This window comes from Clostridium sp. 1001283B150210_160208_E6 (genome assembly GCF_015669365.1).
Taxonomy (GTDB): domain Bacteria; phylum Bacillota; class Clostridia; order Clostridiales; family Clostridiaceae; genus Clostridium; species Clostridium paraputrificum.
In genome coordinates, this window is sequence record NZ_JADPAA010000012.1 from 1 (window position 1) to 111,634 (window position 111,634).

General features: G+C 29.6%; 109 protein-coding genes, 3 riboswitches and 1 other annotated feature. Of the genes, 83 read left to right on the forward strand and 26 right to left on the reverse strand.

Annotated elements, in window-relative coordinates:
* Positions 1–88: 88 nt before the first annotated feature.
* The 5 genes from I4V16_RS12555 to I4V16_RS12575 all read right to left on the reverse strand — a co-directional run bounded on the left by I4V16_RS12555 (position 89) and on the right by I4V16_RS12575 (position 5,143).
* Positions 89–298 carry a cold-shock protein gene (locus tag I4V16_RS12555; protein ID WP_049179443.1) on the reverse strand — a complete coding sequence of 70 codons (210 nt, stop codon included), beginning with the start codon at positions 296–298 and terminating at the stop codon, positions 89–91.
* A gap of 137 nt (positions 299–435) precedes the next feature.
* Positions 436–1,449: a LacI family DNA-binding transcriptional regulator gene (locus tag I4V16_RS12560; protein WP_049179442.1), complete on the reverse strand. Its 1,014-nt coding sequence runs from the start codon at positions 1,447–1,449 to the stop codon at positions 436–438.
* A gap of 14 nt (positions 1,450–1,463) precedes the next feature.
* Complete coding sequence (gene galT / locus I4V16_RS12565; RefSeq protein WP_099329493.1) at positions 1,464–2,957, reverse strand: UDP-glucose--hexose-1-phosphate uridylyltransferase; 1,494 nt, start codon at positions 2,955–2,957, stop codon at positions 1,464–1,466.
* Between the two features lie 12 nt (positions 2,958–2,969).
* Complete coding sequence (galE, locus tag I4V16_RS12570) at positions 2,970–3,959, reverse strand: UDP-glucose 4-epimerase GalE (RefSeq protein WP_049179440.1); 990 nt, start codon at positions 3,957–3,959, stop codon at positions 2,970–2,972.
* 11 nt (positions 3,960–3,970) lie between these two features.
* Positions 3,971–5,143, reverse strand: a complete 1,173-nt coding sequence (locus I4V16_RS12575; protein ID WP_049179439.1) for a galactokinase — start codon at positions 5,141–5,143, stop codon at positions 3,971–3,973.
* A 201-nt stretch (positions 5,144–5,344) separates the two neighbouring features.
* Here I4V16_RS12575 and I4V16_RS12580 point away from each other — a divergent pair, with 201 nt between their 5' ends.
* Positions 5,345–6,388, forward strand: a complete 1,044-nt coding sequence (locus I4V16_RS12580; protein WP_099329491.1) for an aldose epimerase family protein — start codon at positions 5,345–5,347, stop codon at positions 6,386–6,388.
* 91 nt (positions 6,389–6,479) lie between these two features.
* On the opposite strand, the gene I4V16_RS12585 is transcribed toward I4V16_RS12580, so the two are convergent.
* Positions 6,480–7,478, reverse strand: coding sequence for an acyltransferase family protein (locus tag I4V16_RS12585; protein ID WP_316347292.1), 999 nt, complete (start codon positions 7,476–7,478; stop codon positions 6,480–6,482).
* Positions 7,479–7,607: 129 nt separating this feature from the next.
* On the opposite strand from I4V16_RS12585, the gene I4V16_RS12590 reads away from it, so the two are divergent.
* From I4V16_RS12590 to I4V16_RS12605, 4 genes are all read left to right on the forward strand, one after another.
* A complete protein-coding gene (locus I4V16_RS12590; protein WP_099329490.1) occupies positions 7,608–8,411 on the forward strand; it encodes a hypothetical protein in 804 nt (267 codons plus the stop codon).
* 13 nt (positions 8,412–8,424) lie between these two features.
* Positions 8,425–8,991, forward strand: coding sequence for an isochorismatase family cysteine hydrolase (locus I4V16_RS12595; RefSeq protein ID WP_049179435.1), 567 nt, complete (start codon positions 8,425–8,427; stop codon positions 8,989–8,991).
* Positions 8,992–9,115: 124 nt separating this feature from the next.
* The gene (gene ppaX / locus I4V16_RS12600; protein WP_049179434.1) at positions 9,116–9,751 is read left to right on the forward strand and encodes a pyrophosphatase PpaX; all 636 of its coding nucleotides are present in this window, start codon (positions 9,116–9,118) and stop codon (positions 9,749–9,751) included.
* Positions 9,752–9,759: 8 nt separating this feature from the next.
* The gene (locus I4V16_RS12605) at positions 9,760–10,107 is read left to right on the forward strand and encodes an arsenate reductase family protein (protein WP_049179433.1); all 348 of its coding nucleotides are present in this window, start codon (positions 9,760–9,762) and stop codon (positions 10,105–10,107) included.
* Positions 10,108–10,142: 35 nt separating this feature from the next.
* Here the strand turns inward: I4V16_RS12605 and I4V16_RS12610 are convergent, their stop codons facing one another.
* Genes I4V16_RS12610 through hypF form a run of 3 tightly spaced genes read right to left on the reverse strand, consistent with a single transcriptional unit; the run spans position 10,143 to position 13,697 of the window.
* Positions 10,143–10,715 (reverse strand): NUDIX hydrolase, encoded by a 573-nt coding sequence (locus I4V16_RS12610; RefSeq protein WP_049179432.1) that lies wholly within the window; start codon positions 10,713–10,715, stop codon positions 10,143–10,145.
* 54 nt (positions 10,716–10,769) lie between these two features.
* Positions 10,770–11,348, reverse strand: a complete 579-nt coding sequence (locus I4V16_RS12615) for a flavin reductase family protein (protein ID WP_049179431.1) — start codon at positions 11,346–11,348, stop codon at positions 10,770–10,772.
* 51 nt (positions 11,349–11,399) lie between these two features.
* Positions 11,400–13,697, reverse strand: a complete 2,298-nt coding sequence (gene hypF / locus I4V16_RS12620; protein ID WP_049179430.1) for a carbamoyltransferase HypF — start codon at positions 13,695–13,697, stop codon at positions 11,400–11,402.
* 132 nt (positions 13,698–13,829) lie between these two features.
* On the opposite strand from hypF, the gene I4V16_RS12625 reads away from it, so the two are divergent.
* On the forward strand, positions 13,830–15,836 hold the full coding sequence (locus tag I4V16_RS12625; RefSeq protein WP_049179429.1) for a methyl-accepting chemotaxis protein: 2,007 nt from the start codon (positions 13,830–13,832) through the stop codon (positions 15,834–15,836).
* Between the two features lie 20 nt (positions 15,837–15,856).
* Here the strand turns inward: I4V16_RS12625 and I4V16_RS12630 are convergent, their stop codons facing one another.
* On the reverse strand, positions 15,857–17,158 hold the full coding sequence (locus I4V16_RS12630) for a serine hydrolase (RefSeq protein WP_049179428.1): 1,302 nt from the start codon (positions 17,156–17,158) through the stop codon (positions 15,857–15,859).
* A 174-nt stretch (positions 17,159–17,332) separates the two neighbouring features.
* Between I4V16_RS12630 and I4V16_RS12635 the strand changes: the two genes are divergently transcribed.
* Positions 17,333–18,076, forward strand: coding sequence for a polysaccharide deacetylase family protein (locus tag I4V16_RS12635; RefSeq protein WP_049179427.1), 744 nt, complete (start codon positions 17,333–17,335; stop codon positions 18,074–18,076).
* A gap of 169 nt (positions 18,077–18,245) precedes the next feature.
* On the opposite strand, the gene I4V16_RS12640 is transcribed toward I4V16_RS12635, so the two are convergent.
* Both I4V16_RS12640 and I4V16_RS12645 read right to left on the reverse strand, forming a co-directional pair.
* Positions 18,246–18,968 carry a type 1 glutamine amidotransferase gene (locus I4V16_RS12640; protein ID WP_049179426.1) on the reverse strand — a complete coding sequence of 241 codons (723 nt, stop codon included), beginning with the start codon at positions 18,966–18,968 and terminating at the stop codon, positions 18,246–18,248.
* A 17-nt stretch (positions 18,969–18,985) separates the two neighbouring features.
* Entirely contained in the window at positions 18,986–20,344 is a 1,359-nt protein-coding gene (locus tag I4V16_RS12645) for a MurT ligase domain-containing protein (protein ID WP_049179465.1), read from the reverse strand.
* 216 nt (positions 20,345–20,560) lie between these two features.
* Between I4V16_RS12645 and I4V16_RS12650 the strand changes: the two genes are divergently transcribed.
* From I4V16_RS12650 to pflA, 34 genes are all read left to right on the forward strand, one after another.
* A complete protein-coding gene (locus I4V16_RS12650) occupies positions 20,561–22,321 on the forward strand; it encodes a tetratricopeptide repeat protein (protein WP_099313853.1) in 1,761 nt (586 codons plus the stop codon).
* A 199-nt stretch (positions 22,322–22,520) separates the two neighbouring features.
* On the forward strand, positions 22,521–23,498 hold the full coding sequence (locus tag I4V16_RS12655) for a type I phosphomannose isomerase catalytic subunit (RefSeq protein WP_049179424.1): 978 nt from the start codon (positions 22,521–22,523) through the stop codon (positions 23,496–23,498).
* Positions 23,499–23,562: 64 nt separating this feature from the next.
* Positions 23,563–24,666 (forward strand): hypothetical protein, encoded by a 1,104-nt coding sequence (locus tag I4V16_RS12660; RefSeq protein ID WP_195616949.1) that lies wholly within the window; start codon positions 23,563–23,565, stop codon positions 24,664–24,666.
* Between the two features lie 88 nt (positions 24,667–24,754).
* Entirely contained in the window at positions 24,755–25,618 is an 864-nt protein-coding gene (locus I4V16_RS12665; RefSeq protein ID WP_195616950.1) for an undecaprenyl-diphosphate phosphatase, read from the forward strand.
* Between the two features lie 521 nt (positions 25,619–26,139).
* Positions 26,140–27,240, forward strand: coding sequence for a 6-phosphofructokinase (locus tag I4V16_RS12670; protein WP_111937414.1), 1,101 nt, complete (start codon positions 26,140–26,142; stop codon positions 27,238–27,240).
* A 166-nt stretch (positions 27,241–27,406) separates the two neighbouring features.
* Positions 27,407–28,186, forward strand: a complete 780-nt coding sequence (locus tag I4V16_RS12675) for a serine hydrolase (protein WP_049179420.1) — start codon at positions 27,407–27,409, stop codon at positions 28,184–28,186.
* A gap of 192 nt (positions 28,187–28,378) precedes the next feature.
* Positions 28,379–28,984: a hypothetical protein gene (locus tag I4V16_RS12680; protein ID WP_049179419.1), complete on the forward strand. Its 606-nt coding sequence runs from the start codon at positions 28,379–28,381 to the stop codon at positions 28,982–28,984.
* A gap of 69 nt (positions 28,985–29,053) precedes the next feature.
* Positions 29,054–30,136: a nicotinate-nucleotide--dimethylbenzimidazole phosphoribosyltransferase gene (cobT, locus tag I4V16_RS12685; RefSeq protein ID WP_049179418.1), complete on the forward strand. Its 1,083-nt coding sequence runs from the start codon at positions 29,054–29,056 to the stop codon at positions 30,134–30,136.
* A complete protein-coding gene (locus tag I4V16_RS12690) occupies positions 30,133–30,696 on the forward strand; it encodes a bifunctional adenosylcobinamide kinase/adenosylcobinamide-phosphate guanylyltransferase (RefSeq protein ID WP_049179417.1) in 564 nt (187 codons plus the stop codon). Before cobT ends, I4V16_RS12690 begins: the two co-directional genes overlap by 4 nt.
* Positions 30,671–31,423, forward strand: a complete 753-nt coding sequence (locus I4V16_RS12695; protein ID WP_195966882.1) for an adenosylcobinamide-GDP ribazoletransferase — start codon at positions 30,671–30,673, stop codon at positions 31,421–31,423. Before I4V16_RS12690 ends, I4V16_RS12695 begins: the two co-directional genes overlap by 26 nt.
* Positions 31,424–31,433: 10 nt before the next feature.
* Positions 31,434–31,814 carry a bifunctional adenosylcobinamide kinase/adenosylcobinamide-phosphate guanylyltransferase gene (locus tag I4V16_RS12700; protein ID WP_049179415.1) on the forward strand — a complete coding sequence of 127 codons (381 nt, stop codon included), beginning with the start codon at positions 31,434–31,436 and terminating at the stop codon, positions 31,812–31,814.
* Between the two features lies 1 nt (position 31,815).
* The gene (locus I4V16_RS12705; protein ID WP_099313848.1) at positions 31,816–32,406 is read left to right on the forward strand and encodes a histidine phosphatase family protein; all 591 of its coding nucleotides are present in this window, start codon (positions 31,816–31,818) and stop codon (positions 32,404–32,406) included.
* 3 nt (positions 32,407–32,409) lie between these two features.
* The gene (gene cbiB, locus I4V16_RS12710; protein ID WP_195966883.1) at positions 32,410–33,351 is read left to right on the forward strand and encodes an adenosylcobinamide-phosphate synthase CbiB; all 942 of its coding nucleotides are present in this window, start codon (positions 32,410–32,412) and stop codon (positions 33,349–33,351) included.
* A complete protein-coding gene (gene cobD / locus I4V16_RS12715; protein ID WP_099313847.1) occupies positions 33,351–34,415 on the forward strand; it encodes a threonine-phosphate decarboxylase CobD in 1,065 nt (354 codons plus the stop codon). Before cbiB ends, cobD begins: the two co-directional genes overlap by 1 nt.
* The gene (locus tag I4V16_RS12720) at positions 34,412–35,392 is read left to right on the forward strand and encodes a phosphoglycerate mutase (protein ID WP_099329485.1); all 981 of its coding nucleotides are present in this window, start codon (positions 34,412–34,414) and stop codon (positions 35,390–35,392) included. Before cobD ends, I4V16_RS12720 begins: the two co-directional genes overlap by 4 nt.
* A 29-nt stretch (positions 35,393–35,421) precedes the next feature.
* Positions 35,422–35,599, forward strand: a riboswitch (cobalamin riboswitch).
* Between the two features lie 149 nt (positions 35,600–35,748).
* Positions 35,749–36,660: an ABC transporter substrate-binding protein gene (locus I4V16_RS12725; protein ID WP_049179410.1), complete on the forward strand. Its 912-nt coding sequence runs from the start codon at positions 35,749–35,751 to the stop codon at positions 36,658–36,660.
* A complete protein-coding gene (locus I4V16_RS12730) occupies positions 36,653–37,678 on the forward strand; it encodes an iron ABC transporter permease (RefSeq protein WP_049179409.1) in 1,026 nt (341 codons plus the stop codon). The genes I4V16_RS12725 and I4V16_RS12730 overlap by 8 nt, the downstream gene beginning before the upstream one ends.
* 4 nt (positions 37,679–37,682) lie before the next feature.
* Positions 37,683–38,438, forward strand: coding sequence for an ABC transporter ATP-binding protein (locus I4V16_RS12735; protein ID WP_049179464.1), 756 nt, complete (start codon positions 37,683–37,685; stop codon positions 38,436–38,438).
* A gap of 3 nt (positions 38,439–38,441) precedes the next feature.
* Positions 38,442–39,089 carry a diphthine--ammonia ligase gene (locus I4V16_RS12740; RefSeq protein WP_049179408.1) on the forward strand — a complete coding sequence of 216 codons (648 nt, stop codon included), beginning with the start codon at positions 38,442–38,444 and terminating at the stop codon, positions 39,087–39,089.
* Positions 39,090–39,098: 9 nt separating this feature from the next.
* Positions 39,099–40,553, forward strand: a complete 1,455-nt coding sequence (locus tag I4V16_RS12745; protein ID WP_049179407.1) for a cobyric acid synthase — start codon at positions 39,099–39,101, stop codon at positions 40,551–40,553.
* Between the two features lie 104 nt (positions 40,554–40,657).
* The gene (locus I4V16_RS12750) at positions 40,658–41,218 is read left to right on the forward strand and encodes an HD domain-containing protein (protein WP_049179406.1); all 561 of its coding nucleotides are present in this window, start codon (positions 40,658–40,660) and stop codon (positions 41,216–41,218) included.
* A gap of 17 nt (positions 41,219–41,235) precedes the next feature.
* Complete coding sequence (locus I4V16_RS12755) at positions 41,236–41,610, forward strand: hypothetical protein (RefSeq protein WP_049179405.1); 375 nt, start codon at positions 41,236–41,238, stop codon at positions 41,608–41,610.
* 236 nt (positions 41,611–41,846) lie between these two features.
* Positions 41,847–42,704 carry a polysaccharide deacetylase family protein gene (locus I4V16_RS12760; RefSeq protein ID WP_049179404.1) on the forward strand — a complete coding sequence of 286 codons (858 nt, stop codon included), beginning with the start codon at positions 41,847–41,849 and terminating at the stop codon, positions 42,702–42,704.
* 83 nt (positions 42,705–42,787) lie between these two features.
* A complete protein-coding gene (locus I4V16_RS12765; protein WP_205686209.1) occupies positions 42,788–43,387 on the forward strand; it encodes a DUF1919 domain-containing protein in 600 nt (199 codons plus the stop codon).
* Positions 43,374–43,988 carry a cyclase family protein gene (locus I4V16_RS12770; protein ID WP_207742758.1) on the forward strand — a complete coding sequence of 205 codons (615 nt, stop codon included), beginning with the start codon at positions 43,374–43,376 and terminating at the stop codon, positions 43,986–43,988. The genes I4V16_RS12765 and I4V16_RS12770 overlap by 14 nt, the downstream gene beginning before the upstream one ends.
* A 233-nt stretch (positions 43,989–44,221) precedes the next feature.
* Complete coding sequence (gene pyrB, locus I4V16_RS12775; protein ID WP_049179402.1) at positions 44,222–45,142, forward strand: aspartate carbamoyltransferase; 921 nt, start codon at positions 44,222–44,224, stop codon at positions 45,140–45,142.
* Entirely contained in the window at positions 45,143–45,580 is a 438-nt protein-coding gene (locus tag I4V16_RS12780) for an aspartate carbamoyltransferase regulatory subunit (RefSeq protein ID WP_027098168.1), read from the forward strand.
* A 24-nt stretch (positions 45,581–45,604) separates the two neighbouring features.
* Complete coding sequence (locus I4V16_RS12785; RefSeq protein WP_049179400.1) at positions 45,605–46,801, forward strand: dihydroorotase; 1,197 nt, start codon at positions 45,605–45,607, stop codon at positions 46,799–46,801.
* A gap of 12 nt (positions 46,802–46,813) precedes the next feature.
* The gene (gene pyrF / locus I4V16_RS12790; protein ID WP_049179399.1) at positions 46,814–47,683 is read left to right on the forward strand and encodes an orotidine-5'-phosphate decarboxylase; all 870 of its coding nucleotides are present in this window, start codon (positions 46,814–46,816) and stop codon (positions 47,681–47,683) included.
* Positions 47,684–47,706: 23 nt separating this feature from the next.
* A complete protein-coding gene (locus I4V16_RS12795; protein ID WP_049179398.1) occupies positions 47,707–48,450 on the forward strand; it encodes a dihydroorotate dehydrogenase electron transfer subunit in 744 nt (247 codons plus the stop codon).
* A 12-nt stretch (positions 48,451–48,462) separates the two neighbouring features.
* Positions 48,463–49,359 carry a dihydroorotate dehydrogenase gene (locus I4V16_RS12800; RefSeq protein WP_111937420.1) on the forward strand — a complete coding sequence of 299 codons (897 nt, stop codon included), beginning with the start codon at positions 48,463–48,465 and terminating at the stop codon, positions 49,357–49,359.
* A gap of 89 nt (positions 49,360–49,448) precedes the next feature.
* Positions 49,449–50,123, forward strand: coding sequence for an orotate phosphoribosyltransferase (gene pyrE, locus I4V16_RS12805; protein WP_049179396.1), 675 nt, complete (start codon positions 49,449–49,451; stop codon positions 50,121–50,123).
* Positions 50,124–50,237: 114 nt separating this feature from the next.
* Positions 50,238–50,319: riboswitch (ZMP/ZTP riboswitch) on the forward strand.
* Positions 50,320–50,395: 76 nt separating this feature from the next.
* A complete protein-coding gene (pflB, locus tag I4V16_RS12810; protein ID WP_111937421.1) occupies positions 50,396–52,624 on the forward strand; it encodes a formate C-acetyltransferase in 2,229 nt (742 codons plus the stop codon).
* A gap of 72 nt (positions 52,625–52,696) precedes the next feature.
* Positions 52,697–53,413, forward strand: a complete 717-nt coding sequence (gene pflA / locus I4V16_RS12815) for a pyruvate formate-lyase-activating protein (protein ID WP_049179394.1) — start codon at positions 52,697–52,699, stop codon at positions 53,411–53,413.
* 45 nt (positions 53,414–53,458) lie between these two features.
* Here the strand turns inward: pflA and I4V16_RS12820 are convergent, their stop codons facing one another.
* Positions 53,459–53,758 carry a hypothetical protein gene (locus I4V16_RS12820; RefSeq protein WP_111937422.1) on the reverse strand — a complete coding sequence of 100 codons (300 nt, stop codon included), beginning with the start codon at positions 53,756–53,758 and terminating at the stop codon, positions 53,459–53,461.
* A gap of 152 nt (positions 53,759–53,910) precedes the next feature.
* Here I4V16_RS12820 and I4V16_RS12825 point away from each other — a divergent pair, with 152 nt between their 5' ends.
* Positions 53,911–55,149 carry a M48 family metallopeptidase gene (locus I4V16_RS12825; RefSeq protein WP_161954394.1) on the forward strand — a complete coding sequence of 413 codons (1,239 nt, stop codon included), beginning with the start codon at positions 53,911–53,913 and terminating at the stop codon, positions 55,147–55,149.
* A gap of 91 nt (positions 55,150–55,240) precedes the next feature.
* On the opposite strand, the gene I4V16_RS12830 is transcribed toward I4V16_RS12825, so the two are convergent.
* The gene (locus I4V16_RS12830) at positions 55,241–55,852 is read right to left on the reverse strand and encodes a 3'-5' exonuclease (protein WP_111937424.1); all 612 of its coding nucleotides are present in this window, start codon (positions 55,850–55,852) and stop codon (positions 55,241–55,243) included.
* 63 nt (positions 55,853–55,915) lie between these two features.
* Positions 55,916–56,812, reverse strand: a complete 897-nt coding sequence (rocF, locus tag I4V16_RS12835; protein ID WP_111937425.1) for an arginase — start codon at positions 56,810–56,812, stop codon at positions 55,916–55,918.
* A 313-nt stretch (positions 56,813–57,125) separates the two neighbouring features.
* Between rocF and I4V16_RS12840 the strand changes: the two genes are divergently transcribed.
* Positions 57,126–58,076: an L-lactate dehydrogenase gene (locus I4V16_RS12840; RefSeq protein WP_049179389.1), complete on the forward strand. Its 951-nt coding sequence runs from the start codon at positions 57,126–57,128 to the stop codon at positions 58,074–58,076.
* A gap of 137 nt (positions 58,077–58,213) precedes the next feature.
* Positions 58,214–59,227, forward strand: coding sequence for an aspartate--ammonia ligase (asnA, locus tag I4V16_RS12845; RefSeq protein ID WP_049179388.1), 1,014 nt, complete (start codon positions 58,214–58,216; stop codon positions 59,225–59,227).
* A 55-nt stretch (positions 59,228–59,282) separates the two neighbouring features.
* Here the strand turns inward: asnA and I4V16_RS12850 are convergent, their stop codons facing one another.
* Positions 59,283–60,248, reverse strand: coding sequence for a biotin--[acetyl-CoA-carboxylase] ligase (locus tag I4V16_RS12850; RefSeq protein WP_111937427.1), 966 nt, complete (start codon positions 60,246–60,248; stop codon positions 59,283–59,285).
* Between the two features lie 169 nt (positions 60,249–60,417).
* Here I4V16_RS12850 and I4V16_RS12855 point away from each other — a divergent pair, with 169 nt between their 5' ends.
* The 4 genes from I4V16_RS12855 (at position 60,418) to trmB (ending at position 64,808) form a co-directional block, all read left to right on the forward strand.
* On the forward strand, positions 60,418–61,881 hold the full coding sequence (locus tag I4V16_RS12855) for an LCP family protein (RefSeq protein WP_111937428.1): 1,464 nt from the start codon (positions 60,418–60,420) through the stop codon (positions 61,879–61,881).
* 125 nt (positions 61,882–62,006) lie between these two features.
* On the forward strand, positions 62,007–63,029 hold the full coding sequence (locus I4V16_RS12860) for a phosphodiester glycosidase family protein (protein ID WP_195966884.1): 1,023 nt from the start codon (positions 62,007–62,009) through the stop codon (positions 63,027–63,029).
* A gap of 17 nt (positions 63,030–63,046) precedes the next feature.
* Entirely contained in the window at positions 63,047–64,084 is a 1,038-nt protein-coding gene (locus I4V16_RS12865; protein WP_049179385.1) for a hypothetical protein, read from the forward strand.
* 82 nt (positions 64,085–64,166) lie between these two features.
* On the forward strand, positions 64,167–64,808 hold the full coding sequence (trmB, locus tag I4V16_RS12870) for a tRNA (guanosine(46)-N7)-methyltransferase TrmB (protein ID WP_049179384.1): 642 nt from the start codon (positions 64,167–64,169) through the stop codon (positions 64,806–64,808).
* 44 nt (positions 64,809–64,852) lie between these two features.
* Here the strand turns inward: trmB and I4V16_RS12875 are convergent, their stop codons facing one another.
* The gene (locus tag I4V16_RS12875; protein WP_049179383.1) at positions 64,853–66,373 is read right to left on the reverse strand and encodes a Ppx/GppA phosphatase family protein; all 1,521 of its coding nucleotides are present in this window, start codon (positions 66,371–66,373) and stop codon (positions 64,853–64,855) included.
* A 129-nt stretch (positions 66,374–66,502) separates the two neighbouring features.
* Positions 66,503–66,707 (forward strand) — a binding site (T-box leader).
* A gap of 38 nt (positions 66,708–66,745) precedes the next feature.
* Between I4V16_RS12875 and argS the strand changes: the two genes are divergently transcribed.
* From argS to I4V16_RS12890, 3 genes are all read left to right on the forward strand, one after another.
* Complete coding sequence (gene argS / locus I4V16_RS12880; RefSeq protein ID WP_049179382.1) at positions 66,746–68,437, forward strand: arginine--tRNA ligase; 1,692 nt, start codon at positions 66,746–66,748, stop codon at positions 68,435–68,437.
* Between the two features lie 148 nt (positions 68,438–68,585).
* Positions 68,586–68,735 (forward strand): hypothetical protein, encoded by a 150-nt coding sequence (locus I4V16_RS12885; RefSeq protein WP_153246646.1) that lies wholly within the window; start codon positions 68,586–68,588, stop codon positions 68,733–68,735.
* A complete protein-coding gene (locus I4V16_RS12890) occupies positions 68,725–69,912 on the forward strand; it encodes an AI-2E family transporter (protein WP_195619471.1) in 1,188 nt (395 codons plus the stop codon). Before I4V16_RS12885 ends, I4V16_RS12890 begins: the two co-directional genes overlap by 11 nt.
* Before the next feature lie 366 nt (positions 69,913–70,278).
* On the opposite strand, the gene I4V16_RS12895 is transcribed toward I4V16_RS12890, so the two are convergent.
* Genes I4V16_RS12895 through I4V16_RS12905 form a run of 3 tightly spaced genes read right to left on the reverse strand, consistent with a single transcriptional unit; the run spans position 70,279 to position 72,424 of the window.
* On the reverse strand, positions 70,279–70,410 hold the full coding sequence (locus I4V16_RS12895) for a FeoB-associated Cys-rich membrane protein (RefSeq protein WP_080351860.1): 132 nt from the start codon (positions 70,408–70,410) through the stop codon (positions 70,279–70,281).
* 16 nt (positions 70,411–70,426) lie between these two features.
* Positions 70,427–72,190 (reverse strand): ferrous iron transport protein B, encoded by a 1,764-nt coding sequence (feoB, locus tag I4V16_RS12900; protein WP_099329477.1) that lies wholly within the window; start codon positions 72,188–72,190, stop codon positions 70,427–70,429.
* A 12-nt stretch (positions 72,191–72,202) separates the two neighbouring features.
* Positions 72,203–72,424, reverse strand: a complete 222-nt coding sequence (locus tag I4V16_RS12905; RefSeq protein WP_027098143.1) for a ferrous iron transport protein A — start codon at positions 72,422–72,424, stop codon at positions 72,203–72,205.
* 173 nt (positions 72,425–72,597) lie between these two features.
* Between I4V16_RS12905 and I4V16_RS12910 the strand changes: the two genes are divergently transcribed.
* Complete coding sequence (locus tag I4V16_RS12910) at positions 72,598–73,326, forward strand: HAD-IB family hydrolase (RefSeq protein ID WP_195619474.1); 729 nt, start codon at positions 72,598–72,600, stop codon at positions 73,324–73,326.
* A gap of 14 nt (positions 73,327–73,340) precedes the next feature.
* Entirely contained in the window at positions 73,341–74,138 is a 798-nt protein-coding gene (locus I4V16_RS12915) for a ribonuclease H-like domain-containing protein (protein WP_049179378.1), read from the forward strand.
* Between the two features lie 9 nt (positions 74,139–74,147).
* Here the strand turns inward: I4V16_RS12915 and I4V16_RS12920 are convergent, their stop codons facing one another.
* On the reverse strand, positions 74,148–75,017 hold the full coding sequence (locus I4V16_RS12920) for a ComEC/Rec2 family competence protein (protein ID WP_195542485.1): 870 nt from the start codon (positions 75,015–75,017) through the stop codon (positions 74,148–74,150).
* A gap of 134 nt (positions 75,018–75,151) precedes the next feature.
* Between I4V16_RS12920 and I4V16_RS12925 the strand changes: the two genes are divergently transcribed.
* Together I4V16_RS12925 and I4V16_RS12930 are read left to right on the forward strand one after the other, a co-directional pair.
* Positions 75,152–75,862 carry a lysophospholipid acyltransferase family protein gene (locus I4V16_RS12925; RefSeq protein ID WP_195966885.1) on the forward strand — a complete coding sequence of 237 codons (711 nt, stop codon included), beginning with the start codon at positions 75,152–75,154 and terminating at the stop codon, positions 75,860–75,862.
* Between the two features lie 151 nt (positions 75,863–76,013).
* Positions 76,014–77,765, forward strand: a complete 1,752-nt coding sequence (locus I4V16_RS12930; RefSeq protein ID WP_049179375.1) for a phosphoenolpyruvate carboxykinase — start codon at positions 76,014–76,016, stop codon at positions 77,763–77,765.
* Between the two features lie 48 nt (positions 77,766–77,813).
* Here I4V16_RS12930 and I4V16_RS12935 read toward each other — a convergent pair whose 3' ends face one another.
* From I4V16_RS12935 to I4V16_RS12945, 3 genes are all read right to left on the reverse strand, one after another.
* The gene (locus tag I4V16_RS12935; RefSeq protein WP_099330087.1) at positions 77,814–78,404 is read right to left on the reverse strand and encodes a putative ABC transporter permease; all 591 of its coding nucleotides are present in this window, start codon (positions 78,402–78,404) and stop codon (positions 77,814–77,816) included.
* Between the two features lie 124 nt (positions 78,405–78,528).
* Complete coding sequence (locus I4V16_RS12940; protein ID WP_049179374.1) at positions 78,529–78,735, reverse strand: DUF378 domain-containing protein; 207 nt, start codon at positions 78,733–78,735, stop codon at positions 78,529–78,531.
* Between the two features lie 111 nt (positions 78,736–78,846).
* Complete coding sequence (locus I4V16_RS12945; RefSeq protein ID WP_049179373.1) at positions 78,847–79,314, reverse strand: Lrp/AsnC ligand binding domain-containing protein; 468 nt, start codon at positions 79,312–79,314, stop codon at positions 78,847–78,849.
* A 248-nt stretch (positions 79,315–79,562) separates the two neighbouring features.
* Between I4V16_RS12945 and I4V16_RS12950 the strand changes: the two genes are divergently transcribed.
* The gene (locus I4V16_RS12950) at positions 79,563–79,895 is read left to right on the forward strand and encodes a hypothetical protein (protein ID WP_049179372.1); all 333 of its coding nucleotides are present in this window, start codon (positions 79,563–79,565) and stop codon (positions 79,893–79,895) included.
* Positions 79,896–79,978: 83 nt separating this feature from the next.
* On the opposite strand, the gene I4V16_RS12955 is transcribed toward I4V16_RS12950, so the two are convergent.
* Positions 79,979–80,971, reverse strand: a complete 993-nt coding sequence (locus I4V16_RS12955; RefSeq protein WP_049179371.1) for a CehA/McbA family metallohydrolase — start codon at positions 80,969–80,971, stop codon at positions 79,979–79,981.
* 127 nt (positions 80,972–81,098) lie between these two features.
* Between I4V16_RS12955 and I4V16_RS12960 the strand changes: the two genes are divergently transcribed.
* From I4V16_RS12960 to I4V16_RS13025, 14 genes are all read left to right on the forward strand, one after another.
* Entirely contained in the window at positions 81,099–81,932 is an 834-nt protein-coding gene (locus I4V16_RS12960; protein WP_049179460.1) for a S1-like domain-containing RNA-binding protein, read from the forward strand.
* A 444-nt stretch (positions 81,933–82,376) separates the two neighbouring features.
* On the forward strand, positions 82,377–82,838 hold the full coding sequence (locus I4V16_RS12965; protein WP_111937430.1) for a PTS sugar transporter subunit IIA: 462 nt from the start codon (positions 82,377–82,379) through the stop codon (positions 82,836–82,838).
* Between the two features lie 2 nt (positions 82,839–82,840).
* On the forward strand, positions 82,841–83,149 hold the full coding sequence (locus I4V16_RS12970; RefSeq protein ID WP_049177376.1) for a fructose PTS transporter subunit IIB: 309 nt from the start codon (positions 82,841–82,843) through the stop codon (positions 83,147–83,149).
* A 47-nt stretch (positions 83,150–83,196) separates the two neighbouring features.
* Positions 83,197–84,297 (forward strand): PTS fructose transporter subunit IIC, encoded by a 1,101-nt coding sequence (locus I4V16_RS12975; protein ID WP_195966886.1) that lies wholly within the window; start codon positions 83,197–83,199, stop codon positions 84,295–84,297.
* 96 nt (positions 84,298–84,393) lie between these two features.
* Positions 84,394–86,286 carry a BglG family transcription antiterminator gene (locus I4V16_RS12980; protein WP_099330088.1) on the forward strand — a complete coding sequence of 631 codons (1,893 nt, stop codon included), beginning with the start codon at positions 84,394–84,396 and terminating at the stop codon, positions 86,284–86,286.
* Between the two features lie 10 nt (positions 86,287–86,296).
* Positions 86,297–87,958, forward strand: coding sequence for an alpha,alpha-phosphotrehalase (gene treC / locus I4V16_RS12985; RefSeq protein WP_099330093.1), 1,662 nt, complete (start codon positions 86,297–86,299; stop codon positions 87,956–87,958).
* 49 nt (positions 87,959–88,007) lie between these two features.
* Positions 88,008–88,171: riboswitch (Lysine riboswitch) on the forward strand.
* 116 nt (positions 88,172–88,287) lie between these two features.
* The gene (gene dapA, locus I4V16_RS12990; protein WP_099330089.1) at positions 88,288–89,154 is read left to right on the forward strand and encodes a 4-hydroxy-tetrahydrodipicolinate synthase; all 867 of its coding nucleotides are present in this window, start codon (positions 88,288–88,290) and stop codon (positions 89,152–89,154) included.
* 126 nt (positions 89,155–89,280) lie between these two features.
* Positions 89,281–89,736, forward strand: coding sequence for a methylated-DNA--[protein]-cysteine S-methyltransferase (locus I4V16_RS12995; protein WP_049177383.1), 456 nt, complete (start codon positions 89,281–89,283; stop codon positions 89,734–89,736).
* A 59-nt stretch (positions 89,737–89,795) separates the two neighbouring features.
* Positions 89,796–90,194, forward strand: a complete 399-nt coding sequence (locus tag I4V16_RS13000) for a VOC family protein (RefSeq protein ID WP_049177384.1) — start codon at positions 89,796–89,798, stop codon at positions 90,192–90,194.
* 199 nt (positions 90,195–90,393) lie between these two features.
* A complete protein-coding gene (locus I4V16_RS13005; RefSeq protein ID WP_195542486.1) occupies positions 90,394–91,851 on the forward strand; it encodes a sucrose-6-phosphate hydrolase in 1,458 nt (485 codons plus the stop codon).
* Between the two features lie 134 nt (positions 91,852–91,985).
* Positions 91,986–92,291, forward strand: coding sequence for a hypothetical protein (locus I4V16_RS13010; protein WP_049177387.1), 306 nt, complete (start codon positions 91,986–91,988; stop codon positions 92,289–92,291).
* Between the two features lie 98 nt (positions 92,292–92,389).
* The gene (locus I4V16_RS13015; RefSeq protein WP_099330091.1) at positions 92,390–93,331 is read left to right on the forward strand and encodes a MoxR family ATPase; all 942 of its coding nucleotides are present in this window, start codon (positions 92,390–92,392) and stop codon (positions 93,329–93,331) included.
* Positions 93,332–93,416: 85 nt separating this feature from the next.
* Positions 93,417–94,457, forward strand: a complete 1,041-nt coding sequence (locus tag I4V16_RS13020; protein ID WP_161799070.1) for a DUF58 domain-containing protein — start codon at positions 93,417–93,419, stop codon at positions 94,455–94,457.
* Position 94,458: 1 nt separating this feature from the next.
* The gene (locus I4V16_RS13025; protein ID WP_049177391.1) at positions 94,459–96,648 is read left to right on the forward strand and encodes a transglutaminase-like domain-containing protein; all 2,190 of its coding nucleotides are present in this window, start codon (positions 94,459–94,461) and stop codon (positions 96,646–96,648) included.
* A gap of 54 nt (positions 96,649–96,702) precedes the next feature.
* Here the strand turns inward: I4V16_RS13025 and I4V16_RS13030 are convergent, their stop codons facing one another.
* Positions 96,703–97,296 carry an RNA-binding protein gene (locus I4V16_RS13030; RefSeq protein ID WP_195542497.1) on the reverse strand — a complete coding sequence of 198 codons (594 nt, stop codon included), beginning with the start codon at positions 97,294–97,296 and terminating at the stop codon, positions 96,703–96,705.
* Between the two features lie 247 nt (positions 97,297–97,543).
* Here I4V16_RS13030 and I4V16_RS13035 point away from each other — a divergent pair, with 247 nt between their 5' ends.
* From I4V16_RS13035 to I4V16_RS13095, 13 genes are all read left to right on the forward strand, one after another.
* Positions 97,544–98,707, forward strand: a complete 1,164-nt coding sequence (locus tag I4V16_RS13035) for an iron-containing alcohol dehydrogenase (protein ID WP_049177393.1) — start codon at positions 97,544–97,546, stop codon at positions 98,705–98,707.
* 132 nt (positions 98,708–98,839) lie between these two features.
* A complete protein-coding gene (locus I4V16_RS13040; protein ID WP_065423154.1) occupies positions 98,840–99,373 on the forward strand; it encodes a biotin transporter BioY in 534 nt (177 codons plus the stop codon).
* Positions 99,374–99,748: 375 nt separating this feature from the next.
* Positions 99,749–101,209, forward strand: a complete 1,461-nt coding sequence (locus tag I4V16_RS13045; RefSeq protein WP_195542498.1) for a PLP-dependent aminotransferase family protein — start codon at positions 99,749–99,751, stop codon at positions 101,207–101,209.
* A gap of 68 nt (positions 101,210–101,277) precedes the next feature.
* On the forward strand, positions 101,278–102,423 hold the full coding sequence (locus tag I4V16_RS13050; protein ID WP_049177416.1) for a DHHA1 domain-containing protein: 1,146 nt from the start codon (positions 101,278–101,280) through the stop codon (positions 102,421–102,423).
* Between the two features lie 10 nt (positions 102,424–102,433).
* Positions 102,434–102,739 carry a hypothetical protein gene (locus I4V16_RS13055; protein ID WP_049177397.1) on the forward strand — a complete coding sequence of 102 codons (306 nt, stop codon included), beginning with the start codon at positions 102,434–102,436 and terminating at the stop codon, positions 102,737–102,739.
* Between the two features lie 103 nt (positions 102,740–102,842).
* Positions 102,843–103,793, forward strand: coding sequence for a polysaccharide deacetylase family protein (locus tag I4V16_RS13060; protein ID WP_049177398.1), 951 nt, complete (start codon positions 102,843–102,845; stop codon positions 103,791–103,793).
* Positions 103,794–103,994: 201 nt separating this feature from the next.
* Positions 103,995–104,543, forward strand: coding sequence for an ImmA/IrrE family metallo-endopeptidase (locus tag I4V16_RS13065; RefSeq protein ID WP_049177400.1), 549 nt, complete (start codon positions 103,995–103,997; stop codon positions 104,541–104,543).
* Positions 104,544–104,552: 9 nt separating this feature from the next.
* Positions 104,553–105,053: a hypothetical protein gene (locus I4V16_RS13070; protein WP_111937432.1), complete on the forward strand. Its 501-nt coding sequence runs from the start codon at positions 104,553–104,555 to the stop codon at positions 105,051–105,053.
* 42 nt (positions 105,054–105,095) lie between these two features.
* A complete protein-coding gene (locus I4V16_RS13075; protein ID WP_049177402.1) occupies positions 105,096–105,707 on the forward strand; it encodes a hypothetical protein in 612 nt (203 codons plus the stop codon).
* 106 nt (positions 105,708–105,813) lie between these two features.
* Positions 105,814–107,691 (forward strand): molecular chaperone HtpG, encoded by a 1,878-nt coding sequence (gene htpG, locus I4V16_RS13080; RefSeq protein WP_195619476.1) that lies wholly within the window; start codon positions 105,814–105,816, stop codon positions 107,689–107,691.
* A gap of 74 nt (positions 107,692–107,765) precedes the next feature.
* Positions 107,766–108,803: a M42 family metallopeptidase gene (locus I4V16_RS13085; protein WP_195616957.1), complete on the forward strand. Its 1,038-nt coding sequence runs from the start codon at positions 107,766–107,768 to the stop codon at positions 108,801–108,803.
* A 185-nt stretch (positions 108,804–108,988) separates the two neighbouring features.
* Complete coding sequence (locus I4V16_RS13090) at positions 108,989–110,881, forward strand: FUSC family protein (protein WP_195966887.1); 1,893 nt, start codon at positions 108,989–108,991, stop codon at positions 110,879–110,881.
* 51 nt (positions 110,882–110,932) lie between these two features.
* Positions 110,933–111,439 (forward strand): hypothetical protein, encoded by a 507-nt coding sequence (locus I4V16_RS13095; RefSeq protein ID WP_049177407.1) that lies wholly within the window; start codon positions 110,933–110,935, stop codon positions 111,437–111,439.
* The last annotated feature ends 195 nt before the right edge of the window (positions 111,440–111,634 follow it).

The window sequence follows — 111,634 nt, forward strand, 5'->3', positions numbered from 1 at the left end:
ATGAATAAAATTTAAAATTATAAAAATAAGGCTGTATCAGCCTAAGGTAAAAAACCTTAATCTGATACAGCCCCTTTCTTATTTTTTATTATAGTTTGTGAATATTTACTGCCATAGGACCTTTTTCGCCTTCTTGTATATCAAAGGATACACTTTCACCTTCGTGTAAATCTTTTTCTGGACCTTTTTCTTTTATTTGAGAATGATGAGCGAAAACATCTTTTCCATCATTACAAGAAATAAATCCATATCCTTTTTCTTGATTATACCATTTTACTGTTCCTGTTATACTTGCCATTTTTAATTATCTCTCCTTATTTTATGGTGTCTTAGTTAGTATTCCTTTCGAAGAAAATAATTATGTTAAAAAATAAATAATATTTAGAATAAAGTTAAGGGATATACATGACTAATAGTTAAGTATATCCCTTAAAGTTATATTTTTTTAACTGTATCTCTTTCTACTAAGGTATTGTTCAAAATAATTCTTTTGCTATATTCATTGTTGCAATCAATTTTATCTTTAATTAAGCTTGCAGCATTAGTTCCAAGTAGGTACATATTTTGATCCATAGTAGTAAGTTTTGGTTCGATAAGGCTACTTAATTGAATATTATCATATCCAATAATAGATAAATCCTTAGGTATCTCTATATTTAACTTTTTACAAGCATTTATTGCTCCAACCCCCATAAGGTCGTTACAAGCAAATATAGATGTTACATTTAACTTAGGTAAAAGTTCTACCAGCATAGATGTAGTATTATCTACGGTTGCCAAGCTGTTACCTTCACCTATATTTATAATATTTTCATGATGGAAGTTATCAATATCCATCATGACCTTTTTATAAACCTCTTCCTTAACATCATAAGAATAACTATCTTTACCACGAATAAATAAAATGTTTCTGTGGTTGTTATCAAGTAGATATCTTAAGGCTAATTTACACCCCATAGATTCATCATTTGAAACTGATGATATATTAGGAACAGTTGTATAACCATTTATAAATACAAATGGTATCTTTTTAGATAATTCGTTATAAAACTTATTTTTAATATTTGATGTAGTAGGGTCAACCACTATAATACCTGCAACGTTTCTAGCAAGCAGATTATTAATACATTTTTTTTCTTCATCTTTATCATTAGATGTGGTCATTAATATAATGGATAAAGAATATTTTTTTAATTCGGATTCTATCCCATATACAACACTTGGGAAGAATAAGTTAGTTAAACTAGGAACTATTACACCTATTGTAGTTGATTTTCTTTGGGTAAGTTCCCTTGCTTGCATGTTGGGTATATAGTTTAATTCTTCAATTGCCTTAAGAACTCTTTTTTTAGTTTCTTCTTTAACAGGATAATTTCCGTTCATTACCCTTGATACAGTAGCCACAGAGGTATTTGCCTTTTTTGCTACTTCAGTGATAGTTATGTTCATAGAGTTATTCCACCTTACAATGTTTTTATAAATTTATCAAAGGCTTCTAATCCTTTTTCATCCCTTTTAAATACACCTGCATGAGATAATACTTCTTGGAATTTTAGTCCAACTTCTTCTTTTAAAATTTCCATTACAGTATCCTCTGTAAATGATGGGTATTTATTAATGATGTAATTATACCACTTAGCGTGTTTAGAAACAATTTCATTAGTTGAGATATCTTTTTCACCATCTAAAAGAGCCTTCTTAATTATATTAAGTTCATTTTTTAATCTAGCAGGTAAAACGGCAAGTCCCATAACTTCAATTAAACCAATGTTTTCTTTCTTAATATGATGAACTTCTTCATGAGGATGGAAAAGACCAAGTGGATATTTTTCACTAGTTCTATTATTTCTTAAAACTAAGTCTAGCTCATACTTATTATTTTTGTATCTAGCTATTGGCGTTATAGTATTATGTGGTTCGTTATTAGTGTGACTTAGAATATCTACAGTAGCATCTGAGTATTTTCTCCAAGTAGATAAAATATGGTCAGCTAAATTTAATAAATCATCCTTATTGTCACTTACTAATCTAACTACAGACATTGGCCATTTTAAACGTCCAACAGTTACTTTTTCATAACCTGGAATGATATAAGATTTTTCTAATAATGCATTTTCCATTGCAAAAGTATATCTTCCACCTTGGTAGTGGTCATGTGACAAAATTGATCCTCCAACTATTGGTAAATCTGCATTTGATCCTACAAAGTAATGTGGAAACTGCTCTACAAATCCTAAAAGATTTTCAAAAGTAGTTCTATTGATTTTCATAGGAACGTGCTCACTGTTTAAAACAATACAATGCTCGTTATAGTAGGTATAAGGAGAGTATTGTAAGAACCATTTTGTCTTATTTAGCTTCAATGGAATTATTCTATGTGTTTCTCGAGCAGGATGATTTAAGGTTCCGTAGAAACCTTCATTTTCTTTGCATAATAAACATTTAGGATAAGATGAAGCTTTTTGAAGCTTAGCCTTAGCTATCTCCTTTGGATCTTTTTCTGGCTTTGAAAGATTAATTGTTATATCTAAATCACCATAAGGGGTAGAGGTTTTCCATACAATATTTTTATCAGTTCTTTCTTTTCTAATATAATTAGAAGCTATACTTAAACCAAAATAGTAATCAGTTGCATGCTTTGGATCTTCTTTATATAGCCTTGAAAAAGTATTAATTACTTCAGAAGGTCTAGGCATAACACAGTTCATTACTTTTGTATCAAATAAGTCTCTTTCTGTAGTTGAGTTTTCAATCATAGCTTTTGAAACTGCGTAGTCTAAAATGTTTTCTAAAATTTCCGTAGGATTATCTAAAGTTTCATTAATGATTTCTTCTTCGAATTCATTTAGATTTAAAGTTCCAAGTAGCATGTTAATTGAATATATTCTATCTTCTTCTGAGATTAAACCTTTTTGAAGAGCAAAATTTATAAGTCGATTTATCTCACGGTTTATCATAATAAAACCTCCTTAATCATTAAATCCGTTTGGATTTTTAGAATGCCATGTCCATGCTGTTTTTATAATATCTTTAACGTTAGTATATTTAGGTTCCCAGTTAAGAAGATTATGAGCTTTTTCGCTTGAAGCTATAAGTATAGCAGGGTCACCGGCTCTTCTTTCTCCTAAGACAACCTTTATTTCTTCACCAGTAGCTTCTTTTGTTGCATCTATCATTTCTTTTACAGAGAAGCCTTTACCGTTTCCAAGATTAAAGATATTGCTTTCATTTCCGGCTCTTAAATAGTTAAGAGCTTTTATGTGTGCATCTGCAAGATCTAAAACATGGATATAGTCACGGATACATGTACCATCTTCTGTTGGATAATCATCACCAAATACTGTTATATGCTCACGTTTCTTTAAAGGTACTTGAAGTATTAATGGTATAAGATGAGTTTCTGGTGAGTGATCTTCTCCAATACTACCATCTTCTAAAGCACCTGCAACATTGAAATATCTTAGAGAAACAAATTTAATTCCATTAGCTTTGTTTACCCATTTCATCATTTTTTCCATTGTAAGCTTTGTTTCTCCATAGGTATTGGTTGGGTTTGTTTCATCATCTTCTAATATAGGAACTTTTTTTGGTTCTCCATATACAGCAGCTGTGGATGAAAATACAATTTTATCAATGTTGTGTTTAACCATACTTTCAAGTAATACTTGCATTCCATATACATTGTTATTAAAGTAAAGTAAAGGGTTAGTCATGCTCTCACCAACTAATGAGTTTGCGGCGAAATGTATTACAGCTTCAATATTATTTTCTGAGAATACTTTATCTAAGAAAGCATCATCTCTTATATCACCCTTGTAAAATTTAGCTTTTGGATTAACGGCTTTTAAGTGTCCTGTTTGGAGATTGTCCACAATTACAACATCTTCATTGCTTTTTATAAGTTGATGAACTGTGTGAGAACCAATGTAACCAGCACCACCACATACTAATATTGACATACTAAAACCCCCTAAAATAGTTTTCTAGTTCCATCAGAAATATCTACTACGTAGAAACTAGGTTTATATCCGATAATTTTTTCATATTTTTCAGTAGAGTAGTTTATGAATTCATCAATAGCATCTTCTTTTACTATGCTTATTGTGCATCCACCAAAACCAGCTCCTGTCATACGTGAACCTATGACATTATCTTTTTGATCCCAAGCAGCCTCAACTAAAGTATCAAGTTCAATTCCTGTAACTTCATAGTCATCCCTTAAAGAAATATGAGATTGGTTCATAAGTTCACCAAAAGTTTTTATATTATTATTCTCTAAAGTTTCTACAGCCTTTAAAGTTCTTATGTTTTCTAATACAGCATGTTTAGCTCTTTTTCTAATGATAGGGTTTTCTATTTTATCCTTTAAAGATTCAAAATCTTCCTCTGTAAGTTCACCAAGAGAAGAAACGTTCTTATATTCCTTTAATATTCTTAATGCTTCTTCACATTCAGCTCTTCTTTCGTTGTATTTTGAATCAACAAGACCACGTTTTTTATTAGTATTTCCTATTACTAGCTTGTACCCATCCATATTGATTTTACTGTATCTATATTCTAAAGTGTTACAGTCAAGTAAGATTGCACAGTCCTTAGTTCCCATACCAATAGCAAACTGATCCATTATCCCACAGTTTACTCCGATAAATTTATTTTCAGCTTCCTGGCTCATTTTAACCATAGAAACCATATCAACTTCTAAATTGAAAGTATCTTTAAGAATTATTGAAGTTAATAATTCAAGAGAAGCTGATGATGAAAGCCCTGAACCGTTAGGGATATTTCCATATATTAATACGTTAAATCCATTAGAAATATCAAAACCATGGTCTTTAAAGGTTTTAATAACTCCCTTAGGATAATTAGCCCAATCATGTTCTTTTTCAAATTTAAGTTGATCTAAATCAAATTCTATAACTCCAATATCTTTAAAGTTATTTGAATATAATCTAACCTTTTTATCATCTCTTTTAGTAGTTAGTCCATAAGTTCCTATAGAAAGTGCACATGGAAATACATTTCCTCCGTTGTAATCTGTATGCTCTCCGATCAAATTTACTCTTCCAGGTGAAAAATAAATGTTAGTTGGATTTTCATTAAAGATTTCAGTAAAGTCATTTTTTAAGTTTTCAATAAGTTCCATATTAATACCCTCCTTTATTTACTTTTATAGTAAGCGATTACTATAAAAAAGTAAATACTTTTTTGTTAAATAAAAGAATTTAATTAATTGTTTACATAATTATGTTTACAATGATAGGTTTGAAAGAGTATTATATAAACAAGAAGATTAATATATATTATTTAGAGAAAAAAGTAGAAAGCGGTTTCTTAGGAGGTATTTATGAGAATTAATGAAGAGTTTGTATTTGAAGATAAGAATGGGAAAGTATATGAGTATTCATTAAGAAATGATAAAAATATTGAAGTTAAAATATTGAATTTAGGAGGAATTATAACAGGGATATATGTTCCCGATAGAAATGGAATTTTAGAAAATATAGTTGTAGGGTGGAAAAATTATAAAGATTATACATGGGATAGTGGTTATACTGGAGCTTTGGTAGGGAGAACAGCAGGAAGAATTGCAGATGGTAGGGTTACTATAAATAAAGAAACCTTTCAGTTATCAAAGAATTCGGGAAATAACACATTACATGGTGGTAATATAGGATTTAATAAAAAGCTATGGAATGTTACTAAATATAATGACCAGGATGAAGTTGGATTAATATTAGAAAGTGTAAGTAAAGATGGAGAAGAAGGGTATCCAGGAAATGTTACTCTAAAGGTAAAGTATTCTTTAAATAATAATAATGAATTATCAATAGAGTATTATGGGACAAGCGATAAAGATACTTTGCTTAATATGACCAACCATTCGTATTTTAATTTATCTGGAAACTTAAAGAGAAGTGTTTTAGATGAAGTCCTAACTATAAAATCTAATAAATTTGCTGCTATAACAGAAGATGGAGCTTTATCAGGAAAATTGATTGATGTTAATGGAACAGAATTTGACTTTAATCATCCTAAAGAGATAGGAAAAGATATAAATGGGGAACATAATCAATTGAAATTGGGAAATGGATATGATCATCCTTGGATTTTAGATAAAAGTAATAATCTTAAGGTAAGATTAGAAGATAAGGAATCTGGTAGAGCTATGGAAGTATATACTGATAGGGAAGCTGTAGTTGTATATACTACAAATTATCCGGAAGATAATAAGGAGTTATATAGTGGTGGTTTTCTAAGGAAAAATTATGCAATATGTTTTGAGACACAAGGTATTCCTATAGGAAAAAATGAAGCCTTTTTAGATGGATCAATACTTAGAAAGGGAGAAGAATATAAAGCAAAAACTATTTTTAAGTTTACAAATTAATATATTATAAATATACTGTTTTTAATAAAAAGCTGACTTCTATTCAATATAGGAGTCAGCTTTTAGTTCTTTAACTATCTATTTACCTTATCTAAGAAGGTCGGGTAAATGTATTATTATCTATTATTTTTTTAGATTTATACATAGATTTAGCTTTTACATAACCTAATGTAATAATAAATAGAACCAATAATATTGTTATCTCAGATAATACAATCCTAAAAGGTGTTGAATAATTCACAAGTGGTGTTATATATAGAAGTTTTATCACTGCTCCATGGCATACATACATAATTAATGAATTTTGTCCTATAGTATGAAGCTTAGTTGCTTTTGATGGAATAAAACTTAGTATTAATCCACCTAATATAAATGAGCCAATGTAATGAAATATCCTAATAAAGAATGGGAAAAGACGGTTATCATAGTAGAATCCATACTTAGTATATTCAAATAAAAGTTCTAGCATAGTACCGTCCTTTAATAAGTAAAGGACAAATAAAACTACTATAGAAGAAAGTAATAAGTGAATTCTATAATTTTTTAACTTTTCTAAGTATTCTTTTTTGAACATCATTCCAGCTACAAAATAAGGTAAAAAGAAAAAAGTTCTTGAGACACTAGCATAGCTACCAACACTATCATCAAAACCTATAGCTAAGGAAACAATTAATGATAGTATAAGCCACTTTTTCTTATCCTTTATATAATCTGATAAAATGTACCAGAATATTAAGGATAATAAATACCACATAGTCCATTGTGGTGTGAAAAACTCTAGGGTTAATGAACTGCTAAATACAAACTTATTTAAAAGAAAGTAGAATATTTGTACACCTAAATATATCTTGAATATTTTTATTACTTTTTCTTGAGTTGTTCTTTTGCTTTTTGTGCAAAAATATCCTGAAACAAATGTAAATAGGGGCATATGGAACATGTATAATACCAGTAAAAAGTAATGTGTATTTAAACAAGACGGTTGTGCATGTTCTAAAGAATTTCCTATAATTACAAAAATAATTAAAAAGGCTTTAAGGTTGTCAAAATAATAATCCCTGGTTTTAATAATAATCCCCTCCCCCTGTATATATCTAAAGTATTACATAAATATTACAAAACCATGTCAATTATATTACTTATATTATATTTGTCAATATAAATAAAAGAAGTAATATTACATAAGTTGGTAAAATAATATTAATAGAGGGTGGTGGATATGTGGTTTAAGAACTTATTTAAGAGAAAAAAAGGTAATACTATTAAACAAGAAAATAAAAATATAACTACTGTTGCATTTGTTGCCTTAGAAAATAGAGAACTTCCTAAGAAAAATAATCTTAGACAGTACTTAGAAGATAAATTTAACATAAGAATATTTATTAATAAGTGGAAAGAGGATATAGGAACTATAGATATAGAAGATAAACAGGTAATAATAACGTTAATGCCACATCCAATTGATTGGGATGAAATTAATCAATCTTGTGAAAGGGCATGGTACTTTAAACAAGCAAGAAGTAAGCTGAGTAAGCATACTGCACATTTAGTTATATCTATTAATGGAAGGTTAGATGAACAAATTAGGAATTGTATCTTATTAAGTAAGGTAATAGCAGCTATAATAAATTCTACTAATGTATTAGGAATATATTGGTATAATATACAAACAATAAGATCCCCAGAGGAATTTGAAAATAAAATTGTAAGTTTAGATGAAGAAAGTCTTCCTATTGAATTATGGGTAGACATAAGAATGCGGATGAATGGAAACTTTAAACAGGATATTTATACTGTAGGAATGGATAAGCTAGGCTTAAAGAATATTGAAATACTTAATTCTAAATTAGATTATTATATTTTATATATTTTTGTTTATGAAGCATGTTTAAATATGGTGTCAAAGTGTTATGAGTATAGAGAAAAGGATATAATTGAAGAAGGAAAATATAAGTTTCAAGTTGAATATAATAAAGGAACAATAATTGATAATAAAGAAGTAATAAGTTTTGTTTCTTTATAAAGGAGGAGTATTTATGGATTCAGTCTTATTTATAGTTGATATGAACAATGGTTTTGCAAGAGAAGGGGCATTATCAAGTGAACGAGTAGAGAAAATAATACCTAATATAGTAAAGGCAATAGAAGGATTTAAGGGTAATGGGGATAGAATTGTGGCATTTACAGATAGTCACAAAAAGGATGCAGCTGAATTTAAGAGCTTTCCACCTCATTGTGTAGAAGGTACAGCAGAATGTGAATTGGTAGATGAAATTAAAGCATATGAAGAATATATGAAGGTTATAAAGAAAAATTCTACAAATGCATTTTTGGAAGAAGAGACACAAATAGAAGTAAATGACTTAATTAATAAGGGTGTTAAGAAGTGGTATGTTACTGGATGTGTAACTGATATTTGTGTAAAACAATTTACTTTAACATTAAAAACATACTTTAATAAAGAAAATTTAGATATGGATGTTATAGTAATTAAAAATTGTGTAGATACTTTTGATGCACCAGGTCATAGTGCAGAAGAAATGAACAAATATTCTTTTATGGATATGTCACAAGCTGGTGTAAAAGTAATAGAGGAGTTTTAAAAAGAGATTTTTTGGAATCTCTTTTTTAATTGGCAAATAAGTTGTGTGAATTGAATTAAGAGTGAAAAAATATTATAATTTATAAAAGAAAAATAAATAGTAGCAAAGAGTTAAAGGAGTAGCAATGATTAAAGCAATATTATTTGATTTAGATGGAACACTATTAGATACTAATGAATTAATTTATAAGTCATTTTGTCACATGTTTAAAGAGGTATTAGATATAGAATTGCCTAAGAATGAAATAACTAGATTGTATGGAAAGCCTTTAGAGAGATCTTTAGAAAAATATGCAAACAATAGAGAAGAATTAGAAAGAATGATTAACGAATATAGATCTTATAATTTAGAGCATCATGATGAAATGTGTGCACCATTTGAAGGGGTTATGGAACTACTTCAGACTCTTAAGAGTAAAGGAATTAAGTTAGGAATAGTAACTTCTAAAAGAAAGACAGTAGCTGAAAGAGGAATGATGCTTGGAGGCATACTTGAATATATGGATGTTATAATATCACCAGAGTCTACTACAAAGCATAAGCCAGAAGGAGAGCCAGCTATGAAAGCTTGTGAAATATTAGGGGTAGAGCCTAAAGAAGCAATAATGGTTGGGGATAGTAGCTATGATTTGTTATGTGGTAAAAATGCAGGATGTTTAACATGTGGAGTTGAGTATACTGCTTTAGATATTAAAGATTTATTAGATGTAAAGCCAACATATATGGTTAAAAAACCTACTGATATTTTGGAACTTGTATAGGAGGGTGTATGAACGTACAAATATTTGGAGCTAAGAAGTGTTTTGATACTAAGAAGGCGGAAAGATTCTTTAAAGAAAGAAGAATAAAGTATCACTTAATAGATATGAAAGAAAAAGGTATGAGTAAAGGTGAGCTTTCTTCTGTAAAATCATCTGTAGGTATTAATGAATTAATTAATACAAAAGCTAAGAATTATTCTAAATCAAACTTAGGGAATATAAGAAGTGCAGAGGTTAAAGAAGAAATATTATTAAAGGATGGAAGTCTTATAGTTACACCTGTAGTTAGAAATGGGAAAAAAGCCACAGTTGGTTATAAACCTGAAATATGGCAAGAATGGATAGATAGTGAATAGGTTAAAAGTAGGATTATCCTCTAGCAATAAAGTTGCTAGAGGTTACTTTTTATTAAATTATTAATTTTTTCATGAAATTTATCATAGAGTTTTATCATTTTATCTTCGGTGCAAGCATTATGGATTTCTGAAATAGGAATCCATTTAACACCTTTAGTTTCTTCTTCATTTAGAATAAGCTTAGTATTTTCGTCTCCCTCAAATAGATAGGCTACTGAAAGATGAAGGTGAGGTGAAACGAATTTTCCTTTTTTATAATGGCCGTCTACAGTAAGAATATCAAGGGAGAAGATATTTGGCACAATTAGGTTTAGGTCTTGAATTCCTGTTTCTTCTTTTGCCTCTTTTATAGCAACATGTAGCAAGCTATCATCACCATCAGCATGTCCGCCAGTCCAAGACCAAGAGTTATAGATTCTATGATAAATCATAAGAACTTTATCCCTAGCTTTGTTTAAAATATAGCCAGAACTTGTTATATGCATTATTTCATTTTCTCTAGTTAGAATATTACTATGATTTCTTATTGCATCTAAAATTATTTTTTTGTCTGATTCTTCTTGCTCATTAAAGGGAACATAGTTTTCAATTTCTTTAATCCAGTCCATTGTAACCTCCATAATAGTAGAAACTCAAAGTTTTAACCTTGAGTTTCAATATAATTATTTCTTCTTTTTTTTCTTTCTAACAGAATAACCAAAGCTACCTAAGCTCTTTTTTGTCATTGGATAGTATTCTCCATGACAATAATTAATTAAGTTTGCTTCTTCAAAATGAATTTTCCCTTTTTCATCCATTAAGCTTTCGTCAATGTGTGAACATAAAACATCTGCAATAATTAAATCGTGAGTTCCTAAGGGAATAATTTGTTTAACCTTACATTCTATTGCAACGGGACATTCATCTATATATGAGGCGTTAATTTGACTACATTCCTTCATTGTAAAGCCCATTTCTTTAATTTTATCATTTGTTCTACCACTTTTAACCCCACAGTAATCTACAGCTTTAGTCATATTTGCGTGGGGCATATTAACCACAAATTCCATAGACTCTTTTATATATTCATAGGATAATCTATGAGGTCTTACAGATATAGAAAGCATTGGTGGTTTAGTACATACTGTACCAGCCCAAGCTACTGTAAATACATTTTCTTTTCCTTCTTTATTTTTAGAAGTGATTAAAACCACTGGAACTGGATTTAAAACTACACTTCCCTTGAAATCCATTTTGCTCATATAAAAACTCCTCTGTATTAATACTCTTTTGTTATCCCGTAAATTATAGCATTAAAAATTATTTTTAGCTATTACAAGTTGTCCTATTGATATTCCACCATCATTTGTAGGAATGTCTTTATGGGTAAGAACTTTAAAATTCTTCTTCTTAAGTTCATTATAGGTATTATTAAGTATAAAGTTATTTTGAAATACCCCGCCACTTAGTGCAACTACATTAATATTAAAATCTAATCTGAGGAATTCACACATCTTTATAATATAGTTTACTATGGTTGAATGAAATCTTAAGGATATTTTTTCAATAGGAATTTTATTTTCTATATCTATAAGGACAGAGTTTATAATTTGGAGTGGAGAGAGAATATATGCTCCATTAATATCTTTAATATTAAAATCATATCCAATATCTAAGGTTTCTGTTTCTAAAATTGATTCTAGCATTATTGCAGCTTCTCCTTCAAAAGATGAAGTGTGACAAAGGTTAAGAAGTGATGCAACTCCATCAAATAATCTTCCCATACTAGAAGAAGGATAAGATTTTTTAGAATCAGAAAGTAATTTATATATAATATCATAAGTTTTTTTATAATTAGTATCTAAAACTCCTTTAGTCTTGTTTAAATCTATGTTGTACAGATATGATAGGGCAATTTTATAACCCTCTCTAAGGCTTGCATCTCCACCTAAGAATCTAATATAGTCTAAATGTCCAACCCTTTTATATTCTTTTAAATTACAAATGAAAAATTCACTTCCCCAAATAGAGTTGTCCTCCCCATATCCTGTTCCATCAAAGGCTACACCAATTACTTTTTCACTATATTTGTTATCTACCATGCAGCTTACTATATGAGCATGATGATGTTGCACTCCTAAAGTAGGTATATTTAAAGAACTTGCATATTTACTACTTTCATAATTAGGGTGTAAATCGTGAACAATTAATTTTGGATTTATTTCAAATAATTTTTTATAGTGTTCTATATTGCTTTTAAATCTTTCTAGGGATTCATAGTTAATTAGTTCTCCATTATGAGGTCCTTGGTATATATAATTTCCCTTAGAAATAGCAAAGGTGTTTTTCATGTCACCACCTACAGCAAGAATCTCTTTTGAATCTTTATAAAGAAGAGGGAGAGGGGCATATCCACGACTCCTTCTAATAATCATATTATCATAAGTGGTACATTTTATTATGGAGTCATCTAAGGGTAAAAATATATCTCTATCATTCATTAGGAAAAAGTCACAAAATTGTCTAAGGTTATCTATAGCTTTTTTATTTTCAAATTCTAAAGGAAGTCCAGATAGATTTCCTGACGTCATAATAAGAGAGTCTATATCAGTGGTCTGAAATATTAAAATTTGAAGGGGAGTAGATGGTAGCATGACTCCTAAATAATTATTATTTGGAGCAACTATATTAGGTAAGGAGTTATTCTGTTTTTTCTTTAAAATAACAATAGGACGTTCTTTACTTAATAAAAGTTGCTTTTCAGATTCGTTTACATAACAAAAATTTTCTATTGTTTGGATATCTCTCATCATAAGTGCAAAGGGCTTTGACTTCCTTACTTTTCTTTTTCTAAGCTCCATTACTGTATTTTCAGAGTAAGGAGTACAACAAAGATGAAAGCCTGATAAACTTTTTATTGCAAAGATAGAGCCTTCTTTTATCTTTTTACCAAAGAAATTTATAAGTTTTTTATTGTATTCCCATGAATTGATTTTTTCTTCCCATAATATTTCTTGGGTAATATCATTTCCTGAATTATCAGTTATAAAGATTCTAGGGCCACAGCTTGGACAACAATTAGGCTGTGCATGAAAGCGTCTATTACTCATAGTGGTATACTCTTTAAAACAATCTTTACATTGAGTAAAGTTAGACATTGTGGTTACTTTTCTATCATAAGGAACTTTTTTTATAATTGAAAACCTAGGACCACAATTAGTGCAATTAGTAAATGGATAAAAATATCTCTTATTATGTGGATCTAAAATATCAGTTGTACAATTTTCGCAAGTACATATATCAGGTGATATAAAAATTTGGGTTTCACAAGCATGTAGGCTTTCTTTAATTTCAAATGAAGTTAAGTTATAGTTTTTATCATCCTTAATAGAAAAGGATTCAATTCTAGATAATTCTGGAGGGGAGGTTTTTATTTGATTTATGAAAGATGAGGTACTTTCTTTATGACCTTCAATATGTATTTCCACACCATTACTATCATTTAAAACCCATCCATTTAAACTGAATTTTTTTGCAAGATTATATATATATGGCCTAAAGCCTACCCCTTGGACTATTCCGGTAATTTTTATTAAATGTGAACAAACCATTGTAGAACACCACCTTAATACGAATTGTTAATATAAATTTTACCATGTAAATATGAATTTTTTGTGAACAAATAAGTTCTCTATACAGAAAATGAAAAAAATGTCGAAAAATATAAAGAGGGAGGTTTTTTTATGATTTCTAAAGATAAAAAAGTAAATAAAAATTTAAAGAGCTTTAGAGGGCAGATAATTAAATTATTAATTATATGTACCTTAATACCAATAGTAACATTAGGTATATCATCAATAATATTATTTAAAAATTCAAGTGATAATGAATTTAAGAAGAGTGCTAAAAGTATTGATATGGGTGTAGAACAATTGGTTAATGAAAAGTTTGACGGAATTCAAAACATAATGAATATTGTTATAAAAAGATTAGATACATATTCAAGTAAAGAAGAGTTAGAAAAAGACCTTATACTATTAGCAGAAGGGGATAAAGATATTAAATCTACATTTATTTATGAAACTAAAAGTAAGACAACATTAATTTATCCACATGTTGAAATACCTACGAATCTTGATTCAACAACAAGAGAGTGGTATATAAAAGCAAAAGAGGCAAATGGACAGTTAGGAGTGTCTAATGTATATAAGGATATTGTAACTGGAAAGAATATGGTTACCTTATCTAAAGCTCTAATAATAAATGGAGAGGTCCAAGTTGTTTTGGGCGTAGATTTTGATATTGAAAGTATTGCAAATGCTTTGGGAAATATTACTTTTGGTGATAATGGTATATGTAGTATCATTGATGCTAATGGAATAACAATTGCTCATCCTAATAAAGAGTATATTGGAAATAGTGATATTTCTGAAAGTGAAGTGTGGGAAACTATAAAAAATGAGGATAGTGGATTAGTTAAAGGAAAAGCTGGATCAGAAATTATATATAATTTTGGTTTTACAACTTCAGATATTACAGGATGGAAAGTGATGCTTGAAGTTCCAAGTGCTGATTTAACAGAAAATATAAAGGAGTTTATTACTACAATTATTATTACTATAATTGTGGTTTTTGGTATAGTAACTACATTAGGAAGTATATATTCAAAAAGAATAGATAAATCTATAAAAATTATTAAAGATGGAGTTAATAAAGCTTCTGAAGGTGATTTTTCAGAAGAAATATTTTTATCAACAGGAGATGAGCTTGAGGAACTAGCAGATAGTTTCAATATTATGCAATATAAGATATCAGATTTAATTGGAAAGGTACAGTCTTCAATTATTGATGTGTCTGATTCAGCTATTAATATATCAGAAATGAGTAATGATGTTGCTTTAGCTATTGGAGAGGTTGCTAATACTGCAGAGGAAATATCAAAAGGTACAATGGAATCTGCAGAGAGTTTGACAAATGTATCTTGTAACTTAGACGGTGTTTCTCAAGATATTAATAATATAGATAAAGAAGCTAAGGATATTAATAATAAAGCTATAGAAGCAAATGCTTTGGGAGAAGATGGAATAAATATTATAAATGTTGTAATGAGTAAAACAACAGAGACTAAAGAGAGTGCGATGGAAGTTAGTAAAGTTATTTCTTTAGTATCTGAAAGTGTAAGTAAGATTGCGGTAATGAATCAAACAATATCCCAAATAACTGAACAAACTAATCTTCTTGCTTTAAATGCAGCTATAGAAGCAGCTAGAGCTGGAGAGGCTGGAAAAGGCTTTGCTGTAGTTGCCGAAGAGATAAGAAAGCTTGCAGAAGAAACATCAAAATCAGCAAAAGAGATAAATGGAATAGTTCAAGAAGTATCGTTAAAAGTTAATGTAGCAGTAGATACAGTTAAAAATACTAATGAAACTGTGGAAAGCCAACAAAATGTTATCTTAGATGCTGAAAAAATATTTAAGAATATTATTAGTTCTGTTAAGGAGCTTACAAGTAAGGTTTATAATATAGCAAATGCTTTGGATGAAATAGGAGAAAAGAAAGATGATTTGGTAAATCAGGTACAGAATTTATCTGCAATAGCTGAGGAGACAGCAGCAGGAACAGAAGAAGTATCAGCTTCTTGTGAAGAAGTATCTGCATCTTCAGAAGAGTTTACTGCTTATGCAAGTAATCTGAAAGATTTAGGTAAGAATCTTGAAAATGAAGTAAAGGTATTTAAGTTAAAAAAGTAAGGAAGGGTTAACCCTTCCTTTTAATATCTTCTTCTACGTCTTGAACGACTATATCTCTTTCTATTATTGATAATCTTAATTATAAGAACTATTAAGATTACTACTATAACAATTGCAAGGATAATAGCAAGGTATACAAGCATATTAGCCTTTATAAGCTTAAATACTGTTAAATCACTGCTGCCCTTTACTTCTAAAGCTGAATCTAAAACTGTTGCACTTAAAGGAATATCGTTTTTAGAAGCAAGTTTCCAAGCGTTGTTGCTTTCTGGGTTTAGTGTTATTTTTAAGTTATTCACATTAAGCGAATTGTTATATAATTTCAAGTCTTCACTTAAAGTTACATTAGCTGTTATTGTTTTTGTTGGTCCAAAGAATCCAAATAATTTGTATTCAAGTTCAAGAGAACCAACCTCATCTCCAGCTTTTTTAATAACTTGTTTTTCAGCAGGATAACTATAGTCCATCATAGAATTTAAGTCTCTAAATCTAGCATCATTATCGTTTCTATCAGACTTTAATACTACACCAATAAGTTTACGTCCATTTCTTTCATATAGACCAGCAAAACATGTTCCGGCATCACCAGTAACACCTGTTTTACCACCTATGTTCCCATTTTTGCCTAATTCAGTATTTCTATTTTCTAATTGTATTATAGTATCTCCAGGTAAGGTAACTGTAGCATTTGAAAGTGCCATAGTTTCTCTTATCCATTCATTTTCATAAGCTTTCTTAGTTAAAATAGATAACTCATAAGCTGTAGAATAGTTTACATCTTTTCCTGTTACGGAATCTGGTAAACCATTAGGGTTTTCAAAGTGAGTATTTACTAATCCAAGCTCTTTTGCTTTGTCATTCATCATTTGAATGAATTTTTCTGAGGTTCCACCAACATGATCTGCAATCATATATGCAGCATCATTACCAGAGAATAATAAAAGTTCCTTCATAGCTGTATCAGCATCAATGGTATCTCCTACCTTGAATGATTTACCATAAGGAAGCATTTGTTCACTTTGCATAGTATATGGTGGTTGTGCTAAAGCTGTTTCTGTATATACTATTTGGTCTGTTTTTTTTGCGTTTTCTGCAAAAAGCAATGCTGTCATTAGCTTAGTTGTACTAGCTAAATACATTTTTTCATTACCATTTTTTTCGTAAATTACTTCTCCGGTATCATAATCAACAACGACTCCAGCTTTTGAAATAATTTCTGGCGTATTAACTTTTTCTGTGGCATGGACCTTACTAGCAAAAGGTGCTAATAAAGATATGGAAAGAGCTAATGCCAATGTTTTTAACGTCTTTCTTTTTGTCACGGTTCATCTCCCCATCTCTTAAAAATAATATGTCTGAAAACAGTTTTAGTATATCATTTATGTATTTTAATAACAATATGTAAAATGACAATATTCTCAATTTCCTATTAATTACTTAAATATAAAATCTTAAAAATGCCAACACTAAGGGTAAATGAAGTAGGAGGTGGAAAAATGAAGAAACTAAAAGGATTTATATTAATTATATTAAGTTTTTTATGTGTACCATTTTGTAATTATAAGGTGGATGCAGTAGAAGGAGAGAAGTTAGTTTATTTAACTTTTGATGATGGGCCTTCACCTAATAATACAAATAGAATATTAAATGTTTTAAAGAAAAATGATGTGAAAGCATCTTTCTTTGTTGTTGGAAAGAATGTTGAAATGTTTCCGGAGATTGTAAAAAAAATGGACAAGAATAATATGGATATATATCCACATTGCAACAATCATATTTATAAAGAACTATATAGTTCCCAAGATTTTTATTTTAATGATTTAAGCAAATGTCAGGAATCTATTAACAAAGTTACTGGCAAAAATGTTGGGTGTACATTTGTAAGGATGCCGGGAGGGTCGGATAACTTAGTTGGAGATAGAGAGGTTCTAGCTAGTATAAGGAATAAGCTTTTAAAAAAGGGAGTTGATTATGTAGATTGGAACGTTGATTCTGGTGATGCTACAGCCATAAGAGTAGCAGCTGATATAATAGAGGGTAACGTTAATTCTGGGGGCTGCAAATATCAAGTTGAAGTTCTTTTGATGCATGACTTAGATAATAAGAATACTACAACTGAAGCTTTAGAAACTATAATTAATGAGTATAAAGTAATGGGATATAAATTTAAAACTTTAAGTGAGATGGAGCCCTGGGAAAAACAATACTTAGAGAATATAAGAGTTATTAATAGAAGGTAGGTAAATAATAATATATATTTATAAAAATATATAAATACGTAAATATAAAAACATAAAAATATATAAATAAGTGAAAAAGCTTAACTATAATATAGAGAGTCAAAGAGTTAATAGAGTTATAAAGAATAGATAGAATAGAAAGAACTCTGCCAAGTTAGCAGAGCTCTTTCTATTCTTTAAATCTATTTATGATATGTTCCTTAGCTTTTAATTCAAAAGTATCATCAAGCTTTTTTAGCTCAACAGAACCATATTTTTTTTCTAAAGCAATCTTTAAAAATCTATCTGCAAGCTCAGGATTTTTTGAAAGTAATGATCCGTGGAAATAAGTACAGAAAGTATTTTTATAGATGCATCCTTCGTAACCATCTTCACCATTGTTTCCGTATCCATGAATACACTTCCCAAGTGGTTTTAATCCGTTTATAAATGTTCTTCCTGAGTGATTTTCAAAACCAACATAGGTTTCATCAAAATCTTCATTGTATATTACGGTGTTTCCAATAAGTCTCTTTTCTCCACCTTCAGTATAGATATCTAATATACCTAATCCCTGAAGTTTTTCTCCATTAGGAGAAATATAGTGCTTTCCTAGAAGTTGATATCCGCCACATATAGCAAGAAGAACTTTATCCTCTTCTATATATTGTCTTAGAACTTCTTCTTTGTTGTTTTTAAGGTCTTCAGAAACAATTGATTGTTCATAGTCTTGACCTCCTCCAAAGAAAACTATATCTATTTCGTCTTTATTGAATTTATCATTTAAAGAAACATCAACTACATTAACCTTTATTCCTCTTTCTTCAGCTCTATGTTTCAACACAAGAATGTTACCAACATCTCCATAAACATTTAAAAGATCAGGATAAAGATGACAAATATTTAATTCCATAATTCCACTCCTTTTTACTACCAAAGCTTTTTAATATAGCCTTTTGAGTGTAGATATTTTCTGTAATTAATCATGGCTGTATAAGTAGCTAATATATAAATTCTATTAGTGCTACTATTTTTAATTTTTTCTGTTAATGCTTCATAATTTTCTTCTAGAATAAATTTTTCTGAATTAAGTCCAGCCACTTTTAATCTAACTGCCATATCATACAATCTTATTCCTGAAACAAATACATCTTTTATAGGAAGTTCTTTTAATCTTTCAAAATCAACATCCCAAATCCAAGAAACATCAGTTCCATCAGCATAATTATCATTAAGCATAAATAGAGTAGAGAAGTCTTCTTTATTTAAACAAAGTGTGTCTATAGCTTGGTTATATCCAGCAGGATTCTTAACAAGTATTATTTTTACTTGCTTATTATCTATATTTATTTCTTCTTGCCTACCAAAGCTAGAATCTTGTTTTCCAAGGGAAGATTTTATTGAGTCTTCATCAATTCCCATTTCTTTGGCTATTGAATATGCACAAAGACCATTGTAAATATTATAGATTCCTGATTGACTAATAGTTATTTCATCATTATTAATAAGTACTTTAGATGAATTAGGGTTTAATTCTAAAATTTCATTTACAGAATATTTAAGATCAGCTCTTTTATAGCCACATTCTGAGCAGTAGAAATCTCCTAGATGATTATATGTTATAAAGTTATATTGATATGGAGCCTTACAAACTTTACAGAACTTTGCATCAGCATTAACATCAATAGTATTATCCTTTTTTACCCCTACATTAAAACCATAGTATATAGTTTCATTTGGTACAGGTAATTTACCAAATAAAGAATCATCACCATTTAAAACTAATTTAGATAATGGAACTTTTTCAACACCCTCTAAGATTTTTGAAAGAGTAGTATAAACTTCACCATATCTATCTAATTGGTCTCTAAATAGATTAGTAATAGTTATAATTTCAGGGGTTATGTATTCCGTTACAAATTTTAGATTAGCTTCATCTACTTCAATAATGGCATAGCTATCATGATTTTTTTTGAAAAAGCTATAATTATCTATAAAGCAAGCAACTATTCCTCTAAATAGATTAGCTCCTGTATTATTTGTAATTACTGTATGTCCATTTGCCTTAAATATATTAGTAATCATACTTGTAGTAGTAGTTTTACCATTAGTTCCAGTTACAAGTATAACTTTATATCCTTTAGCAACCTTTTTTAATATTTCTTTATCAAATTTTAATGCTACAGTACCTGGAAAGGTGCTTCCCCCTTTTAGAAGGTTTTTAGATATAAATAATGTAATTTTACCAGCTAAAATACTTAAAATAGACTTAATATTAATATTGCTCACCACCTTAAATGCTTACTATGTAGTATGTCCTTAAAAGCTTAATTGTAAACTTTGAAAATAAGTATAGCATAAACTTATAATATTTTGTAGAAGATTATAAGATAAAAGAGATATTTTGTGTGGTATTTACAATTATTTGTAGTAGATTTTTTATATTGTAAATGTTAGAATAATACATATGTAAACCTTGTGTATAAGTGAAAAGGTGGGTGCAGTATGGAAAAAGTGTTAAAAGGAATTAAAAATAGTTTTGGAAAAATAGGGACAGCCTATAAGAAGTTTTCAGAAAAAGATGCGAGAATAGATACTATAATAACTATATCAGGGGTAATGTTGTTTGCCTTTTTAGTTATGTTTACTTGTCAAAAAATAATGGGTGCTAATGCAGTTAGCATAGCTACTAATAAAGCTGAAGCTAGTTTTTTTGAAGGGGATTATGATGCAGCAATCGCAGAATATGAAAAACTACAAGAAGATGACGAGTGGCCTATTTATACAACTAAGATTGCAGAGATTTATTCGGTAAAGGGAGATTATGAGAAGTCAAACTCTTTATTAGAACAATCATATCAAAAAAGAAATGAACTTATCAATGAGAATGGCAAGAGCAAATATAATGATGTAGACGGTGAACTTGGAAATCTTATAGCACTTACTTTCCTTATGAATGGAGAAAAGGAAAAGGCCTTAGAATATGGTGAGATGTTCATGAAAGAAAATGCATTAGATAAGTCTATTCAAAGAACAATGTTTACAATATATATGGTAAATGGACAAAGAGATAAAGCTAACAATATAATCAAAGAGTATGATGTTGATGAAGAATCTTCTTATGACTTAGCATTATATGCAAGAATGAATATGTTAGTAGATGATTGGGATAAAGGTTATGAGATATTAAAGGATGCTTGGTATAAAAATAAAGATGAAATAAAAGTATATGATGTTATAGCTCAAATTTCATCTTATGATAGAGATGCTGTAATTATGAAGCTGACAGAGTTATCAGAAGCAAATCCAGATGAAGTATGTTACAAAGTTTGGCTTGCAAAGTGTTACTCAATGCTTGAAGAAACTACTAATGAAGCAAATACTTTAGTACAAGAACTAGAAGGGAAAGATGTTGGTAATGTAGTTTTTAAGACTATAATTGCAAAGATTGATCAACACTTAGGAAATAATGAAGAGGCAGAAAGAATATTAAATGCAGTAATAGAGAATGATGAAAATTCATATTTTGGTTATCATACAGCAGCTTGGTATTACTTTGATTTAGGAGATTATGATAAGGCTTTTGAGTTATGTAAACAAAGTATTTTAGAAAATAAAGATTATCCTGATAATTACGGATTCTTAATACCAGAAATTATGATAGCAAAAGAACAAAGTGAAATAGCAGAACCTTATTTAAGAATGGCTATTGAAAAAGAACCTTTTAATTACAATATATTATTAAAAATAGCTGATTATTATTCATATAATACTCAAGATAAGGGTAAAGCTTATGAGTATTATAATTTAGCTTCATTAGTTAAGCCAAATGATGCTGAAATTTTATACAATATGGCCAACATAAAAATAGAAGATGGAAAGAATAGTGAAGCTATAGAGTTATTAAAGCAATGTACTAAATTAGATGAACAATCTACAAAATATTTTAGAACCCTAGGAACTGTATATTTAAATGAAGGAAAAACAGATGAAGCTATAGCTGCAATTAGATCTGCTTATTCAGTAGATAAGAGTGATCTTAAGACATTAAATAATGCAGGAGTCTTCTATATTGCAATGGAAGGTGAAATTGAAAGAGGTATGGTTAATATAAAAGCAGCGTATGATGGATTAACTAATTCAGTAGATACCGAAACAAGAAATGTTATATCTGAGAATTACCAAAAGGCAAAGACCCTATATGATGCTTATAATAAGGAAGATGGATCAAAATTAACAGTACCAGACTTTACATTATTCTATTAAGAAAAGTTAGAGAGAATAATTATAGATGAGGGAGAGAAATTGCTTTGCGATTTCTCTCTTTTCTTATAGTGGCAAATTCCTATAATGAAAGTTTTTTCTTTTTTACTCTTAATTAGTTAATTAGAATCTTTGCCTAATTGTAGAAAAAATAATATAATAATAATATATTAACTAAAGAAAATTATAGGAGGGGTATTTTATGTATCCAATTAAGTTTGAAAATCTGTATTATGAGAGGATATGGGGAGGTAGAGACCTAGAAAAGTTTAGGGATAATGTTCCAGAAGGATGTATAGGAGAAAGCTGGGATATTGCTTGCCATAGAAATGGAACAGGAGTTATAGAAAATGGAGAACTTAAGGGATTATCATTTAAAGAACTTATAGATAAATATGGAGAAGAAGTTGTAGGAAAAAAAATTAGCAAGGATAATTTTCCGTTACTAATTAAGCTTATTAATTCGAAGGATAAATTATCTGTTCAAGTACATCCAGATGATAAGTATGCAAAAGAAGCAGAGAATGACTTGGGAAAAACTGAAGCGTGGTATGTTGTAGATGCAGAAGAAGGAGCATCACTTATTGTAGGAACTAAGGATTGTGACAAGGAAATTTTTAAGAAGGCTATAGAAGATGGTTGTTTAGAACCATATTTAAATAAGATACCAGTTAAAAAAGGTGATATGTTTTATGTACAAAGTGGTTTAGTACATGCCATATGTGAAGGGGTAACAATAGCAGAAATCCAACAAAGTAGTGATACAACATACAGAGTATATGACTATAATAGAGGAAGAGAAATACACGTTAAAAAAGCTCTAGATGTAATTAATTTTGATTTAAAGTGTGAAAATAGTAAAGGTATCACAATTCATGAAGAAGGCTTTGATAAAACAATTTTATGTTTAAGTGAATTTTTTGCAATTGAAAAGTATGAAGTTAAAAGTAAGGCTATAGAAAATAGTGACTTAGATAGATTTTTCTTATTCACTTGTGTGGAAGGTAATGGTAAGATAGTATCTTCAGGAAATGAATTAGAAATAAAGCTTGGAGATAGTATCTTAATACCTGCAAGCCTTGGAAAGTATACTTTAGAGGGGAATTTTACTTTGTTAAAGAGTTATGTTCCTGATTTAGAAGTAGAAAAATCCAAAATATTAAGTAATGTAATTAAGTAAAGTGGACGATAAGAAACTAGGAGTGTAATTGCTCTTAGTTTCTTTTTTAAAAGGTGGGAATACAATGGCAAATAAAAATAAGTTTAAATTAGTAAAGGTTATACTTTTTGCCTTAATAATTATTGTTTGTGCTACTCTTTATTTCAAAAATTTTAGTAATAACAAGGGATTAAGAGTTATAGAATGGGATAATATTTATAATGATAATAACATTACATTGTTTTACCAAGATATTGAGGAGAAGCCTAATTCTATAAAAAAGTTAGATAGTGTTTACAGCGTAAGTAAAATAGTTAATAACAATAAAAATGAATTAGAAAAGGTATTACAAACTGTAGATATATTAAAGAGTATCATCGAATATGATGATGTAGATAGTTCTGTTGCTAAAGATGGATATGGTATCTTAGAGGAAAAGGGTGGCAATAAAAAGGTATCAGATAGAGATATGGCAATAATAGAACGAGATATCTTATTAGCAGCTGGATTTGTGGCTAGAGTTGGTGAGTTTAGAAAAGAGGTACCTCAGTTTCAAAAGAATCCTTCATATTATGTTGTTGAGTACTGGAGTAAAGAGGATAATAAGTGGATAATGGTGGATTTTAAGGATAAAGGGTATCTAGAAAAAGGTGGGGTAAAACTATCTTCTATTGAAGTTTTAGGAGAGAAGCTTAAGGACTTAACTTATATAGGGAATAGTTCTCAAAATGATTACAGAAAGAAGATATCTAAATACTTATCTTCATATACAGTTGCAATAGATAATACTATTTCAATGAAGAAAAGTAATAGCTATTTAACATACTGTAGTTCAGAAAAAGATATTGATATGAAGATTGAAAATGATTATTTTCCATCAACAATTTTTACAACAGAAAAGACATTGTTTACATTGTCACCTAGTACAAAGGCAAATGGCAAAGATAGTAGTACATATATAATACTAATGAGAAAGCCTATGGAATCTTCAAATAGCTATGTTTATGTTATTGGTGCATTCGAAAATGGAAGTACAATAAAAGATTACTATTTAAGAATTAATGATGGTAAAATGAAAAAGATAGATAGGTATGAAGAAGTTGAATTAGTAGAAGGAACAAATAAAATAGAATTATCTAAGGATGGAGTAAATATACTTAAAAGGATAGTAGTAGAGAGGGATAAATAATCTTAATAATTTATTAAGTTAATAGACAAGTAGTTTTGGGTTAAGTATAATAAAAATCGGAGTTAAAAAGAAAGTGAGTGTGATATGAGTGGGGTTAGACTTAATATTTATTTTGAAATCAATAATTATTGCAATTGTTGAGGGGCTAACAGAATTTATTCCAGTATCATCTACAGGACATATGATCTTAGTAGGAAGTGCTATAAATTTCCGTAGTGCGTCTCCACAATTTGCAGAGATGTTCGAAGTAGTTATTCAACTTGGAGCTATTTTAGCTGTAGTTGTGCTTTACTGGATAAAAATTAAGGATAGTGTAATAGAATTTTTCCAATATATTTTTACAGGTGGTAAAAAAGGAAAAGTAGGATTTAGATTTGGAATTAATGTTATAGTAGCATCAATACCAGCAGGTATAATCGGGATGTTATTTTATGATAACATTAAGGCGTTATTTAGACCAGAAGCTGTAATTGTAGGATTTATAGTTGGTGGTATATTATTACTAGTAATTGAAGGGCTATTTAGAAATAAAAAGCATGCTATAAAAGATATAGATGAAATTACTCCTGGAAAGTCATTAATAGTAGGTTGTTTCCAAGTACTTTCAATGTGGCCAGGTATGTCAAGAAGTGCATCAACTATTATGGGAGGATGGATTGCAGGATTATCTACTTCTATAGCAGCAGAGTTTTCATTTTTCTTAGCAGTGCCAGCAATGATTGGTTCATCAGCAAAGGATTTATTTGAGTTTGATTATTCAATTATGAATACTACATTATGGATTGCTCTAGTATTAGGATTTATAGTGGCATTTGTTGTTTCTATAATAGTAATGAAGAAATTTATTGATTATTTAAAGAAAAAACCAATGAGAGTATTTGCTATATACAGAGTAGCAGCAGGGATATTATTAGCAGTATTAGTATTCACAAAGATAATAACGCTATCGTAAATATAAATCATAGGAGAGAAACCTCAATTAGAGGTTTCTCCTTTTTTATGTCTAGGAAATTATAAAATTTTAATTTGCTATAAATCAAAGGTATTATATTTTCATATTAAAAAATTATAAGGTCAAAGATAATAATTTTATGATTTCCTTACCTTAAGTACGAAGGGAATAGATATTTATTTTTCTGTGACTTGGAGCTTGCGACGGAACGAGAAAAATAAATATCTATGGACTATGCGACGGGACAAGCAAAATAAATATCCACTCCACCTTTTCTATATCTTTATTTTGTAAAAATTCTAAAAATTATAAAATTTACATTCAATTTTACTTTTCACTCATTTAAATTTATGTTATCATAAAATAAGTAAATGACATTTTCTTGTAATGCATTGTATGTAAACAATATCAAAAAGTGTCGTAAAGTAATAGTTTTTATATTTTTTTATTCTAAATTGTTTGAAAATAATGAATATAAAAACAATTACGATATAACGTGTGTGGTAGAGGGGGATATGAGAATGGAACAACAAATCAAAAAAATTGCCTTACTAACAGGTGGCGGAGATTGTCCTGGATTAAATGCAGTAATTAGAGCTGTAACAAGAACTGCAATATTAAATTATGGTATGGAGGTTATAGGCTATAAATTTGGATATAGAGGCCTATATAACAATGACTTCATTCCTCTAACATTAGAATCAGTATCAGGAATACTACATAGAGGAGGTACTATTCTATACAGTTCAAACAAGGACAACCTATTTGATTACCAAGTAGAAGAAAATGGTCAAATGGTAAAAAAAGATGTTTCAGATGTAGCTGTAGAAAATATGAAAAAAGAGGGTGTAGATGTTCTAGTTGTAATAGGTGGAGATGGAACCTTAACATCAGCTAGAGATTTTGCTAGAAAAGGAGTTAAAGTAATAGGAGTTCCAAAGACAATTGATAATGATTTAGCATCTACCGATGTTACATTTGGATTTAATACAGCAATAGATGTTGCTACTGGAGCTTTAGATAGACTTCATACAACTGCTGAATCACATCATAGAATTATGATTTGTGAGGTTATGGGAAGAGGTGCTGGTTGGATAGCATTAGAGTCTGGAATAGCAGGTTCTGCAGATGTTATTTTGCTACCAGAGATACCTTACGATATAAACAAAATTAAAGAAAAGGTTGAAGAGAGAAGAAAAGAGGGCAAACTATTTACTATTATAGTAGTAGCAGAAGGGGCTAAGCCTAAAGATGGTGAAGTCGTAGTTTCTAAGATTGTAGCAGATAGTCCAGATCCAATTAGACTTGGTGGAATTGGTAATAAGTTAGCTGATGATTTAGAAAAGATAATTCCAGATCATGAAGTAAGATGCACAGTGCTTGGTCATATCCAAAGAGGAGGAACTACTTCTACTTATGATAGAATTCTTTCGACTAGATATGGGGTAGCTGCTGTTGAGTTGATAAATGAAGGTAAGTTTGGTGATATGGTATGCTTAAAAGGAGATACAATATCTTCTGATAGTTTAGAAAATGTTATTGGACAAAAAACTAAGCAAGTATTGCCAGATGGAGAATTAGTTCAAGTTGCTAAAAAAATAGGAATTTCTTTTGGAGATTAGTTTAATATAAAAGGGATATGAAAGATTTTTATGAAACTCCCCTAATGGGGAGTTTCTGCAATACTTAATATTAATAATATTATATTTAATTTGTATCTTCAAAATTTTCTGAAAATATGATATACTTTTCCTAGGGACAGTTAATTTTTAGAAGCTGGAGGGTATTATGAAAGAGATAAAGAGATATTTAGAATCAAGAATAGGAACTTACGGATTTTTCTTTGAAGATCTATCGAGCGGATTCATTTATGGGTATAATGAAAACGTTCAAATGGTTGCTGCAGGGTGCATGAAACTTCCTATAGCAGTTTCTCTTATAAAAGCTGTTGAAGATAAAAAGGTAGATTTCATGGATAAAATCAAAATAGAAAAAGAAGATAAAGTTTATGGAACTGGTATAATCCATGAATTTAATGAGAGAGAGTATACAATATTTGAATTGTTAGTAGCAATGCTTATACAAAGTGATAATACTGCAGCCAATAAGATAATTGATATAATTGGAATGGATAATATTAATTCAAACATAAAAGAAATGGGATTAAAAAACACTATTCTTAACAGAAAGACTAGCGATGAAAGACAATCTAAAGATGGTGTGGAAAATATAACAAGCGCATATGATCTTTCTAAGATATGGAAGCATCTACATAATGCGACTTATCTAAATAGAGATAATAGTACTATGCTAATAGATATATTAAGAAGGCAACAAATTAAGAATAAGCTTGCTTTATATATACCAGATGATTTGAAGTATGAAATTTCAAGTAAAACTGGTGATAAGAAAGGTGTTGAAAATGATACAGCATTAATACAATTACCTAAGGGGAATTTTGTATTTACTGTATTATCAACTTCCGTTCCTAATAGTGTATATGGAACAGTAACTTTGGCTAAGTGCGGTAAAATGATGTGGGACAATGTCATGAATAATTGGCATTGAAAACATAAATAGCTCTACCTGTGGGTTAGGTAGGGGTTCAACTATGGTAAATGATAGGATGAGGGTAAAAGAAGAATGTATCAAAGTAAATTTTGATACATTCTTCTTTTTATAATTATATTTAGTTTTTACATATCACTAATAATAAATGTTAATACTTCTTAATATAGAGTTAAAGTTTAGGAGCTTTTTATGAAGAAATTAATAAGACCTTTAATGATTTTTTTAGTATTAATTTTATTTTGTGATGGAACTAAAGCGTATGCGCTTCCTTTAGGGGGTGAGGATATTAATGATGTAGAAAAGCAGATAAGAATAATAGGTATTAACCCAAACTATAGTAATAATATAATAACTTACATGAAAAACTTAAGTTTATCTAGGGAAGAATTATTAGTAATTGAAAAAGACTGCACTGAAGTTATAAACTTAATCCATGGGAAAAACTTTATAAGTGATTTATCTTTATCTGAAATGTATTACTTCTATAAAACATTATCATCTATAATAAATAATTTAAATATGGGTTTTAGTATTAATATATTTAATAAAAGTATAACTATTAAAAATATAAGTAATGGTGATATTTTAATGAAAGGAAGTATAAAAGAAGTTGGGGGATATATAGAGAATGTAAAAAGGAATAATTCTATTATGGACATAGTTAATATTTTAGATAGAATTGAATTTAAAGTTCTAGGAGAAAATAGTGGCTTTTCCAATAAAGTTCTTAATTCTAATATTCCGGACTTTGCTATTAATGTGATAAATGAATTTGAATGGGTACTAAATTTTTAGTACCTTTTTGTTTTGTTTTTTATTTGCTGATATAATAGGGGTAATATTTTAATAATATGGGGGCGTAGTATGATAAATGAAGTGATAAATGGAATTAAACCATTATATAAAGATAAAATTGAAGAAGCGAAAATAAGAGTTGATTCCTTAGCAAAGCCTTTAGGAAGTTTAGGAAGACTTGAGGATTTAGCAATACAGATTTCAGGCATAACAGGAAATATAAAGAATTCCATAAAAAATAAAGGTATTATTATTATGAGTGCTGATAATGGAGTGGTTGAAGAAGGGGTAGCCTCCTCTCCACAATATGTAACTTTGGCCCAAACAAAGAATTTTATTAGGGGCAAAACTGGAGTTTGTGCAATAGGTAAAACAAATGATACAAAGTTAATTGTTGTAGATATAGGAATAAATTCTGATGAAAAAATAACTGGGGTTGTAGATAAAAAAATATCTAAAGGAACTAGAAATATATATAAAGAAAATGCTATGAGCTATGAAGAAGCTAAAAGGGGAATTGAAATAGGAATTGAGATGGCTAAAAAAGCTAAGGATGAAGGCTTTGATATAATTGGTATTGGTGAAATGGGAATAGGTAACACTACAACATCTGCAGCAGTTTTAATGTGTTTGATTGACTGTGAAGTTGATAAAGTAGTTGGTAAAGGTGCTGGGGTTACTGAGGAGGCCTTTAATAAGAAAAAGCTAGTGGTCAAAACTGCTGTTGAAAGTAAGGATATAAATAGAATGGACCCAATGGATATAATATCAAAGGTTGGAGGGTACGATATAGCTGGAATGACAGGAGTGTTTTTAGGAGCTGCATATTATAGAATACCTGTTGTTATTGATGGCTTTATTTCAGTTGTATCAGCCCTTCTAGCATCAAGGCTTAATCCTATTGTAAAGGAATATCTTATACCTTCTCATAAGTCTAAAGAAATAGGATATAATTTAGCTATAGAGGAGTTAGGACTTGAGCCAATGCTTAATTTGGGAATGAGACTTGGAGAAGGTAGTGGCTGTCCAATAGCATTTTCTGTAGTGGAGTTTGCATTGTCTATGATGAATAATATGGCAACCTTTGAAGAAGGGGAAATTGATAATTCTTATCTTGAAAAAATAAAAGGAGAAGAAAATTATATAGTATGATAATATTTGTTGTTGGCGGGTCTAAAAGCCAAAAGTCCAATTATGGAGAGCTTATTGCAGAGAAGGTATTTAATAAAGGAAATTTATATTATCTAGCTACCATGAAGCCTTATGATGATGAGGATTCAAAAAGAATAGAGGAACATATAAAAAATAGAAGTGGACATGGCTATATAACAATAGAAGTTCCAAGGAATATTAGTAGTGTTTTACCAATGCTAAGTAAGGATGATACAGTATTACTTGATAGTATTACATCTCTTGTTACTAATGAGATGTTTAATAATAAACAGGTTGTGAAAAATGTTAAAGATAAAATTATAACAGAAGTGAATGCAATCTCTAAGAAGGTTTCTAATTTAGTTATTGTATCAGATTATGTATTTAGCGATGGAATTAGGTATGATGATTTTACAGAGGATTTTAGAAAAGAACTTGGTATTATAAATTGTGAAATAGCTAAGATGTCACAGGTTGTAATAGAGAGTTCCTTTGGAAATATTATAGTACATAAAGGTAAGGAAAGGATTAATAATGAAGAACTTATTGAATGCATTTAATATGGCAATTAGTATGTTTACAGTAATACCATTGCCTAAATATATATGGGAAGAAAAATCTGCAAAGTATATGATGAGAATATATCCATTTGTAGGATTTATAGTAGGGCTTATATGGTATGGGGGAGGAGTACTTCTTAAGTATTTTGATATAAGCTTAATGATGTCAACAGGTATTTTATTAACTCTTCCTTTTATAGTTACAGGTTTTATACATCTAGATGGATTTATGGATGTTTGTGATGCACTCCTTTCTAGAAAATCTAAAGAGGATAAGCTGAAAATTTTAAAGGATTCTAGAGTTGGTGCCTTTGCTGTTATAGCTTTAGGTCTTTTGTTTATTATGGATTTTGCAGGAATTTACACTGCATTAGAAAAGGATTTTAATTTAATTGCTCTTATATTAATACCTATAATATCTAGGACTATAGCAGCATACTTTATTATCTCTAATGAGCCTTTAGGGGAAAGCTATTATGGAAATCTCTTTAAAAATGGGACAGGAAAAATAGACAAGATAACCCTAGGGATAACTTTTATAACTATATTAATTTTGAGTTATTTCTTAGGAAATAAATATATAATAATGCCATTAGTTATGGGAGATGTAGGGTTAATTCTTTTAAAAAATTGCAAAAAAGAACTTGATGGAATTAATGGAGATGTAGCTGGATATATTCTTGTATTAACTGAATTATTTGGGATTTTAGTTTTAGCTGTTATATAAGGAGAAGGATATGGAACTATATTTTGGTGGAGCCTATAACGGTAAGCTTAGGCTTATAAAGGAAAAGTTTAATATAGATGAGAATGATATATTCTTCTGTGGAGAAGGTGAAATAGACTTTTCAAAGAAGGTTATATGTGGAATTCATATGTTTATTTATAATGAAGTAATTAATGGTAGAGATGCAATGGAGTTTTTTAAGAAAAATATAGAAGTATTTAAGGATAAAATAATTATTTCAGATGATTTATCATCTGGTATAGTACCTCTAAAAAAAGAGGATAGAAAGTGGAGAGAGGAAACAGGAAAAGTGCTACAATTTTTAACTAGTAAAAGTAATAAGGTTACAAGGGTATTTTGTGGTCTTCCTATGGTTTTGAAGGATGAATAAGATGGTTTTGTATTTAATAAGACATGGAAAAACCTTATGCAATGAAAGAAGATTGTATTGTGGTAAGTCAGATGTTTCATTGAGTGAATTAGGATATAAGGAGATCATTGAATTAAAATCTACTGTAGATTATCCAAAATGCAGGTTAAATTATACAAGTGGTGCTAAAAGGGCAAATGAAACTTTTGAAATTCTTTTTCCAAATTCAAAATACGCAAAGAAGAATGATTTTTTTGAATATAATTTTGGAGATTTTGAGATGAAGTCCTATGAGATGCTAAAGGATAATAGTGATTATATAGCTTGGATTATGGATGAAAGTAAAAAGGTAAAATGTCCAAATGGCGAGTGTAAAGAAGAGTTCTATAGAAGAATTAGTAAGGCCCTAAGGAAACTTTTTAGGGAAGTTATAGAAAAAGGTGAAGAGGAAGCTTTACTTATTTGCCATGGTGGTGTAATAGGTACCTTACTTGAATTATTCTGCAAATCCTCAAAGGATTTTTATACAATGCAACCTAGTTGTGGTAGGGGATATAAGTTAGAGGTTAAAGTTGATAAAGATATAGAAATAAAAATACTAGGAGAGATTTAAGAAATGTTATCATATACCATAGGTTTAGTGTTAGATTTTATAATAGGAGATCCTAATAATCCTTTTCATCCAGTAAGAATAATAGGAGCTTTAGGTATTAAGCTTGAAAATATAACAAGAAGAGTATTTAAGAACTTAAAAATATCTGGATTTGTAACATGGTTAGGAGTTATATTAATAACTTTTTTAGTTAATTCATTAATAGTTAGGCTTGCTTTTAGTATAAGCAATATATTTGGAATTATTATTGAAGGAATATTATTATATTTTTGTATATCTTTTAAGGGGTTAAAGGTAGAAGGATTAAAGGTAATTAAAGTTTTAGAATCAGGTGATATTGAAGGGGCAAGGAAGCAGCTATCCTACATAGTAGGAAGAGATACTGAAGCTCTAGATGAAGAAGGAATTATTAGAGCTGTAATTGAAACAGTAGCTGAAAATACATCAGATGGAATAATAGCTCCACTATTATTTGGAGCTTTAGGTGGTGCACCTCTTGCTATGACATATAAAGCAGTTAATACTTGTGATTCAATGTTTGGATATAAGAATGATAAGTACATAGATTTTGGGCTTGTATCTGCAAAGATGGATGATCTATTTAATTATATTCCAGCAAGACTTACAGGATATTTAGTTATTTTTGCTGCATTTATATTGGGACTAGATTATAAAAATAGCTATAGAATTTATAAGAGAGATAGATATAATCATACTAGTCCTAATAGTGCTCATCCAGAATCAGCTGTTGCAGGAGCTTTAGGAATAAGACTTGGAGGAGCAAATTATTACTTTGGTAAGATTGTAGAAAAGCCAACAATAGGTGATAAGAATAAAGTAATAGAAATTTCAGATTTATATAAGACAAATAATATTTTATTAGTAGTTACTTTATTAGGATTTAGTGTTGGACTTATTATAATAATTCTTGGAGGGTTACTATAATGAACTTAGGACACGGTGGAAATGTAGAAGAGATATGTAGAAGATATAATATTTGTGAAAAAGATATTATAGATTTTTCTGCTAATATAAATCCTTTAGGAATTTCTAAGAAAGTTAAGGAAGAAATGATTAAATCTTTAGACAGAATAGAAAGATATCCAGATATAACTTATCACGATTTGAGAATGGGTATTTCTCAATATGAAGGTATTGATTATAATAACATACTGTTAGGTAATGGAGCAGCTGAGGTTATATTTAATGTAATTAGAGGGCTAAAGCCTAAAAAGGTTCTTCTTCCAGCTCCAACCTTTTCTGAATATGAAGATGGTATAAGGGCTATTAATGGAGAAATAGTTTATTATAAATTAAATAGGGAAAATTTTAAGTTAGATGATGGATTTTTAGAAGCTATAGATAAAAGTATGGATATGCTTTTCATCTGTAACCCGAATAATCCAACAGGGCAGTTAGTATCTAAGGAGTTTTTAATTAAAGTGTTAAATAAATCTTCCGATACTAAGGTTGTTATAGATGAGTCATTCTTAGATTTTATAGAAGATAAAAGTAGATACTCTTTAATAGACATGTGTAAAGATTATGAAAATCTTATTATAGTTAAGTCTCTTACAAAGTTTTTTAGTTTTCCTGGCATAAGAGTAGGTTATGGAATTACAGGAAACGCTGAATTTATTAGAAAGATTAACAAGGTTTCTGTGCCATGGTCTATAAATACAGTTGCTTCAACTGGAGCAATAGTCGCGTTGAAAGAAAGAGAATACCAGAAAAATTCAATAGATTTTATAAAAAATGAAAAAGTATTTTTATATAATGAGTTATGCACGTTTAAAGAATTAGAGGTCTTTGAGGGGGCAGTTAACTTTATATTTTTTAAAACTAGAACAGATATTAATTTAAAAGAAGAACTTATTAAGTATGGAATAATTATAAGAAGCTGTAGTAATTATATAGGGTTAGGTCTTAATTACTATAGGGTTGCTGTAAGAACTAGAGAGCAAAATGAAAAACTTATATATGCTCTAAGAAAGGTATTTAATAAATGAAAGAAATCTTGATTATATTAGACGGATTTATGGAGGAGTGTCTTGAGGGACATTCCTTTAAAAAACTTCTTTTTGGAGACATGAAGTTAAATTATGATGAAAGGAAAGAAGACTTTTCAGTGGAAGGAAAGGATTTAGATAGTTTAAACTGTATTTTTAAAATGCTTGGTTACGATAGTTCTAAGGTAGATATCGGAGAAAGGGCTTTTTATGAAGCTTTAAATAGGGGGATAAAAATAAAAGATGAAGAGGGAATTTATAGGTGCAATATAATTAAGGTTAATAATGGAATATTAGAAGACTTTACTGGTGGAGATTTAGATAAAAATATAGGAGAAGTTTTAAAAGAATTTAAAATAGAAGGTGGATATCTTTATCCGTGTTACCAATATAAGAATTTACTTCTTTTAAATGAGATTATACATGAAAAGCTTAATCCACCACATTTTAGTGTGGGGAAAAAAATAGAAGAAATCATGCCTAAAAATAAAAGATTAAGGAATATAATTAATTATTCCTATGAATTTTTCAAAGATAGAAGTTTAGAAGGGTTAATGCTTTGGCCTTGGGGGGCTTCGGGTGAAGTTAAATTGAAGAAGTATAATAAGGAATCAGTGCTAATTGGAGGGATAGATTTAATTTGTGGTATGGGAAAGGCTTTAGGAATGATAGTTGTCCAACCTAAAGGAGCTACAGGGGAGTGGGACAGTGCATTGCATAATAAGCTAGAAGGTGTATTAGAATATATTTCAACGGCTAATAATATTATTGTACATGTAAATGGATTTGATGAGCTTTCTCATAGAAAAGATTTTAAAGGTAAAATGCAGTTTTTAGAAAAAGTTAAAAATGAGCTTCTTTTTCCTTTATTAAATCTTAAGGGGGTAAATATAAGAATAACTTGTGACCATAGGACAGATTCCTTTACAGGTAGTCATGAAAAAGGATATGTACCATACCTAAGTATATCTAATTGACAAAATATAAGCGTTTAACTATAATTATTAGGAATTGACTCGTTTTAGGTGTTTTACTTAATAGGGAATGGAGTGTAAATCTTCAACTACCCCAGTAACCGTGAAATGGACAAAATCTAGTTAAGCCACTGCATAAATATTTATGTGGGAAGGTTAGATTGCGGATGAAGTTAAGTCGGGAGACCTGCCTAATAGCGATGGTACTATTATTCTCTGAGGGTGGAATTATAGGGTACGTAGGTCATTTTACTTATTGTACAAAAAAGTAGAATGTATATGCATACCTTATGGGTATGCATTTTTTTATACTACGTTTTCAATTCAAAACCCCATAATGTAAATGGAGGGATTAAAAAATGAAACTAACAAAAAAACTAACAGGTCTTATTTTATCTATTATGATGTTACTAACAGTATTAGTAGGTTGCTCAGATAAGACTGTAACAATGCAAGACAGAGAAGGAAATGACTTTACTAAGCCTAGCAAGGTGGAAAGAATAATATCAACAGCTCCATCTAATACGGAAGTTTTAGTTGCTTTGGGAATGGCTGACAAATTAGTTGCTGTAGATAAGTATTCAGAGGATGTTAAAGGAATAAGTGAAGATATTCCAAAGATAAATTTTAGAAATCCAGATGCTGAAACTATTATAGGATTAGAACCAGATATAATAATTGCATCAGGACATAATAAAGCTGGAGATGAGGATCCATTCCAAGCTGTTAAAGATGCAGGAATACCTGTAGTATATATTCCAAGTAGTGTAAGTTTTGATGGAATATATGGAGATATTGAATTTATAGGTAACTTAGTTGATAAAAAGAAGGAAGCTTCTAAATTAGTTGAAGATATGAAAAAGGACGTTGCTGATATAAAAGCAATTGGAGATACAATAACTGATAAGAAAACAGTTTACTTTGAAATAGGTTCAGGTTCAAAGCTTAGTTCATTTGGTTCAGATACATTCTTAAATGAAGCTATTTCAATAATTGGAGCTAAGAATATATTTGAATCTGAAAAGAGTTGGATTTCGCCAAGTGAAGAATCAGTTATAGCTGCTAATCCAGATGTAATCTTAACAAACCAAGCATTTTTAGACGATCCAATAGGTTCAATTGCTACAAGAAAAGGATGGGAAGGTGTTACTGCTATTAAGAATAATCAAATATTCCTTTTAGATAAGAACACTACATCACGTCCAAGTCAAAATGTTATAGCTGCATTAAAAGAAATGGCAAAGGCTGTATATCCAGACAAGTATGAATAAAAAGAGAAAGATGTTATTGTGGTTATCACTACCACTAGCATTTTTAGTGATATGTATTGGAACTTCCATTGGGAGTTCCAATATTAATATATTCAACATTATTTCAGTTATTGGGAACAAGTTGTTTTCTATTCCTTTAATTGAAGGTGTTGGAAGTAATGATGTAGCAATTATCTGGGTTGTAAGGTTTCCTAGAGTTTTACTTGCTTTTATGGTAGGAGCAGCACTATCAGTAAGTGGAGCAGTTATGCAGTCAATACTTAAGAACCCTTTAGCTTCACCATATACTTTAGGGGTGTCTTCAGGAGCGTCTTTAGGTGTTGGAATATATATAGTTTTAGGGGTATCAATTCCTTTTATAGGGAATTTAGCATTACCTTTTATAGGATTTTTATCAGGGCTTTTAACAGTGATTATGGTTATTTTGTTTGCTAATAGAGTAGATAGAGGTATGTCTAATAATACTATTATTTTATCAGGTATGGTTTTTTCACTTTTTGCAAGTGCTATGCTTACTACCATTTCAGCATTAAATACTCATAAAATTGAGGCTATAACTATGTGGCAAATGGGTTCATTTAACATGAGAGGATGGTCTTACTTGCTAGTAGGGGTTCCATTCTTTATTGTAGGAGTATCTATTGTATTAAGATATTCTAGAGAAATGGATATTTTAACCTTTGGAGAAGATGGAGCAAAAGCAATAGGAGTTGAAACTGAAAAGGTAAAAAAACATTTGTTGTTTTCAACAGCAGTGCTTACAGGAAGTGCTGTAGCTTTAAGCGGAACTATAGGATTTATAGATTTAATTGTACCGCATTTGGTTAGAAAGATATTTGGACCAAATCATAAAGTAGTTATACCTATGTGTATTTTATTAGGAGGATCTTTTATGGTACTTACAGATTTAGTAGCTAGAACTATAATAAGTCCATCTGAATTACCAGTTGGTGCAATAACTGCAATTATAGGAGCACCATTCTTTGGCTACTTATATTTTAGTAAAAGAAGTAGGTGATATTATGCTAAAGATTAGAAATTTATACTGTGGATATGATGGTAAAGATGTTATAAAAGATTTTAATATAGACATAACTAGGGGACAAAATGTTTCTATAGTTGGTCCCAATGGATGTGGAAAAAGTACCTTGCTTAAGGCAATGGTTAGTTTAATAGATTATAAAGGAAATATATTTTTAGATGGGAAAGAAGTTAAAAGTATAAAGAGAAAAGAGCTTGCAAAAAAGGTGGCTCTTATGAGTCAAAACTCTCAAATATATTTTCCATATACTGTTTATGAAACTGTTGCTTTAGGGAGATATGCTCATATAGATGGAGTATTTGCAAGGCTTTCTAAGAGGGATGAGGAAATAATATTAAACTGTCTTAGTAATGTAGGAATTTTAGATTTAAAAGATAAACTTATAAATGAACTATCTGGAGGGCAACTTCAAAGAGTTTATCTTGCAAGGGTTTTTGCACAGGAACCTGATATTATTTTACTTGATGAACCTACGAATCATTTGGATTTAAAGTGTCAGATAGAAATACTAGAACATATAAACAAATGGACAAAGGAAAATCAAAAAACTGTTATTGGAGTATTACATGATTTAAACCTTGTTCAAATGTTTAGTGATGATGTGATTATGTTAAGTGAAGGACATATAGTTTCTAAAGGCAAGACAAAGGATGTATTATCAGAAGATAAGCTTGAAGAAGTTTATGGATTGAATATAAAGAAGTTTATGATAAATGCCTTAGAAAAGTGGAGGTAGATTATAATGAAAAAGTTTGTTATGTCATACAGTTGTGGTAAAGATAGTACACTTTCTCTTTATAGAATGATAAAGAGAGGACATACACCATTAGCTTTATTAGTAACTGTTGATAAAAAAGTATGTAGAAGTTGGTTTCATGGAATACCAGAACATTTATTAAATGAAGTATCAAATTCCTTAGAAATAGAATTAGATATGATAAAGTGCCAGGGCGAAGAATACAAGACTGCATTTGAAAAAACTTTAAGGAAGTGGAAGGAACAAGGTGCAGATGCTTGTGTATTTGGAGATATAGATTTAGAAGCTCATAGAGCTTGGTGCACTGAAAGATGTGAAACTGTAGGAATGGAAGCTATATTTCCATTATGGCTTGAAGATAGAGAAGAGTTAACTTATGAGTTTATAGATAGTGGCTTTAAAACTGTTATTAAGAATGTAAGGCTAAAGGATATGGGACCAGAGTTTTTAGGTGAAGTTTTAACAAAAGAAGTTGTTGAAAAAATAAAGGAAACTGGTTCAGATGCTTGTGGAGAAAATGGAGAATATCATACTTTCGTATTTGATGGTCCATTGTTTAGAAATAAAATTCAATTTGAAACAGGGGAAAATATTCTTACAGAAACTCATGGGTATTTAGATATTAGATAGGGTGATAGTATGGAAGCTAAAAGATTAATGTTTTTAGGAACAGCATCTTCTGTAGGCAAGAGTACATTAGCAGCAGCTTTTTGTAGATATTATAAAAGAAAAGGATATAATGTTGCTCCTTTTAAGGCTTTAAATATTTCTTTAAATTCTTTTGTTACTAAAGAAGGAGATGAAATAGGAAGGGCACAGGTTGTTCAAGCAGAAGCTTGTGAAATAGAACCTAAGGAATATATGAATCCAATTTTAATGAAGCCAAGTGCAAACAATAAAACACAAGTTATTGTTAGAGGTAAAGTTTACTGTACAATGGATGCCTATAAGTATAAGGACTTAAATAAGTATTTAAAGGGTGTTGCAAAGGAAGCCTTTGATGATATATCTAAGGACTATGATTTTATAGTTTTAGAGGGGTCTGGAAGCTGCGCAGAAATAAATTTAAGAGAAACTGATATAGCAAATATGGAAATGGCTAAGGTTTCTAATTCACCTGTAATATTGGTTGCGGATATTGATAGAGGTGGGGTATTTGCTTCAATAGTTGGGACCATAATGCTTTTACCTCCAGAAGAGAGGGCTTTAATTAAAGGCGTAATAATTAATAAGTTTAGGGGAAAAAAAGAATTCTTTAAACCTGCAATGAAACAAATTGAAGAGCTTATAAATATTCCTGTATTAGGAGTAATGCCTTATTTTGAATTGAATATTGAGGATGAGGATGGGGTTACAGAAAAGATATCTAATAAAAGGGGAAAAGGTATTGATGTGGTGGTTATAAGATTACCTCATATGTCCAACTTTACTGATTTTAATGTCTTAAGAGCAATGAATGGTATTAACATAAGATATATAAATTCTCCAAAAGAGATTGAAAATGCTAAAATGATTATAATTCCAGGAAGTAAAAATACAATTGAAGATTTAAATTTTATAAAGGAAACTGGATTTCATGAAATTATCCTGGAAAAAGCCAAAAGTGGTACTATAATATTTGGAATCTGTGGTGGATATCAGATATTAGGAAAAGAGATTAAAGATCCTCTAGGGGTAGAGGGGAATCCTAGAGAGGTAAAAGGGTTAGGATTATTAGATTTAGCTACTACTTTTAATGGGAAGAAGAAGACTAGACAGGTTAAAGCAAAGAATAATGAAGGATTAGTTGTTAGGGGTTATGAAATCCATAATGGAGTAAGTGAATGCTTAGATGATAAATCTATATGGATAGAGGGAGAAGTTGGGGACGTTTTAGGCATGAAGAGTGGAAATGTATATGGAACATATCTTCATGGAATATTTGAAGAAGAGGACTTTGCCTATACCTTTATAAATAAATATGTTAGCCAACTTGAATGCCATGAAAAAGTTAGTTATAAAGAATACAAGATGAATGAGTATGATAAGTTGTGTGATATTTTGGAAGAGAATATAGATATGGACCTTGTTAATTCTATAATTAATGGTGATTAGTTTATGTGGAACTGCTTAGGCAGTTTCTTTTTTCTTTATTAAGTCATTTATAATATTTCTGCATATTATATTTTGAGGAATTTCTATAAAAAAGGATGAAAGAGATGAGTACAAAGAAAAAGTTTGAAGAGGTATCTATAGAATGCATTTTAAAGATTAGTTATGACATTTGGGATAGAAGTATCGAAGAATATAAGAAAACTATGAATGAGTGCAATAATGTAACCTATAAAGATGCCATGAAGTATAGATACTATCACTCTAAGTTAACTGGAGATATTGCTTTAAAGTTATATAGGAAGTATATTATTAATAAAGACCATAGGGATGAAAGAATATTATACTTATCAGCTCTTACTCATGATATAAAGAAAATAGATAAAAAACATAGTCAGGCAGGTGCTGATTGGATAAGAAATAATATAGGTGACTTTTTTGAAATATCAGATGATGACATAGAAAAAGTAGCTTTATTAGTAAGGTATCATAAATCATCAGTAAAAAAGATAGAACACATACAAGATAAAAACATATTAGACTTAATCTTGATTCTTCAAATTGCAGATTCTCTTAGTAAATTTAGAGAAAAATCTGTTTATAAAGAGATAGACCATGATAAATTAAAGAAGAAACTAATAGAAGTTATTGAAAGCTTCAATAAATAGGAAGAGAGGTAGGTATTATGGAAAAAGGATTGCTAATTAAGGTATTGGGTAAAGCTGATGCAGTTAGGCTTGAAGATCAAATTTATAACCTTAGGGATATTACCAATAAAGTTAGATATGGCTTAATGGGAAATATGAGTATATTCGATGATAACTTTATAGCTGATGTAGTAAAGGAGTTAGAAGGAATAAATGAGGTGATTAAAGAGATAAAAATAAATGTTGAAGATCCTAATAAGATTGGATATACAAATAGCAGAGAATACTTAAAAAAGTATTTAGAGAGTATATCTCATAATATTATAGAGCTTATAAAGAATCTAAATCCTTTCAATGAAAAATTAGTAATTATGCATAATAATCTACTTTGTGATTGTGTACTGAAATATTAATAAAGAGAGTATTAACGTCTTAAATTCGTTAATACTCTCTTTCAATTTAAAGTCAATTGTATTTAACTTCCTTGACGCAACGCTAAAATCCTATAGGTAGATTTTTTAAAAATTCTTTATGTAATTATATATTTATTTAACAATAATGGAATAGTTTTTATTATATTGCAATGTATATATACCTTAGCAAATCAAATAATAAGTGTTATAAAAGATATTAGTTTAAGGTGGAAATTATGAAGAAAAAAATCTCTATAATATTTATATTAGTATTAACAGTATTATTTGGATGGAATTATTATAATACTATAAAAGGAAAAAGCATGGTTGGAGCTGAGGTGACTCCAAATGATGATATCTCTGAGGTGAATATAGAACATAGTAATAGGAAAGAAGAAGTCGTAGAATATATTCAATTACAATCTAATGAGGTGAATATACCAATATTAATGTATCACTCAATTTCTGATGCTGATTCAAATAATAATTTATTAATGCCACCATCAATGTTTAAAGAGCAAATGATATGGTTAAAATCTAATAATTTTACAGCTATGACATTAGGCGAAGCTGTTACATCAATGGAAACAGGAAAGGTACCTAAGAGACCTGTGATACTTACCTTTGATGATGGATATGTAGACAACTACACAGTTGCTTATCCAATATTAAAAGAAAGTGGGTTAAAGGGAACGTTTTTTATAATTACTAGCATGATAGATACTAGTACATCATATATGAATTCTGATATGTTAAAGGAAATGAGTAATAATGGGATGAGTATAGAAAATCATACACACCATCATTTTGATTTACCAACTGGAAGCATTGAAAATCAAAAAGCAACAATTAAAAAAGGACAAGAGATATTAAAAGAAAAGGTTGGAGTAGAAAGCAAATTCTTATGCTATCCAACGGGAAAGTATACAAAAGATACGATAAGTGTTCTTGATAATCTTGGAGTTAAGGCTGCTGTTACAACTAAAGGTGGAATAGCTCATATTGGAAATGGTTTATATGAATTAAGAAGAGTTAGAATGTCTCCTATGAATATAGAAGCATTTTCATCAATATTTACAAGCTATATGAACTAGTATTAAATAGTTAGCTGTGTCAAAAACGGTTTTGATGCAGCTAATTTTTATGTGATAAAATAAGATTAAGGTGGTGGTACAAATTGGATAGAGAAGAAATGAGGGCGGTTTATCTAAAGGAAAGAAGAGAAGAATTAAAAAATAAGTCATTTACTTTAATCTCAAATAATTGCAACGGATGTTTTATACTTCATGATTTAGGACTTAAATTTAATACGCCAACTGTAAATCTTTATTTTTCTATGGAAGACTTTATTAAGTTTTTAGAAAGGTTAGATTATTATCTTGCATTAGAGTTAGAAGAAGTAGAATGGACTAAATATCCCATTGGAAAATTAGGGGATATAAAGATAAATTTTATGCATTATGAGAATTTCCAGTTAGCAAAAGAAAAGTGGGACGAAAGAAAGAAGAGAATTGATAAAAATAATTTATACATATTAGCAACAGAAAAAGATGGGTGTACATATGAACTTATAAAAAGATTTGATAACTTACCTTATAAGAATAAGGTAATGTTAACACATAAGTCATATGATGAAATTAAATCTACATATTATATAAAAGGTTTTGAAAGTAGACATTCTCTTGGATTTGTTTTTGAATATAAGGGAGAAAATACATATTTAAAGTATTACGATGATTTTGATTATGTGGAGTGGTTTAATAATGGAGTATATTGATTTATCTTATGAAATAGAAAATAATATGGCGGTGTATCCAGGAGATGAAGAAGTATCTATTGAATTTACTAAAAAATATGATAATGATGGGTATACATATTCTGTTTTAAAATCTGGTATGCATGTTGGAACTCATTTAGACTGTCCAATGCACCTAACAGATAGTAGTAAATATATAAGTGAATATCCCTTAGAGAATTTTATGGGAGAAGGGGTTATTATAGATGTTAGAGGAAAAGAATTAATAACATTAGAAAAAGAGTATGAGGATTTATTAAATGAAAAGGAAATTGTAATCCTATTTACTGGATATGAGAAATACTATGGAACTAATAAGTATTATGAAAGTCATCCTGTAATAGATGAAGAACTAGTAGAGCTTTTTATAAATAAGAAAATAAAAATGGTTGGATTTGATATGCCATCTCCAGATAGATATCCTTTTACTATACATAAAAAATTACTTAATAATAGAATCTTTATTCTTGAAAACTTATGCAATTTAGAAAGGTTAGCTGGGGAAGAGGATTTTAAAGTAATTGCATTTCCATTAAAGATAAAGGGGGAGGGAAGTATGGTAAGAGCTGTGGCTATAAAATAACGTTAGTAAGTAAAAATATATACTATTATTTACATTGACATTTATTACTTTTGGTGTTATTCTTAACGAAAAGAAAAACCTTTAATTTGGTCCAGCGAGATCAATAAGGAAGTATTATAATTGCCAAGATTAATTAGGATTATTATGCCTTCCTTATCATTAAGGAAGGCTTTTTTATTATATAATAATAACCTTTAATTTTAACTCAGAGAAGTTAAGAAGGAGTGATAGACATGATAAACAAACACTTAATTGACCCTATGGATTTATCCCTAGAGGAATTAGACGAAATTTTTGAATTAGCACATCAAATTATCCAAGATCCTAAGAAATTCTCAAAGGTTTGCGATGGGAAAATCTTAGCAACTCTATTTTATGAGCCTAGTACAAGAACAAGATTTAGCTTTGAAGCAGCTATGATGAGACTAGGTGGTAAAATCTTAGGTTTTTCAGAACCAAATTCTACTTCAGCATCTAAAGGAGAAACTCTTGCAGATACAATAAAGATTGTATCAATATATACAGACATAATTGCTATGAGACATCCAAAGGAAGGAGCTGCAAGGGTTGCAAGTAAATTCTCAAGTGTTCCAGTTATAAATGCAGGGGATGGAGGCCATCAACATCCAACTCAAACTCTTACAGACCTTTTAACAATTGAGTTCTTAAAGCATGGCTTAAAAGGGCATACAGTAGGTATATGCGGAGATTTAAAGTATGGAAGAACAGTTCATTCATTAATAAAGGCTATGTCTAGATATGAAGGAACAAAGTTCATCTTAATCTCACCAAAGGAACTTAAGATTCCTGATTACATAAGAGATGAATTTATAGAGAAGAAGAATATAGAGTTTAAAGAAGTAGAGAGATTAGATGATGTAATAGATGAACTTGATATACTTTATATGACGAGAATTCAAAGAGAGAGATTTTTCAATGAAGAAGAGTATTTAAGACTTAAGGATAGTTATATTCTAGATGTTGAAAAAATGAAGTCTGCAAAAAAAGATATGATAGTAATGCATCCATTACCAAGAGTTAATGAAATAGCTATGGAAATAGACGAAGATGAAAGAGCTGCATACTTTAAACAAGCTGAGTATGGAATGTATGTAAGAATGGCACTTATGTGCAAGCTTTTGGGGGTGGCGTAGATGTTGGAAATAACAAGCATTAAAAATGGATTGGTTATAGATCATATTGAAGCTGGAATGGGAGTTAAAATATTTAACTACCTACATTTAGATAAGACAGATTACAGAGTAGCTTTAATCATAAACGCAGAAAGTAAAAACTTGGGGAAAAAAGATATAATAAAAATAGAAAAGGATAATTGTGAAGATATAGATTATACAGTACTTGGACTTTTATCACCAAGTATTACAATAAATGAAGTTAAGGATGAAAGAATTGTAAGAAAGGTAAGGCCTGAACTTCCAGAGAAGGTTGAAAATATTTTAATCTGTAATAATCCAAGATGCATAACTGTGGATGAAAAATATGTGCCACATTCTTTCATATTAATGGATAGAGAAAAAGGTACATATAGATGTGAATATTGTGATCACATAACTAAGTTATCAGAAGTTTAATGTGTAGGAAGAGAGGTGTTATAGATGAATATTTTAATAAAGAATGCTAAGATTGTTGATTGTGTACAAAACTTTATTGGAGATGTTTTAGTTGAAGGTGGCAGAATAAAAGAAGTAGCAAAATCAATCAATAAAGAAGGTGTAGAAGTAGTTGATGCAAAAGGACTAACTCTAATGCCTACCTTTATTGACACTCATGCACATTTTAGGGAGCCGGGTTTAACTTGGAAAGAAGATATAGAAACAGGTTCAAAAGCAGCAGTTAAGGGTGGGTTTACAGGAGTTTGCTTGATGGCAAATACAAAACCTATATGCTCTTCAAATGAGGTTCTTGAAGAGGTAAGAAGAAGGGGAAAAGAAGTTGGACTTGCTGATTTACATCAATGTTTATCTATAACAAAGAATTTTGATGGAAAAACTCTAGAGCACTTAGATGAATTAAAGGATGATAAGGAAATAAAAGCAATATCTGATGATGGAGTAGGAGTTGGAAACGGGAAAGTAATGCATGATGCTTTATTAAAAGCTAAGGAATACGGTTGGGTTGTTATGTCTCATGCAGAAACATCTGAATTCTCTAGTATGGATATGAGAGTTGCTGAAAATATGATGACTTGGAGAGATGTAGAGCTATGTAAACTAACAGGTGGAAGACTTCATATGTGTCATGTTTCTACTAAGGAATCTATGGAATATATAATAAATGCCAAGCTTTTAGGTGCTAATGTAACTTGTGAAGTTACACCTCATCATATAGCTTTAACTAGAGATGTTAATGATTATAGAGTAAATCCTCCTATAAGAGAAAAAGAGGATGTAGCTTATTTAATAAATGCAATAAAGACTGGTATGGTTGACTGTATAGGAACAGACCATGCACCTCATACAGAAGAAGAGAAGAAGAAGGGTTCACCAGGAATGGTAGGATTAGAAACAGCATTTTCTATATGCTACACTACTTTAGTAAAAGAAAATGGACTATCACTAAATAAACTTAGTGAAATAATGTCTAAAAATCCGTCAGAAATATTAGGAATGAATAAAGGAACACTAGGAATTGGAAGAGATGGAGATTTAGTACTTGTAGATTTAGATAAGAAAGTTAAAATAGATAGTGAGTCATTTGCATCAAAGGGGCACAATACTCCATTTAATGGAATGGAATATTACGGAGAAGTTCAAATGACAATTAAGGGCGGAAAAATAGTTTATAAAAAATAGGAGGATACTATTATGAATATTATGGACAAAATTTATAAAAGAGTTGAAGAAAGAGGAGTTGTCTGTTTAGGATTAGATACAGCATTAGATTATATTCCAGAATTCTTAAAAGAAGGAATGAATAATGAGGATGCTATAGTTGAATTTAATAAGAGAATTATAGATGAAACTTTAGATGTTGTTGCTTGTTATAAAGTTCAAATAGCTTATTATGAAGCTTTAGGATTATCAGGAATGAGAGCTTATAGAAGAACTTTAGAGTACTTAAGAGAAAAGGATGCAATAATAATTGCTGACATTAAGAGAGGAGATATAGCTGCAACTGCAAAGATGTATGCTAAAGGACACTTTGAAGGAGATTTCGAAGCTGATTTTGTTACATTAAGTCCATACATGGGATTAGATAGTATTGAACCATACATGCCATATATTGAAACAGGAAAGAAAGGAATATTCTGTTTAGTAAGAACTTCAAACCCAGGAGCTGCAGATATTGAATTCTTAGACACTGCATCAGGAGACAAGGTTTATCATGTAGTTGGAGATAGGCTAATGAAAATGGGAAAAGAACTTACTGCTGAATGTGGATATCACCCACTAGGAGGAGTAATAGGGTGTACTCATGTAGAAGAAGGAAAAGAGTTAAGAAAGAGATTTAACTCAATGTTCTTCTTAATACCAGGATATGGTGCTCAAGGTGGTAAAGCAGAAGATGTTGCTATGTATTTAAACAATGGAAATGGTGGAGTTGTAAATTCATCAAGGGGAATACTTTTAGCTTATAAGAAGGATAACAGACCAGAAACTGATTTTGCATTAAGTGCTAGAGAAGAAGCTATAAGAATGAGAGATGAAATAAGAGCAGCAGTTAATAATTTATAAAATATAAATTAGGGGGAGAAGAAATGAGCATGACTTATAGGAAAGCCAAGGTTCTTTCAAATGAAAAGATAGTTGATGGAATTTATAAGATGGTTTGTGAAGATAAGAATGAGATAAAGCCAGGACAATTTTATATGTTAAAGTTAGATGGACAAACACTTTTACCAAGACCTATTAGTATTTGTGAGAAAAATGGCGATGAAATTACATTTCTTTATGCAGTAGTAGGTAAGGGGACAGAAGAGTTTTCTAAATTAAGATCTGGTGAAGAGATAAGTCTTACAGGACCTTTAGGAAATGGCTTTAACTTAGATGGAGACTTAGGAAAAGTAGCAATAGTTGCAGGTGGAATAGGAACTGCCCCTATGGTTGAAGTTTCAAAGAAGTTAAGAGAAAAGAATCCTAACGGAATTATAGATATATATGCAGGGTTTAGAGACGAAGTTTATTTAATAGAGAATCTTTCAAAGTATGGTAATAAGGTAGAGGTTTCCACTAATACAGGGAAACATGGACATAAGGGATTTGTAACTGAGATTTTAAAGGTTGAAGATTATGATACAGTGTTATGCTGCGGCCCAGAAGTTATGATGAAGGCAGTAGTTAATATGTGTAAAGAAAAAGGGGTTAAAGTATATGTTTCTATGGAAAAGCATATGGCTTGTGGCGTAGGAGCATGTTTAGTTTGTACATGTAAGACAAAAGATGGACACAAGAGAACTTGTAAAGATGGTCCAGTCTTTGATGGATATTATGTAGAACTATAAGGGGGATGAAGTATGTTAAAGGTTAATATAAATGGAGTAGAATTTAAAAATCCTGTTATAGCGGCTTCAGGAACCTTTGGTTTTGGTGCAGAATATAACAACTTTTACAATGTAGGGATTTTAGGAGGAGTATCATCTAAAGGTCTTACAATAAATCCCAAGGAGGGTAACACTGGAATAAGAGTTTATGAAACTCCATCAGGAATGATGAATTCAGTAGGGTTACAAAATCCCGGAATAGAAGGGTTTATAAATAAGGAACTTCCAGAGATGGAGAAGCTAGGGACTAATATTATTGCTAATGTTGGTGGAGGATGCTTTGAAGACTATGCAGAGGCTATAGAGAAGTTAAATAACACATCAGTTCAAATGATAGAACTTAACATTTCATGTCCAAATGTTAAATGTGGAGGCATGGCTTATGGAATTAAAGCTGATGTAGCTCATGATTTTGTAAAAGAAATAAAGAAATTATGTAAAAAGCCTCTTATGGTTAAATTATCACCAAATGCAGAAAATATAGTTGAAATGGCATTAAAGTGTGAAGAAGCAGGGGCAGATTCTTTAAGTTTAATAAATACATTAAAGGGACTTGCCGTTGATATATATAAAAGAAAGCCAGTCTTTGATAATGTTTATGCAGGGGTTTCAGGACCAGCTGTTAAGCCAGTAGCATTAAGAATGGTACATGAGGTATCAAAGGCAGTAAGCATACCAGTAATAGGCTTAGGTGGAATTACTACAGGTAAGGATGCCATTGAGTTTATGATGGCTGGTGCTAGTGCAGTACAAATAGGTACAGTTAACTTTATGAATCCAATGGCAGGTAAAGAGATAATTGAAGAGATAGAAGGATTCTGTAGAGAACAAGGAATAAAAGATATTAATGAGATTGTGGGAATATTGTAGGGGAATAAAGGTAGTATGGTTTAAATTACTACAAGATTTTTACCTAGATAATTCACTTAAAATATTAATTTGAAATTTGGAGGATCAATATGCAAGCTTATAAAAAAGAGTTTATTGAATTTATGATAGAATGTGGAGTTTTAACTTTTGGTGATTTTGTAACTAAGAGTGGAAGAAAGACACCTTTCTTTGTTAACACAGGAAACTATAAGACAGGAAGCCAACTTAAGAGACTTGGTGAATATTATGCAAAGGCTATAAAAGAAAACTTTGGAGATGATTATAACATAGTATTTGGACCTGCTTATAAGGGAATTCCACTAAGTGTAACAGTTACAATGGCATTAAGTGATTTATATGGAATAGATGTAAGTTATTGTTCAAACAGAAAAGAAGTTAAGGATCATGGAGATACTGGAATTCTTTTAGGAAGTAAGTTAAATGACGGAGATAAAGTTTTAATAGTTGAAGATGTTACTACATCAGGTAAATCAATTTATGAGACAATGCCAATATTAAAAGAACAAGCTGATGTAAATGCAGTTGGACTTATGATTTCTGTAAATAGAATGGAAAAAGGACAAGGAGAAAAATCTGCATTAGTTGAATTACAAGAAAAGTATGGATTTAAGGCTTGTGCTATAGTTACTATGGAAGAAGTTATTGAATACCTATATAATAGAGAAGTAAATGGAAAAGTAATTATTAATGATGAGATAAAAGCTAGAATAGATGCTTATTATGAGCAATATGGAGCTAAATAAGAAGTGAGATAAAATAGATAAAAAAGATTTGTAAGAAACTACTTTTGTAGTTTCTTTTTATTTTACTTAAAAGGATTATATTGACATTTTGTGTTGAATAAGTATATCATATATATGAAGTCATATGACTGACGGAAGTGGAGTATACCACATGAAGTATGACTAAGATAATATGCCGACCGTCTGGGCAATAAGCTCAGATTGTTGGCTTTTTTTATTCTAAATCATTAATTAAGGCAAAATGAGCTTATATATGTTTTAGGAGGTTTAACATGTTTAAAGAATGGGATGGATTTAAAACAGGTACATGGCAACAAGGAATAGACGTAAGAAATTTTATTCAAAAAAATTATAAGGTTTATGAAGGCAATGAGAGTTTTTTAGTGGGAGTAACTGAAAAGACTAAGAAAGTATGGAATGAATGTGAAGAGCTTATAATTAAAGAAATGAAAGAGGGAATAATTGATGTTGCAACTGATAGAGTATCGGGAATAGATAATTATGAACCTGGATACATAGACAAGAATAATGAAGTTATAATAGGGCTTCAGACAGATGCTCCTTTAAAGAGAATTGTAAATCCTTTTGGTGGAATAAGAATGGTGCATCAAAGTCTTAAGGAATATGGATATGAACTTAATCCAGAAATAGATAAACATTTTTCACTATATAGAAAAACACATAATGAAGGAGTATTTGATTGTTATACAGATGAAATAAGAGCTGCAAGACATGCAGGACTTTTAACAGGATTACCAGATGCTTATGGACGAGGAAGAATAATAGGTGATTATAGAAGAATTGCGCTTTATGGTATTGATTATTTAATGGAAGAAAAGAAAAAAGATTTAAAAGAGCTTCAGGGAGATATGCTTGATGAACTTGTAAGAAAGAGAGAAGAGGTTTCAGAACAAATAAGAGCTTTAAATAAAATTAAAAGTATGGCATCAAAATACGGATGCGATATATCTAAGCCTGCATCTAATGCTAAAGAAGCAGTACAAGCTGTATATTTTGGATATTTAGCAGGAGTTAAAGAAAATAATGGAGCTGCTACATCTCTTGGTAGAACATCAACATTTTTAGATATATTTATAGAAAGAGACTTAGAGAGAGGGCTATTAACAGAAAAAGAAGCTCAAGAGTTAATTGATCAATTTATTATAAAACTAAGGTTGGTTAGACACTTAAGAACTCCTGAATATAATGAACTATTTGCTGGAGACCCTACATGGGTTACGGAATCAATTGGAGGTATTGGTGTTAATGGTAAACCATTAGTTACTAAAAATTCTTTTAGATATCTTAATACCTTAATTAATTTAGGACCAGCACCAGAACCAAATTTAACTGTTTTATGGTCTCAAAATTTACCAGAAAATTTTAAAAAGTACTGTGCTAAAATCTCAATTGCCACAGATGCTATTCAATATGAGAATGACGATGTTATGAGACCAGTATATGGAGATGATTATGCAATAGCTTGCTGTGTATCAGCAATGAAGGTTGGTAAGCAGATGCAGTTCTTTGGAGCTAGGTGTAATGTGGCAAAATCATTATTATATGCTATAAATGGTGGCATAGATGAGATAAAAGGAACAAAAGTAGTTCCAGGTATAGAAAAAATAGAAGATGAAATATTAGATTTTGATAAGGTTAAGAAAAACTATTATAAAGTATTAGAGTATGTAGCAAAGCTTTATGTAGATACAATGAATATAATTCATAATATGCATGATAAATATGCCTATGAATCAGGACAAATGGCTCTTCATGATACAGATGTAGAGAGATTAATGGCTTTTGGTATTGCAGGACTTTCTGTTGCCATAGACTCTCTTTCTGCAATAAGGTATGGAAAGGTTAGACCAATAAGAAATGAAGAGGGAATAGCAATTGATTTCGAAACTGTTGGAGACTTTCCTATGTATGGGAATGACGATGATAGAGCAGATGATTTAGGAGTTGAACTAGTAAATAAGTTTATATCAGAGCTTAAGAAACATCCTTTATATAGAGGGGCAATTCATACATTATCTGCCTTAACTATAACATCAAATGTAATGTATGGTAAGAAGACAGGTACAACTCCTGATGGAAGAAAGAAGGGGGAACCATTAGCACCAGGAGCAAATCCAATGCATGGTAGAGATAAAAATGGTGCTTTGGCATCATTAAATTCAGTGGCTAAAATACCATATAGAGGGGTATGCCAAGATGGTGTGTCAAATACATTTTCTATTGTACCTGATGCATTAGGAAAAGATGAAGATACAAGGGAGAATAATTTAGTGTCTATATTAGATGGGTATTTTATTCAAGGGGCTCATCATTTAAATGTTAATGTATTAAATAGAGCAATGCTTGAGGATGCTATGGAAAATCCCGATAAATATCCAACACTTACTATAAGGGTGTCAGGCTATGCTGTAAACTTTAATAGATTAACTAGAGAGCAACAGCTTGAAGTAATAAGTAGAACTTTTCATGAAAGTTTATAATTAATATTTTGCTCCCATACCTATTTGTAGTGTAATATATAGGTATGGGATTTTTATAATACGGAGGATAAAATGATAAAAGGAAGAATTCATTCAATAGAATCAATGGGACTAGTAGATGGTCCAGGAATAAGAGTAGTTGTATTTTTTCAAGGGTGTTCGTTAAGATGTAAGTTTTGCCATAACCCAGATACTTGGAATTGTAATGGTGGAGATGAGTATACCCCTGAAGAATTAGTAAAGAAGATAGAAAGATTTAAACCTTACTTTAAGCAAAGTGGAGGAGGAGTAACCATTTCAGGTGGTGACCCATTAAGACAACCAGAATTCCTTATAGAAGTACTTAAGCTTTGTAAAGAAAAAGGAATACATACTTGTGTTGATACAGCAGGTTATGGTTTAGGAGAATATGATGAAATACTTAAGTATACTGATTTAGTATTATATGATGTGAAACATTTTACTAGAGAAGGCTATAAGAAGGTTACTGGTTTAGAAATAGACGAATCACTTAATTTCTTAGAAGCTATGCAAAGAAATAACACAAAGATGTGGATAAGACATGTTGTTGTTCCTGGATTAACAGATGGAGAGGAACATATAAAGGCATTAGGTGAATATATTAAAAATATCAAGAATGTAGAAAAGGTAGAGTTATTACCTTATCACTTACTTGGAGTAAATAAATATGAAAATTTAGGCATGGAGTATAGACTAGAAGGTATTCCTGCAATGGATAAAGAGATATGTAATAAGTATAAAGAATTACTTAATGAAGTAATTGGATAAAGAAAAAAACTTTGCGAAAGCAAAGTTTTTTTATAATTTAAGGTATTATTTCTCTGAATCTTCATCTATATCAATATCATCTAATCCTAAACTCTTAATATCTTCTTCAGATATTTCTTTTGGATCAAGTTCTTTAGGTACTTCAATTTGAGAATTTGCTTTATGTTCATCTTCTCTTCTTGCTTTTTGAAGTTTGCTTGGGTTAAAGAACATTGATATGCTTAAAAAAGTTCCTATTAAAATAGCTAATGGTAATAGCTTCATACCAAAGAAAAAATAAAATCCTATAGATAATACAGCATCTGTTAGTAAAGCTTTTATCATATTTTTAGTACTAAAATCCATAAATAAGTCCTCCCCACTAAATATATCTTTATTATACATAATTATAAAAAAATTTACAATTATATAAAGGAAATAAGTTAAATGTTTACATAGTTTTTAGAAATATTTTTGAGGTTATATAAATATATATAAACATGGATGGAGGAGATAGAATGAAAAAGTTTCTTTTAAAAACCTTTCTTGCATTTTCTCTTATTTTTATATTTTTATTCTCAATGACTATGGTATTAGAAAATAAGAATAAGAAGGCTCTTCAAAGTAAAGTTAAAGTAGAGTGCGAGATAATAGATGGTGAGATAATTATTCCACAAACACCAGATAAAGTAGCTGCAAACTATGAGTTTACTAAATTATACTTTTACAGTGGAATCGTATTAAGTCTTATTCTTCCTATATTATTCTATATTTATGGTGGAATTGGATTAATAAAGAGATGGAACTTTAGGTTTAAGATAGTTGAAGGTGGGATTCTTTTTATTGTTTATTACCTATTTAATATGATTTTAATGTTTCCTAAATCACTTTTTAGTTCTTTCTATAGAGGAAGACTTGTTGGATTAAGTAATTTAGGATTTTTAGATTTTCTTAAAGATTATATAGTAAGTGATTCTATAGATCTACTTATTTCACTCCCAATAGTAGCTATAATATATGTTATTTTTCTTAAGAGAAAAAGTTGGTATTTCTTATCAGCAGTAATACTAATAAGCGTATCTCTAGTAGGTAATTATATTTATCCATATTTTGATGAGGTCCAAAATGAATTAGTACCTATGGAGGATGGAGAATTAAAGAGTAAAATAATAGATTTATCAAAAGAAGCTGGAATAGAAAATTTAGATATAAAGGTTATTCCTAAAAGTGGTGAAACAAATAGTATGAATGCTTATATGACAGGAATTAATAATAGCAGAAGAATAGTATTTTGGGATACTACTTTAAATGGATTAAGTGAAAAAGAGGTATTATCAGTAGCAGCTCATGAGATGGGGCATTATAAATTAAACCATATTCAGAAATCAACAATAATATCTTCTTTATTGACACTAATGACATTAATGTTAGTTCATAATTTAATGAGAAGATTTTCTACTAAAGATTATAGAAAAATAGATAAAGTACCATATATATTATTTATGTTAAATGTAATTGGACTTTTATTTTCACCAATTGAAACAGCTTACTCTAGAAAAATGGAAGTAGAGGCTGATACCTTTGCAATGGAAATAACTAATGATGGATATACAAATGGAGCTTTAGAGCTTAAATTTATAGAAAGCAATTTAACTCCAGTTGATGTTGATCCAGTAATTAAATGGCTAGCTTATGATCATCCTACTTGTAGAGAAAGAATAGAACTAAGTAATGAGTTTATTAAATCTAATGGATAATGGGAAGCAAGAGGAAGCTTTGCCTTAGGCAAAGTTCCTTTACTATAGTTATATAAAAAAGAGAAATTGCAAAGCAATTTCTCTACTTAAATTAATTTGATAATTTTTTTGAAAAATATCCTCTTGGGATATATCCCTTCTTTAAGCCTTCTATAATTAACAAGTAAGTTGCTGCAGTATCAAATCTAGCATCATGATAGTCACCACTACCTTGGAATAACTCATCAGCCTTACTTGATATTTGGTCTTTTGTAATTCCTAAAAAATTAATTACTTCTTCAAGTTTTGGATTTTTATAATCTCCACTTGGTCTAAGAATTTTACATATATCTCTATAATATTGCATTGTGCAGAACATATTCTTTGGTTCATAGTCAATTCCCATAGCCTCAAGTTCTAATTTTAAGAATCTAACGTCAAAATTAACATTATGACCTATAACAAAATCAGCTTCACTAAAATCATTAATAAATTCTTCTGTTAAATCTTCAATATATTGACCATTAGATAAATCATAAAGTTTTTCTAAAGAAAACCCATGAACAGCTTCAGCAGCTGGATCCATTTCGTCAACAGTAAAGAAATAGTTTTTCCCTATTGTTTGTTGTGGTTTTGTTGAAGCATCTATTGTGATATAGCTTAATTGACAAATATGTCCTGGTTTAATGCTTGTTGTTTCAGTATCAAAAATTAATAACTTCATATTAGTTCCTCCTGTTGAAGCGATTATAATAAAAATATTATATCATAATTAAAACTTTAGGAACTATAGATTGTTACTAATTTCTTCTAAAAGACTTAAACAGTTATTTAAAGTAACATCACCTTTATCTAAGCTAGGATTAAATTCTACAAAGTCAATAGATCTAATAAGGTTAGTGTTTAGTAAGTCCTTTATAATCTTTTTTCCACCTTCCATAGTTAGTCCGTCTATTACAGGTGTGCCTGTGCCAGGAATAAAAGTAGGATCTATTGAGTCTATATCAAAACTTAAGTGAACATTCTTTATATTTGATGAATTTAACTTAGATATTAATTCGTTTAAGCATTCTTCTAATCCTTTTTCTTTTATATCGTTCATAGTCCAAACATTCAAATGCTTATTTTCAATTAATTCAACTTCACCTTTATCTAAATCTCTTGCACCAATTATATAAACATTTTTAGGATTAACTTTACAACCATTGTAATAAATATTTGTTAAAGCATCATATCCAACACCCATAGAAGCAGCTAAAGGCATACCATGAACATTACCAGAAGGTGATGTTTCTGGTGTATTTATATCTCCATGAGCATCTACCCAAATTACAGCTAGGTCTTGTCCGAAATATTTACCACAACCAGCTAAGCTTCCCATACCAAGGGCATGGTCTCCACCAATTATTAAAGGTAATGCGCCATTATTAAAAGAATTATTAACTTTATCAGCTAATTCATTATTTATATTAATTATTTCATCTAAATACTTCATTGTGTTATTAAATTTATATTTATCTTCAGAGGATACTTCATTTACTTTTACGTTTCCTAAGTCACATACCTCATGCTTTTTAGTAAATACATCAATTAAACCATTTTTTCTTAGAACATCAGGTCCCTTTTCTACGCCAGGTTTATCACAACCATAGAACAAAGGAACTCCTATAATATTTATCTTCATTTCATTCCTCCAAGTATGCTAACAAATTTTTAAAATAGCTACAGGTACTATATTAATCTTTTAAAAGTTTAATGTAAATAATATTTTAAAAATTTCATATTATTATTATAGTTTGGGATAATTAGAAATTTAAATTCAAATTTATTATATGTAAAATACGAAAAAAAAGTAAAAATAAGCACAAATAAAAAGAAAATATTTCCTGAGAATTAATTGATAATAATTATTATATGAGATATAATATTTGTAACGAGAATAAAATATTATCTATATAGTAAAACTAAGTAATAGAACTAATATAGGAGGGTTGAAAATGATTGGAGAAGGAAAAAGAAAGATATCTATAATAGGAGCAGGGTTTGTAGGTGCAACAACAGCTTACGCCTTAATGAATAGTGGAATAGCAACGGAAATTTGTATATATGATATAAATATGGAAAAGGCAATAGGTGAAGTAATGGACTTAGTTCATGGAACTTCATTTGTAAAACCTGTTAATATATATGCAGGTGGGATTAGTGAAACAAAGGATTCAGATATTATTATAATAACAGCTGGAGCAGGTCAAAAAGACGGAGAGACAAGGTTAGATCTTATTGATAAGAACTATAAGATTTTTGAAAGCTTTGTACCAGAATTGGCTAGATTAAGTCCAGAATCAATACTATTAGTTGTATCTAATCCTGTAGATATTTTAACTTATATCACATATAAACTATCAGGATTCCCTAAAGAAAGAGTCATTGGATCAGGTACTGTCCTTGACACTTCTAGATTAAAGTATGTTTTAGGCAAATATTTTGAAGTTAATAATAATAATGTCCATGGTTATGTTATAGGTGAGCATGGTGATAGTGAAGTTGTTACTTGGAGTAGTGCAAGAATAGGGGTTGAAGACTTAGATAACTATTCTAAAGGGGTTAATTTAGAATGGGATAATGAAATTAAAAAGGTTATAGAAGATGATGTTAAAAATGCAGCTTATGAAATTATAAGTAGGAAAAAAGCAACTTATTTTGCTATAGGTCTTGCTGTAAATAGAATAGTAGAGGCAATATTTAGAGATGAAAATTCAATTTTAACTGTATCTAGTTTATTTGAAGGACAATATGGTATTAGTGATATATATCTTGCAGTACCATCAATAGTTAACAGAAATGGTATAAAACAAGTTATAGAAATATCTTTAAATAATGAAGAAGAAGATAAATTAAAGAAATCAGCAGATATATTAAAGAAGCATTTAAATGAATGCATTAAATAAAAGTAAGAAAGAAACACTTTTTAATAGTGTTTCTTTCTTACTTTTGGAGAGATTTGTACTTTTATTTAAACAATATACTTCTATAATTTTAACTAATTTGGTATAATCTATTTTATAAACTTTAAGGGGGCGCAACGATGGATGTAGATGGAATAATAATTCCAAAAGATTATGAAGTAAAAGAAACACTAATAGAAACAGAAATTCATATAAAAAAAATTAAGGATTTCTTCGAAAGAACTTTATCAGAAAAATTAGACTTAATTAGAGTGTCAGCACCGTTATTTGTAGGAGCATCCACTGGATTAAATGATAATTTAAATGGAATTGAAAGACCTGTTAATTTTGACTTAAAAGCAACAGGAGAAGAGGTAGAGATTGTTCATTCTTTAGCTAAATGGAAGAGATTAAGCTTATATAGATATGGTTTTGAGCCTGGACATGGATTATATACTGATATGAATGCCATAAGAAGAGATGAAGACTTAGATAACATTCATTCAATTTATGTCGATCAATGGGATTGGGAAAAGATTATCTTAAAAGAAGAAAGAACTGAAGAGAAGTTAAAAGAGATAGTTAGAAGCATATATAGTGTATTTAAAGAAACAGAGAACTTTGTAGCTAATGAGCTAAAGTGCATAGAAAAGGAATTACCTGATGAAATATTCATTATAACATCTCAGGAGTTAGAGGATAAATATCCAAATTTATCTCCTAAAGATAGAGAAAATGCAATATGTAAAGAACATGGAGCTGTGTTCATAATGAAGATAGGAGATGTTTTAGCATCTGGAGAAAAACATGATGGAAGAGCTCCAGATTATGATGATTGGAAATTAAATGGAGATATTCTTTTCTGGTATCCAATTTTAGATAGAGCTGTAGAGCTATCCTCTATGGGAATAAGAGTAGATAAGGAAGCTTTAGAGTACCAATTAAAAAAGACAGGCTGTGAAGAAAGAAAGTCATTAGAGTTTCATAGATTGTTATTAGAAGGAAAACTTCCTTATACTGTAGGGGGAGGAATAGGACAATCAAGAATTTGTATGTACTTCCTTAGAAAAGCTCATATTGGAGAAGTACAAGCTTCTGTTTGGGATGAAAAAAACCATAGGATATGTGAAGAAAACGGAATAAGACTATTATAGAAAAACAAGAGAAATTGCATTGTAATTTCTCTTGTTTTTTAGTGTAAGTTATTTATTATTTAAAAGTAATTTCTCCACTTAAAATATTTTTTTTATTTCCATTTTCATCTAAAACAATTAGTTCACCATTATCATCTAATCCAATGCAGTTAATTTTCTCTTTCCCTCTTGAAGTAACAAGAAAAGCTTGTTTATTTATTATAAGAGAATGAGTTTTACTAATTTCAGCAACCTCTGAATATATATTTTTTTCTATAAAATCAATATATAAATATTCGAAATTATTTAAAAATAAAGCAAGAAGTTTATTTCTATCATAACTAATAGTGGTCTCTATCTTTAAAGATGTTGCAGTATCCTTTAGTTCTTCTGGAATATCATTTGAATTTATATTAACATTAATTCCAACTCCAACTATGATATAGTTTATTCTATCCATATCACATTTCATTTCTGTTAATATTCCACAGATCTTTTTATTGTTTAAATATATATCATTAGGCCATTTTATTTTTGCATCTATTCCATAGCTGTTTAATGTTTTAATTAAAGCTGCTGAAGCTATTTGAGTAATTTTGTGAGCATTTGTAGGTTCAATATTAGGTCTTAATATAATTGACGTCCATAACCCACCTTTAGGTGATGACCAGTGTCGTCCTAATCTACCTTTTCCCCCACTTTGTTCTTCAGCAATTATTGTTGTTCCATCTTTTATATCAATGTTATTTCCAAGTAATTTTGCTTTATCATTAGTTGATGAGAGTGATTTAAAGTATTCTATATTTTGTCCAATATATCTAGTAGTTAAATATTTATTTATATCACTTTTTAATATTAAGTCAGGAGAATTAACTAATTTATATCCTTTATTAGATACGCCTACAATTTCGTATCCATCCTCTTTTAGAACTTTTATATGTTTCCAAACAGAGGCTCTAGTTATTCCTAAAACTTTACTGATTTCTTCCCCTGATACATAAGTATCACTTTCTTTTAGAAGTTTTATTATTTCTTCTTTCATAAAAAATCTCCTACCATAGATTATAAACTTAACATATTGCATATTATAACATAGAAAATAATAAAAAAGATTAGGTAGTCTACAAAATCTTAACTATTTCGTAATTATTTATTGAATTTTGTTTGTAATAATATTATTATGAAGAGAAGTGGGAAAAGGAGTGAGTAAGGTGAAGCCAGAGAAACATAAAAAGCAAATGTCAAAGAAGACTAAAATTATAATAACAATATCCATTATTCTAGCTTTATTAGTTGGATCCGTTGTATTTGGATATTTTTATGTTAGAAGCAAGATATACAGTAATTCAGATATATCAGATATAACAACAGAAGATTCATTTGAAGAGGTACCAGGAATAACTAATATCCTATTAATAGGTACAGATGCTAGAGACCTTAACGAGAGGGCAAGATCAGATTCTATTATAATTGCAACAATAGACAATAATACTAAGAAGTTAAAGTTATCTTCAATAATGAGAGATACTTTTGTAGATATACCAGGATATGGAGAACAAAAAATTAATGCTGCTTTAGCATTAGGTGGACCAGAATTATTAATGAAGACCATAAAAGAGAATTTTAACTTTACATTAGATAAATATGTAATGGTTAACTTCTGGGGATTTGAAGATATAATAGATGGTATTGGTGGAATAGAAGTTGATGTAAAAGACTATGAAATACCAGAAATTAATAAGTTTATTGGAGAAGTTAGAGATGTAAAATCACCACCTTTAACTACACCAGGATTGCAACATTTAGATGGACAACAGGCTTTAGCATATGCAAGAATAAGAAAAGTTGGTAATGGAAGTTATGAAAGAACAGAACGTCAAAGAAGAGTTCTTGACATTGTAGCTGAAAAAATGATGGATGTAAGCGTAGTTAAATATCCAGGACTTTTATACGATTTGTTACCATCAGTTAAGACTAATATAGAACCATTAACCTTATTAAATTATGCATATACGGTGTCTAAGTTTGGAGAACTTAAATTTGAGCAGTTGCAAATTCCAGCGACTGAACTATCTCAAGGTGGTTTATATAGAAATAAAGGATGGGTTTTATTAATAGATAAAGAACAGAATGGAAAAATATTAAATGATTTTATCTATAATGATAAACCATATTCTAGTGAAGACGTAGATAAGGCTCACTTTAAAAGTGTAATGGCGGATTACAATGCTTTAAATAATGAGTATAAGCAACAACATGGAGAGCCTGCTCATATTGAAGAAAATGATGATGAGTTAGATAAAATTAAAAATGAAAGTGGTTCGGGAAGTACAAATGGAGGGAATCAAGGAAGTAACTCGGGAAGTACAAATGGAGGAAGCCAAGGAGGCAACTCAGGGGGTACAAATGGAGGAAGCCAAGGAGGCAACTCAGGAGGTGCTAATGGAGGAAGCCAAGGAGGCAACTCAGGAGGAACTGATGGAGGAAGCCAAGGAGGCAACTCAGGAGGAACTGATGGAGGAAGCCAAGGAGGAAATTCAGGAGGTACCGATGGAGGAAGCCAAGGAGGAAATTCAGGAGGTACCGATGGAGAAAGTCAAGGAGGTACTGATGGAGGTAACCAAGATAGTAATGTAGATGAAACGCCAAAACCTCCTAAAGAACCGGTCGATTAAAAAGTAAGGTAGTTTATCTACCTTATTTTTTTGTATATTATTACAAAATTATTACGTGTATTGAAGTATTGTGTAAAAAAAGATATAATTTTATAAGTAAAAATAGATATAGTATAGGTGGTAACATGGGGAGAAAAAAGATAAAGAGATCAGAAAAGAATAAGAAAACGAGTTGGAAAGTAATATTAGCCTTTTTTGTTTTTATGATTATATTTACAGGAATAACAGCTCCTTTTATGATTTTATATGGACCATTTGAAGATGCCAAAAGAACATTTGTTGGAACGGCAATGTCTTCAATGCATTATCAGTGGTTAGCAACAACATTTTTATCTCAAGATCAAATTGATGAGATTTTAGGTAAAAGTCAGGAAGTTGTGTCAAATGAAAATCAAGATTTTAGTCTTATAGAAATTTCAAAGGTAAAGGATGACAGTATAGAGGTAGCTACTCTAACTGACAACAGTAAATTTACAGGTCATGTATTAATAGTAAAAGATCCTACTAGAGTTAAGGTTGGAGTTACATCAAAATTGTTTAAAGAAGGTGAAACTACATCACAAATAGCTCAAAATTATGATGCTGTAGCAGCTATTAATGGAGGAGCTTTTACAGATGAAGAAGGAAGCCAATTGTGGACATCCAATGGAGGTATACCTGTTGGGGTATTAATTTCTGATGGAAAGATATTAAATGATGATTCCCCAGGTGGGCGTTATGATGTAGCAGCTATGACAAAAGATGGAAGGCTTTTAGTAGGAGGATATACATTAAAGCAATTAGAAGAACAGAATGTAGTGGATGCCCTTACATTTACACCAGAGGGAGCAAGTCCAGTATTAGTTATAAATGGTAAAATGACTAAAATATCAGGAGATGGTGGATTAGGAACTGCTCCAAGAACATTAATTGGACAAAGAAGAGATGGTGCTATAGTACTAGTAGTTTTAGATTCAAAGGTTCCTGGAGGAAGAGTAGCAGCAACATTAAAAGAGAGTCAAGAAATTATGTACAAGTTAGACTGTGTTACAGCAACAATGCTTGATGGTGGGAAATCTGCAACTATGTATTATGATGGTGAGGTAATTAATAATCCTTCTAATAGTTTAGGCGAAAGACCAATAGCATCTGCATTTATAGTTAAATAAGTGGTGAGGTAATAGATATGAAAAACTTTAAACGTGTTATAATATGGGCTTTATTATCATTATCTTTACAAGCTGGAGGGTTATATTTTTTAGAGAGGATGTATTTTAAGCATTCTTCAGATTTTAAAGTTGAGAAAGTAGAAGCTAAGCCAGTAGAAGCTAATGTTACCATTCCTAACAATATAGAAGATGTAAAAGTTTCATACTCAGGAAGATATATTTCCTATTTTAATAATGATAAATTATATGCTATAAACACTAAAAATGGTGAAGAGAATGAAATAACAATAGAAGATTCTAATGAAATACTATATGCGGATTGGATAGAGAATGTAAATAGAATTATATTAGTTATAAGAGATATAAACGATAGAGTACAACTGTATACATATGATATAAGTTCAAGAACTGAACATAAAATAAAAGAATTAGGCAATTATTATAATAGCATGAAGATTAATGGATTAGAAGTATCAAGTAAAACCGGTGTTAAATATATTGCAATAACAATGGGAAGTAGTAGACCAACAATTTATAGAATTGATATTAATGAAACACTTACTAAGGTATCTCATAACATAAAAAAATTAGGTGAGATTGCTGCTTTTCAAAATAAAGATATACTAATCTGTGAAGATGAGTCAAGAAATAGCTTTTATAGTTATACAAATGGAAAAAGTAAAAAGTTAAGTCTAAATATTTCCGGGAAAATAGATGTGTTAGGAACAGATAGTAATGATAATATTTATTTCGGTGAATATGAAGGAGATAAAATCTACAGGATAGTGTACGGTTCTTTAGACACTAAGGAAGGTGAATGGCAATCATTAGCCCTTGATGAAAGCAAAAACAAAGAAGATATTCATGTAACTGGAAATGGAGAAATCCTTATTAATGATAATCTAAAAGGGATGGTTCTAAATAAAACTACTGGAGAAACTATTTCATATAAAGGAAAGTTTGTTAGTATGAACGATAAGATTATATATAGTAATAAAGAAGGTTATATTTATATTAAAAATATAAAAGATGTGGATAATGCAACAGAGGTTTAAAGAAGTATAATTGTATATTCGTTAATATATATGGTATAATACAACTCGCTAACGAAAAACGTTCCTAGGAGGATTTTTACATATGAGGCTAAGAAAAAAGTGGTGGGCTAGACCTGAATTAGAAGAGAGCAATATATTCATAAGCAAACCAGCTGATTTAAAAGGAAAATGGAGAGAAGAGTTTGGAAATAACAATCCTATTCATTTAGAGCTTGGATGTGGTAGAGGAGGATTCTTAACAGAAAACTGCAAAAGATATCCTAACATTAATCATATAGCTGTAGATTTAAAAGATGAAGTATTAGTATATGCATTAAGAAAGGTTAAGGAAGTTGAACCTGAATTAACTAATGCTAGAATAATAGCTTTAAATATAAGCTTTATAGCAGATTTATTTGATAAAGATGAAATAGATAAAATATATATAAATTTCTGTAATCCATGGCCAAAGGATAGACATAATAAGAGAAGATTAACTCATATAAGGTTTTTGAATGAGTATAAGAAGTTTTTAAAGCCAGGAGCACAAATATGGTTTAAAACTGATGATACAGACTTATTTAATGATTCACAAGAGTATTTTAAGGAATGTGGATTTAATATAGACTTCTTAACTTATGATTTACATAACTCAGATTTTAAGGATAATATAATGACAGAGTATGAAACAAAGTTTACTTCATTAGGTATGAAGACTATGTGTTTAACTGCAACATTAAAGTAGAAAAAAGGAGATATCAAAAGGTAATTTTGATATCTCCTTTCTATTTATTTATTAGAGCAAACCTTTTTTATAGTTAAGGTTTTACCGTATACTTCTTTAAACTTATCTGAACATCTTAGTGCTTGAGAAATTTCTAAATCAAGATTTAAACAAGAATATAGTTGAATTTCAACAGTATCTTCATTTATAGATACACTTAAATCTTTTACTGCGCCAGAAAGACTTCTATCAAGACCTTCAGCAATTTTTAAAATAATCCCCAATTCTTCAATAACTTTAAAATCGAGCCTATTTATTATTGAACAGAACTGAGGTAAAGCAACATGATAGCTATTATTTCTATGAGATGCTGCAATTGATGCACTCATTAAAAGTTCTTTGTGTGTTAAGCCATTAATATATGAGTTTAAAATAATATAAAAAGTATGTTTATGGTGATTATAGTAATCTATTGAGGTACCACAATCATGTAACATAGCAGCTGTTTTTATTATGTGGTCATATTCATTGCCTAAACGATGTAATGGTTTGAAAGCTTCAAATAGTTTTTGGCTAAGATTATACACATTTTTAGCATGTTCTTTGTTAATGTGAAGATCTTCTAATATACCATTTATACTATAATCTAGAATGTCTTCTATAGGTTTAAAATGAGTATTTATGTACTCATACATTATACCTTCCCTAAGGCCTCTACCAGACACAATTATTTTTTGCGCATTAACATACTTAATTATTTCATGGAATATTGAAACTCCACCAACTATAATATCAGCTCTTTCTTTTGATAAACCATCAAATTTATTTCTAAGTTTATAATCCTTACTTTTTAAAAGATTATAAATATCGTGAACATCATAATCAGTCATTATGTAGTTATGTGTGATATCAAAAGGATATCTATTTTTTATTCTGTTCATTTTTGCAATAGCGCGGACTGTGCCACCTACACCAATTATAGAATCAAAAGTATTGTTTCCTAACCATTCTATTTCTAATAGTTCACTATAAATTTTGCTAATAGCAGCCTCTAAATCATCCCTAAGTATTCTATCTTGAAGATTATACTTGTATGTTAAGTTTACGCTACCTATAGGTAGGGTTACACTTTCTTTTATTTCACCATTTAATATCCAAGCTATATAAGTAGAAGTACCAGCTACATCAACTAAAAGAGAATTATCAAAGTAAATACTTTTTGTAACACCAAGGTAGCTAAAATAAAGTTCTTCTTCACTAGAAAGTACAATAACATCCATATCTAGTTCTTCTTTTATAGTATGAACAAACCTATCCTTATTTGTAGCAGCACTTAATGCCTCAGTAGCAACAGTTACCATATCGCACACATTAGAAACAGAGGCAAGAGACTTAAATGTAGTTAGCGTGCTAATTGTTTTTTGTATCTTTTCATCAGAAATAAAATCATTATCAATTAAATCGTATCCTAATCTAACTGTGGTACTTAATTCATCTATAATACGAAAGTACCCACCTTCTTCAACTTCTGTCAACATAAATCTAATAGCATTAGAACCTATGTCTATAACACCAACCCTATTCATAAATAACTCCTTAAGATATATAATCAGATTAATAATAATATTATTATACTATAGTGTATAGAAAAATGTTATGTAAAAATGAATATTGACATTAAAAGTTATTTATAGGTATAATGTATAAAAGATAATAGAAAATCAATGAAGAGAAGAGTACTCTAACTGATTTCTGAAGCGAGCAGGGGAGGGTGTAAGCCCTGTGAATAGGTTAGTTTGGAAGAGAGCCTCTGAGATGCCATCTGAATTGAGTAAGATTGGCCGCAGAATACTGCGTTAAAAAGTTGAGTGGCAATTTTATTGCAACTAGAGTGGTACCGCGGATATTTCCGTCTCTTGTTATTCAAGAGGCGATTTTTTTATTTTAGGAGGATAAATATGGATTATAAAAAGAAAATTGCAGAGTTAATAAAAGAACATGTTGATTTAGATTTAGACAAGATAGAAGGATTAATAGAAATTCCACCAAGACCAGAAATGGGTGATTATGCATTCCCATGTTTTCAATTAGCTAAGGTTATGAGAAAAGCACCTAATATGATTTCTGGTGAATTAGCAGAAAATATCAATAAAGATGGATTTGAAAAGGTTGAACAACTAGGACCATATGTAAATTTCTTTGTTGATAAAGGTGTATTCAGTAAAAATACAATAGAAAAGGTATTAGAAGAAGGGGATAACTATGGAGCTTCTAATATTGGAGAAGGAAAAAATGTATGTGTTGAATATTCTTCACCTAATATAGCTAAGCCTTTCCATGTAGGACATCTTTTCACAACAGCTATTGGTAATGCATTATACAAGATGTATAAGAAAGAAGGATATAATGCAATAGGTATAAATCATTTAGGAGACTGGGGAACTCAATTTGGTAAGCTTATTTCAGCTTATCATAGATGGGTAGATGAAGAAGCCTTAGAAGCTGACCCAATAAAAGAATTATTAAGAATATATGTTAAGTTCCATGATGAAGCAGAAAAGGATCCATCACTAGAAGATGAAGGAAGAGCATACTTTAAAGCTTTAGAAAATGGTGACCCAGAAGCAGAAGCTTTATGGAAGAGATTTAGAGATTTAAGCTTAAAGGAATTTGAAAGAGTATACGATATACTTGGAGTAAATTTTGATTCTTACAACGGAGAAGCTTTCTACAATGATAAGATGGATGTTGTAGTAAATGAATTAAAAGAAAAGAAGCTTTTAGTTGAAAGTAATGGCGCACAAGTAGTTATGCTAGAAGACTACAATATGCCACCATGCATAGTTTTAAAGGCTGATGGAGCGTCAATATATGCAACAAGAGATTTAGCAGCAGCTATGTATAGAAAGAAGACATATGACTTCTATAAGAGTATATATGTTGTAGGAACACCTCAAGCCCTACATTTTAAACAAGTATTTAAAGTGCTAGAATTGGCTGGACATGAGTGGGCAAATGATTGTGTGCATGTAGGCTTTGGATTAGTAAAGTTTGCTGATAGAAAGCTTTCTACAAGAAAGGGAGAAGTTGTTTTACTTGATGATTTAATTAGAGAATCAGTAGAAAAAACTTTAGAAGTTATTAATGAAAAGAATCCAGAATTAGAAAATAAGGAAGAAGTAGCTAAGAAGATAGGGGTAGGTGCTGTAATATTCACTTACTTAAAGAACTCTAGAGAAAAGGATATAGTATTTGATTGGAAAGAAATCCTTTCATTTGATGGAGAAACTGGTCCATATGTTCAATACGCATATGCTAGAGCAAAGAGTATCTTAAGAAGAGCTGAAGGAATTAGCAAGGAAGTAGATTATAGTAAATTAGCATCTAAGGAAGAATTTGAATTAGTTAAGACTTTAGATAACTTTAAAAATCAAATCTTATTAGCATTAGATAAATTAGAGCCATCAATAGTTACAAGATATACTATAGAAGTTGCTAAGGCATTTAATAAGTTCTATAATGCTCATTCAATATTAAACTTAGAAGATGAAGTTTTAAAGGCAACAAGACTAAAGCTTGTTGAAGCTTCTGCTCAAGTTATAAAGAATGGATTAGACCTTTTAGGTATAGATGTAGTAGAAAAAATGTAATTATGATAGAGAGTATGTATTTGTATAATACATACTCTTTATTATTGATAAAAATATGCTATAATTATAATAATTTTAAACGTCTAGAAAAGTATAAAATTTTTGAGTAGCAAACCTTACGGATGCCGAGATTAAGTGGTGAAAATATGTGAAGACGTTAAAAATAAAAATTATAGTGCCACCACAGGTTGCAAAAGCAAGTTTTGGAACCTGTGGTATGGCTGAAAAAAGTGACTTCTTCGCTAAAGCGTGGCGAAGCCACTTTTTTATAGAGAGGTGGGGAAAGTTTGTTTTTTAATAAGTATATAAAGTATAGAGATATTCTAGTAATAGTTTTAATAGCTCTTGTGGGATATAAGTTAATTGACAATTATCAAATGTTTTTAAATCTTATAAGCACAACAATATCGGTAATATCTCCGTTCATATACGCAATGGTATTTGCTTATTGTATTAATCCAATAATGAATTTATTTGAACGAAGGCTAAAGATGAGAAGAGGATTATCCATTTTTAGTACATATCTATTAATAGGAGGAGCTATAGTAATAGGTTCATTATATATTGTCCCTAGTATTGTTGATAGTATAATATCAATTACATCTGAAATACCTGGATATATGGAAACAGTACAAGGTTGGATTAATGAAGCGTTAAAAAATCAAAATTTTTATGAACTAATAAATAGTACTGGTCTTTTAGATAATATAAGCGTTATATCTGGAAATATGAGTAGTATTATAATTGGAATATTAAATGGTTCTGTATCTTCAATAGTATCAATTACTACAAACGTAGTAAAAATAGGATTTGGATTCTTAATTTCAATTTATATATTGTTAGATAAAGAAAGATTTATTACTGAAGTTAAAACTATAACATATATGATATTTAAGGAAGAAAGAGGAACAAAAATAATAGGCTTAGTTAGAACTTATCATGAAATGATAGGTAAATATATAGGAACTAAAGCTATAGACTCAGCTATAATAGGAGTATTAGCTTTTTTTGGACTTATGGTAATTGGTGCACCATATACCCCGTTATTAGCAATTGTAGTTGGAGTTACTAATATGATTCCGTACTTTGGACCATTTGTTGGAGAAGTGGTTGGAGCAGCTGTAGGTTTATTTGTATCACCAGCTATGGCTATAACAATATTTATATTTTTATTAGCACTTCAACAATTTGATGCATGGTACTTAGATCCTAAGCTTATAGGTGATAAAGTAGGAGTAAAACCATTTTATATCATATTAGCAGTTACAATAGGTGGAGGATTCTTTGGGCCTATAGGAATGTTACTTGCATCACCTACTATGGCAACTATAAATATATATTATGAGAGAAAGGTAAATTTATTTAAGGCAAAGAATAAAAATCTTATGAGAAGAATTGATGCAAGAGAAGAAGATTTTTATAATGATGATAAGATAGATAATAAGGATAATATAGATAAAGAAAAAACTCAGTAGGTTAAATACTACTGAGTTTTTAACGTCTAGGAAAGTATAAAAATTTTTGAGATAAATTAAAGGTGAAGAAATGGAATTATATTTTGTTTTAGGAGGATGAAGAAAGGGTATAAATATATATTTATTTCTTTGTATATTTATATAAATACATATTTATATGTTTATTTGTTTATATATTTATTTGTTTATATATTTATTTGTTTATTGGAGATGGGATTTTTCAATAAGTTATTTATAAAAAAATAAAGAAGAGCTTGCTGAGCCGTGGATTTTGGAAACCCATGTGAGCAAAAGACCAGGGGCATATAATTTTCTAAAGAATAAAAAAGACTGCAATTAAGATGCAGTCTTTAAAAATCTTATTTATTAATTTTTTCTAGCTGGGCAGTTTTTAGAGCAAGTGCCGCAATTACATTTTCCTTTAGAAGATGTTTTTATGTTTTTATAAATTATGAAAATTGCTAAAGCTACTATTCCTGCAGTAATTAAGATTTCCATAATATCACCAACCTTTCTAAATTAAGAACTTGCCTATATTAAATACTAAGAATGAAACAACCCATGCTAATACTAATTGATAAGTTACTGAGAATAGTGTAAGTTTAGTTCCGTATTCTTTTTTCATTGCACCAATTACAGATACACATGGAGTGTATAGTAATACAAATACTAAGAAAGAGTAAGCTGATAATGCAGTGAAATGTGAAGCTAATGTCACTGATAAATCTCCACCAAATATAACTCCCATAGAAGCAACTACTGTTTCTTTAGCTAGTAATCCAGATAATAAAGAAACTGATGATTGCCAATTACCAAATCCTAATGGAGAGAATATTGGTGCTATAAATGAACCAATGTTAGCTAAGATACTATCATTTACGTTATCAACCATTCCGCTAATGCTAAAGTTAGATAATAACCAAATAACTACGCTCATAGCAAATATTATTGTACCAGCTTTCTTTAAGAAACTTTTACCTTTATCTAAAGTTTGAGTTAAAACTGATTTGAATTCAGGCTTTTTATATTCAGGTAATTCTATTATAAAAGGTTCTTCGTCCTTCTTGAAAATTGTATTCTTAAATAATATACCTATTAAGAATGCAAGTAATATTCCTAAGAAGTAAAGCGAACCAACTACTAGTCCTTGGTGATCAGCAAAGAATACTGCTGCAAAAACTGTATAAACAGGTAATCTTGCATTACATGACATTAAAGGAACAAGTAAAGCAGTAAGTTTTCTATCCTTTTCGCTTTCAAGTGTTCTAGCACTCATAATAGCAGGAACTGAACATCCAAATCCAACAATCATAGGAATAAATGCTTTTCCTGATAGACCCATTTTTCTCATAAGTTTGTCCATTATGAAAGCAACTCTTGCCATATACCCGCTATCTTCTAATATTGTAATACAAACGAAAAGTGAAAGTATTACAGGAAGTAAAACAAGTATTCCTCCAACTCCTCCAACTATTCCATCTACAATAAGTGATTGGAACCAAGGTGACGAATTTGACAATAATTCACTTAACCATGGCATAAAGGAATCGTTTAGTAATCCATCTAGCATATCTGATAGAGGTTGTCCAACCCATGAAAATGTAATTTGAAACATTAATACCATCATTAGAATAAAAATTGGATAAGCTAAAAATGGATTAAGTAATATTTTATCTAATTTATCTGTAAAAGAAACCTTTTTATTATCTGGTACTTTACTACATTCTGTTAAAACACTTTCTATGTATTTATAAGCAGCTTTTTCGTCTTTAAAGTTAAACTTGTCCATATCATTAGGTTTGCTAAGAGTAGTTGTTGAAATAACTTCTTTAAGTTTATCTATTCCTGTTCCTTTAGCAGCTGATATAGGCATAACTTTTATATTTAATAAAGATTCTAATTTTTTATAATTTATAATAATTCCTTTGTTTTCTGCTATATCTACCATATTTATAGCTAAAATAATTGGTTTATTAAATTGTTTTAATTGAGTAGTTAGATATAAATTTCTATCTAAGTTTGATGCATCAACAATGTTTAATATTAAATCAACATCGTCTTGTTCTAAAAAGTTTTTAGCTACCTTTTCTTCATTTGAAAAAGTATCCATTGCATATATTCCAGGAAGGTCTACGATTTTAATATCATTAAAAAAACCTTCTTTTTTATCTACAGTTACTCCTGGCCAATTTCCAACATATTGTTTTGAACCAGTCAAAGCGTTAAATAATGTTGTTTTACCTACATTGGGATTACCAAGAAGAGCAATTGTTGTCATATAAATCCCCCCTTACTTTTGGATAAAAATATTTTTAGCATCCTTTTTTCTTATAGCTAAATCAAATCCTCTTAAGTTTACTATTATTGGATCACCTAATGGTGCAACTCTTTTTAGCTGTATTTTTGTTCCTTCGATACAACCAAGAGCCCAAAGTCTTTTTGTTAACTTTGAATCTCCCTTTATTTCATTAATTGTTCCGATTTCCCCTAATTCTAATTCGCATAAACACATTCTAATCACCTCTAAAAATTGAATGAAAATCATTATCAATATTATACTATCATTTAAAGATAAAAATGTCAATGAAAGTAAATCTCAATTTCATTAATAATTAATTAAATTTGCGAAAAAATAAAATCTAAGTATAATAGAAACAATATATATTATTAAAGGAGGTATAGATTGTGAAAAAAATCGCAGCATTTTTTGATATTGATGGAACTGTATATAGGGAAGGTTTAATAACTGAAGTTTTTAAGAAGTTAGTTAAATATGAGATAATACAAGGTGAAAAGTGGTATAATGAAGTAAGACCTGAGTTTGTTAGGTGGGATAAACGTCAAGGTGATTATGATAATTATCTATTAAAAATGGTAGATATATATATGGATGCTATAAAAGGGCTTAAAAAAGATCAAATAGATTTTATAGCAAAGAGGGTAGTTGAACAAAAGGGTGATAGAGTGTACACTTTTACTAGAGATAGAATTAAGTGGCATAAAGAACAAGGGCATATTATAATAACAGTATCAGGTTCTCCATATGAACTTGTAAGAGAGATGGCTAAAAAATATGAATTTGATGATTTTAGAGGGTCAATTTATGTTCAAGATGAACATAATATGTATACAGGGGATGTAATTCCTATGTGGGATAGTGAGAGCAAACAAAAAGCAATTAATGAATTAGTAAAGCTATATGATATAGAGTTAGATAAGAGTTATGCTTATGGGGATACAGCTGGAGATTATACTATGTTAAATATGGTTGGAAATCCATATTGTATGAACCCGACAAAAGAGTTATTAGGAAAGGTTATTAATGATGAAAGTCTAAAGAAAAAAGTTAATGTCATAGTAGAAAGAAAGGATGTAACTTATAATTTAGATGTTAATAACCTACAATTTGCGTAGAAAAGAGTGGTACTGTGATAATTAGAGAAAACATCTTGAGAGTTGATGATGTGTCTAATGACCTTATGATTAATCACGAAGGTATGGAGTTTTTACCTGAGGATATGATTTTTTTTGATTTGGAACATTATGTGTATAAAAAACCAAAATGTATAGGAGTGTTTGGGGCTTGTGTTTATAATAGTAGAACAAAATCCCTAGAAGTTACTCAATATATGATAGAAAATAGGTATGAAGGACTTGATATTCTTTATTTAGCTAAAAACTATTTTATATCTATGAAAAATAAAGGTAAAAAAGCTATAGTAACTTTCTCTGGAAATAATGATTTTACTGTAATAAATTATTTATTCCAAAAGTATGGAGTTATTTACAACTTTAATGAAGAATTTGCATCAGTTGATATTCAGAAAGAATATGAAAGAGAAAGAAAAACTTCTATAGGGTTAAAAAACCTTGAAAAGCAATTTGGGATAATAAGAGAAAGCGAAGTAATTAGTGGTTCAAATTTAGCTAAAACATTTCATAAGGTAATGAAGGACAAAGATTATATTAAGAGGATGCCTAGGGAAAAGATTGAGAAAATATTATTATATAATGAACAAGATGTTGTAAATCTTTATCACATTTTTGTAAATTGGAAGAGCATAATATTTGAAGATAAGGAAGAGGATGAAGTTTCACAAATAAAATCAATTGAAGATATTGAAATTATTGATGAAGAAATATTAGATGAGGTTGCTAAAGAATCAGAAGAAGATGAAGAGCAACTTGAGGATATAGTTATAGAAAAAGAGGAGATTGCTAAATAGCAATCTCCTTTATTTCTTCTTTATAATATTTGTACCATCTGAGGATAATACTATATCTCCATCTATATCGTTTCTATATACATTAAGTTTGTATTTCTTTATAAGGTCTAATGTTTCTTTATGAGGATGACCATATGTGTTATCTTCAGCAAGTTGAATAACTCCTATAGAAGGATTAACAGCTTTTAGGAAGGCTTCAGATGTTGAAGTTGAAGAGCCATGATGGCCAAATTTTAATACATCAGCACTAACATCATATCCTTTTTTAAGTATTTCTTTTTCTACTTCTGCCTCAGCATCACCAGTAAATAAGAATGATGTTTTTCCAAACTCAATTTTCATCACTGGAGAGTAGTTATTAAAGTCTTGTTGGGAACCTTTCTTATATTCAGCTTTAATAGGAGAGAAAACAGAAACTTTAGTTCCTTCTCCTAAGTCAATAGAATTAGTTCCTTCTTTTATTACATTAATCTTTAAGTCTTTCTTTTTTAAAGCTTTAATCATATTTTCATAGGCTTTAGTTGTATGAGTAACTTTAGGTGAATAAAATGCACCAATCTCATATTTGTTAATTACATCATCAAGATTACCAATATGGTCTTCATGAGGGTGAGTAGCAATTACATAATCAATTTTTTTTAGGTTTAATGAATCTAAGTAGTTAAGTAACATGTCTTTACTTTTTCCAGGGCCAGCATCTATAAGCAGATTTTTATTATTTACCTGTATTAAAATGGAGTCCCCTTGCCCTACGTCTATATAGTGTACGGTCATTTCTCCTGCAGTCTGTTCTATAGATTCATTTTGAGTTTCACAGCCTAATAAGAAAAGCGAAAAAAAGCTTAAAATAATAGCTATGATAGAAAGTTTTTTCTTCATATAAATAACCTCCTCCTTTGTATAATATATTTTAGTGTAACACCAAAAGTTATTATAATAAAGAAAAATGATTACATTGCATAATAAAAATTTTAAGGATATAATTATTTTAATCTAGGAGAGAAGGTGGAAAAATGAAATATATAAAGTATGTACGTTATGTTGTTTATATGCTTATTATGAGACTAAAAGGAATTAAGAGGGCTTATATAGAAAAGTTCAAGGGGGAAGAGGAAGCTTGGAAGTATGCTCAAGAAGTTTTTAGAAAATGGACTTATTTTACTATAAATATAATAGGAATGGAAATTGAAGTAGAAGGATTTGAAAATATTCCAGACAAAACATGTGTATTTATGGGGAATCATCAAAGTATATTAGACATACCAGTTATGAGATATTCAACTCAAAGAACTTTAGATTTTGTGGCTAAGAAAGAATTAGCTAAGGCACCTCTTATTGGATATTGGATTACTCATGTAAAGAGTGTAACAATTGATAGAGATAATGTAAGAGAAGGAATGAAAGCAATTAATCAAGCTGTGAATAATATAAAAGATGGATATAATTTTACTATTTTTCCAGAGGGGACAAGAAGCAAAGATGGTAAAATACATGAATTTAAAAAGGGAAGTGTTAAAATAGCAACTAAATCTAAGGCACCAATAGTTCCAGTTGCAATAAAAGGAACATCTGCTTGCTTTGAAGATAGTAAAGAATTTGTACCTGGAAAAGTTAAAGTTATTTTTGGGGAAGCTATAGAAACTGAAAATATTTCTAGGGAAGTAGAAAAAGAACTAATGTTAAGAGTAGAAGAAAGTGTACGTAATTTGTATGAAAAAATATAAAAAAAGTTCGTGTTAAACAATTACATTCACAAGAAATGCAAATTTGAATGTTTCAAAATTGCATTTCTTGTGTTATAATCATATTAATATTGGTTTATAAAGCGAAAAATGCAATTTTACAAATACAAAAAATTCATTAGGGGGCATAGGAATGAGAAAAGAATTTTCAATGAGCAATGATAAAGTAATAATAAACTTTACAGCAAAGTACTGTAAAACCTTTGAGATGTTACTTGAAAGTGAAGGGTTTAGAAGAGTAATTGATGTATATCTAAAGAAATCAGAGAAAAAAAATACTCTTGCATTTAGATACGTAAAGAGGACATTAGGAACGGATGACATAGCGGAGTTAAGAAAAGATATAATTAAAGTTTTTAAGTGTTTAACTGTAATGAGTGCAAGAGAAATAAGTGAAAGTAATCCTAGGTACGTAGAGCTTTTAGCAGATAAGGATGAATTTGTAGCTTTAGTAGAAGACCTATATCTTTTCTGGAGAAGATTAGAAAGATATACATTAATTCATACAGGTTCAATAGAACATGGACTAGCAGCAGTTAGTTTTACAGAAGCAAATGCAGAGTTTTCTAAGCTAGTGCTAAAGTTATATAGAAAAGTAGAGAAGAATGTTATAGGAGGAGAACCACAAGTATTTAGACAAATTCCAGCTGGTGGTAACTCTTGTATTAAGATTGGTATGATGATGTGGCCAATACCTAGAGGGTATGAAGCTATAGAATATGTTCCTTTTATTGATTCAATACTTTTAGAAACACCATTTATTACTTATCCAAAGAGATCTACAAGAGATGGAATGTTTACTGAAGTGTTTGAAAATCCACTACAAGATGCAAATATTAATAGTGACCATTGGTTCTGTTATCCAGCAAAAATTGGAGAGTCTCTAGCATATGTATATTTCCATAGAGATTACATGGAGCATGGAATAACTCTATGTAACTTATTTGAAATGGCTAGAAAAGAAGAATGCAGAGGTAGAAAGCCTGATATAGTTTATGTATTCGGGGCAACTGATGATAATGAAGAGTTAAAGACAGTATTCTATGAAGATAAGAAGAATGATATAATGCTTGGATATGTTAATCATTCAGATAAGATAGATTACTTTGGATATATGAAAAAGATGTGTTTAACATTACACAACTTAAGAATGATAAGAAAAGGATATTTACCAATCCATGGGGCAATGGTTAATATTCAACTTAAGGATGGTAACACAGCAAATGTTGTTATAATGGGAGACAGTGGTGCTGGTAAGTCAGAAAGTATAGAAGCATTTAGATCATTAAGTGAAGATTATATTTCTAATATGACTATATTATTTGATGATATGGGTACATTTAAGCTTGAAGATAATAAGATTGTTGGTTATGGTACAGAAATAGGTGCCTTTGTAAGACTTGATGATTTAGATCAAGGATATGCATTTAAAGAAATGGATAGAAGTATATTCATGAATCCAGATAAGACTAATGCTAGATTAGTAATGCCAATAACTCCATATAAGGAAGTTGTTAGAGGATACAATGTAGACTTCTTCTTCTATGCAAATAATTATACAAAGGTTGAAGAGGGAGAACATTCATTAGAGTACTTTAAGACTCCAGAGGATGCAATTAAAGTATTTAGAGCAGGAGCAAGAATGGCAAAGGGAACTACAACAGAAACAGGTTTAGTAGAATCATTCTTTGCAAACCCATTTGGTCCAGCACAAAAGGTTGAAGAGACAGATGCCTTAATTAAGGAATACTTTGAAGCTATGTTCAACATTGGTGTAAAAGTAGGACAAATAAAAACATGTCTTGGAGTAAGAGGACTAGAAAAGAACGGACCAAGAAACGCTGCTATAGAATTGTTTGAAGAAATAAAAAAGTTTGAAAGATAGTATAAAAGAGCCGGTGCTAAGTAATTAGCATGGGCTCTTTTAAGTAAATTATTTTTTTAACCTATTAAATAATGATAGTGTTCCAAGTTGTATGTTTAAATCAAATTTTTTTGGGTCTACAAGTTTTGAAATTGTATGTGCAAAATCAAATGTAAATAAAATAAATAGTAAGCAAAATAATGTAGTGCTAAGAAGTGGAGTAATAGATGTCACTATATATTTTATTAGTGGATGAATTATCTTTACTACACCTACAGAGGTTATACCCCACATAATAGAAAAGTGTAAGCATATTCTACCATGTATATTAAATGGATCATCAGTATAATCCCAGTATTTTGTCTTAAATAACTTTTCTAATATGTATCCAGTTAGGTATTCTATAGTGGAGATAACAATGGTAGCTACTATTAATAACAATGGTAGAGTAACATTTATGTTATCTAATACAATTACCATGGAAGAAATACATAGTCCGTAAATAGGACAAATAGGACCATGCAAAAAGCCTCTATTAACGAACTTTTTTTGGTTTTTATATGCGTATAAAACTTCCACACACCAACCTAAGAAAGAGTAAATAATAAAATAAAAAAATAAATTATAAAAATTATATGATAGCAAGTTTTGAATATTCATATTACCCTCCTTTCTTTTAAATAAATTATATAATAACAATATTAATAAAATATTTAAGATAAGCTTAAAATTATCTTAAACATAAAAATAGTTCAGCAAACTTTAAGCTGAACTATTAAGACAATTATTCTACACTCTTATATTGGTTCTTTGCAAAGAAAGATATTGCATATAATCCTGCGATACCAACTAGGCCGTATATTATTCTACTAAATGCGGTCATTTCTCCAAATAGAGCTGCTACTAAATCAAATTCAAAAAAACCAATAAGTCCCCAGTTTACAGCTCCTATTATTACTAATGTTAGAGCTATTGTATCTAATATTTTCATAAAAACACACTCCTTTTATAGTTTACAATATATATTGTAACCATAAAAAAAGGTTTTATTCTAAGAGTGAATTTAACGAAAAAAACTCGCTATTTAGCGAGTTCTTCTATGTTAAAGTGTTATATTTCTATCAATTGGTTGAGAAAGAGATATAAATGTATCAGTTCTTTGAATACCATCAATATTATTTATTTTTTCTAGCAAAGTATTTTGTAAATCTGCTATATTTTTTGAAATAACTTTTGCAAACATTGAATAATCACCTGTTGTTAAATGCAATTCTACAACTTCGTTTATCTTCTTCATTTCTTCAAAAACGTAAGGGAAAGAAGAAGTCTTATCTACATATATACCAACAAAGCAACATACATCATATCCTAGTTTTGCAAGGTCTAGTAGAATTCTTGAACCTTTGATAATTCCCATGTCTTCCATCTTTTTCATTCTGACATGTATAGTTCCTCCACTAACATGACATATTCTTGCTATTTCTAGATATGGTGTTCTGCAATCTTTTATAAGTAATTCTAATATTTGAAGATCTAATTCATCTAATTGGAGATTGGGATTTAAAGCCATATTGCCACCTCATTTTAATTCATATATTACTAATTTCTATTTTATCAAAAAATACATGAATTTTAAAGGAAAAATTATAGAAATGCAAAAAATGCCAATTAAAATTTAAATTTTATCAAGATATTATCAAAAAATAAATATTTTAGTAAGGATATATAAGAATTATTATATATAATAATTCTACTTGAAAAACTGTTCATTTTAATCTAATATTATTAGTATAGTTAAAGTTAAGGAGGATGTGACGGATGGTAAACTTTTTAATATCAGCATTATACTTAGTTATCATGTTTGCTGTACTATTAGGAATTATAATGCTATGTAAGAAATGGGTATTTACAAAGATTAGAATAAATAAATTTATACCACTTGCTGTAGCAATTATAGGTTTTGCTATACAGCTATTTGTTAGACCAGAAGGAATGGTAATACAAATGGTAGTTATGGCTGTAACAGTTATTTCTTTTTTCTGGTTTATGGATATTCAGCAAACTGGGGGGCCAAAGAAGTCTAACGAAAAGAAAATAGTAATAAAACCAAAGGCTAAACCAAATAGACTAAAAAATCAAAAAAATGATTAAAATATAAAATCCCTAAAATTAGGGATTTTTTTGTTTTTTATGAAATTATAAAATCAAGCAAAATAAATATCCACTCAATTTGTTTATTTTTCAATAAAGATTGGGGAGCTTATGGCAAGTCTATTATCTTGTTGCCAAATTCTAATTAAATACCAACTCTCACCTTCAATATATTTATGGTCATACAAATACTTTATAGAGTTAAGATTAATATCTTCGATCTTTTTAACTATAGTGCTTTTATTTGTTACTATTTCAATAGATTTTATTTTGTTATTATTATCTTCAGCAAATATCATAAATCGTAGGGTATCATCCTTAAGGATAATTTCAGTTCCCATCATAGAATCGTTTATAGTGAAATACATTTCAAGAGTTCTTGATTCTGTAGAAAAAGTTCTTCTTTCCCTAAAGGCTTCTATAAGTTCATCTTTTTTTAGTTCATAAGCTAATATTCCTGTAAGATTATCACTATCACCAAAATTGAGTCTATGATTATCCTGACTATTTATAGCACCAAGCTTCCAACCTTTATCAAGAAGAGAATAGTAATATTTATCGTGACGAATATATTTATTAGGATAAGATCCATTTCCAACTTCCATAGATGTTATCATTTTATTTAAAACTTCATTATAAGCTAAGGAGGTAATGTTTCTATGTGGATGATTAATAGTGACAATAGCTTCAGGGTTATTTAACATCCATAGAATTAGTAAGTTTATGTCCTTAATTATCCCCTTAAAGTATGTGTTAGAATTAATTATATTAAAATCACCATATAGAGAAGTTTTTGTTTCAAAACCAACCATTGGTAGGAACAAATCATTTTTTTTTGCAAATCTTTCTGCCATTGCATTTGTTACATTCCATTTTGATATTTCTTTATTATTCCAATATAAATCTTTGCCTAAGTAGGAGTTATGATCAGTTATTATCATGAAATCTATTCCGGTGTTTTTACCGTATTCATAGGCATCATTAGGGGTGCCACGACCAGTAGAAAAAGCCGTATGACAATGTGGAATTCCATAAAAGCATTTTAATATTTTATTCTTTTTTTTACTTTTTCCCAAACCCGTTCCCTCTTAAAAAAATGTTTACTATAATATATATAGTGCTTAAAGGTATGAAATGATGACAATAATCAATAGTAATGATAAAATAAGTAGAATACAAAAGGAAAAGGTAGGAGATTTATCTATGATTTATATTGGAGAAGATAATAGTTTAAAAGTAGATAGAAAAGTTGAATTTGGTTTTTATTTAACTGATGGTAACGGGAATGATATTCTATTACCAAATAATTTAATATTAAATGAAGAAATAGAAGTAGGAGAAGAAGTAGAAGTATTTGTATATAGAGATTCTAAGGATAGGCCAATTGCAACTATGAAAAAGCCATTGATAAAGGTTGGAGAAGTTGCTTATTTAGAAGTAGTTGGTCAAAGTTCCTTTGGAGCTTTTGCAAATATGGGATTAGATAGAGATATATTTATACCAATTAAAGAACAAAAGTTTAAGTTGGTAACAGGTAAGAAGTACTTGTTATATGCATATCTAGATAAAACTAATAGATTAGCAGCAACTACATATGTTGATCCTTACATAGAAAAAGGTGAAGGATTTAAAGTTGGTGATGAAGTAGAAGTTATAGCCTATGGAAAAGGCGGAGAAAAGACAATAAGAGTGGCTATTGATGGTAAATATGAAGCTATAATCTTAGGAAATGAACATTTTACAGATATATATCCAGGGGATAAGTTTAAAGGTAGAATTAAAAGAATATATGAAGATGGTATAATTGGTATAACTAATAGAAAGAAGAGACTTGATGAAAGAGAAATGTTAAAGGAATCTATAGTAAGCTATTTACTTGAAAATGATGGATATATGCCTTTTAATGATAAGAGCGCTCCTGAATTAATAAAAGAAACCTTCCATACATCTAAGAACTATTTTAAGATGGCACTTGGTGGATTAATGAAAGAAGGAAGAATAGAGCAAAATAGTGAAGGAACAAAATTAATTAAATAGATTTAGTTATTAGAGAAATCTTAATTAGATTTCTCTTTTTTGCTGTCTAGGAAAATATAAAATTTCAATTAGCTATAAATCAAAGGTATTATTACATTTTCATATTAAAAAATATAAAATAAAGAATAGTAATTTTATATTTTCCTTACCTTTAGTACCCGTGGGGTGGATATTTGTTTTGATGTGACTTGGAGCTTGCGACGGAACGAGAAAGATAAATATCTATGGCCCCTGCGACGGAAGAAGCAAAATAAATATCCGCTATACCTTTTTTGTTTTAATTATGTCACGGTGACATGAATAATTTAAAAATGTAAATTTGTCACCGTGAAGGGGACAAATATAAAAGTAAAATTTGTCATAGCAGAATGAAAAAAGAAGTAATGAAAGGTTAGGTGAAAATGTATACAATTAGACCATAGAAAGTAACGAGGGAGTGAAAATATGGTAGATGTTTTAGATATTAATAGAATTAGAGTTGGAGTAAAAGTTGAAACAAAAGAAGAAGTTTTAAAGCTCGTTTCGGAAATTGCTTTTAAAGATGAAATAGTAAAGTCAAAAGAAGAATATTTTAATGGACTTCTTGTAAGAGAAGAGGAGTGTACAACAGGTTTTGGAAAGGGATTTGCCATTCCTCATTGTAAAAGTAGTACTGTAAATAAAGCATCAGTAATAGTTTTAAAGTTAGATAATGAAGTGGAGTGGGAGTCAATGGATGATAAACCAGTCAATTTTGTTTTAGCTTTAGCAGTACCAGATACGGAAGCAGGTACAACTCATCTTAAGATATTATCCAAGATAGCTAGATTTTTAATGGATGATGAATTTACTATGAAACTTGAATCTTCCAAAAGTGAAGAGGAAATATATAAATATTTAATTGAAAGGTTAGAAGGAGGAAATTAATTATGTCAAAGAAAATAGTGGGAATTTGTGCTTGTCCAGTAGGGATTGCACATACTTATATGGCAGCAGATGCAATTGAAGCAGCAGCTAAAAAGTTAGGATATAAGAGTAAGGTTGAAACTCAAGGATCAACAGGAATTGAAGAAAAATTATCAGCAAAGGATTTAGAAGAAGCTGATTTAGTAATAATAGCAACAGCTGTTAAACTTCAAGAAGAAGATAGACTTAATGGATTTGAAGACAAAACTGTAAGAGTAACTTTAAAGGATGCTATTACTAAGTCAAAGGAAATTATTGAAGAAAATATTTAAATTATATACAACTAAAGAAAATAAAAATATTAATTTGAGGTGTAATCATGAGTAAAAGTACTTTAAAAGAAAAGTGGGGAGTAATGCAAAGCCACTTAATGACAGGAATTTCTTACATGATTCCAGTAGTTGTTGGTGCTGGTATGTTAATGGGTATTGGAGGAATTGCAGGTCAAATACTAAATGTAGAAATATGGAGTCCTGAGGCTTTAAATAGTTCTGATGCATTAGTTTCAACATTTGCATGGATAACACAAGTGGCAGGTAAAGGTTTAATGAACCTTATGTATCCAATATTTGCAGCTTTCTTAGCTTATGCAATTGGTGATAAGTTAGCTCTTGCCCCTGGTTTCTTAGGTGGTGTTCTAGCTTCTGAAATGGGATCAGGATTTGTAGGTTCAATTCTTATAGGTTTAGTTGCAGGATATTTCGTTAAGTTTGCTAATGAAAATATTAAGATTAAGAGAAAATATATTGGTATTAAAACAATGTTCATTATACCAGTATTAGGTGTTATTATTGCTAGTTTAGCAAGTAAATTTATCGTAGGACCAATAGGTGTTGGATTTATTAATGGTATTACAGCTATTATTAATGCAGTAGGACAAGCGGGTGGAGCAGCTCTTTCAGCTCTATTAGGTGGTGCAATGGCATTTGACCTTGGTGGTCCAGTTAATAAAACTGCTATGACAATTGGTATGCAATTAACTTCAGATACAGGCTTTACATACACTCCAGTATTACTAGGTATTTTAATTCCACCAATAGGAATAGGATTAGCTACAATTATTGATAAATTATTAGTTGGTAGAAAAGTATTTGATGATGGATTAGGCGGTTCAGGTCTTCCAAGTATGATTTTAGGTGTTGTTGGTATATCAGAAGGAGCAATTCCATTTATGATATCAGATCCACTAGGACAAATACCAATAAACGTTATAGGAGCTTCAATAGGTGCAAGTATTTCATTTGCTATGGGTTCATTTGCTCATATAGGTGTTCCAGCATCTATTTGGGGATGGCCTCTAATTGAGAGACCAGCAGGATTCTTCTTAGGTCTTTTAGCAGGTGTTATATTCGTAGCAGTAGCTTCAGTATTTAGAAGATTATCTATAGTGAAAAAAGAAGAAAAGGCTCAAGTTAAATAATATATAAACTATAGAATAATAGAGATAGGTAAAACTATCTCTATTATGTTATTATAATAACTGGCTAATTTTTAACATGTAAAGGAGAGTACAACGATGATTAGCGATAGGATGAGTAAGATAATAAAAGAATTAAATAACAGTAAGAAATCTTATATAAATAGTATTGAACTTGCAGACATGTTAGGAGTTAGCAGTAGAACTGTAAAGAGAGATTTAAAAGAGATAAGTGAAATCCTTAAGGATAATGGAGCTGAAGTTGAAGCTACTAATCAAGGGTATAGGCTAATAATTAATGAGGATGAGCTATTTTCCCAATTTATAGATGAAAATATTTCATCATCAGCAGAGGTAAGCGGAAAAAAATCTGATAAGGTTAATGGAATATTAGAATTATTACTTTCAAACCTATATATTAATCAGGATAAAATTGCTGATGAATTATATATAAGTAGGTCTTCTATAAATAAGGTAATGATGGATGTGAAAAATATCCTTTCAGAATATAAGATAACTATACAAAATAAACCTCACTATGGATATATACTTGAGGGAAATGAGATAGATATTAGAAATTGTATGGTTAGGTTCTTAACTCAGAGGAAGGAAGATAACTCTATACTTATATCAAATAGATTAGTAGGTTTTAAGGAAGAAGATTATTATAATTTATTAGAAGAGATTAAGAATATTTTTAAGGATCTTAAAATAAGAAAGAACGATATTGAAATTAACTATATAACTAGGTATATAGTTATAAGTATTTTTAGGGTCAAGTATAATTGTGAGATAGTACTTGATGATAATATAAATATTTCATTAGATAATAGCGTTATATCAGCTTCAAAGACAATAGCTAAGAAAATAAAGGAAAGATTTAAAGTTGAATTTACTTTTGAGGATATACTATATATTTCATACATTATAGGAAATAATCATATTGAAATAAAGGAACTTGATGATAGTGGTATATCTGTTGAGCAAATGGTTATTCATGCAATAGATAAAATAAAAAATGAATATGATATAGATTTCTTTAGAGATGGAACCTTATTAAAGGGATTAATAAATCATTTATATACTTCATATTCTAGATATTGTTTAAATGTAACTTTAGATAATCCACTTATTAATCTTATTAAGTCAAAGTATATAGAAGCATATAATTATTCAATATTATTTAGTAAAGTGTTTAAGGAAGAGTATGGAATTAGTATGACAGAAGAGGATATCGGATATATAGCTCTTCATTTTGCAGCATCTCTTGAGAGATATATTATGAATAATAGTCTGAAGGCGATTATTGTTTGTAGTAGTGGTGTAGGAACGGCAGAACTTTTAAAAACAAGAATTACAAAGAAGTTTCAAAATATAGCTATTAAGGGAGTATATCCTGCTTATATACTAGATTCACTTGAATTATCAGATATAGATTTAATAATATCCACTGTAAACTTAGAAGGAGTAAATTTAGAGAAGGAAGTTATAAATGTATCTCCATTACTTACAGATGAGGATGAAGAAAAGATAAATGAACATGTAAAAAAGCAAAGAGATTATGACTATCTTCAAAATCTAATGTCAGATGATTTGTTTTTTACAAATATAGAGGCAAGTTCTAAGGAAGAAGTAATAGAGATTATGACTAAAGCCATGATTGAAAGAGATATTATTACGGAAGAAACCAAGGAACAGATATTAAAGAGAGAAGAAATGTCTTCTACTGAAATAACTAATCTTGTTGCAATACCTCATTGTATAGCTAAAGAAAATAAAAATTCAGTTTTAGCTATTGGAATATTAAAAAGACCAATTATGTGGGACAAGTCTCAGGTTCAAATAGTATTTTTGGGAGTTTTAGACCCTCAGGTAAAGCAAAACAGAAAGGTATTTTCAATGTTATATAAACTTACGAAAAAGGTTGATAAGATCAAAGAATTAGTTAATATAGATGAACTTTCTTACTTTAAGAAAAAATTATTTAAATAGAAAAGGTGTAATTATGAATTTTAAAGATAAAATTGTATATCAAATATATCCTAAATCATTTAAAGATACTAATGGTAATGGAGTAGGAGATTTAAGAGGTGTAATAGAAAAGCTTGATTATATAAAGGAGTTAGGAGCTGATTATATTTGGCTTACACCATTTTATTGCTCTCCTCAGAAAGATAATGGATATGATATTTCTGATTATTATAATATAGATCCTATGTATGGAACTATGGATGACTTTGAGGAACTATCAAGAGAGTGCAAGAAAAGAGGAATAGATTTAATGCTTGATATGGTATTTAATCATACCTCTACTGAGCATGAATGGTTTAAGAGAGCATTAAAGGGAGAAAAGAAGTACAAGGATTATTATATATTTAAAAAAGGAAAGGCTAATGGTGAACCACCTACAAACTGGGAATCTAAGTTTGGTGGTAATGCATGGGAATATGTAGAGGAGCTTGGAGAATACTACCTACATCTATTTGATGTAACTCAGGCAGATTTAAATTGGGATAATCCAGAGTTAAGAGAAGAAATTTATAAGGTGGTAAATTTTTGGATAGATAAAGGGGTAAGAGGTTTCAGATTAGATGTTATAAATCTTATATCTAAGGAATCAACATTTGAGGATGATAACATAGGGGATGGAAGAAGATTCTATACAGATGGTCCTAATATACATAAATATTTGAAAGAATTAAATGAAAATACATTTGGAAGAGATGAAAATATAATTACTGTTGGTGAAATGTCATCCACAACTATTGAAAATTGTTTAAAATATTCAAATCCAGATGAGAAAGAACTGTCTATGGTTTTTAATTTTCATCATTTAAAGGTAGACTATATTAATGGAAACAAGTGGGATATAAAAGATTTTGACTTTATGGAGTTAAAGGAATTATTCAATAAATGGCAAACTGAAATGATAAATGGAAATGGATGCACTGCTGTATTTTGGTGTAATCATGATCAGCAAAGAATAAATTCTAGATTCTGTGATGTTAAGAATTATCATAGAGAATCTTCAACAATGTTAGCTAATGCTATTCATTTAATGAGTGGTGTTCCATACATATATCAAGGTGAAGAAATAGGAATGACAAATCCAGAGTTTACTTCAATATCTCAGTATGTTGACGTAGAATCAATAAACTTCTTTAATATGAAAAAGGAAGAAGGAGTAGATGAAGAGGGGATTTTAGATATATTAAGAAAAAGATCTAGAGATAACTCTAGAACTCCTATGCAGTGGGATGAAAGTGAAAATTCAGGATTTACAGAAGGAAAACCATGGATAAGCCTATCACCTAACTATAAGGATATCAATGTTAAAAAGGCATTAAGTGATAATAAATCTATATATTATTATTATAAAAAACTTATAGAAATAAGAAAAAGTGAAGCTGTTATTAGAGATGGTGATTATAAATTATTATTAAAGGAAAATGATAAGGTTTATGCATATGAAAGAAGCTTAAATAATGAAAGAATAATTTCCGTTAATAATTTCTATGGAGAAGAATGTATTATAAACTTAGCAGATGAAATTAAACATAATGGTAATTTCGATATTTTAATTTCAAATTATGACTTTAATCATAATGATTTAAGTAATATTAAGCTAAGACCATATGAAGCTTTTGCTATAAAATTAAAGTAGTATTGACAAAATATACTATTAGAGTTATTATTTAAGAAATTGAATAAGTAATAGAGGTAGAGGCGCTGGTTATTAAGAGTAATCTATAGGAGTGGGCACACTATGATAATAGATGAAAGGAATGCTAGCCGAAGGAGATAGAGGCAAAACTATTTTCTGGGTATGCAAATAATATTTGTATAACTGTCACGTAAGTGGAGGGCTACACAGATTTAAATATCTATATGTATAATCTATTAGTATAAATACTCTACCCATCATTGTTTTAATGATGGGTATTATTTTTTAAATAGATTTGCCCTTACCTTAATAAATAGGGGGTAAGAAATATGAAAGTAAAAGGACTTTGGGTGCCAGTTGTGACACCATTTGAAAATGATGAATTAGATATGGTATCTTATGAAAAGTTGGTAAATCATTATATAAATGAAGGGGTACATGGCTTAATGCCATTAGGTACAACTGGTGAAACACCAACTCTTTCAGAAAAGGAATATGAAGAGATAGTATCTAAAACAATGGAAGTGGTAAATGGAAGAGTACCTGTAATAATTGGACTAGGTGGAAATTGTACAAGAAGTGTAATTGATAAATTGAAAGTTGCTGAAAGGCATAAGGTACAAGGAATACTATCTGTAAGTCCATATTATAATAGACCAGATCAAAGGGGAATATATGAGCACTTCAAGAAAATATCTGAAAGTACTGATTTAGATATTGTATTATATAATATTCCATATAGGACTGGAAGAAACATGGAAAATGAAACGATCCTAAAATTATCAGAAGAGAAAAATATAGTTGGGGTAAAAGATGCATCTGGAGATTTTAATAAAACTATAGAGCTTTTGTTAAATAAGCCAGATGAGTTTAGTGTATTATCAGGAGAAGATAATTTGTTTTATAGTTCATTATTGCTAGGTGGGGATGGTGGAGTAACAGCATCAGCACATTTAAAAACTAGAGATTTTATAAAAGTGTATGATTATATACAAAATAATGATTCGAAAGCGGCTTTAGAAATATGGAAGGAGATTTCTCCTATGATTCCTTTACTATTTAAAGAGCCTAATCCAACACCTATAAAATATATGTTAAAGAAAATAGGATTAATTAATTCTGATGAAGTTAGACTACCATTAGTACCAATATCACAAGAATTAAGAAATGAATTAGATAGTAATATTGTGTTATAAGAAAGAAAGGTATTTCGTCCTAAAGGATGAAATACCTTTTGTTTAATTGGTGGATGGAGTTTATGAGAATTATTAAAGTTGGTATACTATTAGTAAATAAAAACTAATGAGAGAGGTATTTATATTATGAAATATGGGTATTATAAATCTCCAATTGGAATAATTGAAATAAAAGAGGAAGATGGATATATTATATCTACAGGTTTTGTAGAAACTATGAAAAGTGAGGATGAAAGTGAGGAAATTTCAAGATGTAAGATACAGCTTGAAGAGTATTTTCAAGGGAAAAGAAAGAACTTTGATATAAAGATAAAGTATACTGTAGGAACTGAATTTCAAAGAAAAGTTTGGGATAAGCTAAAAGAGATTAGTTATGGAGAAAAAGTTTCATATAAGCATATAGCTAAAGAAATAGGGAATGAAAAGGCATCAAGAGCAGTTGGTGGTGCTAATAATAAAAACCCAATAGGAATTATAATTCCTTGTCATAGGGTTGTAGGGTCAAATAGTAAGTTAGTTGGATATGCTGGTGGATTAGATAAAAAGCAATATTTATTAGAATTAGAAAGTAAACATAAATAGTATTTTTTTAATGGGGTTATACTTATAATATAGAAAGTATGTTTGTAAGGAGAATTTGCATGATTGAGAGAATTGAAGAGATAACCTTATATGTAAAAGATCAAGAGGTATCAAAAGAATTTTGGACAAAGAAGATAGGTTTTATAGTAAAGGAGGAGCATCCATTGGGGCCTAATATGAAATGGGTTGAGGTAGGTCCTGCAAATGATGAGTCTACGAATATAGTACTCTATGATATTAATAAAATGTCTATAAAGAATAAGATTATAGATGTTAGTCATCCTTCTTTATTATTTAAGGCAGTAAAAATAGAAGAAACATATAAAAAGTTTAAAGAAAGAGGAATTAAGGTAGGTGAATTTTTAGAATTACCAACTGGAAGAATGTTCACCTTTAAGGATCCTGATGGAAATAGTTATATAGTTAGGGAAGATAATAAAGGAGTTATGCTTCATTAGCAAAGTGTAAAAAGAGAAATCTATTTGGTTTCTCTTTTTTGTATGTAGGTAGACAAGTTATAGATAACTTCAGCATTTAAGTAATATATAAATTTATTTATATTAATATATAAAGGTGGTATAATAGGTGTTTGGTTAAGGGGATGATTATGAAAGTAGGTTATTAAAAGAACTGCTAAAACATTAAGTGAGGTTTAGAATGAAAGGACTAGAAGATATAACTTTAAATGCAGCAAAATTCTATAAAAGAAGAAGAAATAATTGGAGATTAAATTATCACTTAGAAGCACCATTTGGTCTTATAAATGATCCTAATGGATTAGCCCAATATAAGGGGAAATATTATATATTCTTTCAATGGAATCCCTTTGGATGTGAACATAAATTTAAACATTGGGGACTATTTACTACAGAGGATTTTATTAATTATTCATACCCTAAAGCGGTATTAGCTCCTAATAATAGGTATGATAAAAATGGAGTGTATTCAGGGAGTGGATATGCTATGGAAGATAGACTAGAGCTTTTATATACAGGGAATGTTAAAAATAAGTACGGAAAAAGAGAATCTTATCAATGTAGAGCAATATGTGATGAGTATGGTAACGTAGAGAAAAAAGGGATAGTTGTAGGTAAAATACCTAAGGGATATACAGCCCATTTTAGAGACCCTAAGATATTTGAGAGAAATGGTAAATATTATTTTGTTATTGGTGCTCAGACAAAAGATTTAAAAGGTAGGGCACTTTTATACAGTTCAGAGAATTTTGAAAAGTGGAATTATGAAGGTGAAATAAAGACTTCATATGATGACTTTGGATACATATGGGAATGTCCAGCCTTACTTAATATAGAAGGAAAGGATGTCTTAATATTTTCACCTCAAGGTTTAGAAAGAGAAGAATTTAGATATCAAAATATATATCAAGCAGGATATATAGTTGGTGAATTAAATTTTGATACATTAGAGTTTAATCATGGAGAGTTTAAGGAGTTAGACTTTGGCACTGATTTTTATGCTCCACAAAGTTTTAAAGATGAAAAAGGTAGAGAAATAATGCTTGGATGGATGGGGTTACCTGAGGAGGAGCAATATCATCCAACAGGAAATAAAGGATGGGTACATTGCTTAACCATGCCAAGAGAGTTAAAGCTTATAGATGGTAAGCTAATTCAAAAACCTTTAATAGAAATGAAGGAACTAAGAAAAGGTAAGATAGAAAGCTTAGAAAAGGTAGAAATAGTATCTTGGAAAAGTGATAATGTTAGAGAAAATTCTTATGAGCTTGTTTTAGATGTGGAAAAATGCGAAGCATCGATTTTGGAAATAAGGCTAGCCCTTGGAGAAAGAGAATATACATCATTAAAAATAGATTTTACTAATAATTATGGAATATTTGATAACAGTGCAATGGCAAAAGGATTAAAAAGTGTTAGAAAGTTTAAACTAAATAATTTTAATGATAAAATTAAGATTCATATGTTTATGGATAAATCTGCTGTGGAGATATTCTTAAATGATGGAGAAACTGTTGTTTCAAGTAGAATTTATCCTAAGGAAGGTAGTACTGGACTAGAATTTATATCTTATGAGGGAAAAGTTAAAATTGATAAATTAGATATCTGGAGTTTAGAGGCATTTAAGTTTGATGAGTAAAGTATTATGTATGGTGATATTAATATTTAATAGAGGCAGCGACGGAGAATATAGATTTGAATAAAATTAGCAAGGATGATATAATTCATTTTGGTTTTGCAACAGGATTTTAGAAGATTTGGAGGGGAGATAAAATGGCAAAGAAAACTACAAGTAATACTAATGATTTCCTTTTTCAAGTAAAGAAGAATACTTCTCATAAAATTTATCCATTACTTGTTGATTTGGTTAATGAAGGAAGACAAGATTTAGCAGAGATAATCACAAAGATAGATTATCTTTTAGAATATACAAGTACATGTATAAAACAGAAAGATTTTAGAGAAGCAAAGGAATCTATAAAAAAAGTTGAAGATAGAATGAAAATTCTAAAGGATAATAATGTTGATACAGATTATTTAGATTATTTATATGAAGGTATAAAGAAAAAGATAAAATAAAGATGAACTACTCATTTATGGGTAGTTCATCTTTATTTGTTTGTTGAAAAATATGGTATTATATTAGTGAAAGGAATAAAAGGGAAAGGGGAATATTTATGAATAAAGTGGACGAAATAATAAATAATATGGAAAAAATTATGGTTGGAAAGAGGAAAGTAATAGAGAGAATAGTAATTGCTTTACTTACCAATGGACATGTTCTTATAGAAGATGTTCCTGGAGTGGGGAAGACACAATGCGTTGGTGCTTTGGCAAAGTCTGTATCAGGAACTTTTAATAGGGTTCAATTTACTCCAGATGTAATGGCATCAGATATTACCGGGTTTACAATGTATAATCCTTCTATAGGAAAGTTTATTTATAAATCAGGAGCAGCAAGTTGTAACTTTTTACTGGGTGATGAAATTAATAGAGCATCAGCAAAGACGCAATCTAGTCTTTTAGAAGTAATGGAAGAAAGGCAAGTTACAATAGATGGGGTTACAAGAAAGGTACCAGAACCATTTATGGTTTTAGCTACACAAAATCCTATTGAGAGTAAAGGGACTAATAAATTACCTGAAGCCCAAATGGATAGATTTCTATTTAAGCTTTCTATAGGATATCCAACTAAATCAGGAGAGAAGGAAATACTTGATAGATTTGCAGGTGAAAATCCATTAAATAATCTTGGAGCCGTAGTTACAACCGAAGATATAATTAGTATGCAGAAGGAAATTGAAGAAGTTAGAGTAAGTGATAATATAAAGGATTTAATTATTAATATAGTTACTTCAACAAGAAATAACCCTAAAATAACTTTAGGGGCTAGTCCAAGAGGAAGCTTACAATTACTAAAAGCATCAAAGGCAGTAGCTTATTTACAAGGAAGGGATTATGTAATTCCAGAGGATGTAAAGGAAGTTAGCGTTGATGTTTTATCTCATAGAATAATTTTATCTTCTGGTGCAAGAGTAAAGGGGCAAAATTCTTCAGATATAGTTTTAGAGTGTGTAAATAATGCTATAAAAAATACTAGCAAGGTGTTAAATGGGTAATTGGATTTCATATATAATAATTTTAATTTTATCCTATATTTTTACCTATATCTTTGAATTAAAAGAGAATTATGTATTACTATACATGATTATAATTGCACCTATTCTTGATGGATTATTATTTATTTACTTTAGAAGGGTTTTAGATGCTAAGGTTACGTGTGAAGTTGATAGTGTTGAAAAGAATAATTGTTTTTTATGCAATGTAGAGATAGAGAATCATGGGTGGGTACCAATACCTTTTGTAGATTATGAAATTAACTATAATAACAATGTTATTTCAGATAAAAATAATATAACAAGACTATCAATAGGAGGAAGAGAAAAAGAAGAATTAGAAATAAGTTTTAAGGCTATTCATAGAGGCATTGGTGAAATTGAACTTTCATCAATATGTATAAGAAGCTTGCTAGGGTTATTTAAAAAGAATCTTGAGAGTGAAGAATGTATAAATAAAATAGCCATTTTACCATCATTAATAGAGTTAGATGGTAGTGATTATTTAGTTGATAATAAATTTGAAGAATCACAAGAGGATGATGGAGAAACAAATTTAATAGTTGGTGAACCAGGATATGAATTCAAAGAGTATTCAGAGGGAGATCCTTTAAATCGAGTTAATTGGAAGTTATCATCAAAAAAGAATATATTAATGATTAGAAAAAGCATAAGTAATGATGTTAATAAAAAAGTAGTGATTTTAGATCCTCTTATCTTAAAGTCTAAGAATGTGGAATTAATTGGAGATTTAATTATAGAAAGTTTTATAAGTATTATAAACTTATTTATGAACAGTGACTTAGAAATGGATATTGTTATAAGGGAAATGACTGGATGGAGAATACTTTCATCAAGTGATATGGAAAACATAGTTTGGTTACAAAACTATTTTAGTTCCTATGAGTTTATATATTCTAAAAATGATAGATTTAGAAAATTAGCTTTAAATGAAGATAAAAAATCTGATTATATAATTTTTACAGATAATAAAGATAATGAACTTGGAGAGCTTGTAAGATCTTTGGAAGTTAGAAATGATAGGGTTATAGTTGTTAGTAATGATAAAAGAAAAGCCTTCGAGGAAGAGCTATACTTAAAAATGGATTATAGCTTGGAAAGGATATGATATGAGGGAATTTAAAAATCATTTATTAGATAATATGCTATCCTTTTTCTTCATACTTATTGGAAGTGAGATTTTATTTTATTCAATCTATAGAAGGTTTAATATATTTTATTCAATTATAATTGGAGTCTTAGTTCTAGGATATTTCAGTTTATATAAGTTGGTAGTTGATTGGAAAAGAAGGGGGATATTCTTATACTTAGTAGTTGGTATATTATCTATAGGAATTACTTATTTTTTAGTTAGTGTTAGTGATTTAATGGTAGAAGAAACCTTTTATCAATGGGCATTTGGTGGTGGTGGAGTAGTAGGAGATTATTTAGGATATATATTTGGTGCAATTGTTTTGATATCTTTTACCTTTTCATCTTTAGGATACTATTTTACAGTAAATATTTCTAGAAAGCCTATGGTATTTCTTATGTCCCTTATAGTATTAGTTTCTTATATAAAAGGTGCATATCTTCAAAGAACTTTATTCACTAATATTGTAGTATTTCTATTTATAATTTTAATAATTTCTCTATTTATTGAAGGAACAAAAAAAGATGGGCTATCAATAGATAAGATAATAAATATAAAGAAAAAAGATTATTTTAAGGTTACGGTAGCCTTTTGCGGATTAATTTTTTTTATAGCATACTTTTTGCCGATGCCAGATAGATTACCTCGAAATGAGTTTCTTGATAATGTAAGAAGAATTACAAATTCATACATGGGTACATCAAACCTTTCTGGATTCAATGTAAAGGAGAATTCTATTAGAGAAATAAATCAATCTACAAGGATAAATTCAAATAATATTGTTTATACAGTGCAAGGAGAAGATGTACGGTATTTAATAGACCATTCATTTGATAAATTTGAAAATGGAATGTGGCAATATAAAACAGAGGACTTTAAAACTGGTGAGCTAATTATGTCCCCTTATAAAAAATATGAAATTGATTCTGGCATTTATTTTTTAGGAAAAATAGATAAAGGTAACAAGGATTATGGTAATTTAATCAAAAAAAGAGATGATAAATTATATAAAAAGTTATCAATTCAAAAAAATGATAGTGATAGCTATTATTTATCCCATCCTTCTAATACTTTGTCAGCTGAAATCTCAAGTTTAGATGGTGAAGTAAGATACTTGTATTTAAACCAATTTGAACAGTTATTTTTAAGTGATGAAAGTTTTAGAAATGGTGAAGTTTATAATATTGAATATATAAATGATGAACCATCAGAAAACACAGCTGAAGAGGCATTAATGAAATATATGAATTTAGATAGATACAATGGATTAATGCTTGAGGGTGGAGTAAGTAATAAATGTGAGTATAGTGATTTGATAGATGAGGTATATCTTGATATAGAGGATGATGTTACTGATAGAATGAAAAATCTAGCTAATGAATTAACTAAGGATAAGGAATCTAATTATGATAAGGCAGCTAGTATTAGGGATTTCTTTTTATCAGGGGAGTATGTATATAGTTTAGAGTTACCTGTAAATAGAGAAAAGGGAAGTTATATTGATTACTTTATATTTGAAGGGAAAGAAGGATATTGCGTTCAATATGCAACAGCCATGACTTTACTTTGTAGAGCAAGTGGAATTCCTGCAAGGTATGCAGAGGGATATCTTGTTACAGAAAAAGGTGAAAATGGAAATTATGTAGTAAGAGAGTCGGATGGACATGCATTTGTACAAGTTTTTATACCAGGGTATGGTTGGAAAATATTTGATCCAACACCATCTTCAGAGGATGGAGAAGTAGATGGTATTAAAGAAAATAATGCAGGTAGTGGTGGTAGTCTTTCAGGATTAAAGGTTAGCTTTACATTATTTGTGTTAGGTGTTTTATTTATAATACTTATTGTTGGACTTGTATACTTAATTTTATATTTAACTAAACGAAATAGATTTTTATATAGAATTAAGAAGTACAATAAGGAAGAAAGCTTTGAAGCCTTAATAAAGGATAGTATTGAGTTGCTTGGAAAAGTAGATATAGAACCCTATGCAGGGGAAACTGAACTTATATTTGCTCAAAGGGTAGAATCACATATAGATGTTGGCTTTTTAAACTTGATGAAGAGTTATTATGAATATAAGTATGCATTTAAAGAGGTGTTTAAGAAAGATTTAGAAGAAGCATATAGGGTTAATAAGGAAATTCATGATTATATAAAAAGATAAGGAAAACAGGAGGTGATTTCCACCTCCTGTTTTCTTTCCTCATTATCATGAAAATTAACGCCTATGTCTATGACGACTATGTCTGTTAATATCAGAATCACCATTATTCATAGGATTATTCATGCCGTTCATTCCACCTTGATTTCCCATGAACATATCCATTAAAGGATTACTCATACCATTGTTCATACCATTATTCATCCCACTATTCATACCGTTCATGTTGTTGTTCATGTTGTTCATACCATTCATACCGTTCATATTAGGGGATTGTCCTTGTTGAGACATCATGTTGTTGAGCATATCCATTAGTGGGTTATTATTATTCATATTTCCACCATTGTTTCCCATAGGATTATTCATATTATTCATGGGATTTCCATTACCTCTGTTCATGTTTTGCATCATACTCATGAGAGGATTCATATTATTGTTATTATTATTTCTTCCACCATTCATACCGCCCATTAACATACTTAGAAGTGGGTTTCCGCCACCCATCATAGGGGTATTACCCCCCATCATAGGATTACCTCCACCTCTATTGCCCATAAGCATACTCATTAGTGGATTTCCTCCCATCATTCCACCACCAGGGCCCATTCCACCCATCATGTTGCCAAATAACATGTTTAATAAAGGATTCATATTTTCACCTCAATACAGTTATTACTGTTTCTATATACTATTTAAATACTAGGGGTTTTGATACACAAAGAATGATTTTATCACTTTAAATATATATTATTAAAGAGGTATAATATATAGAGAAGGCGTGGTGGACATTTATTTTGCTTGTTCCGTCGCTACGCTCCAAGTCACAGTAAAACAAATATCCACCACACTCGTACTAAAAGTAATTAATTAAACTAATATTTGGGAGGTTATAAAGCATATGAAAAACTTTCATTATTCAATACCAACAGAAGTTTATTTTGGAAAGGGTCAAATTAAAAATTTAGGAAAAGAATTAATTAAGTATGGTAAAAAAGTACTTATGGTTTACGGTGGAGGAAGTATTAAGAAAATAGGATTATATGATGATGTTAAAAGAATTTGTGGTGAAAATAACATAGAGTGTTTTGAATTGTCAGGTGTAGAGCCTAATCCAAGAATTACAAGTGTTAGAGAAGGAATTAAAATTTGTAGAGAAAATAGCATAGATATGGTTTTAGCTGTTGGAGGAGGAAGTACAATAGATTGTACAAAAGTTATTGCAGCAGGAGTAAATTATGATGGTGATCCATGGGATATTGTTATGGATCCAAGTAAAATAGGGGAAGTATTACCTATATTAAGTATTCTTACATTGTCAGCAACAGGTTCAGAAATGGATGCCTTTGCGGTAATTTCAGATACCCAAAGTAATAATAAAATAGGACTTGGACATGAAAAAATGAAGCCAAGAGTATCAATACTTGATCCAGAATACACATACTCTGTTCCAAAGAACCAAACAGCAGCAGGTACAGCAGATATAATGAGTCACATATTTGAGGTGTATTTTAATACGACTGAAGGCACATTCATGCAAGATAGATTATGTGAAGGATTATTAAAAACTTGTATTAAGTATGGAAAAATAGCAATTGAGGATCCTAAAAACTATGAGGCTAGAGCTAACCTTATGTGGACATCAAGCTGGGCTATAAATGGGTTATTAACATATGGTAGAGGCGGGGAATGGAGTGTTCACCCTATGGAGCATGAATTAAGTGCTTTCTATGATATAACTCATGGAGTGGGATTAGCTATACTTACTCCACATTGGATGGAATATGTACTTAGTGATAAAACATTAGATAAGTTTGTTGAGTATGGCGTTAATGTTTGGGGAATAAATCCAGGTCTTGATAAAAACGATATTGCTCATATGGCAATAGAAAAAACAAGAGAGTTCTTTAAGGAATTAGGAATACCATCATCATTAGGTGAGTTAGGAATTGGCGAAGAAAAACTAGAAATAATGGCTAAACAGGCAGTTAGATTTGATCTAGATAAAGGATATATGCCTTTAGATTGGGAAGATGTTTATTATATTTATAAAAGAGCCTTATAAATTTACGGGAGAAATTGCTTTGCAGTTTCTCCTTAATTATTCCTAGATTGTAAACTGATAATACGAAATGAGTTGACAATGGCTTATTCCAATATTATACTTAACAAGAAAAAAGTTTTAGGGGGCATTAAAATGAGGTTATCTGTTAGGGAAATGATAATGGTTGGAGTTGGAGCAGCATTAATGGCTGTATTTTCTCAATTATCAATACCATTACCATCAGTACCACTAACTTTACAGGTTTTTGGGGTTGTAATTATATCTGTTATATTAGGAAAGAAATTGGGGACCTTGTCCATTATTGTATTTATGTTGTTAGGTGCTATAGGGCTACCTGTATTCGCTAGTTTTACTGGTGGATTAAATATAATAACTGGAGCCACAGGAGGATATATAATAGGATTTGTATTTATGGCTTTTATTATTGGATATTTTATAGAAAAAGATAAGAAGTCTTTAGCTTTTATAGGAGCATACCTTGGGTTAGCTGTGGATTATGTATTTGGAGTGCTTCAGCTTAAGCTATTAATGGGCCTCACTTTAGAAGGGGCATTAGTAGCTGGATTATATCCATTTATAATTAAGGATTTAATTTTAACAGCTTTAGGAGTAATGGTAGCATTATCTATAAGAAATAGAGTTGTTAGAGTGATAAGGGTAAAATAAAAGGCATACATTAGACAATGCATGCCCCATATAAGTAATTTTAACCCGGCTACTTCTTCGTTATGGAAAAACTACTATCTTGGCCGGTATTTTATAAAAGTTGTGTTGATTACCTTCTAAATGAGTAGTCAAATTTAAAACTTTTAAATTACTTACATTATTATAATTCCACAAAGAATTATTTTTATTCTAAAAAGGAAGGGTACTTTTGAAAAAATTATTTTTTAAAAATACCCTTCTTTTTTATGCATAGGAAAATATAAAATCAAGCAAAATAAATGTCCACCTAACCTTTTTAAGTTAATTATTTGTAAAGTAGATGAAAGAGTTGTTATAATGAATTTGTTGGTTAGAATTGAGAAAGGGGTGATATTAGTGATTTTTTCTACACTTGAAATTAATGATAGTGATCCAATATATATTCAATTGGAAAGACATATCATAGATGGAATAAAAAAAGGTGATTTAAAAAAGGATAGTAAGTTACCATCCACAAGAGAAGTAAGTAATTATCTAAAAATAAGTAGAAATTCAGTAATATCTGCATATGAAAATCTAGAAAGCAAAGGGTATATTCTAACTAAGAGAGGAAAGGGAACTTTTATAGCTGTTGAAGGAGAAAAGCAGGTATATGAGTATAATGTTGAATGGGATAACCTAGTTAATAAATATGGGAAGGTATTAAGAGAAAAGGATATTATTAAAAGTGAACCTAAATTTAAAAGAGGTATGATATCATTTAAGTCTATTGCGCCAGAAAGTGAACTATTTAACTTGGAAGATTTTAAAAGGGCTTTAATGGATTCTTGGACTTACGAAGAGGTTCATTTGTTAAATTATGGATATGCAAAAGGGTACCAACCCTTAATTGATTATTTGTTTGAATATATGGAAGAAAAGGGCGTTAGTAAAGAAAATAAAGATATATTAATAACCAATGGTTTTACAGAGGGATTTGATATTATACTAGCATCATTAACTTCTCCAGGAGATGTTATTTTATGTGAGGAACCAACTAATAATACAGCTCTTAAAGTTATGGAGGCTTATGGTCTGAAGGTTGTTGGGGTTCCAATGGATAAGGATGGAATGGTAATAGAGGATTTAAATAAGACATTACAGTTATATAGCCCTAAATTGGCATATTTAATTCCTTCGTATAATAATCCAACAGGGATAGTAATGAACTCTGAAAGAAGAAAAGAAATATATAAGATTTTTAGAGAACACTCCATTCCAATAATAGAAAATGGGTTTAACGAGGAATTATTGTATTCAAGTTCTCCTTTAGAGCCTTTAGCAGCCTTAAGTGGAAGGGGAAATGGTGTAGTTTATATAGGAAGCTTATCAAAGGTTTTATTTCCTGGGTTAAGAATTGGTTGGATAATGGGAGATAAGAAACTTATTGATATCTTAGAAAGTGTGAAAAGAGGAAGAACTATACATTCGTCATTTCTAGATCAAAGTGCCTTCTACTACTATTTAAAAAGTGGAGCTTTTACTAGATATATAAAGAATATTAGAAAATATTATAGGAATAAATACAATTTAATAATGGAGATGGTTAATAAGCATATTCCATATGAATATGTTACAGGAGAAGGTGGCTTATATGTATTTATTAAGCTTAAAAATAATATTAGCTCCAGAGAGTTATTGAATCTTTGTTATGAAGATGGAGTATTATTTATGCCAGGAGATTTATTCTATAATAATTTTAAAGGGGAGTCTTCCTTAAGGTTAGGGTTTGGAAGGGTAAGCGATGATGATATAAGAATTGGAATAGAAATAATAGGTAAGAATATAGAGGTATTAATGAAGCAGAAAGGTTTATGAAGGTGAGTTAGGTGACTGAAAAGTTATATTATAAAGATGGATATTTAAAAGAATTTACAGCAAATATAATGGAATATACAAAAGAGGATAATAAGCATTCTGTGGTTTTAGATAGAACTGCATTTTTCCCAGGTGGGGGAGGGCAATGGTGTGACTTAGGATACATTGATGAAATAAGAGTTTTAGATGTAATAGAAGATAAAAATAAGATTTATCATATTTTAGAGAGTGAGCCTAAAAGGACAGAAAATATAAAGTGTACCATTGATTGGAGCAGAAGATTTGATGGAATGCAACAACATTTAGGACAACATTTATTATCAGGATGTTTTTATACATTATTTAATGCAAATACATGTGGAATACATATTGGTAATGAAATAAGTACTGTAGATATTGTAGGAACAATAGAAGAAGAGAAGATAAGAGAAGCTGAAAAAATGGCAAATAGAGTTATTTGCGAAAATCATAAAGTTGAGTTTTTAATGACTAATAGAAAAGAAGCAAAAAAGATGGGACTTAGAAGGGATTTAGCTACTAAAGATGATGAGATTAGAATAGTTAAAATTGATGATATTGATATTAATGCATGTTGTGGAATTCATCCAAATAATACTTTAGACCTTCAATTAATTAAGATAAAAGGCTTTGAAAAGCATAAAGGAAATACAAGAATAACATATCTTACAGGTAGTAGGGCTATAAATGATTACTTACATAGAGATTTTGTTCTAGATAATATATGTTTAAGTTTAAGCTCTGGAACAGATGATGTAGTTAATAGTTTAAGTAAACTTGTAGATAACTACAATTCATTAAAAGGTGATTATAGCAAAGTAAGGGCAAAGTTAGGGGAATACGAGATAAAAGAATTAGTTTCTAATGGGGAGACTATAAAGAATGTTGTTTTAATAAACAAAATTTTTGATAATGAAGAAATGAAAAATCTTAATAAATTAGCAACTGCTATATGTGAAGATGAAAATAGAATAGTTTTATTTGGAACAAGGGATAAAGAAAAGTGTAACCTTTTATTTGCATGTTCAAAGAATATGAAGGGGTTAAATATGGGAGCACTTTTAAAGGATTCTATAACTCTTGTAGATGGTAAAGGTGGAGGAAGCCCTTTATTAGCACAAGGTGGAGGAAAAAATGTTTTAAATTTAGAATGTGCTATAGATTATGCTATTAGAAGATTAAAAGAAAATATTTAAGGTGATACATATGGATATTATGAAAATATTAAACAATGATTTAGAAGGTATGAGTGAAGAGGAGAAGCAGTATGTAAATGTCTTTTCAGAAAAATTAAAAGATAAAATTATAGATGATTTAGTAGAGGTAGAGGAGAATAGAATAATAAGTTTAATTAAAGAAAATAAAGAGGGATATAAGGATTTAATTTATTCTATATATTCAGAGGGAATTAGAGGTTATAAATCGATGAATATACAGTTGCTAATTAACATATATATTGATAAGTGTGGTGATGAAAAATTAATTACTACGATTAATGATATAATTTTGTAGTTTTTTGTAGTCTATATTTTAATAAATAGTAATTAATTTGTAACTACTATTCATACCCTTAAGAACTATAATATTAGTGAAGGAAGTAGTGGAGGTAGTAAAAATGGACAAGTATAGAAGAGCTAGATTAAGTAAAAAGAGAAATTCAAAAAAAATGAAAGTGGTATTAGTAGTGTGCTTTACACTAGTATTATTAATGATACCTACTTTTATATATATTGATTATAGATTAAAGGGTGAAAATCAGATAGTTTCAGCACAACCAGAGCAAGAAGAGGATAATACTGAAAAAGAGCCTGAAAAACCAAAACTAGATAATAGTGGGTACTTAACTTTGGAAGAAGATGAAAATGCAGATAGTGCTCAAATGGTTTCAGAAAATACTAATGGCTTATTAACAGGAACTAAAACTTATCCAGTTAGAACAGATGGCAAAAAAGTTGCATATTTAACTTTCGATGATGGTCCATCAACAACTAATACACCAGAAGTATTAAAGGTACTGGACAAGTATAATGTAAAAGGAACCTTCTTTGTGTTAGGAACTTCTCTTAAGGATAATACACAAGCACAAGAGATATTAAAAACAATAGCTGGAAGTGGACATGCTATAGCAAATCACACATATAGTCATGATTACAAATATTTATATCCTAATAGAGTAATGAACGTTGAAAATATAACTAATGATATAGAAAAGAATAATGCTTTACTTAAAGAGATATTAGGTAAAGATTTTGATACTAAAACAATTAGATTCCCAGGTGGTTACTGGTCTTGGAAGGGCAGACAACCAATGAAAGATAAAATGATTGAAAAAGGTTATTGTAATATTGATTGGAATGCTTTAAATGGTGATGCAGAAGGAAAGAAAAAGGATGCTACAGGATTATTTGAAAAATTAAAGAGTAGCGTAGAGGAATTAGGACCTAATGCAGATAGTGTTGTAATATTAATGCATGATACTTACGGTAAAGAAGAGACAGTAAAAGCATTGCCACAAATAATTGAATATTTACAAGGTAAGGGATTTGAATTTAGAACAATGAAATAAATATAATTAAGATTAGGAAAACTCAAGCGGTTGCTTGAGTTTTTTTATTTTATATTTGGAGATGGGGCGAATTGTGTGTATATACATATCATAAGTATTAAGGAGAAAATATAAGGAATTAGGAATAAATAAAAAGGAAGATTTATATGTATATAAGGATATGTATAATCTTCTGTAATTACAAGTGATGGAGGAGTAGTTATGGGGAAAGTTATATTTATCAATGAAAGGGTGGAGATTAACATGGATAATATTAGATTTCAAGTTGATAGCATCATAGAAGAATATACAGATGGAAGTTTACCTATAGACCCTGTAGTTATTGCTAAAAAGGTTGGAATACCTATATCACAAGTTAATTTTAAATCTGTAAAGGGGTCAGCTGTTTTAGGTGGGATTAAAAAGAATAAGGAAAATATAAGCATATATATTAATGCAAATGATAGTATGGCAAGAAAGCGATTTACAATTGCACATGAGTTAGGACATTATTTTTTAAATCATATTAATAATAAAGGAGAATTTGTAGATCTTCATAGAGATGTACTAGCTGTTAAGTCAAAAGAAGAACAAGAGGCAAACGAGTTTGCAGGATGTTTACTTATGCCAGAAAAGAAACTAGTAGAAAAATTTGATCAATTAAGAAAGCTTAATTTTGGGACAGGCATAATTGAAATGGAATTATCAAGAATATTTAAAGTTTCTCAATCAGCTATGAATGTAAGACTTAAAAGATTAAATTTAAAGTAGGTGAATGGGATGGGTGAAGAGAAGTATAATGATGGTTTTGATTATAATGATCCAGAAGAATTAGGACTAGATGATTTAATAAATTTTGATTATGAGACGCCAATTACAAGAACAATATCTGAAAAGGAAAAACAAGAATATAAAGAAACAGATGATAGAATTCAGGTTCTTACTATTTGGAAGGATGAAAAGAAAACAGAACAAAGGATGAAGCAAGGATTATCTTTAGGGATTAGTATAATTCTTGTTATACAAGTTATATTTATAAATGTTGTAGTATGGAAAATCGGAAAGGGAGAAATGGATTTTGATGAATGGACTATAAGATTATTTATTACGGGGATATTTGCAGAAATAGTTGCACTTGTTAAAATAGTAATAAATAATCTTTTTCCTAAGAGTGGTAATAAAGATTTTATGGATTTTATTAATACTTTCTATTTTAATAAGGGAAATAATAATAGTGCTGAAGAAAATAATAAGGTTATACATAAAGAAAAAGGCAACTAAATATACATTATGTATTAATTTAAGGTGAAAGTGGGGATGATTATGCCTTTTGAATGTGTAGAGATAAAGAGCTATATTAATTTCTTAAATATTAATGATGGAAAAAACTTTTATTATGGTGGAAACCAAGAGTGGTTTGAAGATGAGATTAATAGAAAATATGGATGTGCTGCAGTAGCAGCAGCTAATTTATTAGCTTACAAAAGTATTAATGAAGGCATAAAAGAGTTATATGAGTATGAGGATTTTTCTAAAGATAATTTCTTAAAGTATATGAATGAAATTATAAAGTGGACAAAACCAATAGAAAAGGTTGGTATATTAAAACCAAGAGATTTTATAAAAGGATTATATAGCTTTGGAGAAAATAAAGGAATAAAACTTGATTTTGGAGTAAAGTATTTCAACACTAGCTATTATGAATTTTGTTCTTTTATAAAAAAAGCTTTAAGTGAAAATAAGCCTATAGCAATATTAATGCTAAGGAATACAACTTTAAAGGAATTTGATTGGCATTGGATGACAATAACAAAGTATTTTAGAATGGGAAATAAGATAGATATAAATGTATCAACTTGGGGAGAAAAGAGAAATTTAGATTTAGAAAAAGTATATAAACATAGTAGCTATGGAGCTTTAATTTATTTAAAATAGGGGTGTTGTGGATTATATAAATGATATAATTCACTATTTTTTTACATGGACATAATTGACAATATTATTTAATGTAACTAAAATTATCTTTTAGGGAGGGATAAAAATGAGTATAGAAAAAGGTAATATTTCAATCCACACAGAAAATATATTTCCAATAATTAAGAAGTGGTTATATTCAGACAAAGATATCTTCATTAGAGAGCTTATTAGTAACGGATGTGATGCTGTTAGCAAATATAAGAGGCTTGTATCCCTAGGAGAAGCAGAGGGAATCGATGACGAAAAGTTTAAGGTTGTTGTTTCTGTAAACAAAGAAGAAGGTACATTAACTTTCAGCGATAACGGTATAGGGATGACAGATGAAGAGGTAAAAAAATATATTACACAAGTTGCCTTTTCAGGTGCAGAGGATTTTATACAAAAGTATAAAGATAAAATGGGTGAGGGAAATGACATTATTGGTCATTTTGGATTAGGTTTTTATTCAGCTTTTATGGTAGCTAAAAAGGTACAAATAGATACTTTATCATATAAGAAAGAGGCTACCCCTGTAAGATGGATATGTGAAGGTGGAACAGAATATGAAATGGGAGATTCTGATTCTAGAGAAACTAGGGGTACAACAATAACTCTATTCCTTGATGATGAAAGCAAAGAATTCTTAGAATACTATAAGGTAAGAGGTATTATTGAAAAGTATTGTTCATTCTTACCAACAGAAATATTCTTAATCAATGTAGATGAAGAAAAGAAAAAGTCAGAAGAAGATAAGGATAAGGATGGAGAACCAACTCCTCTAAATGATACAAATCCTTTATGGCTTAAGAAGCCAAGTGAATGTACAGATGAAGAGTACAAAGAATTTTACAAACAAGTATTTAATGAATATGAAGACCCATTATTCTGGATTCACTTAAATGTAGATTATCCATTTAACCTTAAAGGAATTTTATATTTCCCTAAGCTTAAGAATGAGTTTGAGCTTATAGAAGGTAAGGTTAAGTTATATAATAACCAAGTATTCGTAGCAGATAACATAAAGGAAGTTATCCCTGAATTCTTATTATTACTTAAGGGAGCAATAGACTGTCCAGATTTACCTTTAAATGTTTCAAGAAGCTTCTTACAAAATGATAGGGATGTAAGTAGAATTTCTAAACATATTGTTAAAAAGGTAGCTGATAAGCTAAATTCAATATTTAATAATGATAGAGATAAGTTTGATGAGTTCTGGGATGATATTCATCTATTTATTAAGTTTGGCTGCTTAAAGGATGAAAGTTTCTATGAAAAGATAAAAGATATAATAGTATTTAAGAATATAGAAGGTAAGCATATTACTTTAAAAGATTACTTAGAAAATGCTAAAGAAAAGCATGAGAATAAAGTGTTCTATGTAAGCAATGAGGAAGAACAATCTCAATATATAAAGTTATTTAAGGAATATGAATTAGATGCACTTATATTAAGTAGTCCAATAGATAATAACTTTATATCTTTCCTTGAATATAAAGATGGTAATGTTAAGTTTACAAGAGTAGACTCTGACCTTTCAGATGTATTAAAGGATAAGGATGCTGAAGAAGATAAAGAAAATAATGAAAAGATTATTGAATTATTTAAATCAGTAATTGGAGATAAGATGAAGGAATATAAGGTAGAGTCATTAAAAAATGAAAAGACTCCAGCTATGGTACTTCTTTCTGAATACTCTAGAAGAATGGCAGAAATTCAAGCTCAATTTGGAGGAATGGGAATGAACATTCCAGAAGAAAAGAGTCTTGTTATCAATGGAAATAACCCAATTATAAAGAAACTTGCATCTATTTCTGATGATGAAAGTAAAAAAGATAAGGTTAATATCATTTGTAAGCAAATTGTTGATTTAGCGTTAATATCTAATAAGTCATTAAATTCAGATGAGCTTGATGAATTTATTAATAGAACTAATGATTTAATGCTTCAAGTTATGGATATTTAATTAAGTAGGAGCTGGTATAGCAGCTCCTATTTCTTTATAATAAAGTTATAAAAATATAGAAGGAGATGAATGCAATGGATATAAAAGTAAATAAGAATTTTTTATTAGATACAGCAAAAGAAATATTAATGTGCGATAGTCCAAGTGGTTTTTGCTATGAAGTTATGGAAAAAGTAAAAAATATTGCAGAAGGATTTGGATATAAATTTGAATATACTAATAAGGGCTGTGGAGTTATAACTATAGAGGGAGAAAGTGATGAGAAAACTATAGGGTTATCAGCCCATGTAGATACTTTAGGAGCTATGGTTAGATCTGTAACTAGTTCTGGTACTTTAAAGTTTACTGTGGTTGGAGGGCCAACAGTACCTACTTTAGATAGTGAGTATTGCAAAATAAGAACAAGAGAAGGAAAAATATATACAGGAACCTTTTTAAGCACTAGTCCTTCAACTCATGTTTATAAGGATGCATCTTCAAAATCTAGAGATGCAGAAAATATGGAAATAAGGATTGACCAGGTAGTTAAGTCTAAAGAAGATGTTAATGCTTTAGGAATCTTTCCAGGAGATTATATTTTTATAGATCCTAAAACTACAGTTACAGAAAGTGGCTTCTTAAAATCAAGATTTATTGATGATAAAGGAAGTGTAGCTTCCTTATTAGCCCTTTTAGAATTATTACATAGAGGGGGAAGAAAGCCTAAATATAAAACAAAGATAATGATTACTGTATATGAGGAGGTTGGTCATGGAGCATCTTATATTCCACAGGATATAACAGAAATGTTAGCTGTTGATATGGGATGTATAGGGGATGATTTAAGCTGTACAGAATATGATGTATCTATCTGTGCTAAGGATTCTGGTGGACCATATGATTATAATATGGTAACTGACCTTGTTAACCTTGCAAAGGAAAATAATTTAGATTATGTGGTAGATATATATCCTCAATATGGATCTGATGTAGGAGCAGCTCTTAGAGGTGGAAATAACATAAGAGGAGCTTTAATTGGGCCTGGAGTTCATGCTTCACATGGTATGGAAAGAACACATTATAGTGCTTTAGAAAATACGGTTAAATTAGTTTATTTATATATAACAAAGTAATAAGAAATACTCCAGTATACTGATACTGGAGTATTTTTTGTACATTTAAAAAGTGGTATAAGGAAAATAAATATATAAAGTCTTTCGAGTATTCTTTACAGAAAATTTAAATTTAATACGTTGTTGAAATAATGAAGATACTATTATAAGATTGCTTTTGTACGCTTTTTAGGGAGGACTTAATTATGAATAAAAAAACTATATTATCAAAAACAGTTCTATTTATATTTATAATACTATTTATAACAACATTTATAAAAATCTTTGGTGAGGAAAACACACTAATAGCAGTAACAACGGTAACAGGCGCCTTAATGTTTTTAGAGAATGATTTAACTTTAAATGCTGTAAGAAATACATTGGTTCTTATTGGGTTTAATATATTTTTAGGAGTAATGGCATATTTAGCTACTAGTAATATGTATTTAGGAGTTTTGATTAACTTTGCAGTAATGTTTATTATTGGATTTACCTTATGTCATAACTTAAAATCTCCTACTTATCTTCCCTTTTCACTTCAATATATTTTTATGTTATCATCACCTGTATCCTTAGATAAGTTACCAAATAGAATTGGTTCCCTTATATTTGGAGCATTAGTAATTATGGGAGCACAACTTATAATAAATAGGGATAAGGTCTCAAAAGCTGGAAATAAGTTATTAACAAGTATATGTGTTAATTTAAATGAGAAAATAAGATTAATTGAAAGAAAAGAGAATACAGAAGAAATAGATAATAGAATAAAAGATGGAATTAGTAAGTTTAGAAAGGTTATATATGATAAGAGGGAAAGGGAGTTCTATTTACCTGAGGAAAGTAGAATTAAACTAGATATATTAGTTGCACTTTCAAGAATAAACCTTATATTAAATGAAGTTAAAAAAAATCAAAATGTAGATATCTTAGAAAAGAAGGTTATTCCTCTTATTGAAAATATTAAAATTTGTTTAGAAGACAAGGGGAATTTAAAAAAATTAGATTCTATTTTTAATGAGATAATTATAGAAGAGGAAATAACAGATTATATATCATTAAAGATAATAAATATTATTGAATTAATAGAAGATGATTTATATAGTTTAATGAAGTTAGAAAAGAAAGACTATAATTTGGTTAAGAGAAGGGAAGAAATCCCGGAAAATTACAAAAGAGCATGGAGATATAGACGTGAAATATCAAGAGACTCATTAAGATTTACATATGGGTTTAGATTAGGGATTGGAATAGCCTTTAGTGCATTTATAGTGAATTTTTTTGGACTTACTGATGGAAGGTGGATATATTTTACTGTGAATTCCATAAATCAACCACAGTATGAGATGTCTAAAAAGAAGAGTTTGGATAGAATTTTAGGAACATTTATTGGGGTAATTATAATTACAATACTTTTTTCAGTATTTAAAGAAACTAGCGTTAGAGGATTAATAATTATGGCAACAGGATATGTATCAAGTTATCTTGTTCAATATAAATATAAAATGATTTGTACAACTGTATCTGCAGTAGGAGCTGCATCTTTAGTAGGAAATGTAGGAGAGCTTGGTGGAGTTAGAATTTTATATGTAATTATTGGAGTAATAATTGCAATGTTAATAAATAAATTTATATTTCCATTTAGTATTAAAGATTCAACAATAAATTTAATTAATACATATAATCATATAGTAGAAAAAATGATTAAAAATGTATCTGATTATATTAATGATGTAACTAAGGATGAAGAAATGAAGAACCTTATATTATATTCAGGATTAATAGAAGAAAGATTGGCTAGTATTAATTCAAATAATGCTTACGATGAACTATCAAAATATCTTACAGAGCAACATCTGTTAGTTATGAATATATATGATTTATATAGATGGATTAGAAAAGATGAGATAAGTAAGGATAAGGTATTGAAATCTATAGAATATATTAAAAAGAACAAGGAAACATTCACCAAAGAAAAAATGTTATCAATCCAAAATGAGATAGGAAGTTCTAGTTTTAATAAAGATAAACTTTTGTTTATTAGCACCATAGAAGTTTTAGATGGTTTTTCAAAAATAAGAAATATTGATATCAAAATATAGTAAAAATAATGTATAATGTATTTTATAGATAAAACATGGGGGAAAAGGTGTATGATAGAAATTATTTATAGAAATACAGTAGAACAATGGATTGAATGTGCTAGTTTTGCATCTAAAAAATCAAGGGATGAGAAGAAGTTAGATAGACCAAGAGTATTTTTAACTTCAGCTTGTGCAGTTATTTTTGTATTTACAATATTATCAGGTCAAATACCAGTTTCAATTATATTTGGATTATTGGGTATAATATTTTATTTCTTTTATCCAGCATTACTTGAAAAAATGACTAGGAGAGCTTTTAAGAGGATGGCTAATAAAAGAGATTTATTGCCTAATGGGGATATTAAACTCGTTTTAAATGGAGAAAATCTTATTGTAGATATAGAAGAAAAGAGTAGAACAATAAGCATTAAGGATGTAGCAGATGTTACAGAAATATCAGAATGCTTATTTATTGAATTTAAGAATAAGGATGAGATTAGTTTAATAGTTCCTATCAATGCATTTAAGAGTGAAGAGGATGCAATAGAGTTTAAACAAAAATTAAAAGAGAAATAAATTAAAAAGGAGCTGTATCAAAATAAATTTGATACAATCCGATAAAAAGAAAGAAGAGAATTCATGAATTTGAATTCTCTTCTTTTCGTATAATATTAATATGCAAAAGAATAATATCATACCTATTCACCAAATAGGTTTCCCAATAAGTTTCGAAAATATTATACCTGATGATGATTCGGTAAGAGTGCTATA

Coding starts and splice junctions, on each gene's coding strand:
- I4V16_RS12555 (WP_049179443.1), bottom strand. CDS start 298: ATGGCAAGTATAACAGGAACAGTAAAATGGTATAATCAAGAAAAAGGA.
- I4V16_RS12560 (WP_049179442.1), bottom strand. CDS start 1,449: ATGAACATAACTATCACTGAAGTAGCAAAAAAGGCAAATACCTCTGTG.
- galT (WP_099329493.1), bottom strand. CDS start 2,957: ATGATAAACCGTGAGATAAATCGACTTATAAATTTTGCTCTTCAAAAA.
- galE (WP_049179440.1), bottom strand. CDS start 3,959: ATGTCAATATTAGTATGTGGTGGTGCTGGTTACATTGGTTCTCACACA.
- I4V16_RS12575 (WP_049179439.1), bottom strand. CDS start 5,143: ATGGAACTTATTGAAAACTTAAAAAATGACTTTACTGAAATCTTTAAT.
- I4V16_RS12580 (WP_099329491.1), top strand. CDS start 5,345: ATGAGAATTAATGAAGAGTTTGTATTTGAAGATAAGAATGGGAAAGTA.
- I4V16_RS12590 (WP_099329490.1), top strand. CDS start 7,608: ATGTGGTTTAAGAACTTATTTAAGAGAAAAAAAGGTAATACTATTAAA.
- I4V16_RS12595 (WP_049179435.1), top strand. CDS start 8,425: ATGGATTCAGTCTTATTTATAGTTGATATGAACAATGGTTTTGCAAGA.
- ppaX (WP_049179434.1), top strand. CDS start 9,116: ATGATTAAAGCAATATTATTTGATTTAGATGGAACACTATTAGATACT.
- I4V16_RS12605 (WP_049179433.1), top strand. CDS start 9,760: ATGAACGTACAAATATTTGGAGCTAAGAAGTGTTTTGATACTAAGAAG.
- I4V16_RS12610 (WP_049179432.1), bottom strand. CDS start 10,715: ATGGACTGGATTAAAGAAATTGAAAACTATGTTCCCTTTAATGAGCAA.
- I4V16_RS12615 (WP_049179431.1), bottom strand. CDS start 11,348: ATGAGCAAAATGGATTTCAAGGGAAGTGTAGTTTTAAATCCAGTTCCA.
- hypF (WP_049179430.1), bottom strand. CDS start 13,697: ATGGTTTGTTCACATTTAATAAAAATTACCGGAATAGTCCAAGGGGTA.
- I4V16_RS12625 (WP_049179429.1), top strand. CDS start 13,830: ATGATTTCTAAAGATAAAAAAGTAAATAAAAATTTAAAGAGCTTTAGA.
- I4V16_RS12635 (WP_049179427.1), top strand. CDS start 17,333: ATGAAGAAACTAAAAGGATTTATATTAATTATATTAAGTTTTTTATGT.
- I4V16_RS12640 (WP_049179426.1), bottom strand. CDS start 18,968: ATGGAATTAAATATTTGTCATCTTTATCCTGATCTTTTAAATGTTTAT.
- I4V16_RS12650 (WP_099313853.1), top strand. CDS start 20,561: ATGGAAAAAGTGTTAAAAGGAATTAAAAATAGTTTTGGAAAAATAGGG.
- I4V16_RS12655 (WP_049179424.1), top strand. CDS start 22,521: ATGTATCCAATTAAGTTTGAAAATCTGTATTATGAGAGGATATGGGGA.
- I4V16_RS12660 (WP_195616949.1), top strand. CDS start 23,563: ATGGCAAATAAAAATAAGTTTAAATTAGTAAAGGTTATACTTTTTGCC.
- I4V16_RS12670 (WP_111937414.1), top strand. CDS start 26,140: ATGGAACAACAAATCAAAAAAATTGCCTTACTAACAGGTGGCGGAGAT.
- I4V16_RS12675 (WP_049179420.1), top strand. CDS start 27,407: ATGAAAGAGATAAAGAGATATTTAGAATCAAGAATAGGAACTTACGGA.
- I4V16_RS12680 (WP_049179419.1), top strand. CDS start 28,379: ATGAAGAAATTAATAAGACCTTTAATGATTTTTTTAGTATTAATTTTA.
- cobT (WP_049179418.1), top strand. CDS start 29,054: ATGATAAATGAAGTGATAAATGGAATTAAACCATTATATAAAGATAAA.
- I4V16_RS12690 (WP_049179417.1), top strand. CDS start 30,133: ATGATAATATTTGTTGTTGGCGGGTCTAAAAGCCAAAAGTCCAATTAT.
- I4V16_RS12695 (WP_195966882.1), top strand. CDS start 30,671: ATGAAGAACTTATTGAATGCATTTAATATGGCAATTAGTATGTTTACA.
- I4V16_RS12700 (WP_049179415.1), top strand. CDS start 31,434: ATGGAACTATATTTTGGTGGAGCCTATAACGGTAAGCTTAGGCTTATA.
- I4V16_RS12705 (WP_099313848.1), top strand. CDS start 31,816: ATGGTTTTGTATTTAATAAGACATGGAAAAACCTTATGCAATGAAAGA.
- cbiB (WP_195966883.1), top strand. CDS start 32,410: ATGTTATCATATACCATAGGTTTAGTGTTAGATTTTATAATAGGAGAT.
- cobD (WP_099313847.1), top strand. CDS start 33,351: ATGAACTTAGGACACGGTGGAAATGTAGAAGAGATATGTAGAAGATAT.
- I4V16_RS12720 (WP_099329485.1), top strand. CDS start 34,412: ATGAAAGAAATCTTGATTATATTAGACGGATTTATGGAGGAGTGTCTT.
- I4V16_RS12725 (WP_049179410.1), top strand. CDS start 35,749: ATGAAACTAACAAAAAAACTAACAGGTCTTATTTTATCTATTATGATG.
- I4V16_RS12730 (WP_049179409.1), top strand. CDS start 36,653: ATGAATAAAAAGAGAAAGATGTTATTGTGGTTATCACTACCACTAGCA.
- I4V16_RS12735 (WP_049179464.1), top strand. CDS start 37,683: ATGCTAAAGATTAGAAATTTATACTGTGGATATGATGGTAAAGATGTT.
- I4V16_RS12745 (WP_049179407.1), top strand. CDS start 39,099: ATGGAAGCTAAAAGATTAATGTTTTTAGGAACAGCATCTTCTGTAGGC.
- I4V16_RS12750 (WP_049179406.1), top strand. CDS start 40,658: ATGAGTACAAAGAAAAAGTTTGAAGAGGTATCTATAGAATGCATTTTA.
- I4V16_RS12755 (WP_049179405.1), top strand. CDS start 41,236: ATGGAAAAAGGATTGCTAATTAAGGTATTGGGTAAAGCTGATGCAGTT.
- I4V16_RS12760 (WP_049179404.1), top strand. CDS start 41,847: ATGAAGAAAAAAATCTCTATAATATTTATATTAGTATTAACAGTATTA.
- I4V16_RS12770 (WP_207742758.1), top strand. CDS start 43,374: ATGGAGTATATTGATTTATCTTATGAAATAGAAAATAATATGGCGGTG.
- pyrB (WP_049179402.1), top strand. CDS start 44,222: ATGATAAACAAACACTTAATTGACCCTATGGATTTATCCCTAGAGGAA.
- I4V16_RS12780 (WP_027098168.1), top strand. CDS start 45,143: ATGTTGGAAATAACAAGCATTAAAAATGGATTGGTTATAGATCATATT.
- I4V16_RS12785 (WP_049179400.1), top strand. CDS start 45,605: ATGAATATTTTAATAAAGAATGCTAAGATTGTTGATTGTGTACAAAAC.
- pyrF (WP_049179399.1), top strand. CDS start 46,814: ATGAATATTATGGACAAAATTTATAAAAGAGTTGAAGAAAGAGGAGTT.
- I4V16_RS12795 (WP_049179398.1), top strand. CDS start 47,707: ATGAGCATGACTTATAGGAAAGCCAAGGTTCTTTCAAATGAAAAGATA.
- I4V16_RS12800 (WP_111937420.1), top strand. CDS start 48,463: ATGTTAAAGGTTAATATAAATGGAGTAGAATTTAAAAATCCTGTTATA.
- pyrE (WP_049179396.1), top strand. CDS start 49,449: ATGCAAGCTTATAAAAAAGAGTTTATTGAATTTATGATAGAATGTGGA.
- pflB (WP_111937421.1), top strand. CDS start 50,396: ATGTTTAAAGAATGGGATGGATTTAAAACAGGTACATGGCAACAAGGA.
- pflA (WP_049179394.1), top strand. CDS start 52,697: ATGATAAAAGGAAGAATTCATTCAATAGAATCAATGGGACTAGTAGAT.
- I4V16_RS12820 (WP_111937422.1), bottom strand. CDS start 53,758: ATGGATTTTAGTACTAAAAATATGATAAAAGCTTTACTAACAGATGCT.
- I4V16_RS12825 (WP_161954394.1), top strand. CDS start 53,911: ATGAAAAAGTTTCTTTTAAAAACCTTTCTTGCATTTTCTCTTATTTTT.
- I4V16_RS12830 (WP_111937424.1), bottom strand. CDS start 55,852: ATGAAGTTATTAATTTTTGATACTGAAACAACAAGCATTAAACCAGGA.
- rocF (WP_111937425.1), bottom strand. CDS start 56,812: ATGAAGATAAATATTATAGGAGTTCCTTTGTTCTATGGTTGTGATAAA.
- I4V16_RS12840 (WP_049179389.1), top strand. CDS start 57,126: ATGATTGGAGAAGGAAAAAGAAAGATATCTATAATAGGAGCAGGGTTT.
- asnA (WP_049179388.1), top strand. CDS start 58,214: ATGGATGTAGATGGAATAATAATTCCAAAAGATTATGAAGTAAAAGAA.
- I4V16_RS12850 (WP_111937427.1), bottom strand. CDS start 60,248: ATGAAAGAAGAAATAATAAAACTTCTAAAAGAAAGTGATACTTATGTA.
- I4V16_RS12860 (WP_195966884.1), top strand. CDS start 62,007: ATGGGGAGAAAAAAGATAAAGAGATCAGAAAAGAATAAGAAAACGAGT.
- I4V16_RS12865 (WP_049179385.1), top strand. CDS start 63,047: ATGAAAAACTTTAAACGTGTTATAATATGGGCTTTATTATCATTATCT.
- trmB (WP_049179384.1), top strand. CDS start 64,167: ATGAGGCTAAGAAAAAAGTGGTGGGCTAGACCTGAATTAGAAGAGAGC.
- I4V16_RS12875 (WP_049179383.1), bottom strand. CDS start 66,373: ATGAATAGGGTTGGTGTTATAGACATAGGTTCTAATGCTATTAGATTT.
- argS (WP_049179382.1), top strand. CDS start 66,746: ATGGATTATAAAAAGAAAATTGCAGAGTTAATAAAAGAACATGTTGAT.
- I4V16_RS12895 (WP_080351860.1), bottom strand. CDS start 70,410: ATGGAAATCTTAATTACTGCAGGAATAGTAGCTTTAGCAATTTTCATA.
- feoB (WP_099329477.1), bottom strand. CDS start 72,190: ATGACAACAATTGCTCTTCTTGGTAATCCCAATGTAGGTAAAACAACA.
- I4V16_RS12905 (WP_027098143.1), bottom strand. CDS start 72,424: ATGTGTTTATGCGAATTAGAATTAGGGGAAATCGGAACAATTAATGAA.
- I4V16_RS12920 (WP_195542485.1), bottom strand. CDS start 75,017: ATGAAGAAAAAACTTTCTATCATAGCTATTATTTTAAGCTTTTTTTCG.
- I4V16_RS12925 (WP_195966885.1), top strand. CDS start 75,152: ATGAAATATATAAAGTATGTACGTTATGTTGTTTATATGCTTATTATG.
- I4V16_RS12930 (WP_049179375.1), top strand. CDS start 76,014: ATGAGAAAAGAATTTTCAATGAGCAATGATAAAGTAATAATAAACTTT.
- I4V16_RS12935 (WP_099330087.1), bottom strand. CDS start 78,404: ATGAATATTCAAAACTTGCTATCATATAATTTTTATAATTTATTTTTT.
- I4V16_RS12940 (WP_049179374.1), bottom strand. CDS start 78,735: ATGAAAATATTAGATACAATAGCTCTAACATTAGTAATAATAGGAGCT.
- I4V16_RS12945 (WP_049179373.1), bottom strand. CDS start 79,314: ATGGCTTTAAATCCCAATCTCCAATTAGATGAATTAGATCTTCAAATA.
- I4V16_RS12950 (WP_049179372.1), top strand. CDS start 79,563: ATGGTAAACTTTTTAATATCAGCATTATACTTAGTTATCATGTTTGCT.
- I4V16_RS12960 (WP_049179460.1), top strand. CDS start 81,099: ATGATTTATATTGGAGAAGATAATAGTTTAAAAGTAGATAGAAAAGTT.
- I4V16_RS12965 (WP_111937430.1), top strand. CDS start 82,377: ATGGTAGATGTTTTAGATATTAATAGAATTAGAGTTGGAGTAAAAGTT.
- I4V16_RS12970 (WP_049177376.1), top strand. CDS start 82,841: ATGTCAAAGAAAATAGTGGGAATTTGTGCTTGTCCAGTAGGGATTGCA.
- I4V16_RS12975 (WP_195966886.1), top strand. CDS start 83,197: ATGAGTAAAAGTACTTTAAAAGAAAAGTGGGGAGTAATGCAAAGCCAC.
- I4V16_RS12980 (WP_099330088.1), top strand. CDS start 84,394: ATGATTAGCGATAGGATGAGTAAGATAATAAAAGAATTAAATAACAGT.
- dapA (WP_099330089.1), top strand. CDS start 88,288: ATGAAAGTAAAAGGACTTTGGGTGCCAGTTGTGACACCATTTGAAAAT.
- I4V16_RS12995 (WP_049177383.1), top strand. CDS start 89,281: ATGAAATATGGGTATTATAAATCTCCAATTGGAATAATTGAAATAAAA.
- I4V16_RS13000 (WP_049177384.1), top strand. CDS start 89,796: ATGATTGAGAGAATTGAAGAGATAACCTTATATGTAAAAGATCAAGAG.
- I4V16_RS13005 (WP_195542486.1), top strand. CDS start 90,394: ATGAAAGGACTAGAAGATATAACTTTAAATGCAGCAAAATTCTATAAA.
- I4V16_RS13010 (WP_049177387.1), top strand. CDS start 91,986: ATGGCAAAGAAAACTACAAGTAATACTAATGATTTCCTTTTTCAAGTA.
- I4V16_RS13015 (WP_099330091.1), top strand. CDS start 92,390: ATGAATAAAGTGGACGAAATAATAAATAATATGGAAAAAATTATGGTT.
- I4V16_RS13020 (WP_161799070.1), top strand. CDS start 93,417: ATGATTATAATTGCACCTATTCTTGATGGATTATTATTTATTTACTTT.
- I4V16_RS13025 (WP_049177391.1), top strand. CDS start 94,459: ATGAGGGAATTTAAAAATCATTTATTAGATAATATGCTATCCTTTTTC.
- I4V16_RS13030 (WP_195542497.1), bottom strand. CDS start 97,296: ATGAATCCTTTATTAAACATGTTATTTGGCAACATGATGGGTGGAATG.
- I4V16_RS13035 (WP_049177393.1), top strand. CDS start 97,544: ATGAAAAACTTTCATTATTCAATACCAACAGAAGTTTATTTTGGAAAG.
- I4V16_RS13040 (WP_065423154.1), top strand. CDS start 98,840: ATGAGGTTATCTGTTAGGGAAATGATAATGGTTGGAGTTGGAGCAGCA.
- I4V16_RS13050 (WP_049177416.1), top strand. CDS start 101,278: ATGGAATATACAAAAGAGGATAATAAGCATTCTGTGGTTTTAGATAGA.
- I4V16_RS13055 (WP_049177397.1), top strand. CDS start 102,434: ATGGATATTATGAAAATATTAAACAATGATTTAGAAGGTATGAGTGAA.
- I4V16_RS13060 (WP_049177398.1), top strand. CDS start 102,843: ATGGACAAGTATAGAAGAGCTAGATTAAGTAAAAAGAGAAATTCAAAA.
- I4V16_RS13065 (WP_049177400.1), top strand. CDS start 103,995: ATGGGGAAAGTTATATTTATCAATGAAAGGGTGGAGATTAACATGGAT.
- I4V16_RS13070 (WP_111937432.1), top strand. CDS start 104,553: ATGGGTGAAGAGAAGTATAATGATGGTTTTGATTATAATGATCCAGAA.
- I4V16_RS13075 (WP_049177402.1), top strand. CDS start 105,096: ATGCCTTTTGAATGTGTAGAGATAAAGAGCTATATTAATTTCTTAAAT.
- htpG (WP_195619476.1), top strand. CDS start 105,814: ATGAGTATAGAAAAAGGTAATATTTCAATCCACACAGAAAATATATTT.
- I4V16_RS13085 (WP_195616957.1), top strand. CDS start 107,766: ATGGATATAAAAGTAAATAAGAATTTTTTATTAGATACAGCAAAAGAA.
- I4V16_RS13090 (WP_195966887.1), top strand. CDS start 108,989: ATGAATAAAAAAACTATATTATCAAAAACAGTTCTATTTATATTTATA.
- I4V16_RS13095 (WP_049177407.1), top strand. CDS start 110,933: ATGATAGAAATTATTTATAGAAATACAGTAGAACAATGGATTGAATGT.